This window comes from Varibaculum vaginae, assembly GCF_900604285.1.
Taxonomy (GTDB): Bacteria; Actinomycetota; Actinomycetes; order Actinomycetales; family Actinomycetaceae; genus Varibaculum; species Varibaculum vaginae.
Genome location: NZ_UWNY01000001.1, coordinates 921,575 through 1,036,917 on the forward strand (window position 1 = coordinate 921,575; position 115,343 = coordinate 1,036,917).

General features: G+C 51.9%; 100 protein-coding genes, 1 tRNA gene and 1 riboswitch (1 of these 102 cut by a window edge). Of the genes, 79 read left to right on the forward strand and 22 right to left on the reverse strand.

The features are described 5' to 3' along the window. Positions 1-2,319 carry the 3' portion of an acyl-CoA dehydratase activase-related protein gene (locus EFB02_RS03905; RefSeq protein ID WP_122820267.1) on the forward strand. 2,259 nt of this gene lie to the left of the window's left edge, so only the last 2,319 of its 4,578 coding nucleotides appear in the window; its start codon lies beyond the left edge, outside the window; its stop codon occupies positions 2,317-2,319. 432 nt (positions 2,320-2,751) lie between these two features. Here the strand turns inward: EFB02_RS03905 and EFB02_RS03910 are convergent, their stop codons facing one another. Next, positions 2,752-3,471: a hypothetical protein gene (locus EFB02_RS03910; protein WP_122820268.1), complete on the reverse strand. Its 720-nt coding sequence runs from the start codon at positions 3,469-3,471 to the stop codon at positions 2,752-2,754. Between the two features lie 156 nt (positions 3,472-3,627). On the opposite strand from EFB02_RS03910, the gene EFB02_RS03915 reads away from it, so the two are divergent. The 24 genes from EFB02_RS03915 to smpB all read left to right on the forward strand — a co-directional run bounded on the left by EFB02_RS03915 (position 3,628) and on the right by smpB (position 31,341). Beyond that, positions 3,628-5,586, forward strand: coding sequence for an acyltransferase family protein (locus tag EFB02_RS03915; protein ID WP_122820269.1), 1,959 nt, complete (start codon positions 3,628-3,630; stop codon positions 5,584-5,586). Positions 5,587-5,814: 228 nt separating this feature from the next. After that, entirely contained in the window at positions 5,815-6,084 is a 270-nt protein-coding gene (gene rpsO / locus EFB02_RS03920; RefSeq protein WP_027723647.1) for a 30S ribosomal protein S15, read from the forward strand. A gap of 206 nt (positions 6,085-6,290) precedes the next feature. Continuing rightward, the gene (locus tag EFB02_RS03925) at positions 6,291-8,645 is read left to right on the forward strand and encodes a polyribonucleotide nucleotidyltransferase (RefSeq protein ID WP_438947133.1); all 2,355 of its coding nucleotides are present in this window, start codon (positions 6,291-6,293) and stop codon (positions 8,643-8,645) included. Positions 8,646-8,717: 72 nt separating this feature from the next. Next, on the forward strand, positions 8,718-9,191 hold the full coding sequence (locus EFB02_RS03930; protein WP_122820271.1) for a hypothetical protein: 474 nt from the start codon (positions 8,718-8,720) through the stop codon (positions 9,189-9,191). 8 nt (positions 9,192-9,199) lie between these two features. Continuing rightward, the gene (locus EFB02_RS03935) at positions 9,200-10,519 is read left to right on the forward strand and encodes a M16 family metallopeptidase (protein ID WP_122820272.1); all 1,320 of its coding nucleotides are present in this window, start codon (positions 9,200-9,202) and stop codon (positions 10,517-10,519) included. A 9-nt stretch (positions 10,520-10,528) separates the two neighbouring features. Further along, positions 10,529-11,002: a hypothetical protein gene (locus tag EFB02_RS03940; protein ID WP_122820273.1), complete on the forward strand. Its 474-nt coding sequence runs from the start codon at positions 10,529-10,531 to the stop codon at positions 11,000-11,002. Beyond that, complete coding sequence (dapB, locus tag EFB02_RS03945; RefSeq protein WP_122820274.1) at positions 11,003-11,758, forward strand: 4-hydroxy-tetrahydrodipicolinate reductase; 756 nt, start codon at positions 11,003-11,005, stop codon at positions 11,756-11,758. It abuts the gene before it with no gap. 1 nt (position 11,759) lies between these two features. Continuing rightward, positions 11,760-12,332 carry a hypothetical protein gene (locus EFB02_RS03950; protein WP_122820275.1) on the forward strand — a complete coding sequence of 191 codons (573 nt, stop codon included), beginning with the start codon at positions 11,760-11,762 and terminating at the stop codon, positions 12,330-12,332. Between the two features lie 63 nt (positions 12,333-12,395). After that, positions 12,396-13,298, forward strand: coding sequence for a 4-hydroxy-tetrahydrodipicolinate synthase (gene dapA / locus EFB02_RS03955; RefSeq protein ID WP_122820276.1), 903 nt, complete (start codon positions 12,396-12,398; stop codon positions 13,296-13,298). A 159-nt stretch (positions 13,299-13,457) separates the two neighbouring features. Further along, a complete protein-coding gene (locus tag EFB02_RS03960; RefSeq protein ID WP_122820277.1) occupies positions 13,458-15,149 on the forward strand; it encodes a ribonuclease J in 1,692 nt (563 codons plus the stop codon). Further along, the gene (gene lysX, locus EFB02_RS03965; RefSeq protein ID WP_122820278.1) at positions 15,150-18,485 is read left to right on the forward strand and encodes a bifunctional lysylphosphatidylglycerol synthetase/lysine--tRNA ligase LysX; all 3,336 of its coding nucleotides are present in this window, start codon (positions 15,150-15,152) and stop codon (positions 18,483-18,485) included. It abuts the gene before it with no gap. A 22-nt stretch (positions 18,486-18,507) separates the two neighbouring features. Next, positions 18,508-19,446: a PfkB family carbohydrate kinase gene (locus tag EFB02_RS03970; protein ID WP_122820279.1), complete on the forward strand. Its 939-nt coding sequence runs from the start codon at positions 18,508-18,510 to the stop codon at positions 19,444-19,446. Between the two features lie 164 nt (positions 19,447-19,610). Continuing rightward, complete coding sequence (locus EFB02_RS03975) at positions 19,611-22,052, forward strand: FtsK/SpoIIIE family DNA translocase (RefSeq protein ID WP_234992723.1); 2,442 nt, start codon at positions 19,611-19,613, stop codon at positions 22,050-22,052. Between the two features lie 49 nt (positions 22,053-22,101). Next, positions 22,102-23,370, forward strand: a complete 1,269-nt coding sequence (gene pgsA, locus EFB02_RS03980; RefSeq protein WP_122820281.1) for a CDP-diacylglycerol--glycerol-3-phosphate 3-phosphatidyltransferase — start codon at positions 22,102-22,104, stop codon at positions 23,368-23,370. A 172-nt stretch (positions 23,371-23,542) separates the two neighbouring features. Then, on the forward strand, positions 23,543-23,863 hold the full coding sequence (locus tag EFB02_RS03985; protein WP_122820653.1) for a helix-turn-helix domain-containing protein: 321 nt from the start codon (positions 23,543-23,545) through the stop codon (positions 23,861-23,863). Between the two features lie 4 nt (positions 23,864-23,867). Next, the gene (locus EFB02_RS03990; RefSeq protein WP_122820282.1) at positions 23,868-24,140 is read left to right on the forward strand and encodes a DUF3046 domain-containing protein; all 273 of its coding nucleotides are present in this window, start codon (positions 23,868-23,870) and stop codon (positions 24,138-24,140) included. 292 nt (positions 24,141-24,432) lie between these two features. Continuing rightward, on the forward strand, positions 24,433-25,506 hold the full coding sequence (gene recA, locus EFB02_RS03995; protein ID WP_122820283.1) for a recombinase RecA: 1,074 nt from the start codon (positions 24,433-24,435) through the stop codon (positions 25,504-25,506). A gap of 16 nt (positions 25,507-25,522) precedes the next feature. Then, positions 25,523-26,107: a regulatory protein RecX gene (locus tag EFB02_RS04000; protein WP_122820284.1), complete on the forward strand. Its 585-nt coding sequence runs from the start codon at positions 25,523-25,525 to the stop codon at positions 26,105-26,107. 31 nt (positions 26,108-26,138) lie between these two features. Beyond that, positions 26,139-26,618, forward strand: a complete 480-nt coding sequence (locus EFB02_RS04005; RefSeq protein ID WP_122820285.1) for a CinA family protein — start codon at positions 26,139-26,141, stop codon at positions 26,616-26,618. Positions 26,619-26,660: 42 nt separating this feature from the next. Beyond that, the gene (prfB, locus tag EFB02_RS04010; RefSeq protein ID WP_122820286.1) at positions 26,661-27,782 is read left to right on the forward strand and encodes a peptide chain release factor 2; all 1,122 of its coding nucleotides are present in this window, start codon (positions 26,661-26,663) and stop codon (positions 27,780-27,782) included. 108 nt (positions 27,783-27,890) lie between these two features. Further along, a complete protein-coding gene (gene ftsE / locus EFB02_RS04015) occupies positions 27,891-28,583 on the forward strand; it encodes a cell division ATP-binding protein FtsE (protein ID WP_122820287.1) in 693 nt (230 codons plus the stop codon). Positions 28,584-28,591: 8 nt separating this feature from the next. After that, on the forward strand, positions 28,592-29,506 hold the full coding sequence (gene ftsX / locus EFB02_RS04020; RefSeq protein ID WP_122820288.1) for a permease-like cell division protein FtsX: 915 nt from the start codon (positions 28,592-28,594) through the stop codon (positions 29,504-29,506). Between the two features lie 2 nt (positions 29,507-29,508). Further along, positions 29,509-30,801 (forward strand): peptidoglycan DD-metalloendopeptidase family protein, encoded by a 1,293-nt coding sequence (locus EFB02_RS04025; protein WP_122820289.1) that lies wholly within the window; start codon positions 29,509-29,511, stop codon positions 30,799-30,801. Positions 30,802-30,825: 24 nt separating this feature from the next. Further along, entirely contained in the window at positions 30,826-31,341 is a 516-nt protein-coding gene (smpB, locus tag EFB02_RS04030; protein WP_122820290.1) for an SsrA-binding protein SmpB, read from the forward strand. Between the two features lie 135 nt (positions 31,342-31,476). Here the strand turns inward: smpB and EFB02_RS04035 are convergent, their stop codons facing one another. Together EFB02_RS04035 and EFB02_RS04040 are read right to left on the reverse strand one after the other, a co-directional pair. Next, complete coding sequence (locus EFB02_RS04035; protein WP_122820291.1) at positions 31,477-31,725, reverse strand: WhiB family transcriptional regulator; 249 nt, start codon at positions 31,723-31,725, stop codon at positions 31,477-31,479. Between the two features lie 185 nt (positions 31,726-31,910). Next, entirely contained in the window at positions 31,911-35,162 is a 3,252-nt protein-coding gene (locus EFB02_RS04040; protein ID WP_234992724.1) for a type VII secretion EssC family protein, read from the reverse strand. A gap of 116 nt (positions 35,163-35,278) precedes the next feature. Between EFB02_RS04040 and ligA the strand changes: the two genes are divergently transcribed. The 5 genes from ligA to gatB all read left to right on the forward strand — a co-directional run bounded on the left by ligA (position 35,279) and on the right by gatB (position 42,516). Continuing rightward, the gene (gene ligA, locus EFB02_RS04045) at positions 35,279-37,864 is read left to right on the forward strand and encodes an NAD-dependent DNA ligase LigA (RefSeq protein ID WP_122820292.1); all 2,586 of its coding nucleotides are present in this window, start codon (positions 35,279-35,281) and stop codon (positions 37,862-37,864) included. 99 nt (positions 37,865-37,963) lie between these two features. Beyond that, positions 37,964-39,151 (forward strand): phospholipase D-like domain-containing protein, encoded by a 1,188-nt coding sequence (locus EFB02_RS04050; protein WP_234992725.1) that lies wholly within the window; start codon positions 37,964-37,966, stop codon positions 39,149-39,151. A gap of 65 nt (positions 39,152-39,216) precedes the next feature. Continuing rightward, a complete protein-coding gene (gatC, locus tag EFB02_RS04055; RefSeq protein WP_122820294.1) occupies positions 39,217-39,513 on the forward strand; it encodes an Asp-tRNA(Asn)/Glu-tRNA(Gln) amidotransferase subunit GatC in 297 nt (98 codons plus the stop codon). 2 nt (positions 39,514-39,515) lie between these two features. Continuing rightward, positions 39,516-41,009, forward strand: a complete 1,494-nt coding sequence (gene gatA, locus EFB02_RS04060) for an Asp-tRNA(Asn)/Glu-tRNA(Gln) amidotransferase subunit GatA (RefSeq protein ID WP_122820295.1) — start codon at positions 39,516-39,518, stop codon at positions 41,007-41,009. 10 nt (positions 41,010-41,019) lie between these two features. Beyond that, positions 41,020-42,516, forward strand: coding sequence for an Asp-tRNA(Asn)/Glu-tRNA(Gln) amidotransferase subunit GatB (gatB, locus tag EFB02_RS04065; protein WP_122820296.1), 1,497 nt, complete (start codon positions 41,020-41,022; stop codon positions 42,514-42,516). A 213-nt stretch (positions 42,517-42,729) separates the two neighbouring features. Here gatB and EFB02_RS04070 read toward each other — a convergent pair whose 3' ends face one another. From EFB02_RS04070 to EFB02_RS04090, 5 genes are all read right to left on the reverse strand, one after another. Beyond that, complete coding sequence (locus EFB02_RS04070) at positions 42,730-43,161, reverse strand: hypothetical protein (RefSeq protein WP_122820297.1); 432 nt, start codon at positions 43,159-43,161, stop codon at positions 42,730-42,732. A gap of 2 nt (positions 43,162-43,163) precedes the next feature. Then, positions 43,164-43,691: an O-acetyl-ADP-ribose deacetylase gene (locus EFB02_RS04075; protein WP_122820298.1), complete on the reverse strand. Its 528-nt coding sequence runs from the start codon at positions 43,689-43,691 to the stop codon at positions 43,164-43,166. Between the two features lie 152 nt (positions 43,692-43,843). Further along, positions 43,844-44,680, reverse strand: coding sequence for an SGNH/GDSL hydrolase family protein (locus EFB02_RS04080; protein ID WP_122820299.1), 837 nt, complete (start codon positions 44,678-44,680; stop codon positions 43,844-43,846). Positions 44,681-44,854: 174 nt separating this feature from the next. After that, a complete protein-coding gene (gene rpsT / locus EFB02_RS04085) occupies positions 44,855-45,121 on the reverse strand; it encodes a 30S ribosomal protein S20 (protein ID WP_122820300.1) in 267 nt (88 codons plus the stop codon). 310 nt (positions 45,122-45,431) lie between these two features. After that, positions 45,432-45,860, reverse strand: a complete 429-nt coding sequence (locus tag EFB02_RS04090) for an RNA-binding S4 domain-containing protein (protein WP_122820301.1) — start codon at positions 45,858-45,860, stop codon at positions 45,432-45,434. Between the two features lie 167 nt (positions 45,861-46,027). Here EFB02_RS04090 and EFB02_RS04095 point away from each other — a divergent pair, with 167 nt between their 5' ends. The 4 genes from EFB02_RS04095 (at position 46,028) to hemW (ending at position 51,621) form a co-directional block, all read left to right on the forward strand. Continuing rightward, positions 46,028-47,548, forward strand: a complete 1,521-nt coding sequence (locus EFB02_RS04095) for an MsnO8 family LLM class oxidoreductase (RefSeq protein ID WP_234992726.1) — start codon at positions 46,028-46,030, stop codon at positions 47,546-47,548. 69 nt (positions 47,549-47,617) lie between these two features. After that, on the forward strand, positions 47,618-49,465 hold the full coding sequence (gene lepA / locus EFB02_RS04100) for a translation elongation factor 4 (protein ID WP_234992727.1): 1,848 nt from the start codon (positions 47,618-47,620) through the stop codon (positions 49,463-49,465). Positions 49,466-49,468: 3 nt separating this feature from the next. Further along, entirely contained in the window at positions 49,469-50,320 is an 852-nt protein-coding gene (trmB, locus tag EFB02_RS04105) for a tRNA (guanosine(46)-N7)-methyltransferase TrmB (RefSeq protein ID WP_122820303.1), read from the forward strand. Further along, positions 50,317-51,621 (forward strand): radical SAM family heme chaperone HemW, encoded by a 1,305-nt coding sequence (gene hemW / locus EFB02_RS04110; RefSeq protein WP_122820304.1) that lies wholly within the window; start codon positions 50,317-50,319, stop codon positions 51,619-51,621. Before trmB ends, hemW begins: the two co-directional genes overlap by 4 nt. Here hemW and EFB02_RS04115 read toward each other — a convergent pair whose 3' ends face one another. Together EFB02_RS04115 and EFB02_RS04120 are read right to left on the reverse strand one after the other, a co-directional pair. Beyond that, entirely contained in the window at positions 51,622-52,506 is an 885-nt protein-coding gene (locus EFB02_RS04115) for a DUF3097 family protein (RefSeq protein WP_122820305.1), read from the reverse strand. It abuts the gene before it with no gap. Between the two features lie 22 nt (positions 52,507-52,528). Then, positions 52,529-53,332 (reverse strand): glutathione S-transferase family protein, encoded by an 804-nt coding sequence (locus tag EFB02_RS04120; RefSeq protein WP_160115370.1) that lies wholly within the window; start codon positions 53,330-53,332, stop codon positions 52,529-52,531. A 93-nt stretch (positions 53,333-53,425) separates the two neighbouring features. Continuing rightward, positions 53,426-53,547, forward strand: a riboswitch (FMN riboswitch). A 73-nt stretch (positions 53,548-53,620) separates the two neighbouring features. Between EFB02_RS04120 and ribD the strand changes: the two genes are divergently transcribed. From ribD to EFB02_RS04195, 15 genes are all read left to right on the forward strand, one after another. After that, positions 53,621-54,685: a bifunctional diaminohydroxyphosphoribosylaminopyrimidine deaminase/5-amino-6-(5-phosphoribosylamino)uracil reductase RibD gene (gene ribD / locus EFB02_RS04125; RefSeq protein ID WP_147471028.1), complete on the forward strand. Its 1,065-nt coding sequence runs from the start codon at positions 53,621-53,623 to the stop codon at positions 54,683-54,685. Beyond that, on the forward strand, positions 54,670-55,266 hold the full coding sequence (locus EFB02_RS04130; protein ID WP_122820308.1) for a riboflavin synthase: 597 nt from the start codon (positions 54,670-54,672) through the stop codon (positions 55,264-55,266). The genes ribD and EFB02_RS04130 overlap by 16 nt, the downstream gene beginning before the upstream one ends. Next, positions 55,263-56,507: a GTP cyclohydrolase II gene (gene ribA / locus EFB02_RS04135; protein WP_122820309.1), complete on the forward strand. Its 1,245-nt coding sequence runs from the start codon at positions 55,263-55,265 to the stop codon at positions 56,505-56,507. The genes EFB02_RS04130 and ribA overlap by 4 nt, the downstream gene beginning before the upstream one ends. A 47-nt stretch (positions 56,508-56,554) precedes the next feature. Then, entirely contained in the window at positions 56,555-57,028 is a 474-nt protein-coding gene (gene ribH / locus EFB02_RS04140) for a 6,7-dimethyl-8-ribityllumazine synthase (protein ID WP_122820310.1), read from the forward strand. Positions 57,029-57,177: 149 nt separating this feature from the next. Then, the gene (gene hrcA, locus EFB02_RS04145) at positions 57,178-58,203 is read left to right on the forward strand and encodes a heat-inducible transcriptional repressor HrcA (protein WP_122820311.1); all 1,026 of its coding nucleotides are present in this window, start codon (positions 57,178-57,180) and stop codon (positions 58,201-58,203) included. A 24-nt stretch (positions 58,204-58,227) separates the two neighbouring features. Next, the gene (dnaJ, locus tag EFB02_RS04150) at positions 58,228-59,331 is read left to right on the forward strand and encodes a molecular chaperone DnaJ (RefSeq protein ID WP_122820312.1); all 1,104 of its coding nucleotides are present in this window, start codon (positions 58,228-58,230) and stop codon (positions 59,329-59,331) included. Next, the gene (locus EFB02_RS04155; protein ID WP_122820313.1) at positions 59,331-60,113 is read left to right on the forward strand and encodes a 16S rRNA (uracil(1498)-N(3))-methyltransferase; all 783 of its coding nucleotides are present in this window, start codon (positions 59,331-59,333) and stop codon (positions 60,111-60,113) included. Before dnaJ ends, EFB02_RS04155 begins: the two co-directional genes overlap by 1 nt. After that, positions 60,114-61,076 (forward strand): PhoH family protein, encoded by a 963-nt coding sequence (locus EFB02_RS04160; RefSeq protein WP_122820314.1) that lies wholly within the window; start codon positions 60,114-60,116, stop codon positions 61,074-61,076. Continuing rightward, positions 61,073-61,528 (forward strand): rRNA maturation RNase YbeY, encoded by a 456-nt coding sequence (ybeY, locus tag EFB02_RS04165; protein WP_122820315.1) that lies wholly within the window; start codon positions 61,073-61,075, stop codon positions 61,526-61,528. Before EFB02_RS04160 ends, ybeY begins: the two co-directional genes overlap by 4 nt. A gap of 2 nt (positions 61,529-61,530) precedes the next feature. Next, complete coding sequence (locus tag EFB02_RS04170; RefSeq protein WP_122820316.1) at positions 61,531-62,826, forward strand: hemolysin family protein; 1,296 nt, start codon at positions 61,531-61,533, stop codon at positions 62,824-62,826. Next, positions 62,823-63,881: a GTPase Era gene (era, locus tag EFB02_RS04175; protein ID WP_234992728.1), complete on the forward strand. Its 1,059-nt coding sequence runs from the start codon at positions 62,823-62,825 to the stop codon at positions 63,879-63,881. Before EFB02_RS04170 ends, era begins: the two co-directional genes overlap by 4 nt. A gap of 154 nt (positions 63,882-64,035) precedes the next feature. Further along, a complete protein-coding gene (locus EFB02_RS04180; RefSeq protein WP_122820317.1) occupies positions 64,036-65,094 on the forward strand; it encodes a LacI family DNA-binding transcriptional regulator in 1,059 nt (352 codons plus the stop codon). A gap of 130 nt (positions 65,095-65,224) precedes the next feature. Continuing rightward, a complete protein-coding gene (gene leuA, locus EFB02_RS04185; protein WP_122820318.1) occupies positions 65,225-66,976 on the forward strand; it encodes a 2-isopropylmalate synthase in 1,752 nt (583 codons plus the stop codon). 187 nt (positions 66,977-67,163) lie between these two features. Further along, the gene (recO, locus tag EFB02_RS04190; RefSeq protein WP_122820656.1) at positions 67,164-67,892 is read left to right on the forward strand and encodes a DNA repair protein RecO; all 729 of its coding nucleotides are present in this window, start codon (positions 67,164-67,166) and stop codon (positions 67,890-67,892) included. Positions 67,893-67,899: 7 nt separating this feature from the next. Beyond that, the gene (locus EFB02_RS04195) at positions 67,900-68,682 is read left to right on the forward strand and encodes an isoprenyl transferase (protein WP_122820319.1); all 783 of its coding nucleotides are present in this window, start codon (positions 67,900-67,902) and stop codon (positions 68,680-68,682) included. A gap of 89 nt (positions 68,683-68,771) precedes the next feature. On the opposite strand, the gene EFB02_RS04200 is transcribed toward EFB02_RS04195, so the two are convergent. Then, positions 68,772-69,992, reverse strand: coding sequence for a DUF1015 domain-containing protein (locus EFB02_RS04200; RefSeq protein ID WP_122820320.1), 1,221 nt, complete (start codon positions 69,990-69,992; stop codon positions 68,772-68,774). An 86-nt stretch (positions 69,993-70,078) separates the two neighbouring features. On the opposite strand from EFB02_RS04200, the gene miaB reads away from it, so the two are divergent. Together miaB and miaA are read left to right on the forward strand one after the other, a co-directional pair. Continuing rightward, complete coding sequence (gene miaB, locus EFB02_RS04205; protein ID WP_122820321.1) at positions 70,079-71,593, forward strand: tRNA (N6-isopentenyl adenosine(37)-C2)-methylthiotransferase MiaB; 1,515 nt, start codon at positions 70,079-70,081, stop codon at positions 71,591-71,593. Positions 71,594-71,601: 8 nt separating this feature from the next. Continuing rightward, on the forward strand, positions 71,602-72,546 hold the full coding sequence (gene miaA / locus EFB02_RS04210) for a tRNA (adenosine(37)-N6)-dimethylallyltransferase MiaA (RefSeq protein WP_234992729.1): 945 nt from the start codon (positions 71,602-71,604) through the stop codon (positions 72,544-72,546). 198 nt (positions 72,547-72,744) lie between these two features. Here miaA and hypD read toward each other — a convergent pair whose 3' ends face one another. Both hypD and EFB02_RS04220 read right to left on the reverse strand, forming a co-directional pair. Continuing rightward, entirely contained in the window at positions 72,745-73,893 is a 1,149-nt protein-coding gene (hypD, locus tag EFB02_RS04215) for a hydrogenase formation protein HypD (protein ID WP_122820322.1), read from the reverse strand. A gap of 47 nt (positions 73,894-73,940) precedes the next feature. Then, positions 73,941-74,207: a HypC/HybG/HupF family hydrogenase formation chaperone gene (locus EFB02_RS04220; protein ID WP_122820323.1), complete on the reverse strand. Its 267-nt coding sequence runs from the start codon at positions 74,205-74,207 to the stop codon at positions 73,941-73,943. 59 nt (positions 74,208-74,266) lie between these two features. Here EFB02_RS04220 and hypE point away from each other — a divergent pair, with 59 nt between their 5' ends. Then, positions 74,267-75,424: a hydrogenase expression/formation protein HypE gene (hypE, locus tag EFB02_RS04225; RefSeq protein WP_122820324.1), complete on the forward strand. Its 1,158-nt coding sequence runs from the start codon at positions 74,267-74,269 to the stop codon at positions 75,422-75,424. A gap of 54 nt (positions 75,425-75,478) precedes the next feature. Here the strand turns inward: hypE and hypF are convergent, their stop codons facing one another. Then, positions 75,479-77,773 (reverse strand): carbamoyltransferase HypF, encoded by a 2,295-nt coding sequence (gene hypF / locus EFB02_RS04230; protein WP_122820325.1) that lies wholly within the window; start codon positions 77,771-77,773, stop codon positions 75,479-75,481. Between the two features lie 123 nt (positions 77,774-77,896). On the opposite strand from hypF, the gene EFB02_RS04235 reads away from it, so the two are divergent. The 6 genes from EFB02_RS04235 (at position 77,897) to EFB02_RS04260 (ending at position 84,154) form a co-directional block, all read left to right on the forward strand. After that, the gene (locus tag EFB02_RS04235) at positions 77,897-78,247 is read left to right on the forward strand and encodes a hydrogenase maturation nickel metallochaperone HypA (protein ID WP_122820326.1); all 351 of its coding nucleotides are present in this window, start codon (positions 77,897-77,899) and stop codon (positions 78,245-78,247) included. 1 nt (position 78,248) lies between these two features. Further along, complete coding sequence (gene hypB / locus EFB02_RS04240; protein WP_122820327.1) at positions 78,249-79,037, forward strand: hydrogenase nickel incorporation protein HypB; 789 nt, start codon at positions 78,249-78,251, stop codon at positions 79,035-79,037. 128 nt (positions 79,038-79,165) lie between these two features. Beyond that, complete coding sequence (locus EFB02_RS04245) at positions 79,166-80,404, forward strand: hydrogenase small subunit (protein WP_122820328.1); 1,239 nt, start codon at positions 79,166-79,168, stop codon at positions 80,402-80,404. Further along, entirely contained in the window at positions 80,404-82,146 is a 1,743-nt protein-coding gene (locus EFB02_RS04250) for a nickel-dependent hydrogenase large subunit (RefSeq protein WP_122820329.1), read from the forward strand. The genes EFB02_RS04245 and EFB02_RS04250 overlap by 1 nt, the downstream gene beginning before the upstream one ends. Next, positions 82,143-83,492, forward strand: a complete 1,350-nt coding sequence (gene cybH / locus EFB02_RS04255) for a Ni/Fe-hydrogenase, b-type cytochrome subunit (protein WP_234992730.1) — start codon at positions 82,143-82,145, stop codon at positions 83,490-83,492. Before EFB02_RS04250 ends, cybH begins: the two co-directional genes overlap by 4 nt. A gap of 14 nt (positions 83,493-83,506) precedes the next feature. After that, the gene (locus EFB02_RS04260) at positions 83,507-84,154 is read left to right on the forward strand and encodes a hydrogenase maturation protease (protein ID WP_122820330.1); all 648 of its coding nucleotides are present in this window, start codon (positions 83,507-83,509) and stop codon (positions 84,152-84,154) included. Positions 84,155-84,218: 64 nt separating this feature from the next. On the opposite strand, the gene EFB02_RS04265 is transcribed toward EFB02_RS04260, so the two are convergent. After that, positions 84,219-84,575, reverse strand: a complete 357-nt coding sequence (locus EFB02_RS04265) for a hydrogenase maturation nickel metallochaperone HypA/HybF (protein WP_122820331.1) — start codon at positions 84,573-84,575, stop codon at positions 84,219-84,221. Positions 84,576-84,598: 23 nt separating this feature from the next. Here EFB02_RS04265 and EFB02_RS04270 point away from each other — a divergent pair, with 23 nt between their 5' ends. The 4 genes from EFB02_RS04270 to EFB02_RS04285 all read left to right on the forward strand — a co-directional run bounded on the left by EFB02_RS04270 (position 84,599) and on the right by EFB02_RS04285 (position 86,998). Further along, complete coding sequence (locus EFB02_RS04270; protein ID WP_122820332.1) at positions 84,599-85,852, forward strand: reducing hydrogenase subunit alpha; 1,254 nt, start codon at positions 84,599-84,601, stop codon at positions 85,850-85,852. 66 nt (positions 85,853-85,918) lie between these two features. Continuing rightward, positions 85,919-86,146, forward strand: coding sequence for a HypC/HybG/HupF family hydrogenase formation chaperone (locus EFB02_RS04275; protein ID WP_122820333.1), 228 nt, complete (start codon positions 85,919-85,921; stop codon positions 86,144-86,146). 95 nt (positions 86,147-86,241) lie between these two features. Further along, entirely contained in the window at positions 86,242-86,631 is a 390-nt protein-coding gene (locus EFB02_RS04280; RefSeq protein ID WP_122820334.1) for a hypothetical protein, read from the forward strand. Between the two features lie 10 nt (positions 86,632-86,641). Beyond that, positions 86,642-86,998, forward strand: coding sequence for a hypothetical protein (locus EFB02_RS04285; RefSeq protein ID WP_122820335.1), 357 nt, complete (start codon positions 86,642-86,644; stop codon positions 86,996-86,998). Positions 86,999-87,272: 274 nt separating this feature from the next. On the opposite strand, the gene EFB02_RS04290 is transcribed toward EFB02_RS04285, so the two are convergent. Continuing rightward, complete coding sequence (locus EFB02_RS04290) at positions 87,273-87,923, reverse strand: class I SAM-dependent methyltransferase (RefSeq protein WP_234992731.1); 651 nt, start codon at positions 87,921-87,923, stop codon at positions 87,273-87,275. Positions 87,924-88,005: 82 nt separating this feature from the next. Here EFB02_RS04290 and EFB02_RS04295 point away from each other — a divergent pair, with 82 nt between their 5' ends. The 10 genes from EFB02_RS04295 (at position 88,006) to EFB02_RS04340 (ending at position 101,295) form a co-directional block, all read left to right on the forward strand. Continuing rightward, entirely contained in the window at positions 88,006-89,688 is a 1,683-nt protein-coding gene (locus EFB02_RS04295) for a DUF885 family protein (RefSeq protein ID WP_122820336.1), read from the forward strand. Positions 89,689-89,919: 231 nt separating this feature from the next. Further along, the gene (locus EFB02_RS04300; RefSeq protein ID WP_160115371.1) at positions 89,920-91,521 is read left to right on the forward strand and encodes a peptide ABC transporter substrate-binding protein; all 1,602 of its coding nucleotides are present in this window, start codon (positions 89,920-89,922) and stop codon (positions 91,519-91,521) included. A 17-nt stretch (positions 91,522-91,538) separates the two neighbouring features. Then, positions 91,539-93,053, forward strand: a complete 1,515-nt coding sequence (locus EFB02_RS04305) for an amino acid permease (RefSeq protein ID WP_438947134.1) — start codon at positions 91,539-91,541, stop codon at positions 93,051-93,053. Positions 93,054-93,285: 232 nt separating this feature from the next. After that, positions 93,286-94,944 (forward strand): peptide ABC transporter substrate-binding protein, encoded by a 1,659-nt coding sequence (locus EFB02_RS04310; RefSeq protein WP_122820338.1) that lies wholly within the window; start codon positions 93,286-93,288, stop codon positions 94,942-94,944. Positions 94,945-95,089: 145 nt separating this feature from the next. Continuing rightward, on the forward strand, positions 95,090-96,016 hold the full coding sequence (locus tag EFB02_RS04315; protein ID WP_122820339.1) for an ABC transporter permease: 927 nt from the start codon (positions 95,090-95,092) through the stop codon (positions 96,014-96,016). Then, positions 96,009-96,956, forward strand: coding sequence for an ABC transporter permease (locus EFB02_RS04320; RefSeq protein ID WP_122820340.1), 948 nt, complete (start codon positions 96,009-96,011; stop codon positions 96,954-96,956). Before EFB02_RS04315 ends, EFB02_RS04320 begins: the two co-directional genes overlap by 8 nt. A gap of 92 nt (positions 96,957-97,048) precedes the next feature. Continuing rightward, positions 97,049-98,821, forward strand: coding sequence for a dipeptide ABC transporter ATP-binding protein (locus EFB02_RS04325; RefSeq protein WP_122820661.1), 1,773 nt, complete (start codon positions 97,049-97,051; stop codon positions 98,819-98,821). 192 nt (positions 98,822-99,013) lie between these two features. Beyond that, a complete protein-coding gene (locus EFB02_RS04330) occupies positions 99,014-99,820 on the forward strand; it encodes an amino acid ABC transporter substrate-binding protein (RefSeq protein ID WP_122820341.1) in 807 nt (268 codons plus the stop codon). Positions 99,821-99,865: 45 nt separating this feature from the next. Continuing rightward, positions 99,866-100,519, forward strand: coding sequence for an amino acid ABC transporter permease (locus tag EFB02_RS04335; RefSeq protein WP_122820342.1), 654 nt, complete (start codon positions 99,866-99,868; stop codon positions 100,517-100,519). Positions 100,520-100,524: 5 nt separating this feature from the next. Beyond that, the gene (locus EFB02_RS04340) at positions 100,525-101,295 is read left to right on the forward strand and encodes an amino acid ABC transporter ATP-binding protein (RefSeq protein ID WP_122820343.1); all 771 of its coding nucleotides are present in this window, start codon (positions 100,525-100,527) and stop codon (positions 101,293-101,295) included. On the opposite strand, the gene EFB02_RS04345 is transcribed toward EFB02_RS04340, so the two are convergent. Beyond that, positions 101,292-102,881, reverse strand: a complete 1,590-nt coding sequence (locus EFB02_RS04345; protein ID WP_122820344.1) for an aminopeptidase P family protein — start codon at positions 102,879-102,881, stop codon at positions 101,292-101,294. The genes EFB02_RS04340 and EFB02_RS04345 overlap by 4 nt on opposite strands. Positions 102,882-102,916: 35 nt before the next feature. Here EFB02_RS04345 and EFB02_RS04350 point away from each other — a divergent pair, with 35 nt between their 5' ends. Next, positions 102,917-103,768: a PHP domain-containing protein gene (locus tag EFB02_RS04350; RefSeq protein WP_122820345.1), complete on the forward strand. Its 852-nt coding sequence runs from the start codon at positions 102,917-102,919 to the stop codon at positions 103,766-103,768. Positions 103,769-103,834: 66 nt separating this feature from the next. Next, positions 103,835-105,415: a UDP-N-acetylmuramoyl-L-alanyl-D-glutamate--2,6-diaminopimelate ligase gene (locus tag EFB02_RS04355; protein WP_122820346.1), complete on the forward strand. Its 1,581-nt coding sequence runs from the start codon at positions 103,835-103,837 to the stop codon at positions 105,413-105,415. 64 nt (positions 105,416-105,479) lie between these two features. On the opposite strand, the gene EFB02_RS04360 is transcribed toward EFB02_RS04355, so the two are convergent. The 3 genes from EFB02_RS04360 to lexA all read right to left on the reverse strand — a co-directional run bounded on the left by EFB02_RS04360 (position 105,480) and on the right by lexA (position 106,917). Then, positions 105,480-105,884, reverse strand: a complete 405-nt coding sequence (locus EFB02_RS04360) for an OsmC family protein (protein WP_147471029.1) — start codon at positions 105,882-105,884, stop codon at positions 105,480-105,482. Positions 105,885-105,967: 83 nt separating this feature from the next. Next, positions 105,968-106,041, reverse strand: a tRNA-Met gene (locus EFB02_RS04365). Positions 106,042-106,227: 186 nt separating this feature from the next. Further along, on the reverse strand, positions 106,228-106,917 hold the full coding sequence (gene lexA, locus EFB02_RS04370; RefSeq protein ID WP_122820348.1) for a transcriptional repressor LexA: 690 nt from the start codon (positions 106,915-106,917) through the stop codon (positions 106,228-106,230). A gap of 154 nt (positions 106,918-107,071) precedes the next feature. Here lexA and EFB02_RS04375 point away from each other — a divergent pair, with 154 nt between their 5' ends. Further along, on the forward strand, positions 107,072-107,659 hold the full coding sequence (locus tag EFB02_RS04375; RefSeq protein ID WP_122820349.1) for a hypothetical protein: 588 nt from the start codon (positions 107,072-107,074) through the stop codon (positions 107,657-107,659). A gap of 153 nt (positions 107,660-107,812) precedes the next feature. Then, positions 107,813-108,310, forward strand: a complete 498-nt coding sequence (nrdR, locus tag EFB02_RS04380; RefSeq protein WP_438947135.1) for a transcriptional regulator NrdR — start codon at positions 107,813-107,815, stop codon at positions 108,308-108,310. Here the strand turns inward: nrdR and serA are convergent. Both serA and EFB02_RS04390 read right to left on the reverse strand, forming a co-directional pair. After that, the gene (gene serA / locus EFB02_RS04385; protein ID WP_122820350.1) at positions 108,279-109,487 is read right to left on the reverse strand and encodes a phosphoglycerate dehydrogenase; all 1,209 of its coding nucleotides are present in this window, start codon (positions 109,485-109,487) and stop codon (positions 108,279-108,281) included. The genes nrdR and serA overlap by 32 nt on opposite strands. A 77-nt stretch (positions 109,488-109,564) precedes the next feature. After that, entirely contained in the window at positions 109,565-111,847 is a 2,283-nt protein-coding gene (locus tag EFB02_RS04390; protein WP_122820351.1) for a HelD family protein, read from the reverse strand. 131 nt (positions 111,848-111,978) lie between these two features. Between EFB02_RS04390 and EFB02_RS04395 the strand changes: the two genes are divergently transcribed. From EFB02_RS04395 to EFB02_RS04405, 3 genes are read left to right on the forward strand one after another with little or no spacing between them, the layout of a single operon-like run. Next, positions 111,979-113,319: a PAC2 family protein gene (locus EFB02_RS04395; protein ID WP_122820352.1), complete on the forward strand. Its 1,341-nt coding sequence runs from the start codon at positions 111,979-111,981 to the stop codon at positions 113,317-113,319. 3 nt (positions 113,320-113,322) lie between these two features. Further along, positions 113,323-114,570, forward strand: a complete 1,248-nt coding sequence (gene dinB, locus EFB02_RS04400) for a DNA polymerase IV (protein WP_122820353.1) — start codon at positions 113,323-113,325, stop codon at positions 114,568-114,570. Positions 114,571-114,623: 53 nt separating this feature from the next. Then, the gene (locus EFB02_RS04405; RefSeq protein WP_122820354.1) at positions 114,624-115,046 is read left to right on the forward strand and encodes a DUF3040 domain-containing protein; all 423 of its coding nucleotides are present in this window, start codon (positions 114,624-114,626) and stop codon (positions 115,044-115,046) included. Positions 115,047-115,343: the final 297 nt, after the last annotated feature.

Genomic DNA, 115,343 nt, shown 5'->3' on the forward strand with positions numbered 1-115,343 from the left:
CTGAAGAAAGGGATAAAAACTATTTTTTATCCCTCGGTGATTTATGAACAACAACTGGTGGAAGGCACCGATAACTGCTTTAACTGTCCGGTGGTGGGTACCTATCCCGAGGTTATCCGCAACAATATGGAGTCGCTGCAAGACAGCGAAGTCCGCCTGATCAGTCCCTTCTTAAATCTGGGGAATCGAGAGTTCCTGCCCAAACGAATCGCGGAAGTATTCGCTGATTGGAACGTGACCCAGGCAGAAGCCAAAGCCGCCCTCGATGAGGCTTGGGAAGAGGACGCCGCCGTCAAAGCAGAGATCCGGGAGAAAGGCCGCGAATCTTTAGAATGGATTCGCGAAAACGGAGTGCGCGGGATTGTGCTCGCCGGGCGTCCCTATCACCTAGATCCAGAGGTTAACCACGGGATCCCGGAGTTAATTATCGGCTTGGGAATGGCGGTGTTTACAGAGGATTCGGTGGTAGATGGTCGTCTAGAGCGCCCCTTGCGGGTGCGTGACCAGTGGGCTTACCATTCTCGTCTCTACGAGGCCGCCGCCCGGGTGGGCGATGAACCCGATCTGGAATTGGTGCAACTGAACTCATTTGGCTGCGGCGTGGACGCAATCACTGCTGACCAGGTGCAAGAGATTTTAGAAGGGCGCGGAGACGTTCACACCGTCCTCAAGATTGATGAGGTTTCCAACCTGGGAGCGGCCCGGATTCGCTTGCGTTCCCTGGATGCCGCCACGCGGGAGCGGCAAAGCTCCACAGTCCTTACCTATCCCAGTGTGGATCGGATCGGCGACCCCGATGCCATGCCAAGAGAACCAGAGGAAGCAGAAGTTCCTACCCGCATAGATCCGGCAGCCGAAGCCGCCGCAGAAGAAGCCCTCCTGGCGAAAGCCGGCCATGTGCAGGTGCATTCTAAATTCACCGAACAGATGCGCAAAGACGGTTGGGAAATTCTGGTTCCCCAAATGGCGCCTATCCAGTTCCGTCTGGCGCAGCCGGTGTTGCGCCGCGCCGGATTGAACGTGCGTTTGCTGGAACATACTTCCCGCGAATCGATGGAAACTGGCCTCAAGTTCGTGAATAACGATTCTTGTTACCCCGCGATCGTGGTGATTGGGCAGCTGATCGAGGAGTTTACTTCCGGGCGCTCCAACCCGGATAAAACCGCGGTTGCGATTTCGCAGACCGGAGGAATGTGCCGGGCAACCAACTATGCGTCCCTGCTGCGTAAAGGGTTGCGGGATGCCGGGTATCCGCAGGTGCCGGTGATTGCTGCCTCGGTGCAAGGCATTGAAGAAAATCCGGGATTCCAGCTTTCTTGGTCGGAAATCCACCGGATTTTGCAAGCTATATGCTTGGGCGATATGTTGCAAACCATGCTTTTGCGGGTACGCCCTTATGAGCTGGTGAAAGGTTACGCGATGGAGCTTTATCGGCGTTGGGATCAGATTATCCAGGAATGGTTTGCGGCTGGAAAATACTCGGCCACTTGGGGCGGTCGCCTCAGCTATTCCCGCCTGATTAAGGAATGTGTCAAAGAGTTTGATGCCTTTGAGCTGAACGATGAGCCGCGCCGCCCCCGGGTTGGTTTGGTGGGAGAAATCCTGGTGAAGTTCCACCCGGATGCTAATAACCACGCGGTTCGGGTGATTGAGGAAGAAGGCTGCGAAGCCGAACTGCCCACCCTAATCCAGTTCTTCCATTACTCCCTGGCCAGCGGAAACTTTGAACGTGACGAAATGGGCAATTCCCGCAAAGTTAAGTTAGGGATGGATGCGGGGCTGTGGGCGCTGGAGCGCTATGAGGATGCGATTCGCCGGGCTTTCGCCAAAACGAACGGCAAGTTCGAGATGCACCGGCGAATCAAAGATATGGCGGCTCGTTCTGTCGATATTGCAGGCATGGGTAATCAGGCTGGTGAAGGCTGGTATTTGACCGCAGAAATGGTAGACATGATCGAGCATGGCTGCCCCAACATTATTTGCGCCCAGCCTTTTGGGTGCCTGCCGAACCATGTGATTGGTAAGGGAATGTTCCGCGCGCTGCGCAACCGTTACCCGGAGGCCAATGTGGTGGCAGTCGATTATGATCCGGGTGCCTCGGAAGTTAATCAGCTAAACCGGATCAAGTTGATGATTGCGACTGCCCTGCGCGGCGAGGAAGTAGCTGATGATTTCGAGGATATGCCCGAGGAAGCGAACGGGGCAGGCTGCGGATGCGCGTCCTTTTGCGGTAGCGGAGTGCAATGGAATTCTGAGATGCAAGTCAGCCCCGCAGGCAGGCGTTCCTTGCCGATTACCCCGGTGAGCGCCGCGCGCTAAGACTGGTGAATTAGTAGCCGAGGACACCCCATTGTGACCCCGGTAATACCGATATTAACCCCTCGCGTCTCTTTTCGTTCTGAAAAGGAATGGATTTCTTAAAACATGCTAGGAAGTTTCTTATTGAAACTTCCTAGGCGTATATGCCTAACACCTCAGAATCTTTCTTCCTACAGCAAGAAATCATCAAAAAACAAAGATATTAAGGCTATGAGGTAATAAAGATGAGGCTCTAGGCGATGTATCGGCGGTCAAAAAAGATTTTTATGCTAGGGAGTCCAGAAAATCTGCCGCCTGGCTTGCGTCCGCAAAAACTGCCCCATCTTCGGGATCTTTACCTTCGATAACTCTTTGCGTGTGTGTCAGGGCGCGAGCTGCCAAAGCATTGGGGGGGCATAAGTGAGAGCGGGATCTGTAGGTACCGGTTACTTATCAGTAGTATAAGGCGTATACCAGTAAAAATATCCCTCCGGATACAATAATCCCCACTAGCGCTGAAAGAATAAGCAGTCTTGGTTTTGTGCGTCGCAGTGAAGCCAACAGGCCGATACAGGGAATAAAGCCCGTGATGGCTACGACTACCAGTATCTCTAAGCTGCGCAGGTCTACGCCTTGAAGTAATGCCACCACTACTGGACCTAGAATCAAACCTAGGGGGAAGCCGGTGGCGATAGATCGTTGAGTCACCGATCCATAATGGGCAAAAAATGCCATTGAACCAACGATTACTCCGCACCCTACCCCTAACAGTGTCCAGACCAGGGCAATCTTCGCAATGTCGCTGCCAGCCGCGCCTGGACGCAAGTTGTAGATCGGTATTGCACAGTAATAGATTGCTAACGCAAACAGAATCGAAACGGAAGCTACACTAGCAGCGATTTTCCAGGATTTAGAGAACCAGCCCACCACTACCGCAATCATTACGAACCCCAGTCCGGAACTGGCGAGCTTCGTCATAATCGTGATGAACACTCCCGAAAATGGGAACATATCATTTGCGACTGAACCGCAACCTATCATCACCGCGAGGCTCAGACCGAGGGTTATAGATACGCCAGCAGCGGGGCGTTTAGACTTTTGGGCTGAAAGTAAGTTGTCTCGCGCACTGTCTCTATTCAAAGATTTAGCATCAAAATCACTGGTCTCAAGCACTAGCTAATCTTATCCCAACTTCCGGATAGTTCCGGCGGTGACTTATAGTTTGCGGCAGGGGGGTGGGGGGTAACCGAAATAGGAATAACGGAATTCGCCGGGTCGGTTTTCTAAACCTTTTGTAAGGCAGGATTTGGCGCGCGCTAGACTTTTATCATGGCAGATGATGATTGTTCCCCGCTAACTTTGTCTGAAATGCTGCGTTCACCAGGAAAAAATGTTTCTGGGTGGTTTCTGAGCGCGCGGATTAAGTCATTGGACGGGCTACGAGCGTTAGCAATAGTAGCGGTTGTTCTCTATCACCTCCGCCCCAGCGCGTTACCTGGCGGATTTATTGGGGTCACCGTATTCTTTGTGCTCTCCGGGTTCTTGATTACTCGCAGCGTTGTCAGTGCCCTGGACAAGGGAACTTTTTCTTACCCGCGCTACCTGTTGCGGCGTTTTTGGCGGCTATTTTTCCCGATAGTTATCACCATTGCTCTCAGCGCCGCCCTGACCTATCTGTTCGCGCCTAGCCTGCTGCTGAAAGTACAAAGTGATTGCCTACCGGCAACCTTGTTCGTCAGTAACTGGTTTTATATTTTCCGCAACGTCCCCTATTTTGCGGCGGCAGGGCTGCCTTCCCCGCTCACCCACCTGTGGTTCCTGGGGGTACTCGCGCAGTTCTATGTGATCTGGCCGCTGATTGTCTACCTGTTGCTGAAAGTTCGGCGGGCAGCCCCGGCGATTACCGCAGTCTTGATTCTGGCGTCCGCGGCAGCCATGGCCTTCTTCTGGTTGCAGGGAAACGACGTAACCCGCGCGTACTACGGCCTGGATACTCGCGCCGGGGAACTGCTGGTGGGTGCGTTCTTAGCGTTTATCTTTCCCCGGGTTTCCTCGGACCTCAGTTCTACTGCTCAAGCAAAGACCGGGAAGGGCGCGCTGCTCCAGGTGCTGGCAGCCGGGAGCCTCGTGGGGTTAATAGTCTTCAGCATCTTGGGCAATGGAGAACTGTCAGCGATGTACCTTGGCGGTTTCCTGCTGGCGGTGATCCTCAGTGCGCTAATAATCAGGGCGGCGGCCTCTGCCGGTTCGGTAATTTCGATACTGCTGACTAACCCGGTGTTCAACTACCTAGGTTCGCGCTCTTTTGCCCTCTACCTGGTGCACTTCCCAATCCTGCTGATACTGAATCCAGCTACTCGCACAGTGCCGCCCTCCTGGTGGCAGCAACTCTTGCAGCTCCTGGTGGTGGCAGTTGTGGCTGAGATTTTTTATCACCTGGCAGAAGCGCCCGCGACTTTACTGAGTTCTCTTTGGAAAAAACCGGGAGAAAAGAAAGCCGCGAAACTAAAGAGCCAGAGCTGGTTGCACAAAGTACAGCTCACTGTGTTTGCGGTACTAGCTACGCTGTCACTGGTGGTGGCAGGGGCGCTGGCGTTTTACCCCGCGAACTGGCAGCAGATAGCAAAAGACCGAGCAGTGCAGGTACGCCCCGAACTTGCCTCCGCCTCGTCCTCGAAATCTAAAAAGCAAGAAAGTAAGGATAAGGAGCGCGGCGCGAAGGAAGGTAACGAGCCTAAAGGAATGAAACCGGTAGCGAAGAAGGTTCCCCGAAACCTGGATACCAGCGGGTGGCGGATCGGTTCCGAAACCGGCAGTTGCAACGCGGACGTGCTCATCATCGGCGATTCGGTAACCGAGGGTGCAAGCACTGCCATCAAGAAAGTACTGCCGCAGGCAGTAGTGGATGGGGCGGTTAGTCGCCAGATTCAAAGCGGCCCGGAGATACTTGCCAACTATCACAACCAGGGGATTCGTCCCCGTGTACTGGTGTATGCCCTGGGAACCAATGCGGTACTGCGCGGTGATTTACTGGCGCAAAACCTAATCGACAGTGCCGAGGGCGAGCCGCTGTACATACTGACCATTCGCAATCCCTATCCTTTACAAGACATCAATAATGAAGTGTTTAACCGGTTAGCTAAGGACAATCCGAATGTGGGAATTATTGACTGGTGGGCGGCCACCGAGGGGCATCCAGAATACCTGGTAGATGATGGAACCCATCCCACCGCTGCCGGCAACGAGGTGCTCGCAAACCTGTACAAGCAAGCGCTGTGTGGGCGGTAAGGGGGTCAGGTCAGCTAGCTGATTCTTTCGATACGTGCTCCCTTGTCCTCGTGCCCTTTCCACAGTAGTCCCGCTTGCGCGTGTCCTAGTTCACCAGCGCCAAAATAGGATTGCCAGCAGCGCTAATGTTAGGCTAGTAAAGCCGTTACAAGCCGGCCACGGATGCGTCATGCCCGGGTGAAACTGCCCCGGTGCTCCGTGCAACAAGGATAGGAAAAGGAGAACCCAGTGGCACTGAGTAAAGAAGAAAAAGCCAAGATTATGGAAGAATATGCGACCCATCCCGGTGATACGGGTTCGCCTGAGGTTCAGATTGCGCTGCTTTCTAAGCGGATCTCAGATCTGACTGAGCATTTCAAAACTCACCAGCATGATCACCACTCCCGTCGGGGACTAATGCTGTTGGTGGGACAGCGGCGCCGCCTGTTAGGTTATCTGAAAGATATCGACATTGAACGTTACCGTTCTTTGATCGCGCGCCTTGGCTTGCGCCACTAACATAGAAATATCGGCCCGGTTAACGCCGGGCCGCATTGCTATCACCCCGGTTTCGGTCTTCGGTGGTGGCCTCCGGATCAGGCACAGCAGTTTCTAGGCGCCATTCTCCGTGGGTCTCGATCGTTGACCGCCCATCGCAAGGTGATAGCTCTCAGCAGGGCACAGGCCCTAGAAGATGGAATACAAGGAGTAAATAAAAGAAAATGATGGACGATCCAGAAGTGATTGCCTCCGAGGCAATCATCGATAACGGTCGTTTCGGACAGCGCACAGTGCGTTTCGAAACTGGCCTACTCGCCCAACAGGCTGCCGGCAGTGCGCTGGCTTACCTGGATGATGAAACCACGGTTTTATCCGCCACTACGGTTGGGAAAAACCCGCGTGACCAGTTTGATTTCTTCCCGCTGACTGTTGATGTGGAAGAACGCCAATACGCTGCCGGACGCATCCCCGGAAACTTCTTCCGGCGGGAAGGACGTCCCGGTACCGAGGCGATTCTAGCTGCGCGTCAAATCGACCGCCCGCTGCGTCCCTCCTTCGTGAAAGGGCTGCGCAACGAAGTACAGGTGGTAGCCACCGTACTGACCGTGCACCCCGACGACGCCTACGATGTGCTGGCCATTAACGCGGCCAGCATGTCCACCCAGATTTCCGGTCTGCCCTTCTCGGGGCCGATCGGTGGTACCCGCATTTCTCTGATCGACGGACAGTGGGTAGCATTCCCGCGTTACAGCGAGATAGAACGCTCCACCTTCAATATGGTGGTTGCTGGTCGGGTTATCCAGACCGCTGACGGTGGCGAAGACGTCGCCATTATGATGGTCGAGGCCGGCGGTGGTGAAGGTACCTGGGATCTGATCCAGCAGGGACAGACCGCACCTACCGAAGATGTAGTAGCTGCCGGTCTCGAGGCCGCCAAGCCTTTCATCAAGGAACTATGCCGTGCCCAAGCACAGGTAGCTGCCAAGTGTCAGAAGGAAACCCTGGAATTCCCGCTGTTTAAAGACTTCGAGGATGAACACTGGGATGCCGTGGCCGAAAACTGCCGCGAACAGCTCGACCAGGCCGTACAGATCGCCGAAAAACTTGAGCGGCAAGACCGGGTTGATGAAATTAAAGACCAAATGCTCGCCGATCTGGAAGAGCATTTCCCCGAAGGCGAGAAAGAGCTCAAAGCGGCCTTCCGTGCCCTCGAAAAAGAGCTAATCCGTACCCGCACCCTGAACGAGGGCGTGCGGATGGATGGACGTAAACCGAACCAGATTCGCTCGCTATATGCGCGCGCCGGAGTGCTACCCCGCCTGCATGGATCGGCTATTTTCCGTCGCGGTGAAACTCAGGTGCTGGGGGTAACTACCCTGAATATGCTGCGTATGGAGCAACAGTTGGACAACCTGGGGCCGGATACTCGCAAGCGCTATATGCACCAGTACAACTTCCCGCCCTATTGCACCGGTGAAACCGGGCGTGTAGGCAGCCCCAAGCGACGGGAAATCGGACATGGCCACCTCGCGGAAATGGCACTAGAGCCGGTACTTCCTTCCCGGGAAGAGTTCCCCTACGCTATCCGCCAGGTATCGGAAGTTATGGGCTCGAACGGATCGTCTTCCATGGGATCAGCCTGCGCCTCTACGATTTCGCTGCTGAACGCGGGTGTGCCGTTAAAGGCACCGGTCGCCGGGATTGCTATGGGTCTAATGAGCGAGCCGAACGAGGACGGAACCACCAAGTACATGACCCTCACCGATATTTTGGGAGCCGAGGACGGCTTTGGAGATATGGACTTTAAGGTCACCGGTACTCGGGACTTCATCACCGCCTTGCAGCTGGACACTAAACTAGATGGTATTCCCTCTGATGTGCTGAAAGGTGCACTGGCGCAGGCGAAGGAAGCTCGCCTAGAGATCTTGAATCTGATCGAACAGGCAATTCCAGAACCGGATGAAATGAGCCCCTATGCTCCGCGTATCATCACCGTACAGGTGCCGGTAGACAAGATTGGCGAGGTCATCGGCCCCAAGGGCAAGATGATTAACCAGATTCAAGAGGACACCGGAGCCGAGGTTGTGATTGAGGACGACGGTACTGTCTATATTTCCTCCGCTGACGCCGAATCTGCCGAAGCCGCCCGGGCAGCAGTTAATGCGATCGCTAACCCGCAAATGCCTGAGGTAGGGGAGCGTTTCGTAGGAACCGTGGTGAAGACCACCTCCTTCGGGGCGTTTATTTCCCTGACCCCCGGTAAGGACGGGCTACTGCACATATCGCAGATCCGCCGTCTGGTAGGCGGTAAGCGCATCAACCAGGTTGAGGACGTACTAAACGTCGGCGATCAGGTGCAGGTAGAGATCGAAGAGATCGACGAGCGGGGTAAGCTGTCGCTGGGAGCGGTACTCAGCGAAGAGCAAGCAGCCGAGCTAGCTGAAAATGAGGCCAAGCAGGAATCTCGCCGTCCCGAGGAAGAAGAGCGCCCGCGTCGCTCCCGTAACCGTACTCGCCGTCACCGCAATAATCGCCGTGACAGTCGTCGCGATGAAGAAGTAACTGACGATGGCGAATAAACGCTAAGAAAAGTTGGCGAGGGCGAGATATTCTCGCCCTCGCCTGCTTTTGTTTTCAGAAAGTCAATAACAATGCGCAGATTCTTAGACTTGGTGGTAGCGGGGGTGGGGCTCTTTTCCTGTCTGTTCTTCGCCCTCGCCCTAGTGGCAGTTTCCGTGGGTAGTGAGGCGGGGCTATTACAGGTAATCACCATGTTTTTGGCGTGTATGTTTGCAGCGGTAGCATGCATGTTTCTGTTCCTGTTTGCCGGTCTGCGGCTGGCCCTTAAACTAGCTGCTCGCCGTTTTTGGGGGAGAGTTTTGCTAGCGGTACTGATAGTTACCATAGCCACCCTGATCTACGCGTTTGTTAGCGGAAGTGCCCAGGCTCAGCTAATAAGTCTGGCAATGGGGATTTTCAGTGCGCTCACTTTGGCGGAGTTTGGTTGTGCCTTCACGATAATCCCCGCTAGTGGCCGGGATTCATTGAAAAAACAGGTTAAGGACGAAAGCGGGGGCGATGTGAATCCCGCGAATTCGCAGCGAATTAACGCTAAACATAAATAGGGGATAAATTGCCGGATAAAAACTATTATGAATTGCCGCTTTCGGCTCAGGCACTGCGCTTAAGCATTAGGGAAGGAGAAACCCTGATCGAGCGTTCGGTACTTCCAGGTGGTATTCGCCTGATAACCCAACAGGTTCCTGCCTCGCCCTCGGTAGTGCTCGGATTCTGGATACCGGCAGGTTCGCGCGATGAAGGACCGGATCATTTGGGATCTACCCACTACCTCGAACACTTGCTATTTAAAGGATCGGCCACTCGTGATGCCCGGGAAATTTCGCGTGCATTCGATGCAGTGGGCGGGGAATTAAACGCTGCCACTGCCAAAGAATCAACTCACTATTACTGCCGGGTGCTTTCTCGTGATTTACCGATGGCGGTGGAAGTGCTCACCGAAATGTTGGTGCGCCCTACGCTCGCGCCTGCAGATTTCGAACTAGAACGCGCGGTTATCCTGGACGAGCTAGCCATGTCCCAAGATGATCCCCAGGATGTAGGTTACGAAAAGTTCTTAGGGGAACTGTTTCCCACCTCCCCTTTGGGGTTGCCGGTAGGAGGCACAGCGCAAACCGTGGCAGCTACCCCCTTAGAGGCTGTAAAAGCCCATCATCAACGCTGGTACCAGCCCCGCCACCTGGTGGTTGCAGCCGCCGGCGATATTAATCATGATTACCTGACACAGCTAATCCTTGACGCTGCGCAGAAAAATGGATGGGAACTGCCAGTACAAACTGATCCGGAAGTTCCCCAGCGTATCCAGCCAGATCCTGCCGTTCCCGCTAGCTGTACGGTAGAAAAACCGGTGGAACAGGGGCAAATTTTTATGGGAACCCGTTCCCTGCCTGCTAACCACCCTCAGCGTGATACGTTAAGTTTGCTGCTCACGGTACTTTCTGGGGGAATGTCCTCCCGGCTTTTCCAAGAAATCCGGGAAAAGCGGGGACTAGCCTACTCCACCTATGCCTTTGACTGCGCCTATAGCGATAGTGGAGCATTTGGCCTCTATGCCGGGTGTGCCCCCGGCAACTTGGAGCAAGTTGGGCAGTTACTGGCGGAAGAAATCGCTAAACTCTCCGAGCATCCCGTTGGGGAAATAGAGCTGTCTGAAGCCCTAGGGCAGCTCAGCGGGGGAGTGCTATTAGGAATGGACGATAACCGTGCCCGGATGGCCCGCTTGGGGCGATCAGAAGTAAATGGCGGTCGTCTGCGCACTATCGAGCAGATGAATGCGGCTTTGCAGGAAGTTACCGGGGATGATATTTCTGCTTTGGCCGGGCAATTACTCGGCTCACCACAGGTAAAAGTCGTAGTACGCCCGGACGTAGCTTAAGCTGAACGGGTGAAGCTAAAGAAACTTGTTCCGATTATTGCCGCCGCGGTACTGCTAAGCGGGTGCTCGCCATCCGCCCACCCTTCCTCTCATAAAAAAGGTACCAACCCCAAAGTGACCAGTTCGGTTTCTAAATCGGTCACTACGCCGACCGCGCGGGAAACCCCGACAGTGGCATTCACTCCTAAAGATAGCCTTAGTGAAGCGCAGAATTCGTTCGTGAAACAGGTTATGGAAAAGAACCACTATGATCAGCGCACTGCAGAACTGGTGCTGGGGCCGGCACAATCGTTGTGTGGCCTGCTAGATGAAAAACAGCCTGATTCTGCCGCTAATAAACAGACTTTATCTGATATTTATACCAAGGTTGATTCTGGACAGCTGCGGCAAGAATGGTATAACAATCTGCAAATAGCGGGGCAAACCCTTTGCACCGATAAGGCGGAGATAATTAACGCCAATAAACCTGAGGGAGTGAATTAGATGGCAACAAAAATTCCGGTTGCGGTAGTGGGTGCTACCGGGCGGATGGGGCAGACCACCTGTCGAGCCATCGAAGAATCCTCGGATCTGCAGTTAGTTGCCCGCTTGGGAAGTAAAGATGAAATCACTACTGAAACTTTAGGGGGAGCCCAAGTAGCAGTCGAGTTCACTATTCCCAGCGCCAGTCTTGCTAATACCACCGCGATTTTGCGTGCCGGAGCACATGCGGTGGTCGGCACTTCCGGGTGGGACGAGGAAGCACAGGCGAAAATTCGGGAAGTAGCTCGCGAAAGTGGACGTAACGTACTAATAGCTCCTAACTTTGCGCTTTCGGCGGTGCTGGTGATGGCATTTTCTCGGTTGGCTGCCCCCTTCTTTGCCTCTAATGAAATTGTGGAAACCCACCATCCGAAAAAACTGGATGCCCCTAGTGGAACTGCCTTGGCTACCGCGCAAGCCATGGCCGCGGCACGTCAAAATGCGGGGATTCCGGTGGCGCCCGATGCTACTATTACCGATCCCGAGGGTGCGCGGGGGATGAAAGTCGGTGATGTGGGGATACATTCCCTGCGGGTGCTGGGAGCGAATGCGCACCAGGAAGTGATTTTGGGTAACCTTGGGGAACAGTTACGGCTACGCACCGACTGTTTTGATCGTTCCTCCTTTATGCCGGGAGTGTTGTTGGCTGTCCGCAAAATTGGTTCGGCTCAGCCGCTCACAGTCGGGCTAGATAAAGTTATGGAGTTAGGGATTTAAAGTGACGCTGCCACCTGCCGCTCAGGATGCGGTGCGCTTAGCGAAAAGTGAAGATATGCCCGCATGGGGACAGATACAGGCACAAGCCATGCAAGCGGATCTACAGTCCCATTTGGGGCAAGTTGGTCCGCAAACTTTAGCTTTAATTGATCCCCTTGAAATCGCAGGTACCTGGGGTCAAGCGTTGAAGAATCCGCCCTCGGCAAAGCATCACCTACTTTCGGCTATATCTGGTTCTCAGGTAGTGGGGTTGGCGGCGATTGCGCCTGCTCCCAAAATGTTGTTCAAACCGAAACAATCCCCACTGTCAGAAAAGCATGCCGATGCGGAAATCGTGGCGTTAGAGGTCGCTGATTGGGAAAATAACCTGCCCGATGCCTCCCGCCTGGTAAACGCGGTTGCCGATATGCTGCGGTTGTCCGGTGCTAGCCGGGTACAAATTTGGTTAGCCGCCGGGGCATCCGAAAAAATTCGCTTTTTTTCCGAATGTGGGTTTGCGCCCGCAGGGCTGCGTCAAGGTCTACAAGTAGGACATGAATCCATGGTGCAGCACCTATGGTTCACTGATCTATAGATTCTTCCGCCCGCTTTCTGGACGCAAGAAAAATCGTCAGCTGCCGGCAGGTAGAGTAGAGGTATGAGTAACGCAGAGCACACTTTTCGGTTAGCGGGTTCGGTAGGGGTAGCGATGGTGACCCCTTTTTGCCCAGATGGTTCCGTCGATTATGATGCTGCCGGAAACCTGGCAAAGCACCTGGTAGAGCAGGGGATTAATAACTTAGTGCTGTCTGGTACCACCGGGGAATCCCCCACTACGCACCTAGATGAAAAAGAGCAACTGATTAAGGTTGTCCGTCAGGCAGTGGGGGGCGATATTTTCATTACTGCTGGTGCTGGATCCAATGACACTGAGCATTCTGTGCGGATGGCGCGCAGTGCCCAAGAGGCGGGGGCAGACGGGATTTTGCTCGTAAGCCCCTATTATTCGCGTCCCTCCCAAGAAGGGCTCTATCAGCATTTTGCGAAAGTTGCTTCCCAGGTCGACCTGCCGATAACTCTTTACGATATTCCTGGACGTACTGGGGTGGCGATCAGTGATGAGCTGCTTAAACGTCTGGCTGAAATCGAAAACGTGGTGGCGTTAAAAGATGCTACCGGCAAAGTAGCAGTTGGTGCTCGGCGCATTAATGAAACTGGTTTGGCTTTTTACTCCGGTGATGACGGCCTCAACTATTCCTGGCTAACCCATGGTGCTGTGGGGGTAATCAGCGTGGTAGGTCACGTCGCGGGGGATAGGTACCGCAAAATGGTGCAGCTGCTAGAAAACGGGGATTATCACGCTGCCTTACAGCTTTCCCTAGAGTTAGAACCGTTGGTGAAAGCACTAATGGGAGGGGGACAAGGGGCAGTAATGGCTAAGCATGCCCTCGCCCTGCAACAGGTCATTCCTTCCGCCACTGTGCGCCTGCCACTGGCTCCCGCCACCGAGGAAGAAATCACGCAGCTACGCGTTGCCCTGGAACGTTTCGGTCTGCTTTAAAGTTTTCCGGATGCCCGTCCGGCTTCCCTGCCAATCAGGAGGCTTTCCCGGTCGCAGTGTTGCTGATTCAATCCCAGTTACCCGTTAGCAGGAGGGGATTACGGTTCCACTGCGCGCGCAAGTTTGCCATAGGAGCCTAAAGCCGGGACAATTGGAAGTGTGAATCCGCTTTATCCTGAACTTTCTTTACCGCCAAAGCTAAAAGCCGGTACTGTCCGCGTAGTTCCCCTGGGAGGCTTGGGGGAAGTGGGACGGAATATGACCGTAATCGAGCTGAACGGCAAGATCCTGATTGTCGATTGCGGGGTGCTTTTTCCTGAAGAAATCCAACCCGGGGTCGACTTGATCCTGCCGGACTTTTCCTATCTGCACGGACGCATGGATGACGTGGTAGGGATGGTGCTCACTCATGGCCACGAAGACCATATCGGAGCGGTACCCTATCTGCTGCGTCTGCGCGAAGACGTCCCTATCTATGGCTCCAGACTGACCCTAGATTTCCTACGTCCCAAATTGGAAGAACATCGCCTATCCGCGGCGCATCTCTATCAGGTTCGGGAAGGCGAAAACATTCAACTTGAAAATTTCGCCTGCGAGTTTTTGGCGGTTACTCACTCTATTCCCGATGCCTTAGCAGTCATGATCCGTACCAACGCTGGAAATTTGCTGGTCACTGGGGATTACAAAATGGATCAGCTCCCCTTAGATAAAAGAATTACCGACCTGCGTGGTTTTGCCCGTATGGGAGAAGAAGGTGTAGATCTGTTCCTAGTGGACTCCACTAATGCGGAAGTTCCTGGTTTTATTGCGCCCGAACGCAAAATTGGTCCGGTAATCCGGCAAGTGCTGACTGAATCCAGCGGACAGGTAATCGTAGCCTCCTTCGCTTCCCACGTACACCGCGTGCAACAGGTACTGGATGCGGCTCGCGAGGTAGGACGCAAAGTGTGTCTATCTGGGCGATCCATGGAACGTAATATGAATATCGCTGCGCAAGCCGGCTACCTGGATCTTGATCCGGAAGTGGTGGTTCGTGCCGATGAACTAAAGAATCTTCCCCCCAAGAAACGGGTGTGGATGGTTACTGGTTCCCAAGGCGAGCCGATGGCGGCGCTTTCCCGAATCGCTCAGGGGGAACACCGCTTAGTATGTCTAGAACCTGAAGACACCGTGCTATTGGCATCTTCTCTCATTCCGGGGAACGAAAACTCGGTTTATCGGGTTATCAACGCCCTGATGCGTCAAGGGGCGAAGGTGATACATAAAGGTAACCGCGCCGTGCACGTTTCCGGACATGCGGCGGAAGGGGAGTTGCTCTATACCTACAACATCGTACAGCCCAAGAACGTGATGCCTATTCACGGAGAAATCCGGCATCTGATCGCGAACGGAAAAATCGCCCAGGCTACGGGGGTTCCAGAAGAAAATGTGGCTTTGGCCGAGGACGGGGTAGTGGTCGACCTTAAAGATGGAAAAGCGCGCGTAGTAGGGCAAGTTGATTGCGAATATGTATATGTTGATGGCGGATCCATCGGGGAAATCGATGAAGACCAGCTAAAAGACCGGATGACTTTGGGTGAAGAAGGTTTCGTATCGGTATTTGCGGCGGTGGATGTACCTACCAAGATTATTGCGGCCGGTCCCCATATTACTGCCCGGGGAATGGCAGAGGACGAGGGGGTGTTTAGGGAAGTGCTCCCGGATGTGACCGAGGCGCTGCAAAGAGCGTTAAATCAAGGTGATACCGATCCCTACCGTTTACAACAGGCGATGCGCCGCGCTTTGGGACGTTGGGTGGCTCGCCGGTTGCGGCGTCGCCCGATGATTGTGCCGGTAGTTGTGGAGATCTAAATGGGAGTTACCGAAAAAGACCGGGAAGTATATTCTTGGCGTCAACGCCTACCCGGCTGGGCAGGATGGGTTTACACCCTGGCTGCGGTTTTCTGTCTACTAATGATTCCACTGCGCTACACCGCGGGTCACGGTATCAGCCGCTTCACCTTCCTGGTTCTAACTACCTTGGGAGTACCTTCAACCGCCACCTTGGGGACGGCGGTGTTATTAGCATTCTTGGCATTGCTGTGTTTTTCGCGCAAACGTATCGGGGTAATACTCCTGATAGCGCTGCAACTTCTGCATGCTCTGCTAACCCTATTCGGGGTACTCTTCGACCTTGATAGTCCGTTGACCAGTTCTCTGACCCCGCTGTTTTTGTGTCTGCGTTTGGGGGTGGCAATTGTTATTGTCGCCTTTTTAGCAGCATCTGCTTCCAGTTTCTGGGGAAAAATCAATGCCCGTTCCGCTTCGAAAGCGATTTTGATTCTGATAAGCGGACAAATCCTAGTTTTTGGAATCGGTTTTGGTTTTGCACGTTTAATTGCCCCTAGAAACTGGGTAAACAGCCCCCTAGCCCTGTGGGTTTATGGACGGATGTCAGGTTTTCCGCTGCACCGCGGTCTGGCTATTCGCTTTGCCTTTGCCCACCAGGGAGGTTTCCGTGTTCTCGGCTTCTTCATTATGATGCTTTCTGGTCTGGTGATGCTGGTTGCGGCTAATCGTTTTATCTTGGGGCAACGAGTAAAAGCCCGCACTCGCAGTGAAGATTTAGCTCTCCGTGCCCTGCTACTTAAATGGGGTAAAGACGATTCTTTAAGCTACTATGCGACCAGGGATAACCGGGCGGTTATTTTCAGTGCGGATGGTAAAGCCGCGGTTTCCTATGGGGTGGCGCTGGGGGTGGCGTTGGCCGCAGGGGATCCTATCGGGGATCCTTCCGAATGGGATAATGCAGTTAAACGTTGGAAAGCCTACTGTTATAGCCAAGGGTGGGTGCCCGCGGTAATCTCTGTCAGTGCTCAAGGGGCACGAGTATATCGCCGGCAAGGACTAGTGGTTCGCAAAATGGGGGATGAAGCCATTATTAGTCCCGATCGTTTTGAACGAAACTCCAGTGCCGGCCGCGCCCTCGCCGCGGCGCAGCGAAGAGTATCTCGTGCGGGAGTCCAGATTGAGATGCGGCGGCAAAAAGAGCTTTCTCCTGCCGAATTACGGGAAGTTGCCATGAGTGCCGAGCTGTTCCGTCGGGGTAATGAGCGTGGTTTCTCTATGAGCCTAGATAGGATGTTTGCCCCGCAAGAAGGGGAGCAACTAATCGTTACTGCCCGGGGAGAAGATGGACATTTACAATGTCTGCTTACTTTTGTTCCCTGGGGACAACGTGCGGTATCGCTCAACTTGATGCGCCGGGCAGAAAATGCAGTTAATGGGGTAGTAGAGGCTATGGTTCTTGCCTTGCTGCAACAGGGGGCAGAAAAAGGCATCGAACGCTTTTCTTTGAACTTTGCGATGTTTAGAGAGGTTTTTGTGGAGGGGGAGGCGGTAGATGCCACCGTTAACGACCGCCTGAAACGGGCAATTTTCGTCAAGGCTTCACGGATATGGCAACTGGAATCACTATATGAATCCAATGCTCGCTACAACCCCAAATGGTTGCCACGCTACTTCTGTTTTCCTTCTGATCCTCTCGTGCCTTTAGCGCTAATAGCTGCGGGAATGTTAGAGGGATTTGTGCCGGCTCCCGCTGCGGCCTTGCATAGTGAACCTTTCGAATGGGAAGCGGATAGTAATTTTCTTTCCGAATTGGAAACTATGCGTAGCCGGTACACTGCCGCTAAGTTGCAGGTAAAGCTGAGCGATCAGCAGCGCTCTCGACGTGATAAGGCAAAAAGGCTTAGCGCGGCCGGGATAGAGCCGTTCCCGGCAGGTTTTGATTTAGGAATTCCCCTTGTACAGGCAAAAAACCAGGTAGAGAAGAATCGGGTTGGGGAAGGTACTAAACAGATACGTACTCTCGGCAGGGTTGTGGCGCGGAGAAATCACGGGGGAGTAGTTTTTTGGGATTTATACTTCCAAGGCAGCTACCTGCAAGTGGTGCTAGAAAGAAGTAACCTGAGCCCGGAGCAGTTCGCCCATTTACGTCTGCTGGACTTGGGAGATTTGCTGGTGGTTAACGGCACATGCGGGGTTTCTCGTAAGGGCACGCCCTCTTTGATAGCCACAGGCTGGAGATTGGCAGCTAAAGCGCTGCGCCCAATGCCACACCCTGCCGCCCGCCTGGATAGTGCTACCCGTACCCGTGAACGCACCATGACTTTACTGAATGATGCTACCGCGCTGTGGCGTCTGCAGGCACGTTCGCGGGCAATCAGTGCGGTACGGAAAGAACTTATTGACCGGGGATTCCTCGAGGTGGAAACTCCCATGTTACAGGCAGTACAAGGGGGCGCCAATGCTCGTCCCTTCATCACTCATTCCAATGCCTACCAGGTAAATATGTTCTTGCGAATAGCCCCGGAGTTGTATCTAAAACGACTGGCTGTAGCGGGTATGGGGGCGATTTTTGAGATGGGTCGCTCCTTCCGGAACGAGGGAGCGGATGGGACTCACAACCCCGAGTTCACCTCTTTGGAGGTTTACAAGGCCGGCTCTGATTATCGAGAAATGATGACTTTGACCCGAGAGCTGTACCAGGCGGCTGCCCGGGCGATTCATGGTAAAGAAATTGCGTTGCGTCCGGTAGATCCCGGGAAAACTAGTGAGGACAGTAGCGAAACAGATTTTGTGGAAGTGGACATCTCGGGCGATTGGCGGGTCCTCTCGGTTTTCGAGGCAGTGTCCCAGGCAGTCGGAACTACCGTCACTCCCGATACTAACGAAGAAACCTTGCGGGCTTTATGTACCGAGTATCACCTCACCCCACCTCCCGGTGCTACCAGGGGGACTTTAATCGGCAGTCTCTACGATGAGTTAGTAGAGGCTCGCACGGTGGAGCCAACTTTCTATTGCGATTTTCCGGTAGATTCTTCTCCGCTAACTCGTCGGCATCGCCAAGATTCCCGACTGGCTGAACGTTGGGATTTGGTAGCTTTTGGGATGGAGCTAGGTACCGCCTATTCCGAGCTCACTGATCCGCGTGATCAGCGAGAACGGTTTACTCAACAGTCGCTCGCCGCGGCAGCTGGTGATCCTGAGGCAATGAGTCTGGATGAAGATTTTTTGAACTGTTTGGAACTGGGAATGCCACCCCTGGGGGGATTGGGGCTAGGAATGGATCGTATGGTGATGATGCTGATGGGGTGCGATATTCGTCAGGTGTTAGCGTTCCCATTTGTGAAACCTCGGAACTGATAGATGATTTAGGCAGGAACAGATGGCGGTAGGAAATAATAAGTTGGTTTCGGTAGCAGCAGTGGTATTGACCCTGCCGCTTAAAATGTCGCAGCTACCCGAGCGGGGTACTACGGTTCTGGGCAGTTCACAGCCTCCGGGAGTAGGGGAGGCTGCCGAGGTGATGTTGGCGGCTGCCCGTCAGGGAGTTCCAGTTGTTAATATGTCCTGCTTAGGGACTGGTCCTAACTCTACCCAGGCACGCCAAACCCTAAAAAAAGCAAATATTAGAACCGGCACGGTGGAACTGGTTGGTGATATTGGGATGAAAATCCAGATGATTGAGGCCGGCGGATACTATGCATCGGTACTTACTACCGGGGTGGAAGTGGATATTTCCAGCCGGGAATTGGAAAAAGTTCCCCTGGAATCTGGGGACGTGGTTTATATCTCTGCGGGGGATTTGGCTCACAGCTCCTATCGCACGGCGCTGGCAACTTGGCTGCCCACTTTACCGGAGCAAGTAAAGGTGGTGATGGCGGCGACTCCCCAAATTTCGCAGATTGATTCGCAATACGTTTCTGAGGTTTTGCCCTATGTGGATGTACTAACTTGTAATGAGCATGAGGCTCGTTTCCTCCCAGGATCGGTTGGTCGTCTTAGCTGCGGATATGTGGCGGAAAAACTACCCGAATCCGCCTGGGTGGTAGAGCGAATCGGTTCTTATGGTGCCAAGCTTATAGATGCCCAGCGGGAAACCATGATCCCTTCTTTAAAAGTGAAAGTGGCTGATACTTTAGGCGTGGGAGCTGCCCATACCGGGGTGTTGTTGGCGGAACTGGTTAAAGGCAAAGAACGCTGCCAGGCACTTGTCAGAGCCAATGTTGCCGGGGCGTTGGCAGCCGGGAAAACCGGAAACGATACTTGCCCGGGTCGGGAAGAAATAGAACAACACATTAGCGAAATTGATATTCATTGCTAGTGGATTAATTAAACAGCTAAAATGCGTTGAGCAGCTATTTTGTGTGGGTGCGGCGTGGCAGTGGGCTGCTTTTAAGCCTGGAAAGGTAAAGTGCCAGTGTTATGGTAGCGAAAAAAAATAGCAAGAAACAGAACTTAGACACCTCGTTTTCTGATAGCTCACGTATGCGTGATGGGGTTGCATTCTTACTTATCGCCTTAGCCACCATGTCGGCTTTAACGGAATGGTTCTCCATGGATGCCCTCGCTACTCGGGCTTTGCATCACCTAGCTGCGGGGCTGCTGGGTCTTTACAGTATTCTTGCGCCTCTACTTTTGGTTTGGGCAGCAATCAGCCTTTTTCGTAACCGTAACCCGGAAAACTCCCAGTTACATATTTTGCTGGGGGCAATCGGGATAGGGGCTGCTTTAACCGGAGTCACCCACGTAGTCTGCTCTAGTCCGACCATCAGTGATTTTATGATGATTGAAAAATCAGGTGGCATCTTGGGGTGGTTATTTGGGCATCCGCTGCAGATGCTAGTTTCCCCGGTGGGAGCGGTTATTCTGCTGGTATTGTTAGGGCTATATTCTCTGCTAATTGCTACTAACACTTCTTTGGCTAGCGCATTCGAGGCGCTGCGCTCCCTGTGTAGGCGAGTTAATGAAAAGATTTCTGCAGGTGAAGATGATTCTTTCTCCTCGGAGGCAGACGAAACTGTAAGTAATGACAGTCCCGAGGAGGAGACTCCTCCCACCCGGCGGCTTAAACGTTGGGAGCGAATGGCGGCAGCAACGGAAAATCAAAATCAAGAAGAAACTGAGGCTGTTACCAGCGTTTTAACTCCGGAAGACGCTTCCTTGAAACCGGAGATAAAGAAGCCCGCCGGCCGGCTGAAACTGCCCGCTGATGTGGAAGAAACCGAGGTAATAAGGGAAGAGGAATCTTCAGGAAAAGATATAGATTCTAAAGACCAGCCAAGTGAGCAAACTGAACTCTTACTTCCGGGAGCCGGCGAAAGCGGGATAAAGCTAGCCGATGGGCAGACCTATGATCTGCCAGCGGAAGAACTGCTGGTAAAAGGGAAGCCCCATAAGGTTCGTTCGCAGGCTAATGATCGAGTGGTTTCGGCTTTAGAGGAAGTGTTCACCGAATTTGGGGTGGACGTGACTGTTACCGGTTTTTCCCGGGGACCGACGGTTACCCGCTATGAATTGGAACTGGGACCCGGGGTTAAAGTAGAAAAAATTACTAATCTTAAAAATAATATCGCCTATGCTGTGGCCAGTGCTGATGTGCGAATTCTTTCTCCGATTCCCGGTAAGAGTGCAATCGGAATTGAGATTCCCAATACTGATCGCGAGATTGTGGCGCTCGGAGATGTGCTGCGCTCGGCGGCGGCACATCGCTCTACCCATCCGTTAATGGTGGGGGTAGGTAAAGATGTCGAGGGCGGGTACGTAGTTACCAACCTGGCGAAAACTCCCCACTTGTTGGTGGCAGGTGCTACCGGTTCCGGAAAATCATCCTTTGTAAATGCCATGATTACCTCGCTGTTGATGCGGGCCACTCCGGAACAGGTGCGCCTGATTCTAGTTGACCCCAAGCGGGTGGAACTCAGTATTTATCAGGGGATTCCCCATTTGATTACCCCGATTATTACCGACCCTAAGAAAGCGGCAGAGGCCCTGGAATGGGCGGTTAAAGAAATGGATCACCGCTATAACGACATGGCTAACTTTGGTCATAAACATATCGATTCTTTCAACCAGGCAGTGCGGGAAGGATCAGTGGTGCCCCCGCCGGGATCCCAGCGGGAAATTGCTCCCTACCCTTATCTGTTAATCGTGGTGGATGAGTTAGCCGATATGATGATGGTCGCTCCCCGCGATGTAGAGGCCTCTATCCAGCGCATCACGCAATTGGGGCGGGCTGCCGGAATTCACTTGGTGGTGGCGACTCAACGTCCTTCGGTAGATGTAGTAACCGGCATTATTAAAGCTAATATTCCGTCCCGTCTTGCCTTTGCTACCTCTTCAATTACGGATTCGCGCACGATTTTGGATCAAGGAGGGGCAGAAGCTCTTATCGGTCAAGGTGATTCTCTCTATCTTCCGGCTGGAACCGCTAAACCGATGCGTATCCAAGGCGCCTGGGTTGGCGAGGACGAGATTCAACGGGTAGTTGACGCAGTGAAAGAGCAGGCAAGCCCCGAATATCGCGAGGATGTGATTGTTAAAGAAGAAGATAAACCGAAAGTTGCTGAAGATATTGGCGATGATCTAGATGACTTGCTAGAGGCAGCGCAACTGGTGATCAATACCCAGCTGGGCTCAACTTCCATGCTGCAACGTAAACTGCGAGTGGGATTTGCTCGTGCTGGCAGGTTAATGGATCTGTTGGAATCTCGGGAAATAGTTGGGCCTTCGCGAGGCTCAAAAGCCCGAGAAGTATTGGTGACCCCCGAACAGTTACCCGAAGTATTGGCTATGTTGCGGGGAGAAACCCCTGCGGCTCCCGCCGGAGATTCTGCTACCGAAGGGGCAGTAGTGGACATGCAAGAGCCCCCTTTAGAGGAAGTGGAAGCGGAAAGCGATGAGGATGCCTGGGAGCTCACGGGGCGCTAAGCACTCATAATGCGATTGAATAGCGCAAAATCTATTAGGGTAGTAGTTGATGGAAAGTAAAGATAAGACCGCAGCTCTTTCAGAAAAGTCGCGGCAAATAATCCCGAACATACTCACCGTCGTGCGAATTGTTCTGGTGCCGGTGTTTATTGTCCTAATGATCATTCAGTTTCTGCAGGGGACGGTAACCTTACTGATTATTGCCCTGATAGTATTCTGCGCGGCTGCCTATACAGATCATTTAGATGGCAGACTGGCACGGCGTTGGCAAGTAGTCAGTGATTTTGGAAAACTGGTTGATCCGATTGCCGATAAAGCGTTGATGATTTCGGCTTTCGTTTTACTTTCTCTGTTCCAGAACCTGTGGTGGTGGTTTACCGCAGTAGTGATATTGCGAGAGATTGCGGTTACCGTGTTGCGGATTACCCTGCTACGTTCCGGGGTGGTATTACCAGCCTCTAAAGGTGGGAAAATCAAAACCAGTCTCCAAATTCTACTGGTGTTTTTGTGGATGCTGGCCGGAATCTGCTACCCGTTTAACGCCCAGTTGGGGGTGGTGGTCATGTATTTGGCAATTGCTGCTTTGATCGCTGCGTTTGTTGCCACGGTACTTTCCGGAATGGTCTATTTTCTGGATGCCCATGATAATCGTAAGCAACAGGAAGAAACCACAGGTGAGAAAGATACTTCTACCAGGGTAGAGGAATTGGTAGGGGTAACAGACTCGGAAGAAAAGGGAAAACCTGCTGGAAAAGACGTTGCTGAGCAAAAAGATGTGCAGGATTCTGAAAAACGTTTAGATCGGCAGAAACCGATGAAAAATCCTGCCCCCCAGCACGCTAAAATTAGTGAAGTCCCAGCAACGCTGAAATCTGAAGATCAGAACGTGGCAGCAGCTAGTGAAACTGAAACAAGCGATGAGGTTACAGAAGAAGACTCAGAGCCAATCGGTGATTCTGCCGGTTTCAAGAAGACCTGGATTCCTAGAACGAAACCGGGCAAGCTCAAGCCTGAGGCTGATAAAGTGGCGGAATCCGCAGCGGTAAAGTCCGGTTCCGAAACGGAAAAGTCTGCAGATGAAACTGAACCTGCTCTCCGAATTGCTAAGAGCGCTCAGGGTGAAGAAGAGTCCTCACCCGCAGGGGAGGAGGAAGCCAAAAATAAATTCCCCTCGCGCCGGCAAAGGCATGCTAAACAAAACGAATCCTCGCGGGAGGAAAATGCTGCCGCAGTAAGCCCCGAGCTTAAAGAAAAGGCTGCTGCTCCCCGCTTTTCTCATAGTCGGGCTGAGATGCGGCGCCGGAAGAAAGATGAATAAACAGGTGGTCATGCAGGTCACTTGGGTGTGAACACTGGCACTTTTGCTGCTGAGGGGGAATGAAAAAATGGCTAGAGGTGTTGGAATAGGTGTGAGTGAAAGGCAGTATCAAATAGTGGGCAATACGGAAGATTCTGAACTTGCTGCTGCCCGGCAAAGAGGGGGATATGTTATGGAGATGACGGCGAAGGATGCGGGGGGCAAGACCCCCTTGCTACGTGAAGAAATTGGTAAAGTTTTACGGATGGTTCGCCGTTCCCAGGAGCGTACGTTGCGGGAAGTTTCTACCAATGCTCAGGTATCGTTGGGTTATCTCTCCGAGGTTGAGCGAGGACAAAAAGAGGCTTCTTCGGAACTGCTGGCTGCTATTTGTAAAGCCTTAGAGGTGCCGATGGCAATGGTGCTGCGGGAAGTGTCTCTGCGGGTGGCGGTGGCAGAAGGGCTGTCGGTACGCCGTCAGGTTCCAGAAGTACCGGTACATTCGGTAGTCTAGCCAGGTGAAACGCTCTGAATTTGATAACGCCCTGAAAGCTGTCTTTGGGCAGGCTTTCGGGGCGTCATTATTGTCTGATCTCTATTTACCAGATATCCAGGCTACCGCCGCTCAGGCCTTAGCGCAGGGGGAAGATCTCCAGCTGGTTTGGGATTTGCTGCTTGAACAGACTGGTAGCGACCCTGATTTACGGTTTATTCACCGAGCTGACCGCCGCACCCTAAATGAATTAACTCAAAGAGGGTTAATTAGAGGGGATGAGGGTGGTTTCATTTAGGAGACTAAGCTCGCGGTATCTCTGGACTATAGAGAATTGCAAGTGGTTTCCAGGCGGGTTTACCGCCGTGGTGTTTTTCTCAGCGTTTCGTTTTGTCGAACATCTGTTCGCTAGGTAGAGTTGTACCCAGACGCGCAGCGGGTGATATTTCCCCAAGGGATTATTGCCAAGCTGTAAAACGTATTTGGCCGTACGTAGCGTTAGCTTGGCTCCTCGGAGAGGGGAACCCCAAGCCGATAAAACCGGGTCAGCCTATTAACCGTTCGGAGAGAACCAGAGAGGATCGACTACCATGGCAAAAAAAACCGCAAAACGGCAGGTAAATGCTGGCGGAAATCGGGAACAGGCGCTAGACATGGCGCTGGCAGCGATTGATAAGCAGTTCGGAAAAGGCTCAGTGATGCGCCTCGGCGAAAACACACATCGTCAGGTAGAAGTCATCTCTACTGGTTCCGTGGCTTTAGATATCGCCCTGGGAGTAGGGGGCTTGCCGCGCGGGCGCATAGTAGAGATTTACGGCCCAGAATCCTCCGGTAAAACCACCGTGGCACTGCATGCGGTAGCGGCCGCGCAAAAAGCCGGCGGGAACGCTGCCTTTATTGATGCTGAGCATGCCCTCGATCCTGAATATGCCAAGAAACTCGGAGTGAATACTGACGAGCTGCTAGTTGCGCAGCCTGATACGGGCGAACAGGCGCTAGAAATCGCTGATATGCTGGTGCGTTCCGGGGGAATAGACATTTTGGTTATCGACTCGGTTGCAGCGTTAGTTCCCAAAGCAGAGATTGATGGGGAAATGGGGGATTCCCACGTGGGGTTGCAGGCGCGGTTGATGAGTCAGGCACTGCGGAAAATGACCGGGGCGCTTTCTGCCACCGGAACCACCGCGATTTTTATTAACCAGTTGCGGGAAAAGATTGGGGTTTTCTTCGGCTCCCCAGAAACCACCACCGGTGGTAAAGCGCTCAAATTCTATGCCTCGGTGCGCATCGATGTACGCCGTATCGAAACCTTAAAAGATTCTTCAGGGCCAATTGGTTCGCGTACCCGGGCGAAAGTAGTCAAGAACAAGATGGCTCCACCTTTCAAGACTGCCGAGTTTGACCTGATGTATGGGGAGGGGATTTCTCGCGAAGCCTCAATAATCGACTTGGCTACGGATTTGGGGATTGTGCGCAAGTCGGGAGCCTGGTACACCTATGAGGGTGACCAGCTGGGGCAAGGTAAAGAAAACGTGCGGCAATATCTTAAAGATAATGTGGAACTCGCGGATGAAATAGAGGAAAAGATTCTAAAAGCGGTGGGAATTATCCAAGAGGAAAATCCTGAGGACGTCGAGGAGTCGACCGACGATAGTGCGAAGTAGCCAGCGGTAAGGCAAGATGGTTAAATATCTCGATCCTGAAAGTGATTTTAGTGTCCCTCGCCGCCGAAAACGAAACCCTGATCTGGCGGCGAGGCGGCAAAAAAATACGCAGCTACCTAGAGAAGAAGCCTTGGAGGCGGCTCGCGAAGCCGCGCTGCGGGTACTAGATCGCGCCGCTGCCTCTAGCGGGCAGATTCGTGAAAAACTAACTAAAGCGGGTTTTCATTCGGAAGTGGCTGAAGAAATCGTCACCCGGTTTTGTGAAGTGGGACTGCTAGATGACCGGGAATATGCGGCGATGCTGGTGCGCACGCGTTTTCGGGAACGGGGATTAGTCGGGCGAGCCCTAGTTCAAGAGCTTAATCGTAAAGGGATTGCCCCGAATCTGCAGCAAGAAGCATTAGCGCAGATTACTCCGGAACAAGAGGCGGAAAGTGCCCAATTATTAGCGGAAAAGAAAGCGCGTTCACTGAAGAATGCTACTTATCCGCAGGCAATGCGGCGCATAGCTGCTTTCTTAGCGCGCAAAGGCTACTCGCCTGTTCAATGTCGTACCGCAACCACCGCGGCTTTGGCTGACAGGGGATCTGAAACTGCATAGGGAATAAGGCCACTCGTGTCATGATGGAAGTATGAATCAAGAACTAGATGCGCTGGCTCGCAGACTACAAGAAATTCTCCGTGAAAACAGTTATACGATTGCCTGCGCGGAATCCCTGACTGCTGGGCTAGTATGCGCTACTCTCTGCGATATTGCCGGAGCATCCGAGGTAGTAGCTGGGGGAGTGACCACCTATCAAACTTGCACTAAGAGTGAAGTCTTGGGAGTTTCACGTTCGCGTCTACAAGAAACCGGAGCGGTTGATCCGGTAGTAGCTGAACAAATGGCGCAAGGAGTAGCGGAAATGTTTTCTGCAGACGTTGCCCTTGCCACTACCGGAGTAGCTGGACCAGGCAGCCAAGATGGGCATACTGCCGGTACCGTGTTTATCTCGGTTACTACTCCTGCCGGGGGAGCAACTACGGAACTGTCACTATCTGGGGAGCGTAACCAGATTCGTTTGCAGACGGTTGCGGCTGTCTTAGAGCTGGCTATTGGAGCTTTAAGCTAGGCGCTGTCTTTATGCCCGGCTTTCCTCGGGTAACCTAGAAACGTGGCATACGATTACGAAGAGCAACTCGGCAAGGCACAAACTACCCTAGAGAAGATTCGGGCGGTTACGGATCCCGAAAAGTTAGGCTCCCAGATAAAAGAGCTCGAGGAAGCCAGTGTTGATCCTAACCTTTGGGACGACCCCGAGCATGCTCAACAAGTAACTTCCCAGCTCTCGCACTTAAAATCTCGACTGGATCAGGTTGAACGGCTTGATCAAAGTCTCGAGGATGCCCTGACGCTGCAAGCGATGGCCGGGGAAGAACTGGGCAGTGACCGGGAAGAAATCTTGGGGGAGCTGCGCACCCTACTGGAAAAATTAAATAAAGAACTTGCAGACCTGGAGGTGCAAACTCTGCTATCCGGGGAATATGATGAGCGTCGGGCAGTAGTTACTATTCGCTCTGGAGTGGGGGGAGTAGACGCCGCTGATTTTGCGGAAATGCTGCTGCGGATGTATTTGCGCTGGGCAGAACGCCACGGATACCCCACCCAGGTGATGGATACCTCCTATGCAGAAGAAGCGGGGATAAAATCAGCTACTTTCCAGGTGGATGCGCCTTACGCTTATGGTACTTTATCGGTTGAAGCGGGGACTCATCGTCTGGTACGACAAAGTCCTTTCGATAATCAATCCCGGCGACAAACTTCGTTTGCAGCGGTGGAAGTAATTCCCCTAATCGAGTCAGATGACCATATAGAAATTCCCGAATCCGATTTACGGATAGATGTGTTCCGATCTTCCGGTCCGGGGGGACAATCGGTAAATACCACCGATTCGGCAGTGCGTATGACCCATATCCCTACGGGAATCGTGGTCAGTATGCAAAACGAGAAATCGCAGATTCAAAACCGGGCGGCAGCGCTTAGAGTGTTGCAGTCCCGACTATTACAGCTGCGTCACGAGGAAGAACAGGCCAAGAAAAAAGAACTCGCCGGAGAGGTAAAAGCCTCTTGGGGGGATCAAATGCGCTCCTATGTGCTACATCCTTACAAAATGGTGAAAGATTTACGCACCTTAGAGGAATCCTCGCAGGTAGATGCGGTTCTCGATGGCAATATTGATGCTTTCTTGGACGCGGGCATACGTTGGCGAAAAGCTCAGGAAGAAAGTGAGAACTAGCACGTCAAGATGCTAAGCCCCTATTATTCGGCGTGTGAGCACAAATGGAAAGCTCTCAGGCGTTAAGTTGGGCATTGCTGGAAGCTTCCAACACATAGTAGGGGATACATGATTACTTTTGACGACGTGTCGATGGTTTATAAGCGGGGAGCTCGTCCTGCTCTAGACCATGTGAGCACTAATATTGAACGGGGAGAGTTTGTATTCCTAGTGGGTAAATCAGGTTCGGGGAAATCAACTTTCCTGACTATGATTTATCGTGAAAATCGTCCCACCCAGGGAACAGTTACGGTTCTGGGTAAGGACGTGGGGCGGCTTTCTCGTTGGAAGGTACCAAAACTGCGCCGTCAGATTGGGACAGTGTTTCAAGACTTCCGCCTGTTAGATAACAAATCAGTGCAGGCAAATGTAGCTTTGGCGATGCAGGTGATTGGACGTCCTCGCCATGCTATAAAAACCGAGGTACCACAGGTATTGTCCCTGGTGGGCTTAGAAGGTAAAGAAAAACGGATGCCCTATGAACTCTCCGGTGGGGAGCAGCAGCGAGTAGCGATTGCACGTGCAATGGTTAACCGCCCAGAGATTTTGCTGGCAGATGAGCCCACTGGAAACCTTGATCCCAAAACTTCTCTGGGAATTATGCGGCTGCTTGATCGGATTAACCGAGCCGGTACCACCGTGGTGATGGCAACTCACGATGATGAAATTGTTGATCAGTTACGCAAACGAGTAATCGAGCTGGTCGACGGGAAAGTTGTGCGCGACCAGGATCGCGGAGTTTACGGATCGAGTCGTAGCTAGGAGAAAATATGCGTTTGCGATTTATTCTTGGCCGAGTATTCTCCGGTCTGGGACATAATATGGCGATGACCATTTCGGTGGTGCTAGTAACTTTCATTTCCCTGCTGTTTGTAGGGGTGGGCGGTTTGGCACAAATGCAGATTGCCGCCATGCAAAAGGAATGGTATGCCAAGGTGGAAGTCAGCGTATATATGTGCGCGCAGGATGACCAAGTGGCTAATTGTAATGGCCAGGCAGCTACAAAGCGGCAGATTCAAGACGTCAAGGACGAACTGGATCGGGGTACCTTATCTCGCTACGTCGATCACTATGAGTTCCAAAATCATCACCAGGTATATGCAGATTTCCAGAAACAATACGGAAACACTACCTTGGGGGAGGCTACCAAACCGGAAATGTTGCCGCAGGCCTTCCGGATTAAAATGAAAGATCCTTCCCAGTACGAGATTGTTTCTGCCCAATTATCAGGTCAGCCGGGGGTCGAGCAGGTACAGGATCAATCACAATTGGTAAAACCTTTGATGAATCTATTCAGCCAGTCGATGCGGATCTCATGGGGGCTCGCAGGAGTAATGGCAATTGCAGCAATCTTGCTGATTGTCACCACCATTCGTCTTTCCGCCATGTCGCGGCAGAAGGAAACCGAAATTATGCGGATGGAGGGAGCCTCTGGGTTGTTTATCCAACTGCCCTTTATGATTGAGGGTGCCCTCTGCGCCCTTCTTGGCGCTCTATTGGCCTGTGCTGCCCTCTTTGCCGGGGTGAAATACCTGGTGCAGGGATGGTTGCAGAAAACCATCCCCTTCATCCAGTTTGTCAATCTACAGGAGGTGGCGATTCTTTCCGCGATGATTATTGCCGCCGCTTTGATTCTCTCCATTATTGCTTCTATCGCTTCTCTAGCTAAATACGCGAAGGTGTAACCATGATTTTTAGGAATCGCATTGGGAAAATAGCCGGCACCACCCTGCTAACGGGCGCACTGGTGCTCGCGGGCGCGACCGGCACCACCATGGCTTCTGATCGCAGTGACCAGGTTAGTAAAGAAAAAGCTGCCTCCGATAAAGCCGCCAAGTTACGTGCTTCCTTAGAGGATGTGAGTGCTGATTTAGCTAATTCGGTGATTGCCCTGGAAGAAACTAAGGATGCTCAAAAGAGTGCGCAGGGTGCCTATGACGAAGCCGTTCGGCTACAGGCGGATGCAGCGCGGGAACAAGCTCAGGCGCAAGATCAGCTAGAAGTGGCTAGCGCTCAATTAAAACAGGTTGAAAAGGCCTTAGCGGCCTCCCAGGAAAGAGAGAGCGAAAATCTCAACAATATTGGCAAGGTAGCTCGCGAAACCTATACCAATCCCACTTTGGGTGGTACTTTCGAGTTCTTTATTTCCGATAAAAATAGCGGTGATTTAAGCACTTACGCCCGTAATGCGCAACTGGCTGCACAGATGCAAGCTGATTCTTTAAAGTCAGTGCAAGACCAGATTGTGGGGCAAAAGAATTCTCAAGCAGAACAGCGGGAACTTACCGCTCAGGTCAGAAAATTAAAAGAACAGGCAGATGCGGCTTTGCAAGCTGCTGATGGTGCTAAGGCTGATAAGCAAAAAAAGCTTGATGAGTTGAACCAGACATTGGAGCAAAAGCAAAAGCAAGAAGCTGAACTAGAGTCTAAGAAAGGTGAGATTTCTAAACAGCTAGAGCAAGCTGAAAAGGATCAACAGGCGGCACGGGATCGGATTAGCCAGATTGATGCCAAGAATCGCAGCTCCCAAGGAGCCAGCAGTGGCAACTCTGGCGGCGGGACTGCTGGTTTTACTTCGGGAAGTATTTTCCAAGGTCCGATTAAGGGGCCGTTGATTTTGAATTCTCCTTTCGGCTATAGGGTGCATCCCATCACCGGCGGAACCCTGTTCCATCAGGGAGCTGATATTGCCGCATCATGTGGCCAACCCCAGTTTGCGGCAGCTGATGGCACCGTGGTGTCAACCCAGTGGGAGGGAACCGGAGGTAATACCGTCACCATCAATCATGGGATGCTAGGCGGAAGCTCTTGGATTAGTGTTTACCGCCATATGACCCAGTTCGCAACCAGTCCTGGAGCTAGGGTGTCAAAAGGGCAACTCATTGGTTACACCGGAACTACCGGGCAGTCAACCGGATGTCACGTGCATTTTGAGCTCTGGAAGAATGGGTCGGTAATAAATCCGATACCTTTGCCCTAGGTTTTGCGGTAGCGTAGGAACGCTATGAGTAAGAAAGATAAAAGTCGCGGTGCCCAAAGTAAGAGCAATACCGGGATACAGATGATAGCGCGTAATAAAAAGGCGCTACATGACTTCTTTATCGAAGACACTTATGAGGCAGGGGTGGTGCTTACTGGTACCGAAGTTAAATCTTTGCGCATGGGTAGGGCTTCTTTAAATGAGTCCTGGGTAGAAATTGATCGCGGGGAAGCCTGGCTACAACATGCCCATATACCCATGTATATTAACGGTACCTGGTCGAACCATGCTCCGCTTCGTAAACGCAAGCTTTTATTGCATCGACGAGAAATCGACAAACTAGCAGTTGAGGCTACGGCGAAAGGCTACACGATTGTGCCTTTGGAGCTTTATTTTTCTGCTGGGCGAGTAAAAGTAAAAATTGCGCTTGCCCGAGGTAAACAAGAGTGGGATAAGCGCCAGACCTTGCGTGAACAGCAAGATAAGCGGGAAGCACAAAGGGCGATGAAGAATTGGAATCGGCGCTCGGCTAACGGGTAGCGACTCGGCTACCTCGGAAAGCCAGACGGCCTCTGCAAGAAGCTTGGCCTCAAACCCGAAAATAATATAAAAATAAACTCTCTGTTATCCCGTTTATAGATGAGGATAGCAGAGAGTTATTTTATTGGATTTTATTCAGCAGGTGCGACGGGCGCGAGCTTTACGGCGACGCATGCTACGACGTTCATCTTCGTTTTTACCGCCCCATACTCCGGCGTCCTGGTTGTTATCTAGTGCCCAAGCCAGGCAAATTGACTCTACCTCGCAGCGGGCGCAGACCATTTTTGCGCGCTCAGCCTGGGCGATAGCTGGGCCGGTGTTTCCAATTGGGAAGAAGAGTTCGGGGTCTTCTTCTAGGCAGGCAGCGCGTGAACGCCAATCCATCTGCGTCTCCTTTTCCGACTGATAATAAGTAATGAATCTACGGGTAACTGCCCGCGCAGAACGCTGTTTTGGTGGGCAGCCCCTTTGCTACTTACTATTTTTTTAGTTAACGGCCTATAAATCAAGAGGTTTTTACTGTTCAGATTGATTTTTTCGCGTGCAACGTGTCACAAAAGGATTAAAATTTAGGAAAGTTTAGAAAAAATAGCCATTTGGATGGCTAAACCTTTGCCCTCTTTGACTAGAATTCCACGTCCGGGGAGTTGTCCCACTTGGTCGGGAAGTGCCTGATAATCGATGCCCTTCAAGAAGGGACGGCACTGTGCTGCGTTCCCCAGAATAAGCAAAATTGCCCGTTGCCTCAGCTCTGCTAGCGAACCAGAAAAAGCAGCTTGCAGCACCTGGGGGCTAACAGTGGCAATTACCGGTGTTTTTCCTGTATTAATCTTTCTTGTTGTCGAAGTACCGGCTAGATCCGCTTGCGGTAAACCAAAGGAATGCCCGGCATCCATATCTGTTTTACTCAGTCGACAATCATGATTATTTAACTCCTCAAGTACTGTATGCTCAGGCATGAAAGCACTGAGAATCTGAGCAGCGTTGCTTTTCCCACTACCGCTTTCCCCGATTATTAACCAATCGCGTTGTAAATCGCAGTCCTCTAGTTCCATTGGCTGCGATAACCCTCGGGCAAAAATTCTTGGTTTCGGATTGTTAGTGGTGGGCAGGGGACCTAGAAAACGAGTAGGTAGGGCACGTAGACGTAGCCGCGGGGGGTTTAAGAATCGTGCTGGCAGGGAAGCGGGCGCTTCAGCTGCTCGAAAAGGAGTAGCCACCTGGCTGGGAGAAAATATAAAAACTCCCGGTTCGCTAACCATCTCGGATATCTGCGGGTTGAAGCCGGCCTGTGCCGCCTGTAGATCATCGCGAATTTTGCCTAGTATCTGGGTTTTCAATCCTTGGAAAAGTCGGGAAGAAGCTCCAGAAGGGCTCGATACTAGCAGCAGAGAAAACCCTAAAGCTTCGCTTTGTCGACATATCCCTGCCAGGAGATCACTGCCAGAAAGCGGGCCGTAAGTACGTTCTAATGCATCGAGTACGTCCTCGCAATCATCGATAATCAGGGTTCCAGCTAGCTGGCCGGTACTGGCACGTTTCAGCAGCTCTAAACTTACTTGCGGGGTAGTGGCGATAGTTCCCGGCCAATTTTTCTCATGTTGGGGGTTAAAGGAAGATCCGAAAAATTGGCGGGCAGAATGGCAAATAATATGAACTTCCCTACCCATATTGGCCAGCTGTATGGCCAGCATCAAAGCTAAAGAAGTTCTCCCAGACCCTGCTGAACCCACCAGGTGTAAGGAAAATGGAAGAGGAAGTAACAGCGGAGCGGTTTTTTGGCGGTGAGGATAATCTCCTAGCCCTAAAACCACCGTTCCTTTCTTCGATGGTAACTGGGATAAGCCAATTCGGTTAGGCAGTGGGGGAGCCCAAGGTAGATGCGGTAGATAAGGAGGTTTCCACGCTGCTCGACACCACTTCGAAAGTTGTTCTGCCTGCCTTGCCTGTGGAATCCAGGCGAATTGCACTAGTTTTCCCCTGGCATCGGTCGCAGATTTTATCCAGGCACGCCCGGGAGTTGCCGGCAGCTGCGCGCAGCGGCTATCGCCTATTACATCGCAAGAATCTGCTGTCTCCAATACCCGCAAACAAATCCGTAACGCCATATTCGACTTGATCTGGCCATCAACGATGCCCGCGGGACGTTGGGTAGCTAAAACTAAATGAATCCCCAGTGATCGCCCTAAAGTCGCTAGCCGAATCAAAGAATCAAGTAAATCCGGATGATCGGTAGCCAGTACTCGGAACTCGTCTACCACCACCACAATCCGCGGATGAGACAGGTATTTATGTTGTTCCCGATACTTGATCTCGGCTTTCAAAGACAAAATTGCGCGTCTAGTTAGAGCCGGCTCGAGGTCGGTCAAAATCCCGAGCACGTGAGGAAGCGCTTTTAGCTTGCCAAATGCATCCCCTCCCTTGTAATCCACCAGCACATATTGCAATTTGCTCGGTGGATGGGATAGCGCCATAGAAAGTAGCCAGGTAGTTAGCGCCGCCGATTTTCCTGCTCCGGTAGTTCCGGCTAGCAGCGCGTGCGGCCCATCCTTAACTAGATCCAGAAAGCTAGTTCCCTGTGCATCTCGCGCTACTGGAGCCCGCAACGATAGGGAATGCTTCCAGTTCGTGGCAATCTTAAGGGGAGGGTTACTAGCGTCAAAGACCTCTGACCACAACTGCTCAAAAGTAACTTCCGCATCTATTTTGGCCTCTCGCATAGGTATACAGGTGTCTGCAAAGAGTCGACACCAGATCAGGCTGGGCAAATCCGCCTGCACAGTAGCTCGCCGATGATCTGGGACACGCACAATTCGATTCGCCCACACTGCTGCCGTACCTGGGTTTTTTGCCCAGGTAATACAAATGTCTTTTTCGCTTGCCCGCAGCTTTCCCAAGGGAGAAATCAAGATTACCCGTGGAGGGGTTTGGGTATTTCCCGGGGTGTCGTCATGAGGGTTCCCTAAATCAAAAGCATCTACGCTAAGGCTTTGATTATTAATAGTGTCACTAACGTCAACAAGATGGTCACTATCGGTTGCGAAATCGCTCAGATGTAGCTGTAGCTCCAAGCGGTAGCAGGTGCTTTCTTGCCAGGCGAGTTGTGCCGCCCACCATAGGGCACGCTCGCGGGCGTAGGTGCCGGTAAAGCAAATTTTATCCCCCGGGCGGGCGCGAACTACCTTATGGGGGCTAATCCAGGCGGCTACCTCCCGGGATACGGGTTCAATGGCTGCTAGGGAGGCGGCGGAACGTTTCGGCTGGCTGGCCACCATTAAAAGCTGTGCAGGAGTTACCGGGCGGGGACGGCGATACAGCCAGATACTCATAGCTCCGGCAGCTAAGACGGCTATGAGAATTAGTCCCCAAATCCGGGGAATATGCAGTGGTGAAGTGACCGAAATAGGTAAGAGAATTAGCATGGGTAAGAACAGCCACTGTCGCCAAGAGGATACTCCCGATCTTGGGCGCGGAGGAGGAACGGTTAGGCGGTGAGGCCGGGGTGAAACCTTTAGAACGGTGTTACCTGCTCTAATACGTGAGGAAGTGCCGATTTCTTGTTCAAATCGCAGCCGAGAAAAGACCGTGGCGTTTTTGCCGCGGAAACTGCCGTTGCGAGAGTCTAAATCCCGTACTCGTAGTTTACCGTTCTTAGACATAAAAAGAAGGTGGTCACGTGACACTTGCAGATCACCAAGCTCATGACGTCCTATGCGGCAATAGTTGCCTTGTAGGGGTAATACCAAGCCAGCAGCTGGGCCCCGCTCTACCTGCAAATGGCAGGGAGCTGCTAGGGCTTGCCGCACTGATTCTAGACTCACCTGGCCAACCTAGCCCTAAAGACAACACAATGGCGAAAGTTTCTGGCTACTTGTGGAAAACTTCTTGAGGCGCGAATACCTTTTCTTTTCTGGGTGAAAAAGGGGAAAATGAAGCCATGGCTAGCGAATATGAGCAAGCGTTGGTACAGGCGCAAAATCAGTGGGAAAAACTGGTATCCCAGATTAACCAGGCGCGAGTTCTCTACTATGACCGCGACCGTCCCACGCTTTCCGATGCGGAATATGACCAGTTGTTTCGTCAGCTAGAACAACTGGAGGGGCGCTTTCCGCAGCTAGTGAACCCCGACTCGCCTACTCAAACCGTAGGGGGGAGTGCGCAAAAAACTTTTTCTTCTGTCACCCACCTGGAACGGATGGCTTCCCTCGATGACGTGTTCGATACCGAAGAGGTATCGGCCTGGTATCAGCGAATGGCACAGGCCACCGGGGAAGAGAACCCCCAGGTAAGCGCGGAAGTAAAAATTGATGGTTTAGCGGTTAACCTCACCTATCGGGGCGGAAATCTGGTATTAGGGGCTACTCGTGGAGACGGCAGCGTAGGCGAGGATGTAACCGCTAATATTCTCACCATCGCGAATATCCCCCACAAACTTAGAGGAAAGATAGTACCTGAGCTTTGTGAAATCCGAGGGGAAATCTATTTCCCGCTCGCCGATTTCAACCGGTTAAACGAACAACGAAGCGCCCAATGGGAGGAATACAGTGAAGCTAAGAAAATGGGAGAACTTTCTGTTTGGCGCATGCGGCGGCAGGGAGCCGGACTTCCCAGCAAGGTGGAACCGCCTTTTGTTAATCCCCGCAATGCTGCTGCCGGTTCCCTACGGCAAAAAGATGCCCGGGTAACCGCAGCTCGTCCTCTAGCTTTGATCGCTCATGGCATCGGGAAAGTACAGTGGGAAGAAACCGACTTAGCGGCTGGTTTTACACCGCCAACCACCCAAACGCAGTGGTACCAGCAACTTCAGCAGTGGGGGCTGCCTGTCAGTGAATATACCCGCCCGCTGCGGGGATTGGGAAAAATCCAAGAATTTATTACCCATATCGGTAAAATCCGGCCTGAGATTAGCCATGAAATCGATGGGGTGGTACTAAAGATTGATGACCTGAAAACTCAGGAGGAACTGGGTTTTACTGCCCGCGCACCCCGCTGGGCGGTCGCCTATAAATTCTCGCCCCAAGAAGTTCACACCAAACTACTGGATATCCGGGTAGGGGTGGGGCGTACCGGCAGAATTACCCCTTACGGGGTAATGGAAAAAGTGCTGGTAGACGGGTCAAATGTGGAGCGGGCGACTCTCCATAATCCCTTCGAGGTGCGTCGAAAGGGCGTGAAAATCGGGGACACGGTGGTACTACGCAAAGCGGGGGATGTAATCCCAGAAATCGTCTGTCCGGTAGTAGATTTGCGGGACGGCAGCGAACAGGATTGGGAAATGCCTAAGCACTGTCCTTCCTGTGGAAGCGAGATTCGTCCCGAAAAGGAAGGGGATAAGGATCTGCGCTGCCCTAACCAGCGTCATTGTCCCGCACAAATTAAAGAACGGCTTATTTTCTTAGCATCACGCGGCGCCCTAGATATAGAAGGGCTAGGGGAGCAGTCTGCAGCGGCACTTACAATGCCCGAGGTTGAGCGTGACCGGGTTGCCCTCGCCCTCACTCGAGGCGCGGCAGCTCTGGTAGCGGGAAGGTTTATTTATTGTTCCCAGGCTGACCCGACAGCTAGTACTCCGTCGAAGGAAGCCAAGTCCCTGCTACCGTCACCTGCAGCTCCGGCACTGCCACTAGAGGATCGGGTATTTGATTTAAATGTTGAACAACTCTTAAATGTAAAGACCTGGAATCTTAAACAGGTAACCAAAGCTGATTGGGAGATGCTGAAAATTCAGCTAGCATCCTCCGGAAAGCACGAAAAAGAGTCTGTAGCCCTGAGTCGCCAGTTGCTAGGGAGCGGTGAGATTTGGGCTTATACGGCTTATTTTGGAACCGGAGACCCAAGAGTAGCCACTCTGGGGGCACGGGGGCAACTGCTGCTAGAGGAACTCGAAAAAGCAAAAACCCAGCCGTTGTGGCGGATTCTGGTAGCGCTTTCGATTAGGCATCTCGGTCCGCAGGCATCTCGAGCATTAGCAGCGCGGTTTGGATCCTTACAGGCCATCGCAGCCGCTAGTGAAGATGAACTAACCAGCGTAGCTGATATCGGAGGGGAGATTGCCTCCTCTATAAAAAGCTGGTTCGCCATCGACTGGCACCAAGAAATCGTGGCTGCCTGGGAGAAAGCAGGGGTAGTAATGCGCGAGGAAGGAGCAGATAGCGTCGCGCAAACCTTATCCGGGCTAAACGTAGTGGTTTCAGGAAAGGTAGCAGGCTATACCCGGGAGGAAGCTAAAGAAGCGGTTATGCGGGCAGGGGGAAAATCTGCGTCCTCGGTATCAAAAAAGACCGACCTTTTGGTTTACGGCGAAAAAGCTGGTTCGAAACTGAAGAAAGCTCGGGAACTCGGGGTTTCCTGTTTGCCCGGGCAGTATTTTGCGCAGCTGATTGCACAAGGGCTAGAGAAAACTCTCGTCCAGGCTGAAAAAGCAAGCGGGCAAGAGCAAGCTGCCTCGAGCTTCTCCTCAGCGGAAAACACTGCCCCTCCCGGGAAGAAAGAACTTAAAGACAGCGTCGAAAGTCTTTTCTAGCGTGTATTCGGCGAAGTGTATCGTCTAGGCGCTAGAGTAATTACCATGTTGAGGATCCCCAAGAAAACGATCCCGCCGCTCCTGAGAGGTTTGAAAATCATGGGAGGGGTGTTTGTGGCTTTGCAAGCCATCACGATTTCGGCCATCGTAGCGATTGATCAGTTACGTAAACTGCGGCAAACGGGTAAACCGGGGGGCTATCCCCAGGTAGATAATGCCCCCCTCCGCGTGGATCGTTCCCGCTTAAAAACCTATTTGGATGGGGAAACTCTCTACCGCGATATGCTGGCCGCGATTGAGAGCGCCCAAAAGCGGGTATACTTTGAAACTTTTATTTGGAAATCCGATGAAATCGGACAACAATTCAAAGATGCCCTGATTCGGGCAGCCGAGCGTGGTGCCGAGGTCTATATCATTTGGGATCACTTCGGAAACCTGGTGGTGAGTCCGCGCTTCTTTCGCTTTCCACGCCTAAAAAATCTGCATGTTCTGCGGTATTCACTGAAACACACCGCTCGGGATCACCGAAAAATTCTGGTGGTTGACTCCAAAGTCGGGTTCGTAGGCGGATACAATATTGGCTCCTATTACTTGGAAAACCAGTGGCGAGACACTCACTTGCGGATTAGTGGCCCCAATGTTTGGGAAATAGAGAGTGCATTCCTTGATTTTTGGAACTACGCTCAAAAGTGGCATCTGCGGTTAAAGAAAGTGCGGGATCCGCGAGCTAAATCTTGGAATTCAAAAATCCAAGCCTGCGTTAACGACCCCAAACGATTACTTTTCCCAGTGCGTGGAATGTATGTAAATGCCTTGGATAAGGCGCAAGAGTCTGCCTATATTACTTCCGCGTATTTTGTCCCCGATCGGGTAATTCAGCGTTCCCTGATTGACGCTGCCCGTCGGGGAGTAGATGTCAAAGTACTGGTACCGGCAAAATCAAACCATATTATTGCAGATTGGATTTCCCGATCCTACCTAACCGATCTGTTAGATAACCAAGTGGAACTGTGGCTTTATGACAATGTGATGATTCATGCCAAGACAGCAGTTGTTGATGGGTATTGGTCAACCATCGGAACAGCTAATATTGACAGACTTTCGATGACCGGAAACCACGAAATAAATATGTCAATCACTTCTCGGCCGCTAGCGGCTACTATGGAGAACATTTTCTTTACTGACCTCTTAAATGCTCGCCAAATTAGCCGTCACGAATGGAATCAACGTCCCTTTATTGCGCGAGTGGCGGAGCGACTTTTGCGCCCTTTGGCTTTCTTTGTTTAGCCACTAGGTGCCGCAGGTTTCCCCCCTAATATGACCGGAAGTGCGTGGGGCATTAGACTGGGAATATGTCGACAATTGATAGGGATGAAGTAGCGCGCGTTGCCTCTTTGGCACGTATCGCACTCACTGATGAAGAAATAGACCAGTTCGCGGGAGAGCTGGGACAGATTGCGGCGGCGGTTGCCACTGTGTCCGAGGCTGTAGGGCCTGATACCAAAGCTACCTCCCACCCGATAGAGATGAGCAACGTGCTCCGCCCGGACGAGGTAGGTCAATGTCTTGACCGCGAGGAGCTATTGGCCGGGGCACCTTTGGCTGAGGACGGCCAGTTCCGGGTACCGCAAATCATTGGGGAGGAATAACCGTGGAAGACTTTTTGAAACTTTCGGCTCTGCAACTAGCAGAAAAGCTAAGGGGTGGGGAACTAACCTCTGAGCAGCTAACCCAGGCCTGCCTAGATCGGATCGAACAGCTAAACCCACAGCTAAACGTGTTTGTACATTTAGATGCGGAAGGAGCAATGGAAACTGCCTGCCGCGTGGATAAAGCTCGCCAAAGTGGGGAGGAACTGCATCCCCTGGCGGGGGTGCCAATTGCCTTGAAAGACAATATGGTTACTCATGGCCAAGAAACCACTTGTGCTTCTAAGATTTTGGCTGGTTGGAAGCCTCCCTATGATGCCACGGTAGTTACCAAGATCAAGCAGGCAGGGCTGCCGATTATCGGTAAAACCAATATGGACGAGTTCGCGATGGGCTCTTCTACTGAACATTCTGCTTTCGGTCCTACCCGTAACCCCTGGGATCCCACCCGGATTCCTGGTGGCTCCGGGGGAGGGTCGGCCTCGGCAGTAGCCTCCTTCATGGTTCCCCTAGCTTTAGGATCCGACACTGGCGGCTCAATCCGTCAGCCCGGTGCGGTTACCGGCACTGTGGGAGCCAAGCCCACCTATGGTGCGGTTTCTCGTTACGGTCTGGTAGCTATGGCCTCCTCTCTAGATCAGATTGGTCCGGTGACTCGCACGGTTGCAGACGCCGCAGCGCTACAAGAGCTAATCGGCGGGCATGATCCTTTTGACTCCACCTCTTTAAACGAGCCAGTTCCGCCGCTACTGGAGGCGGTGCAGGAATACCAGGGTAAAACCGATCTTTCTGGACTGCGCCTGGGGGTAGTTAAACAAGCTACTGGCGATGGCTATGAACAGGACGTAACCCGGGTATTTAACGACACGGTTGCGGCTTTGCAAGCGCGGGGAGCTACGGTTATTGAAATCGATATGCCCTCTTTCAAATATGCTCTTGCCGCCTACTATCTGATTATGCCGGCGGAAGTTTCTTCTAACTTGGCGCGTTTTGACGGTATTCGTTTCGGAATCCGGGTGGAGCCGACCTCTGGGCCGGTAACTGCGGAAACCGTAATGGCAGCTACGCGGGAAGCCGGTTTCGGGGCGGAGGTGAAACGTCGGATTATTCTGGGTACTCATGTTTTATCTGCCGGATACTTTGATGCTTACTACGGCAGCGCCCAAAAAGTACGTACTTTGGTACAAGAAGACTATGCGCAAGCATTCTCGCAGGTAGATGCGTTAGTTTTGCCGACTTCGCCCACCGTAGCTTTCAAACTGGGGGAAAAGATTGGTGACCCGCTAACCATGTACAACTGCGATATTGCCACCATCCCTGCAAACTTGGCGGGAGTTCCGGCGATTAGCGTACCGATCGGGCTGGATCATCAAGGTTTACCGATTGGATTCCAGGTAATGGCGCCCCAGCGAGCCGATGCCCGCATGTATCAGGTAGCCCAGGCCGCGGTTGATGCTTGCGGCACCGATGTTCCGGCTGCTTGCCCGGTGAAGTAGAGGAGATGCAATGAGCGACTTAATGAAATATGAAGATGCAGTAGCCAAATTTGATCCGGTATTGGGGCTGGAAGTCCACGTAGAGCTGGGTACTAAAACCAAAATGTTTGATAGCGCCCCAAACTCTTCGCTGGGAGAACCCAACACCCGGGTCACTCCGGTTTCAGTAGGGCTGCCCGGATCCCTGCCAGTAGCTAACGAGCGGGCAGTGGAATACGCTATCAAGATTGGGCTGGCGCTAAACTGCGAGATTGCGCCCTTCTGCCGGTTCGCGCGTAAAAACTATTTCTATCCTGACCTGGCGAAGGCCTACCAGATTTCCCAATTCGATGAGCCTATTGCCCATGACGGGTACGTAGATGTGGAACTTGACGACGGAGAAATCTTCCGGGTCAATATCGAACGCGCCCATATGGAAGAGGACGCCGGCAAGAACACCCATATCGGGGGAGATGACGGTCGTATCCAAGGTGCCGCCTATTCCCTGGTGGACTATAACCGTGCTGGGGTTCCGCTAGTAGAAATCGTTTCTCGCCCTATCGAAGGTGCCGGTGCGAAGACTCCGCAGGTAGCTGCGGCCTATGTGCGTACTCTACGCGATATTTTCCGAGCCCTTGAGGTTTCTGAGGCGCGGATGGAACGTGGAAACGTGCGCGCTGACGTGAACGTGTCTTTGCGGCCCAGTCCCGATGCTCCTTTGGGAACCCGCACTGAAACTAAGAACGTGAACTCGTTTAAGGCCATCGAAAAAACGGTTACCTTTGAGATTCGCCGCCAGGCAAAGATTCTTGCTGAAGGCGGAAAAGTTATCCAGGAAACCCGTCACTGGCACGAAGATACCTCCTCTACCTCTGCCGGGCGGGAAAAATCGGATGCGGAAGATTACCGTTACTTCCCGGAACCGGATCTAGTGCCGGTAGCCCCCGCGAAAGAATGGGTAGAGGAGTTGCGTGCCAATCTGCCGGAGCTGCCGGTAGCCCGGCGCCGCCGCCTACGGGAAGAATACGGTTTTTCCGATATGGAAATGCGGGATGTAGTAAACGCGGATGCATTGGATATCATCGAGGCCACAGTCGCGGCGGGTGCTGCGCCCCAGGCTGCGCGCAAATGGTGGATGGGGGAGATCTCCCGGATTGCCAAAGAAAAGAACCTGGAACTCGAACAGGTGGCGGCTAAGCCTGCCGATGTAGCACAGCTACAAGACCTGGTTGACCAGGGTAAACTCAATGACAAGCTGGCGCGTAAGGTGATTGCCGGGGTGCTGGAAGGTGAAGGCACCCCCGCGGAAGTTATGGAGGCGCGCGGACTGGAAATCGTGCGCGACACGGCTGCCCTGGAGGCAGCAGTCGCCCAGGTGATTGCGGATAACCCGAAAGTAGTGGAGCAAATCAAAGGTGGGAAAGTCAAGGCGATTGGTGCCCTCATGGGGGGAGTTATGCGTGCTACCAAAGGGCAGGCCGATGCCGGCGAAACTCGCGAAATGATCCTCAAGCAAATCAACGGCTAGTTCCCGTACTTCGCTAGATCAGTCGCGGGTGGATTTCGCCTCCCACCCGAAGGGCATAGAGGTACGCGCGCGGGAGAGAGTTTTCCGCCTGCCCAAGAATTCAGAAAGCGTAGCGACGTTTTTTGAATTCTTGGGCTCACCGCGCCTACTCGGATAGATTTTCTCCCTGCGCATCAATCCGCCCCCGCGTATTTAGCTAGATACTTTAGCGCGCTAGTTTTTCTTTGGGGGAGTGGGGTTAGGAACCGAACCTTTTTGGGAACGGGGACGCACTACCGCCTGCAATCCTTCTCCTGAAATTGCCAACCAGTAGAGGTCAAACTGTCCGAAAGTTGCACTACGCAGTTGGGTAGGGTCAGCTACTGGGGTAAGCAGACGCGCAATCACCATATCGGATGCCCCCAGTTTTCTTAACAGGCCGGAAAAAGTTTTAAAACTCGCGGTTTTACCGATGCCAGCAACCGCTATAGAGGAAAAATCAGGTTCACACTCGTAAAAGGGACACTGATCCTGGGGGATGCACTCGTTAAATGCTTCCCTAAGGGTTTTTTGCGCAGCCTCACTATTATGGCTGCGTAGATAGCGCAAGATTGTCCAACCGGCGATAATCCCAATGATGATTCCCAATAAAACCCAAAGTGCCATAGCTATCCCTTGAATGTCTGTAAAGCCTGTTGGTATATCTGCTGATCTTTGGGGCTAAAACAGCAGATAGTTACCGAGTTTATACTAGAGGGGGAGGAGGCAAAGTCTTTTATTTCTCCCAGCGCAATCTGAGCAGCTACTTTGATAGGAAAGCGGTATACCCCGGTTGAGATCGAGGGGAAAGCAATCGATTGACAGTTATTTTCTGCGGCCAAATGTAAACAATTGCGCCAGCATTTTGCGAGGAGATAGGCCTCCTGACTGTCTCCTCCATGCCAAACCGGGCCAGGAGTATGAATCACGTACTTGGCAGGTAAGTTATAAGCACCGGTAATTTTAGCTTCCCCAGTGCGTGCTCCCCCCAGGGTGCGGCATTCTTGAAGTAGACCCGGACCTGCTGCACGGTGAATTGCCCCATCCACCCCTCCTCCTCCCAGTAGGGAAGTGTTAGCCGCATTTACAATCACGTCTACATCCAGGGTAGTGATATCAGCTAAAATTACTTTCAACTGCAGTTTTCCTAGTTGCATTTCGTTGCTTCTCTATCTTTTATTTTTGGTCGAGTGCTATCTCGGGGGTTTCTGCGATTCGTAAAGAGCCATGCGAAACAGCTAGTTTTGCTGGTAATCCTCTTTCTAGTATAGAAGACGCCGGTATACCTTAAAGGGTTAGAAAGTAATGGTTATTCCAAGAAGTCTGACTTAACTGCAATTAGTTGTGGATATTTGGGGGAGCGGCCATCACCGGAGGAGTGTCCCCGAGAGTGCCGTTTGACCCATGGCCAGAGATGATCTTTTACCCAGGTAATATTTTCGGAGGCCGCAAAACGGTCTTTGGCAGTTGCAGCTGGGATTTGGTATTCGGGATCAGTAACCGGTTGCCCTAAAGCCTCTAGAGCCGCATTCATCATAAGCTGATGACCTTCACTGGTTAAATGCAAGCGATCCGGTGCCCAAAGTGCAGTATCACGAAGGGAACGAAGCCCCCATTGATCCATCACATAACAGCCGTGACGCCGGGCAATCGACCAAAGGTTAGCGTTGAAGATAGCTACGGTAGGTCTCGTAAGCCCTAATATTGGGGAATGACGTGGATCGTATTGGGCACACAGTAAGACCTCGATACCGTGGGCGCTAGCCTTCGCTACCATTCGTTCTAGCCGAACAGCCACTTTATCGGCGGAGGAACCGGGGCGAATCATGTCGTTACCGCCGGCAATAATAGATAATAGAGCCGGTTTCATGGCGATGGCGGTATCTAATTGTTCCCGCTCAACCTGTCCAATAAGTTTTCCCCGTACCGCTAAATTAGCGTATTTTAAAGGTTCCTGACCAGCGGCAATTCGGCGTTTAGAAAGTTCCATAGCTAGCCGATCAGCCCACCCGACGTAGAGAGGATTGGCGCTATCTTCCTCCAGAGTGTCGGTCATTCCTTCGGTGAAAGAATCTCCAATCGCCACAAAGCTATCCCAAGGGGGAACTAGCGGGTATGTTGCTTTATCTTTCCTATTAGTTGTCATCACGCCTCCACCCTAAGCGTCAGAAAAAGTATCTGCAACGGTTGAGCCGAGAACTAAAACCTACAGAGTTTGGGAAATAAAAATATCTCACTACCGGGGGGGGGCAGTGAGATATTTTTCAGGTAACGTATCCGAAGCTACCGTTACCAGGAAGTTAAACGCTAGAAAAAGCGGTTACTTCTCCATGGAATTAACCAGCTTTGCCAGCTTCGACTTACGGTTAGCCGCCTGGTTGCGGTGAATAATCTTCTTTTGCGCAGCACGATCCATTTTCTGGCTGGTCAAACGCAATTCAGATTCTGCCAACTGAACATCGCCAGCTGCCACCGCTTCACGGGTACGGCGTACCAACGTCTTGAGCTCGGATTTTACCGAGCGGTTACGCAAACGGCGCTTTTCGTTTGTACGAATACGTTTTTTCTGAGACTTAATATTTGCCAATTTTTCACTCTCTATGAGTACTAATATTCGGTCCAGAGGGCTGAGCCGGATTCGGACTGGCGTGTGGGGCACGCTGGCAAGAAACCGGCAAGACTAAAGCCGACCGGGGCTAAAGCCTGCAAATCAGTCTAACAGGCGCGGCGTGTCTAGCGTTAAAAAAATCGGCCGTGGTAATCAAGTTCACTTCCGGGCTTATCTTCGGGATGCAGCCTTCATCTTGAGCAGCCTTGCGAGCACTCTTTACTCATCCTCTCTAAAGTTCGAGCGTCAGTTAGAAGAGCTGGAGGAAACCGTCCCCTAAAAGTTTGCGCTAGCGGCGTCCCTGGTTGGGACTGCGCCCTCGTAACCGGTCTAATTGGCGACGTTCTTTTTTCGTTGGTCTCCCAGATCCGGCTTCCCGAACTGGTAAGGAGGGAAGGGATAGTTTCGGAAGTCGTTCAGGAGTTAAATCTTCATAGGCCAAACGCGCTAACGGATAGCTAACCCGGCGCTCTAGCAATTGCTTTACCTGTAAAATATGGTCAAATCCCCCAATGCGCACCACTACTTGATCACCTAGCCGCACCGGAGAAGAGGCTTTGCCGCTTTTCCCGTTAATCTTTACGTGGCCAGCTTTACAAGCTTTAGCCGCTGCTGACCGGGTTTTATACTTGCGCACCGCCCACACCCAAATGTCAGCGCGTACAGAGCGGGTGCCCGCGGCGGTAACTTCGCCCTTATCCCGTATTTCCTGTCCCATGTGGTTACTGCCGCTCCTAAAGACTAAGCCCTAAACTTTTCGGTTTCCCCGCGAGTTTCTAGTTTCATTTTAGAGGTTAGCGCTTACAGTCCGCGCTGCGGGCGCAATTAGCGTAATCTAAAGGAAGAGGATTATTGCCCCGTAGGGGTGTTGAGGAAAGGAATAAATTGGTACTGAATCCAATTCCCGCTGCCAAGTTGCCCAATGGGCGGGTTCCTTTGAACATTTTGGAGCTTGCTCCGCTGTCTACCGGGATGACCCGCAAAGAAGCTCTGGATGCTTCGCTGAATCTGGCGAAGAGCGCTGACCGTTTGGGGTACACCCGAATGTGGGTGGCAGAGCATCATGGCTCACAAGTCTTTATGTGTTCGGCTTCCGCGGTTCTTATTACCCGTGCTCTAGAAAACACTACTCGTTTACGGGTAGGGGCTGGCGGAGTGATGCTGCCGAACTGGTCGCCATTGACGGTGGCGGAAACCTACGGAACTCTTTACACGATCTACGATGGTCGGGTTGACCTGGGGTTAGGGCGTGCTCCGGGCACGGATCCGGCTACGGCTAGGGCGTTGCACCGGGGATCCAGTGAGCCTGCCTATTTCGAGGAAGATCTAGAGGAACTTGCCTCCTATCTTTCGGATCAGAAATCGGTGGTTCATTCTGGGGTGGTTTCCGGGGCGGAGGCTTCGATCCTCGGGATTGAAGTTATTGGTGTGGATCGTCCCTATACCCGGGTGCGAGCGATCCCTGGCGAAGGCACTGCGATTCCTATGTGGATGCTTTCTTCCTCCTCAGCTGGGGCAAAAGTAGCGGCTAACCTGGGTATGCCCTATGTGTTCGGCGGGCATTTCGCCCCTTACAATGTCGATGAGGCAATAGAGATTTATCGGCGTGAGTTCAATGCACAAGCCCCAACAGCTATGGTGGATCATCCCGTGGTGATGATGGGGATGAACGTGATGTGCAACGAGGACGAAGCGGAAGCCAAGTACCAGTTCACTACCACTCAACAGGTGCAAGGAAACATCCTATCGGGGCGTCCAGGTACTCTTACCCCTCCCACTGATGATCTCGATGCAACCTTGGGGGAAAAATTAGCGAATCGGGTGCGGGCGTTGCCCTCTATCCACGCAGTTGGTACCCCGGAACAAGTAGTTGAAAAGATGGATTGGGTATCCCGCAAGTACATGGTGGACGAGATTATCACCGTTACGCATGCCTACGATCCCCAGGTGCGCATTCACTCTCTAGAGCTGGTGGCGAAAGAATGGGGACTGCCGATCTTGCCGGAAAAAAGTAAGGAAGAGCCGGTGGAGCCAGTTTCTCAAGTCTCAGAACCAGAAGTGCTAGAAATCTCCGAGGCAGAACCAGAAGACAAACCGGCGCCGCGAACGACTAGTCGGAATCGTGCTGCCGTGTACGGGCCGGTGCATCGCAGCGGACGCAAAAAGCCTGTGCTGAAGGGAAAGACCAGCTCTAAAGATAAAACTGCAGCTAGCGGTGGGGAAGTAGCAAAAGCTCCGGTCAAGAAAAATAATGTTAAGAAAACTACTGTCCGGAAGAGAAGTGCTACCGGGAAACCGGCGGCTAAAAATGTTGCTAAAGTCGGGGAAGATATCGACCAGACGGCTGCCGTGGCTAAGAGCACCGCTCGTACTCGTACGCGTCGGAAACCGAGTGCCCGCAGCTAGCGTTTGGGTTTTTTGAGCAAGTAGGATGGCGCCGATAAGACGCCCAGATTTGATAGAAAGAAAATAGTATTGGCTAATAGCGATCGGGATTTAGGAATCGCCCCCGCTAACACGGATCCCCAGCGGATTCGTAACTTTTGCATCATTGCCCATATCGACCACGGGAAATCTACTCTTGCTGATCGGATGCTGGGGGACACTGGGGTAGTTTCTGAACGGGAAATGCGTGAACAATACCTGGATCGCATGGATATTGAGCGCGAACGGGGTATAACCATTAAATCCCAGGCGGTACGAATGCCCTGGCAGGTAGGGGATACCCATTACGTTCTCAATATGATTGATACCCCCGGTCACGTGGATTTTTCTTATGAAGTTTCCCGCTCTCTAGCCGCCTGCGAGGGTGCGATTTTACTGATTGATTCTTCTCAGGGGATCGAGGCGCAAACCCTCGCCAATCTTTACATGGCAATGGAACATGACCTGGTAATTATTCCGGTGCTTAACAAGATTGATCTTCCAGCGGCGCAGCCTGATCGCTGTGCGGAGGAAATTGCTGGCCTGCTCGGGGGGGCTCCTGAAGATTGTCTGCGGGTTTCGGCAAAGACGGGAGAAGGGGTGCCAGAGCTACTTGATCGGATTGTGGCCGAGGTTCCCGCCCCGAAATCCGATAGTAGTCAGGCGCGCGCCCTGATTTTTGATTCCATCTACGACACTTATCGCGGGGTAGTTACCTATGTGCGGATGATGGATGGCAATCTTAAAAAGGGACAGCGAATCAAAATGATGGCCACTGGCTCCGAACATGAACTTTTAGAGATTGGGGTGATTTCCCCGGAGCCTACCCCGGCTGAGGGACTAGGGCCAGGAGAGGTTGGTTACCTGATTACCGGCGCTAAAGATGTACGTTTGTCTAAAGTGGGTGATACGGTAACCAGCGCCCAAGACCCGGCAAGTGAGATTCTTCCCGGATATCAAGATCCTAAACCCATGGTTTATTCCGGGATTTATCCGGTAGATGGGGATGATTTCCCGGATTTACGTGAGGCTCTGGATCGTTTGCAGCTAAACGATGCCGCGATTACTTTCGAACCCGAAACCTCTGTGGCCTTGGGGTTCGGTTTCCGTTGCGGATTTTTGGGTTTGTTACACCTAGAAATTGTGAAAGAACGCCTCGAACGAGAAGCGGGACTATCGATTATCGCCACTGCGCCCTCAGTAATCTATCAGGTGACTAGGGAGGACGGTACAGAATTAGAGGTCACCAACCCCTCGGAATACCCGGATGGAAAAGTTTTCGATGTGCAAGAACCGGTGGTAGAAGCAACGGTTCTGACCCCAAATGATTACGTAGGGCGAGTAATGGAGCTTTGCCAGGGCAGGCGGGGCATCTTAGGAAAGATGGAATACCTGTCTTCTGACCGGGTAGAGATGCATTACCGATTGCCTTTAGCGGAAATCGTATTCGACTTCTTTGATCAGCTGAAATCGAAAACCCGCGGCTTTGCCTCTTTGGATTATCATGAGGCCGGCACCCAATCCGCTGACCTGGTGAAAGTAGATGTTCTTTTGAATGGTGACGTGGTAGATGCCTTTAGCGCGATAGTACATCGTGACGCCGCCTATGCCTACGGGGATAAGATGACGCGGCGGCTAAAAGAGCTGATTCCGCGCCAGCAGTTCGAGATTCCGGTGCAGGCAGCTGTAGGGTCACGGATTATTGCCCGCCAAACCATCCGCGCGCTACGCAAAGATATGTTGGCGAAGTGTTACGGCGGGGATATCTCCCGTAAACGCAAACTTTTGGAAAAACAAAAGGCCGGAAAGAAAAGGATGAAAGCAGTAGGTGCGGTGGAAATCCCGAACTCAGCTTTCATCGAGGCTATAACCCAAGATACTCCCACGGGAAAGGGATAAATCATGAGTGAAGAAATATCTGATCGCGAAGATGCGACCGCAGACCTGGCGTCGGTGGAGGAGATAGCAAACAGCGACACTGAGTTTGATCTTTCATCCCCCGAAGGCCGTTATCTGGCCAGATCTAAGTCATTTGTTTCGCGGGCGCGGCAACTCAGCGATTCTCTGCAACATACTTGGGACGCACACGCCGGTGAATATGTACTGGAGGTACCAGCCGGAGCGGGATATACGGCGGTGGCTGAGGATGCCAAGCCTTTATCGTTTAAGCGGATTTTTGACCGCAACTCGGTAGTGCGTCTAGAAATCGGGACGGGCAATGGCGATCAGATTGTGTCGGCAGCGGTGTCCCATCCTGATCGCGACTATATCGGGTTTGAAGTTTACCGTCCCGGGGTAGCCCAAACCGTATCTAAGGCAGTTAAAGCGGGGGTTGCTAACCTGCGAATTATTGAGGCTGACGCGGCGCAAGCCTTGCCGATTCTTTTCCCGGAAGGGTCCCTCGATGAGGTATGGACTTTCTTCCCGGATCCCTGGCGGAAAACTAAACACCATAAACGGCGCTTAGTACAGGCAGGTTTTGCTCAAACCGTGGCGCGGGTATTGCGTCCCGGTGGGGTGTGGAGACTGGCTACTGATTGGTCGGACTATGCATTCCAGATGCGAGATGTGATTGAGAGTTCCCCCTATTTCGAGAATCCTTACGCTGGGGTTAATCCCCATGAAGAAGACCCGGATCCGGGGCGGGGCGGTTTTGCACCCCGTTGGGATGGGCGCGTGATGACCAAGTTTGAGCGGCGCGCAATAGATGCGGGACGAGAGGTCTTCGACCTGGTGGCACAGCGGCTTTCGTGAGCGGTACCGCCAAGTTACAGGAACTTTTCTCCACTGCCGGTGTAAGCGGGCGTCCAGAACTGTATAAGGTTACAGGCGAGGACGCGGTTCGTTCGGCTTTGGATCAGCAGGCAACCGGCTTCACGGTCTATATTCATGTGCCCTTCTGCAGGGTGCGTTGCGGGTATTGTGACTTCAACACCTATGTGAATGGTTTTGGAGCCGGTGCGGATCGGGAAAGCTATCATGATTCCGCCTGCAAAGAACTGGCGCTGGCTGCCAAGTTTTTAGGGGAAAATAAGTTAGTTCCGCCCCCGGCATCCTCAGTTTATTTCGGGGGCGGCACTCCTACAATGTTGAGTGTCAAGGCGCTGGGGGTAATCCTGGAGGAGGTAGCGCGCACCTGGGGGATAAAACCGGGCGCAGAAATATCCACCGAGGCTAACCCGGATACGATAACTGACCAGGTGGCTCAAGACTTAGCGGCCAGCGGATTTACCCGGGTGTCCTTGGGAATGCAATCGGCGGTTCCTCAGGTGTTGGCAACTTTGGAGCGCACCCACTGTCCCGAAAATCTACCCCAGGCGGTAGCGGCTCTGCGCCGCGCTGGCATCGCAGTTTCTTTAGATCTGATTTATGGTACTCCGGGGGAGTCCCTAACAGATTGGGAAGCTTCTTTGCGGGCAGCATTGGACTTGGAAGTGGATCATATCAGTGCCTATTCTTTGGTGGTTGAGCCGGGCACTAAAATGCACGCCCTGGTGGAGAGGGGGAAACTACCTCCGGTAGATCCTGATAGTCAGGCAGAAAAATACCAGCTGGCAGACACGTTGTTGAGTGCGGCTGGGTTTGAATGGTACGAGATATCCAATTGGGCTAGGCGGCTAGACGCCGAAAAGCTTCCTAGCCGGAACATCCCGGATGCAACTTTTCTGGCTAATGCATCGCGGCATAACCTCGCCTATTGGCGAGACTGGAATTGGTGGGGGATCGGCCCGGGCGCGCATTCCCATTTTGGCCAGGTGCGCTGGTGGAACCGCAAACATCCCCGCGGCTACGCTGGGAGCGTAGCCGCAGGTGACCTCCCAGTGCAAGACGGGGAAGTGGTAACTGCTGCCAGCCGGGAACTGGAGCGGATTATGTTGGGGCTGCGCACCGCCTCGGGGGTAAAGCATTTGACACCAGAGGAAGGCACCCGGCTATCCCGCCTGGTGGAAATGGGATATTTACAGCCGGAAGCGGCGGATCAAGGGCAGGCGCTACTTACTTTGCGTGGACGTTTAATGGCTGACTATGTTACTGGTGAATTGCTGGGCTGGTAGCTAGCGGGTGCCGGCGGCGGTAACGAAATCGATTAGGGACTCCACCGGCCCTAAAAGACCGGGTTCCAGGTCGCGCCAGTCGCGTACTTGCCGCAAAATATGTTTCCAACCCTGAGCAATATCGGCCTGGGTTGCAGCTGGCAACCCCAGTGCCTGGAGGCAGCCCACTTTAATATCGGTACCGCGCGGCACTTGCGGCCAAGACGCTAGCCCCAATCGCTGCGGTTTTACTGCCTGCCACACATCCACGAACGGATGACCCGCAATCGCGACCGCGTCCTCGCCAAAAGTTTCGATACAACGCCGGGCAATGCGAGATTCTTTAGAGCCGGTTACCAGGTGATCCACCAGGGCGCCGATTCTTTCGCGCGGGGTGGGACCGAACTCTGCTAGCCGCTCCTCGAGATGATCCACCCCATCGAGGATTTCTACCACCACTCCCAGCTCTCGCAGGTCATCGCCCCAAACGTGCTCCACTAGCTCCGCGTCGTGGCGCCCTTCTACCCAAATCCGGGAAGCCCGCGCGACTCGTGCCCGCCGTTTATCGTCCTGTGGAGCGCGGCGAGAACCGGAATTTGTAGCGGCGTGACCGCTCGCCAACTTCGGAGATTTATTGTTTTTGCTTGTAGGCGGAACCCGCAGCTCTACCGGCTGCCCATCAATCCAAAAACCGGTCCCCAGGGGGAAAGCTCGGACTTTGCCGTGGCGATCCTCCAGCTCCACCAGATACATGCCGCCGGCTTTATAACAGCGCAACACGGCGCCTACAAAACCGGTCATCACGTCTTCAACAACCAGACCGCGGGTAGCGGGAACCGGGCGAGAAGCAGGAAGCTTGCGCCAATCATCATTAGCGAGGACGTCTTTTCCATAACGATCAAACACGCCCTAACTATAGGGGAAAAGCCTAGGCGCTACAGGCTACCGCCCCGGCAGAGTCTTCAGATTCACCGCTCCCGGCATAATTAGGGTCAAGAGCCGCGGCCTCTTCCGGATTAACCCAGGCAGGCAACTTGCTCAGGCGCGAAAGGTACTCGCTAATCGCCTCGAAATCGCCCAAAATCTGGGGATCCGCAGAAAATATCACCTGGAAAACCACAAAAGCACGAATATCGCTTTCGCGGGGCTGCTGACCAGTAAGGAACGGATTTTTCCGGAGCATCTCGTCCAGACGCCGCAGGGTCCGCGAAAATTCTTCACGCGTCTGTCCATCCGCTTTGCCATGAGAAACCGCCCAGCAAGGTGCGACCAGCTGCTTATTAAGCCAGGTATCAAGCTCATCTAGTTTTTCCCGTTCCGCTGGCGGGTACAGGTCAGGGGCTTCAAAATGGCAGAAAGGTTTCCAGGCGGTGCAAAAATCTAGCAGCATATCGGCAGACTCGGTAGCCACAATCTGGTTATCCCGCTGGGAATCCAAAATCACCGGAACAGTTTGGGGATCATCTGGCTCAAAAGTGGGCTGGTGGCGATAAAGCTCCCGCGCGGAACGCACCATCAGCACCGGGTCATAGGAGTAACCGTCCCGAATAAACTCAAAACCATCCGGGCCAGAGCCGGTAGCGTAACGCACCCCAATCGCGGCCTCTAAACCTAAAATCCGTCGGGCAATCGTTACCCGCCGGCAATAGGGGCAGAGGGGAGAGACTACTAGCAGGTACCGGCCGACTTGTACCGGTAACTCTTCGCTACCAAAACGATAATTCGGGATCATAACCACTCCTGTTCTCAGCTCATTTCCCATTATTGCAAATGCGTGGCACCCTCGCTTGCTAAGCGAATCAAGTCAAAATGTGGCATAATGAACGGGTGCTCCGGGGTCGGTGAAAATCCGAGCCGGCGGTAAAGTCCGCGACCCGCCCGCTTTGGGCGGCTGAACCGGTGAAATTCCGGTACCGACGGTTACAGTCCGGATGGGAGGCAGCACGGGCGGTTACGTTCGCGTGGCGTATTCGCGCGCCCAAGTCTCCTCGGAACACGCTGTTCGCGAGGAGGTTTTTTGTTGGCTCAATCGATGCCCCCCAGGTCAGCGCTTACTCATGCGCTGGCGGCCGCCACTAAAGCTGCTCTGCAAGGCCCGCGAATCGGGGGGAATCCCCAAGTAGGCTGCGCTATTCTTTCCCCTGCCGGTCGGATTCTGGCGATGGGGTACCACCGGGGAGCAGGCAGCCCACATGCCGAAGTAGATGCCCTCGCCAACTTAAAAGAGGATACCGGATCTGCGCCGCTCACGGCAGTAGTCACTCTGGAGCCCTGTAACCATAGCGGGAAAACCCCTCCCTGCAGTCATGCCCTAGTAAAGTCCGGGATTAAAAATGTTATTTGGGCAGTCCAAGACCCGAACCCTAAAGCCGCTGGGGGCGGGGAATATCTAAAGCGGCAGGGGATTAATGCCCTCACTGCCGCGGAAGTAGGGATTGAGGAAAACGTAATATCCAGCGCTCGAGCAGTTAGTATTAAGTGGGTTCAAGCGATTAAGCGTGGGAGACCTTGGACGATTGCAAAAGTAGCGCAAACCTTAGATGGGTACTGTGCCGCTAAGGACGGATCTAGCAAGTGGATTACTAACCGACTCTCGCGCGCCTACGCGCATCGTATTCGTTCCAGTGTCGATGTGATTATTGCCGGTACCGGCACTGTACTAGCCGATAACCCGCAGCTGTCCGCGCGTCTAGCCGATGGACGTGACCTCCCGTATCAGCCGCGCCCCCTGGTCATTGGTAACCGCGATATTCCCGCGGATTTTTACCTGGCCGGTAAAGCGAATCAGGCTCGCACCCACGACCTAAAGGCGGTACTCGAAAGCTGCTACCAGCAAGGAGAGATTTTTGCGCTGTTGGAGGGCGGGCCCACTTTAATAACCGCGGCGCTAAAAGCAGATCTCGTTGATGAGCTACATCTTTATCTAGCTCCGCGCTTATTGGGGGCGGGGCGCCAAGGGCTAGGTGACCTGGGAATTGACTCTTTGGCTAGCTCAATGGAATTTAGTTTGCAACAAGTTAAAGAGCTAGGGGGAGATGTTTTTTTGGCATTAGAAAAGAAAGAGACGCCATGTTTACCGGGTTAGTAGAACAGGTAGGGAGTATCAGCTCCCTAACCAGACAAGAAAAAGATCTTGAAATCGGGGTAACGTGCAGTTTCGCTCCCCAGCTTTCCCTGGGGGAATCGGTGGCTACCTCCGGGATTTGCCTCACTGTGACCCGGGTAGAAGGGAACACTTTTTATGCCTATGCGATGCCGGAAACCGTCAGGCTCACGACTTTGGGGCAAAAGCAAGTAGGTGACTCGCTTAACCTGGAGCGTGCCCTCCTCCCGACAGATCGCCTGGGGGGACACCTGGTTGCCGGGCATATTGATGGTACCGGCACAGTTACTTCCCTCGAGGAAGGAGAACGCTGGCGGGAGTTGCAAATCTCCGCTCCGCCCTCGCTAATGCCTCAGATTGCCCGTAAAGGTTCGATTGCGATTGACGGAGTGTCTTTGACGGTAACCGCGGTGGGTGCTGACTATTTCCGGGTGGCAATAATCCCTGTCACCCGCGATAACACAACTTTAGGAACCCTTACGGTCGGCTCGTTAGTCAACTTAGAGACTGACCAGATAGCGAAATATGTGGAACGTTTACTGGAGGGGAGTAAAAACCAATGAGTGATTTGGCGCAGTTATTTGAGCGGGTAGGTGCAGCGCTGCGAGCCGGAAAGCCCGTCCTAGTCGCCGATTCTAAAGACCGGGAAAACGAGGTTGACGCGATCGTTAGCGCCCAAACAGTAACCCCGGAGTGGATGGGATGGATGGTGCGCTACACCTCTGGCTACATTTGCGCCCCCATGCCGGCTGAACGTGCGGAGTTACTGGGACTACCAATCCAATGGCCAGCTAATCAAGACCAACTGCGTACCTGCTACACCGTTTCCTGCGATGCTGCGCAGGGAGTGACCACTGGAATCTCGGCTGCGGATCGGCGTACCACTTTGCGGGTTCTAGCTGATCCTCTCGCACGTAGTGAAGATTTGGTACGTCCAGGACATATTTTGCCTCTGCGAGCACGAAGTGGCGGGGTGTTCGTGCGGGCGGGACATACTGAAGCTGCCGTAGATCTAATGAATCTGGCAGACCTGGAGCCAGTAGCGGCGATCGGGGAAATGGTGCATGATGACGGCTCTATGGTTCGCTATCACGATTGTCTTGCGATTGCAGAAAAATTCAATCTGGAACTGATTACGGTTGCCGAGCTGAAAGAATTTTTATCCCAGCTGGAAGCGCCGGCAAATGCGGTTGAGATTCCTCGGGTTAAGCAGATTGCGGGTGCGAAATTACCGACCAAGTTTGGGGACTTCACGGTGCGCGCCTATCGGGACGCGGAAATGGGGGCAGTGCACATCGCCCTAGTATCGGAAAAAACTCCTGAGGCTTCGGCGCTGGTAAGGGTGCATTCTGAATGCCTGACTGGGGAATCTTTTGCTTCCTTACGCTGTGATTGCGGTCCTCAGCTACAGCAAGCGATGAAGAAAATATCCGCTGAGGGAGGAGCGATTATTTACCTGCGCGGGCATGAAGGAAGGGGGATTGGGCTTAGTGAAAAAATCAAAGCCTACGCTCTTCAGGATCAAGGACGGGACACTGCTCAGGCTAATCTTGATTTGGGGTGGCCGGTTGACCTGCGTGAATACGGGGCGGCTGCGGCGATTTTGCGGGATCTAAAAATGACTAATATTCGTTTGCTGACCAATAACCCGCAAAAGGCGCTGTTGAGTCAAGATGGAATCCAGGTAGAGGAAATTGTGCCGTGGGAAGTGGGGGTTGATCCCCATAATATTGAGTATTTACGTACCAAAAAACGGCTGGGACATACTTTCCATGATCTCGATAAATTCCTAGATAGGAAATAGCCGTACCTTCTTATTCGCAATAATCTATATATCTTAAGGAGAAAGAAATGTCTGGAGCTGGAGTTCCCGACCTGCATACTTTAGCTGCTGGGAAGAAAGTAGTAATTATTGCTACCCATTGGCACGAACGGGTAATGGATGGTCTGATAGCAGGGGCAAAACGCGCCTGCCAGGACGCGAAAGCTGACTTTCAGGTCGTACGGGTTCCCGGCTCTTTCGAACTTCCCTTAGCGGCTAAAGCCTATGCCGAGGGAGGTAAGGCGGATGCTCTGGTGTGTTTGGGAGTGGTTATTCGCGGGGGTACCCCTCATTTTGATTATGTATGCGATGCCGCCACCTACGGCCTGACTAAAGTATCGGTAGAGTCCCAGATCCCCTTGGGGTTTGGGTTGCTTACCTGCGATAACCTTGAGCAAGCTCTGGATCGGGTAGGGCTAGAATCTTCCCGCGAAGATAAGGGGTACGAGGCTGTGCAGGCAGCGCTAGCTATGGTGCAGGTGCTAGCAGAAGCTAAAAACTAAGCGCAGTTGCCTTTTGCTTTGCGCGAATCTGCGATTTGAGGTTAATAACTAGCTGACAATCAGGGTAGAGTTAGCAGTCGAAGCGGTAGAGTGCTTAAAATTTCAAGATGGTAATTCGCACTGCCGCAGCCCGAGAATAGTGAGGAGAAATGAGCCAGGCAAGTATCCGCCGCGACGACGTTTTGCGAGCTATCGTCACCGACTATGTGGAAACCGGTGAACCTGTAGGCTCTAAAGCGCTGGTTGACCGGCATGATTTGCGGGTTTCTCCGGCTACTGTCCGCAATGATATGTCGGTGTTGGAAGAAATGGGCTATCTTTATCAACCGCACACTTCCGCCGGGCGAGTGCCTACAGAGAAGGGTTATCGCGCCTTCGTAGATCGGATTTCCGAGTTACGCCCGATCACCAGTTCTCAGCGTCGCGCGATCGAAGCTTTTGTACTGGGGTCAGCCGATTTTGATGAGGTAGTTGAACGAACTGTACGGGTGTTAGCTCAGCTTACGCAGCAATTGGCGATTGTGCAGTATCCGCATTTTGAACGCAGCGGTTTGCGCCATATTGAGCTCATTCCGGTGGCTGAATACAAACTGTTGGTAATCGTGATTACTAACAGTGCGCGGGTGCAGCAAACCACGATTGACACCCGCTACGAGGTGGATTCTGCGAGTGCCCGTTCCTTGGCGATGCTATTAAACTCCGCTCTAGAGGGAATGGAAGAAGCTCAAATATCCCAGCTAGAACCGGTGTTAACCGCCGGGGCGCGCCCGGAACAACTGGAACTAATATCCCAAATTATGCCGATTATTCGCGAAACCTTAACCGGGGAAAAAACGGAGAGGATTGTGATGGTGGGGGCAGGGAATCTAGTGCGCTCTAGTCCCGAGTTTTCTCGTTCCATTGGGTCCATTTTGGATGCCTTGGAAGAACAGGTGACATTGCTGCGCCTATTTTCCGAGATTGATCAACAGGATTCTCCAGTTACAGTAACGATTGGTTCGGAATCGGGGGAGCACTCCCTGTCGGAGACTTCCATCGTTACTGGTGCCTATGGAGATAAAGAAAGCGGAGTTGCCCATGTGGGGATAGTGGGTCCGCAGAGGATGGATTATCCGCGTGCAATGAGTATAGTGCGCGCGGTTTCGCGGTATTTATCGCGGATGATGACCAGGTAGATTGAGGAAAGAGGGAAAGTATCCGTGGCTGACTATTACGAGATTCTAGGGGTTTCCCGGGATGCCACCGAGGCAGAAATTCGTCGCGCATACCGGAGGAAAGCCCGCAAGTTACATCCCGATGTGGCTGGACCGGAATCAGAAGAGGCTTTTAAAGAAGTCTCTATGGCGCACGAAGTTCTCTCTGACCCTGACAAGCGTCGCCGCTACGATATGGGAGGTGAATCCGGGTTTGGCAGCTCCGGTATGGGGGACTTCTCAATGTTCTCCGATATTTTTGAATCCTTCTTCGGAGCCGAAAGTGGCGGTCCTACTCCTCGAGGTCGAAGGGGTGAGGATCTGCGACAGCGTCTAGATATCTCTTTGGAAGATGCTGTTTTTGGGGTAAAGAAACAGGTACAGGTACGCACCGCCGTGCTCTGCACTACCTGCGAGGGTAGTTGTTGCGCTCCCGGAACTTCTCCCCGTACCTGTCAGGTTTGTAACGGGCGCGGTTCGGTAACCCGCTCCACCCGTACTTTCCTGGGACAAATGCAGTCTACGGTTCCCTGCAGTGCCTGCGCCGGTCATGGCACCACCATCCCGGATCCTTGCCCCGAGTGTTCTGGGGAAGGACGGGTGCGCACCACCGCTACTATGCAGGTTGAGATTCCGGCAGGGGTACAAACCGGGCATAAAGTGCAGCTGCGCGGTAAAGGGGCAGTTGGGCCGGGAGGTGGTCCTAGCGGAGATTTGTATTTAGAGATTAAAGTGAGTGCTCATCGGGTGTTTTCTCGACATGGCGATAACCTGGAGACCACTTTGCGAGTGCCGATGACTGCCGCGATTTTGGGAACCCAAGTTGATCTGGAAACTTTTGATGGAACTCAAGAGATAACTATTGCAGCTGGTACCGAGCCGGGTCAACAGATTCGCCTGCCCGGTTTGGGGGTGGGGCGTCTGCAGCGGGAAGGCCGCGGTGACCTTATCGTAAACATTATGGTGCAGGTACCTACCAACTTGGATACTGCCCAGCGCGAGCTGATTGAACAGTTAGCTCAGCTACGAAAAGAGGATCGGGTGGAACCCGAGCCCCTAGCGGATGGCGGGGTATTCTCTCGTTTGCGGGAACGATTTGCAGGTCGCTAATGTTTCTTCCAGTATTTTTAGGTGACGACTCCTGTCCTCCGCTTTCTGCCCTTCAGGCCAAAGGGCGTGGTTCCCTTAAAGGGGCAGAAGCTGCTCACGCGGTGGGTTCTCTGCGTCTAGGAGTGGGCGATCCTCTCGACCTTGTAGATGGGAGGGGGCTGCGTCTGCGCTGCCAGATATTGGCAACTGACAAAAGTTATTTAGAGTTCGAAGTACTAGAGGTAATGCGCCTGCCCTTACCGCATACCCAGTTCGGCCTAATCCAGGCGCTTTCTAAAGGAGGGCGTGATGAACAGGCGGTAGAGTCGGCAGTCGAGTTAGGGGTGAGTCGGGTACGCCCCTGGGCGGCGCAGCGGTCCATCGTGCAATGGAAGGGACAAAAACTGCAGCGAGGAAGTAGGAAATGGCTGTCACTACTGCAAGCGGCGGCAAAACAGTCTCGCCGTGCGAACTGGCCACGTTTAGATTCGTTGGCTGATTCCCGACAGCTGCGAGAAATAATTTCCTCCGGGAGTGGTGAAGAAAAGTTTTTGTTGCTTGACCCGGATGCCTCCTTATCTCTTTCCGAAGCTTGGGAACAGGTATGTCAAGCTAAAATGATACAGGTGATAGTGGGACCTGAGGGTGGGGTGAGTCCGCAGGAAACCGCAGATTTTAGAGCCGCGGGTGCCATAGCGGCTAGGCTTGGACCAACGGTTTTACGTTCCTCGAGCGCCGGTCCGGCCGCCTTGGCAGCGCTAGGGCTTTGTAGTGGCCTGTGGAGCCGGAAGGAATCTCTTTAAATGAGCTATGAACAAACTCAGGTGCTATTGCCGGAAGACCTAGACCCGGTACTGGTGTTCGGTCCTGGTGACCAGGTGTTACGGGCAATACAAGACAATCTTCCGGGGGTGCGGATTAACTCTCGTGGTGGAATAGTCACTTTTCAAGGTAATCCCGGCGAGGCACGGATGGGGGCGGATTTGCTAAGCGAATTGATTGCGGCTGCCCGCCACGGAAATCCGTTATCGGCGGCGGCTGTCCAGCAGGCCTTAACTTTAATGTCTACCCAAGAAGTTCGGCCGGTGTTGCGTACCAAACGCCGGCAAATTCGGGCAAAAACACCTGGTCAGCAAAGTTATTTAGAGGCGATTACCAATAACCGTATCGTGTTTGGGGTGGGGCCGGCCGGTACTGGAAAAACCTATCTGGCAATGGCAAAAGCAGTGGAAGCCCTGGAATCAGGGGCGGTTTCCCGGATCGTACTAACCCGTCCTGCCGTAGAAGCTGGAGAATCCCTAGGCTTCTTACCCGGTTCCCTCACCGAAAAAATCGATCCCTACCTGCGCCCTCTTTATGATGCCCTGCGAGAAATGCTGGAACCAGCAGAACTTGCCCAGTTGCTAGAATCGGGAACTATCGAGGTGGCGCCGCTCGCCTATATGCGGGGACGCACCATTTCTCATGCCTTTATCGTGTTGGATGAAGCCCAAAATACCACTACTCAGCAGATGAAAATGTTCCTGACCCGCTTGGGGGAGGGGTCAACTATGGTGGTGACCGGTGATATTACCCAAATTGATTTACCTCGGGGCAAACTGTCGGGATTAAAGGACGCCCGTGACGTCCTCGCCGGAGTTAAAGATATAGATTTTTGTTATTTAACCAGTGAGGATGTGGTGCGCGATAAACTGGTGGGAATGATTATTGATGCTTATGAGCAATCCGCGAAAACTCGAGAACGCCAGGGGGAGGAGCGCCGATGAGTGTAGAGGTGCTAAACGAAACTGAATACCAGATCGACGGGGTGGAATTCCAAGAACTTGCCGACTATGTGTTGGAAGCGATGCACGTATCTCCTGCCGTGGAAATGTCGCTGATCTTTGTGGAATCAGATGTAATTGCGGCTCTACATAAGCGTTGGTTAGATCTGGAAGGTCCCACTGACGTGATGAGTTTTCCTATGGATGAGCTCCGCCCTGGAAATGCGGATTCCCCGACTGAAGCGGGAATCTTAGGGGATATAGTGATTTGCCCCCAGGTAGCTCAGGAGCAGGCTGCCCGAGCGGGACATTCCTCTACCGAAGAAATGTTGCTGCTCACGGTGCATGGAATCCTGCATCTACTGGGGTATGATCATGCGGAAAAAGAGGAAGAAAAAGAGATGTTTGCTCTGCAACGTAAATTATTGCTGACTTTCCTGGCGGAGCGAGGTTAATCTTGTTCTCCCAGATACCCGCTGGGGGTCTACTAACTTTAGCGATTGTGCTAGTGGGGGTAGATGCTGCCTGGACGGCGGCGTTGGGAGCATTCCAAACCTTATCTCACGCGCGTGCTCAAGACCTGGTAGAGGAGGAATACCGCCGTGCCCGTTTAGTGCGTTCACTGGTTGTAGATCGGGCGCGTACCGTAGCCATTTGCCAGTCATGGCGCCTGTTTGCCCAGGTATTAGCGGCTACCTGTATGACCCTAGCCATGTTGGGCTTCGGGCTGGTCTGGTGGTTGGCGCTCTTAGTTTCCCTACTGGTACTGGGAGCTTTGCTACTAACTTTTGCCACTTTTGCCGGAGCGCGGATAGGGCGTTATCGCCCCGAAGCTACTGCCTTGTGGCTCAGTAAAATGGTGAATTTTGGGTTAAAAATCTCGGTGCTTTACCGCCCCGTTGAGTGGGTTGCACACAAAATTGCGCCGCTAACTCCCGCAGATGAGGCTGCCTCCCGCGCCGAAATCGCCGAAGATTTCCGGGAAATGGTAGAGGAAATGGCTGAGGAAGAAAACCTGGATTTCAGAGACGAAGATCGTCAAATAGTGCGCTCTGCTCTGGAACTAGGCACTACTTTAGTACGCGAAATTATTGTTCCCCGCACCGATATGGTTTCGGTGGAAACTACCACCCGTGCCCGGGAAGCCTTCGAAATATTTATTCAGTCTGGTTTTTCTCGGATTCCAGTATTGGGCGAGGACGCAGATGATGTGCGAGGGATGCTCTATCTAAAAGACGTAGTTTCTAGATGTTTTGCGCGTCCTGAGCTAATGAATCACCCGGTTCCCGAGATGATGCGGGAGGCGTTCTTTGTCCCGGAAGTTATGCTCGCCGATGACCTAATGCGTCAGATGCAAGCAGATGCTCCCCATATTGCGGTGGTAGTGGATGAATGGGGTGGCACAGTGGGGCTGGTAACTATCGAAGATATTCTGGAAGAGTTGGTGGGCGAGGTAACCGATGAGCATGATCGTGCCGAACAGGAACCGGAGCAAATTGGGCCGGACTCATGGGTGATACCTGCGCGCCTAGGTCTGTATGACTTGGCTGCACTGGTGAATTTGGAAATAGACGACGATGAAGTGGACACTGCCGGCGGGCTGCTAGCAAAAGCCTTGGGGAAAGTGCCGCTGCTAGGGTCTCATGCCCTTGTCAAAGGATTGGAACTAACGGTGAAAACGGTTGCCGGGCGACGCCGACAAATGGATACCTTATTGGTAAAACGCCTGGAGAAAGAAACGGACGCAGAATGAGTGAAGAAGAGAAAAAATCCCCTAATGAGCATCGTGCGGGATTTGTTTCTATCGTGGGACGCCCCAATGTGGGTAAATCTACCCTAACTAATGCACTGGTAGGGCAAAAGGTGGCAATTACTTCTTCCCGCCCGGAAACTACCCGCCATAATGTGCGAGGTGTAGTTCAGGGGCAGGACTACCAGATTGTGTTGGTGGATACTCCTGGTCTACATCGCCCTCGTACATTGCTGGGTAAGCGCCTTAACGATATGGTGCGTGAAGCTTTGGTAGATGTAGATGCGGTGGTGTTTTGTGTGCCTGCGGATCAAAAGATTGGTCCGGGAGACCGCTATATTGCCGCGGAACTGAAAGACCTGAATATCCCGGTAATCATGGCGGTTACCAAAGCGGATTTGGTTTCTAAAGAACGGATGATTAACGCGTTGGTAGCTGCGGGGGAGCTAGGAGATTGGCAGGAGATAGTACCCCTAAGTGCCTTAGAGGGGGAAGTGTCGGTACTGGCCGATCAGATTGCAAAATACTTGCCTCCTTCCCCGCCCCTATATCCCCGCGACCAGGTTAGTGATGAGTCGGTAGAGAAAATGATTGCGGAGTTTGTGCGTGAGGCCGCCTTGGAGGGGGTACGGGAAGAACTACCGCACTCCATTGCGGTTCAGGTAGAAGAGATTCTTTATCAGGGGGAAGATAGAGGTCCGCGCCTGGGATACGGAACGCATCGGCTCTCTAAAGAAGAAGAAAGTACTAAACAGGCCGAGAGTGACTTCGCCTCCGACATTGCGGACTCATCCTTAAACCGTGTTGATGAGGGATATTCGGCGCCGTCTAAAGAGGAAATCAAGCCTCTAGATGTACACGTTAATGTCTACGTGGAACGCGATTCCCAAAAAGGAATTTTGATTGGTAAAGGAGGGCAGCGTATTCGCCGGGTACGGCTGAAATCTAAGCGGCAGATTCAAAAGCTTTTGGGATGTCCAGTGCAGTTGCACTTGCATGTACGAGTGGCGAAGAACTGGCAATCTGACACGAAAATGTTAGGACGTTTGGGGTTCTAGTGCGTTATTAGGGGCTAGTCTTAAGCTGCACTTCGCTATAAAACCAAGGCTTTATCTTTAGGCTTACCCACCGCAATTTTGTAAACGTTTCCCCAAGGCAGGTCTTTCTTGCTAGGATTTTAACGTTAAAACACTTACAAGCGGAGGGGGTTTCGTGGCAACCATTCGTGACGTGGCTAAAGCCGCCGGAGTCTCGATTGCCACAGTTTCGCGCGCCCTTAATGGGAATACCCATTTAGCTCCTGAAACTCTCCGTAAGGTATTGACGGCCGCCGAGGATTTAGGTTACCAAAAAGATCGTTTAGCAGCGGCAATGCGTACCGGGCGTACCGGAGCTATCGGCTTGGTAGTAGGTGACGTGATGAACCCCTTTTATGCGATGCTGGCGCATTGCGTAGAGCGGGCAGTGCGTTCCCATCAAACTTCTCTTGTACTCTCGAATGCTCATGAAGATGGAAAAAGTTATGAAAACGGGATTCGAGCACTGGCAAAACAGGGGGTAGACGGACTATTGGTGGTACCGCCCTCGCGGATAAAGCCTGGGTGGAAGCATCCAGATCCTCCCGAGGGAATGGCTATGGTGGCTTTAGACCGGGAACCTCCAGGGGCGATGATCCCTTCAGTGCTGATTGATTCTACCCGAGCGATGCGGGATATGGCAGAGCATTTAAGGGATGCCGGTTATCGTCGTCCTGCCTACTTAGCTGGTCCAGAATTTTCTTTATCGGAACAAAGGCGTAGTAAACAACTGCAAGTGGCCTTAACTGAATGCGGTTTTGAGAAGCTGGAAGTGGAATATTGTCACCATGAGGCAGTTTCCGCGGCTAGCGCCACTCGGGCTTTGCTGGCACTTTATCGTCCAGATATTATTATCTGCGCTTCTAACCAGATTGCTTTGGGGGTGCTGATGATTGCTAAAAGTATGGGAATGCAGCTAGGTTCCGATCTGGGACTAGCGGCAATCGATGATATTTCCTGGTTCTCTGTGATGTCCCCGGCAATTAGTGTGATTGACCAACCTGTAGACAAGCTGGCTAATCTGGGGGTGACTGTGCTGATGAAACAGATTTTCGGTGCTGCCTTTGTGCCGAAAGCTGAGGATCGTATAGTGGCCGGTGAAGGTGCCTTTATCCCGCGAGAATCTACACAAGGGCCGCGCCTTTCTGCTCAATATGCGGGACGTTGGTTACCAGAAAGCGGGAAATCCGTTTAAAGTGGTACTATGCGTTTGATTGCTCTGCTGCTAGGCTGCCGCGACGAAGTCCAGTAAATCTGGTCGAGACTCGTCGCGGGATTCCTTGCTTTCCTCGGCCAGCCGTTTAAAAGCAGAAAGAAATCATAAAATGCGAACTACTGGTAAAGCTCCTCGGCAACAACCTTCTGGAATGCCCTTTCAAAAGTATGCTCATTTTTGGGATACTTCGCTGAAATTATCGGATCGTACCTGGCCAGATAGAAATGTAACCCAGGCTCCTCGCTGGCTGTCTACAGATTTGCGGGATGGTAACCAGGCCTTGATCGACCCGATGGATCCGCGGCGTAAACGCAAATTGTTTGACCTTTTGGTTCAGATTGGGTTTAAGGAGATCGAAATCGGCTTCCCGGCAGCTTCACAGGTAGATTACGACTTCGTGCGCTCGCTGGTGGAAGAGGATGCAATCCCCGAGGACGTGTGTGTTTCGGTGCTTACCCAGGCGCGCGAAGATTTAATCGGACGCACGGTGGAGTCGCTAGTAGGGGTGCCGCGAGCCAATGTCCATATTTATAACGCCACCTCACCCACTTTTCGAGAAATCGTATTCCACAACGATAAGGCGGCCACCGTGGAGCTGGCGGTTAGCGGAGTACGAGAAATAATCGCGCAAGCAGAAAAACAGTTGGATGATTCTACGGTATTTGGTTTGCAGTATTCCCCTGAAATTTTCGTGGACACCGAGCCCGAATTTGCTTTAGAAATCTGTGAAGCGGTAATGGATATTTGGCAACCCGATGATAGCCGCGAAATTATCTTGAACCTGCCGGCAACAGTGGAACGTTACACCCCGGACTCCTATGCCGATCAGGTTGAATGGATGAGTCGTCACCTTAGTCGCCGTGAGCACGTATGTTTGTCAGTACATAACCATAATGATCGGGGGACGGGGATTGCTGCGGCAGAACTGTCTATGAAAGCAGGCGCGGATCGGGTAGAAGGCTGTCTGCTGGGGCAGGGGGAAAGAACTGGTAACGTCGATTTGATTACTTTGGCGATGAATCTTTATTCCCAAGGAATCGACCCTATGCTGGATCTTTCTAACCTGGATCAGCTGCGCAAAACCGTGGAGCACTGTACTCGCATGGAAACCAATCCCCGCCAGCCCTACACTGGTGATTTGGTTTACACTTCTTTTTCGGGTTCCCATCAGGACGCCATTAAGAAAGGGTTTGATAAGCGTGCCCGAGAAGTGGCAGCTGCCGATGGTGACCAGAACCAGGTGATCTGGACGGTACCTTACCTTCCGATTGATCCCGGTGATATCGGACGTGACTACCAGGCAGTGGTAAGGGTTAACTCTCAGTCTGGCAAGGGGGGAATCGCGTTCATGATGAAACGCGACTACTCCTTGGATTTGCCACGGCGCCTGCAGGTGGAATTCTATCGCCATGTACAGGAGTACACGGAAAAGTTCGGGGGCGAGGTAGACTCACAGCATTTGTGGAAGATCTTTGCCGATGAATATCTGCCCGGCGAAGAACACAGTCTTTCTCCCTGGGGACGTTTCAAACTGCGTGATTCCCTTGCAGATAACAACCATGAAACGGGGGAAGTCTCCTTGCGGGCTCGGGTTATTGACAACGGTAATTTGCGTACTTTGGAGGCGGTGGCGCCCGGCCCCATCGAAGCGTTCATTACCGCCTTCCAAGGGCTGGGTCTGGATATCAAAGTGCTCGACTATGTTGAGCATGCGATGGAAACCGGCGAGAGTTCGCGGGCAGCGGCTTATGTTGAGGCTGAAATCTCCGGTCAGGTGCTATGGGGAGTAGGTATTGATTCTTCGATTACTCGCGCTACTTATAAAGCGGTAATAAGTGCCCTCAACCGCGCAGAACGTTAGGGCTTGGTGGCTGCCAAATAGCATTTTGAACTTGAAATCAAAAGTTGTTTCCTAGCAATCGACTTGCAGGATTCGCTTTGGTACGGCCTCTATATTTGCAGAGGGAGCAGCTAATAGTTGACCACAAGTGTTATTTGAACCGGGTTAACGCTGAACTGTCACCTGGATGTGAGATAATATCCAGGTGCTGCGAACCTATACCGACCAGGCGATTGTTCTGCGAACCACCAAACTAGGGGAAGCAGACATGATCTTGACTCTGCTGACCTTAGAGCATGGTCAAGTACGGGCGGTAGCTAAAGGACTGCGCCGCACTTCCTCGAAATTCGGGGCGCGTCTTAGTCCCTTTAACCGCGTAAAACTGCAGCTACATTCCGGGAGAAACCTGGACACTGTCACTCAGGCTGAGTCACTCAGTCTCGATGCTCCCCAAATTGCCTCCGACTACGAACGTTATCTCTCGGGGCAGGTCATGCTAGAAACCGCCGAGAAACTTTCCGAGGGAGAGGGCTCACGCAGTCAATACCGGCTACTCGCTGGGGCGATAGCGGCCTTAGCGAACCGAGCCCACCGTCCCGGCATGGTATTGTCCTCTTACCTATTGCGCACTCTAGCGATAGCTGGATGGGCGCCTGCCTTAAGCGAGTGTGCACTGTGCGGAGCTGGCGGTCCTTTTAAAGTGTTTTCTGCACCTGCCGGCGGAGTGGTGTGCGAAGATTGTCAGCTTAGTGGGGGAGTGCGCATTTCAGCGGCGGTAACCAACCTGTTTACTTCGCTGCTCTCGGGGCAGTGGCCACAGGGATATCAAGCAGATGCGCTAACCCAGGGAACAGCAGAAGAAGTGGTCACTGCCTATACCGAATGGGTGTTAGAACGAAAGCTAAAATCTCTGTCGGTGCGGGACCGCAAGGCATAATAAGAACATGAGCGATAAAGACTTGGTAGCAACCGTTCCCCCCGGGCAGGGCGCCTCAATGCCACTGCTATCGCCAGTTCCCTCCCATGTGGCGCTAATTATGGATGGCAATGGTCGCTGGGCTAACCAGCAGGGCTTACCGCGCACGGCAGGGCATCAAGCTGGAGAACTATCGCTGATGGACACCCTGGCCGGGGCAGTAGAAGCCGGGGTGAAAATGGTGAGTGTCTATGCTTTTTCTACCGAGAACTGGAGACGCTCCCCGGCAGAAGTTCGTTTCCTTATGGGGTATTCGCGGGATGTGATCCGCCGTCGCTCCCACGAACTTAACGATTGGAACGTGCGCATTGTGTGGTCGGGGAGACGAGGACGGCTGTGGAAATCAGTTATCAAGGAACTAGAAGCTGCCGCCGAGCTAACTAAGAAAAACACCGGGATGGTGTTTAATATGTGCATCAATTATGGAGGGCGGGCAGAACTAGTTGATGCTGCGCGTGCGGTTGCACGCCGGGTTGCGGCCGGGGAAATTAGCGAAAAGCATATCCGTGAGGACACCCTGGCGCGGGAAATGTACCTGGGAGGTATGCCAGATGTGGACTTACTGATTCGCACCTCTGGGGAACAGCGCCTGTCAAACTTCTTGCTCTGGCAATGTGCGTATGCGGAACTCAGTTTTGTCCCCGAGATGTGGCCTGATTTTAAACGGGAACAACTCTGGCGGGAACTTGCAGCATTTGGGGGACGTAATCGGCGTTTTGGAGGGGCGAAAGATCAGCCTGCACACTTCTAAAGTCATTTCGAGACTCTTGAAAATTCGTGTAGCGCGCTTTCGCATTCCCCGGGAAGGCGCCCTCGAAAAGACGCAAAATCCGGGTAATGCTAATCCCAAAGGGGGTGGGCGAAGAGACCGCTGCCCAATTTAGGTTCGAACCAAGTGGATTTAGGGGGCATGATTTTACCGGCATCTGCCACTTCCATCACTTGGTCAATCTGGGTGGGGTACATGTAAAATGCACAGGCTGCGCCCTTATCTACCGCAGCTTTAAGCTCTCCATCTCCGCGAATCCCGCCTACGAACTCGATACGTTCGCTGGTGCGCGGATCTTCAATCCCCAGTAGGGGAGCAAGTACCTTTTCTTGCAGTAATGACACATCCAAAGAATCGGGCAGTTCTTTACCGGCGATAACGTCGGGGTGGAAGCTGCATGTGTACCATTTGCCATCCAAATACATACTGAAGGAGCCGACTGCTGGTGGTTCCGCAAATACACTGAGCTCGCTTATCGTCGCTACTTGCGCTAAGTCAGTTAAGAACTGTTCGGGGTTAGTGTCTCCCCAATCAAGCACTAGCCGGTTGTAGGGTAGGCATCGCAGATCATGATCGGGAACTGCGACTACCAGGAACTCATTCCAAGGAGCATCTGCGCGCTGGGGGCGAGAAAGCCCTACTTTTGCTGCAGAAGCCGAGCGGTGATGACCATCGGCAATATAAAAGTAGTCCAAAGATTCTAGGGCGCGGGTTGCCAAGGTGGTATCTTCATCCGATAAAGGCCAAAGTTCATGGTAGGTTCCATCGAGAGTTTTTCCGGTAAGCAGTGGCTTTTCTCTAGTTACCCTCGCGGAAAGTTCATCGATTTCTTGATTGGCACGATAGGTCAAAAACACCGGCTCGGTATGGGCGTTAACCCGGTCAAAATGCTTAATCCGGTCGGCCTCTTTAATCGCCAAAGTTTTCTCATGTCGCTTAATAGTGCCGTCCTGATAATCGGTTACCTGGGCGCATCCTACAATCCCCACCTGGGAGGCGCCTCGCCAATTCTCCCTGTACAGATAAAGGCAAGGCCGCTCTTCGCGGATAAGTATGCCGCGGTTAATAAAATCCGTTAAGTTTGCGGCAGCCTGCTCATGTACTTGGTTTGCGTGTTGATCTACGCTTAAAGGTAAATCAATTTCTGCGCGGGTGACATGTAGATAGGAGTCGGGGTCTTTTCCCTGCGCTGCGGCCTCCTGTCGGTTCATGACGTCATAGGGCAGTGCCACTACCCGCGGGGCAGCCTCACTAGTAGGACGCAGGGCGCGAAAAGGACGCAACTTTGGCATCAAAATCTCCTTAGGGTCGTACTGTTATTACTCTACCGGCATATCCGGTTTTCCAAGCAAGCACACCGCCTATTAGACTGGGCGCGATGACAAGCAACGATAAAACGCCCCGTACCTACCATGTGCGCACTCTCGGGTGCCAGATGAACGAGCATGACTCCGAACGTATGGCGGGTCTGCTAGAAGCCGATGGATTAGTACCGGTAGAACTGGTGCCGGCTGCAGCTGCGCGCGCCACTCTTGCCGGTGACGGGGGAGCAGATGTAGTAGTAATCAACACTTGTTCCGTGCGGGAAGCCGCCGCTACTCGCCTTTTCGGGAACTTGGGGCAACTAGCCAGCGTGAAGCGGCAGCGGCCTGGAATGCAGATTGCGGTTGGGGGTTGCCTGGCGCAACAGATGCGCGAAAAAATTATCGAAAAAGCCCCCTATGTGGATGCGGTGTTCGGCACCCACAATATCGATGTCCTTCCTGCCCTACTGCGCAGATCTGCCCATAACCAACAAGCGGCAGTAGAAATTGCGGAATCTTTAAAAGTATTTCCCTCCACTTTGCCTACCCGTCGCGAATCGGCTTATTCTGCCTGGGTATCTATCTCGGTGGGCTGTAATAATACTTGTACCTTCTGTATCGTTCCCTCATTGCGAGGACGTGAGCGGGATCGGCGTCCCGGGGAAGTACTTGCGGAAGTAGAGGCCGTGGTAACGCAGGGAGCATTAGAAGTTACCTTGCTGGGGCAAAACGTGAATTCCTATGGCGCTGGATTTGGTGATCGCGGAGCATTTGCCAAACTGCTGCGTGCCTGTGGAAATATTCAGGATTTAGAGCGGGTGCGCTTCACTTCCCCCCATCCGGCCGCCTTTAGCGATGACGTGATCTGGGCGATGGCAGAAACTGAAAACGTGATGCCCACTCTGCATATGCCGCTCCAATCCGGATCGGATCAGATTCTACGGGCTATGCGTCGGTCTTACCGGCAAAAACGCTTCCTGGGGATATTAAATAAAGTGCGGGAGGCGATGCCCGAGGCCGCGATTTCCACCGATATCATCGTGGGTTTCCCCGGAGAGACCGAGGAAGACTTCCAACAAACCCTAGAAGTAGTGGAACAGGCTCGTTTTGCCTCTGCTTTCACCTTCCTGTATTCGCCGCGCCCAGGCACCCCGGCGGCGGATCGTGAAGATCAGGTACCTCACCAGGTAAAGCTAGAACGCTACAATCGGTTGATTGCGCTGCAAGAACAGATTTGCCTGGCAGAAAACCAGAAGTTGGAAGGTACCACGGTGGAAGTTTTAGTTGCCGAGGGAGAAGGACGGAAGGATGAAGAAACTAAGCGGATTTCGGGGCGGGCTCGCGATGGGCGCCTAGTCCACGTGGCTTTGCCGGCCGAGCAGAAACCGCCTCGACCGGGAGATATCATCACCGCAACCGTCACTTACGGTGCTCCCCATAACCTGATTGCTGATTCTGCCTTGCATGGGGGATTATTCTCGGTGCGTGCTACCAGAGCTGGGGATGCCTGGGAGGCGCGCCAAAGTAAGGAAGAAGCCTATTCCCAGCAAGTTTCGCTAGGTATTCCTGCTATTCGTCCTCGCGGGTAGGTAGCTCCGTGGATTCCTCTCAAATTCCTCTGGTAGCGGTAGTAGGGCTCACTGCCAGCGGAAAATCTGGTTTTTCCCTGCAGCTAGCTCGAGCATTAGGGGAGCGGGGCATCCCCGGTGAAATTATTTCTGCCGATGCTTTCCAGCTTTACCGGGGTATGGATATCGGAACCGCGAAAGTTTCCGTGCAGGAACGTGAAGGAATCCCACATCATCTGCTGGATGTGTTGGAACTACAGGAAAAAGCCTCAGTAGCCGCCTATCAGCATAGTTGCCGACAAGTGATTAACGATATCCGCAGGCGCAAAGCTCTCCCGATTTTGGTGGGAGGCAGCGGACTATATGTGCGTGCTGCCTTGGATGAAATCGAGTTTCCCGGAACCGATAGCGGTATTAGAACGCGGCTAGCAGCCCAGGCAGCGCAGCTGGGGATAGATAAAATGCATCAGCGCCTCGCCGAAGTTGATCCGCAGTCCGCAGCGAAAATCTTGCCTAGTAACGAACGTCGAGTTATCCGCGCGCTGGAAGTCTACGAGCTAACCGGAAAGAAATTCTCTGCTACCATGCCCCGCCGGGAATACTTCCAACCCACCTTACAATTGGGAATCAAGTGGCCATTAGACGTGTTAGATGAGCGCATTTGCCAGCGCACCACGCAAATGTTGGTACACGGATTTATCCAGGAAGTCGCTGGGCTGGAAAAGCAGGGGCTGGCAGATACTCCTACGGCTTGTCGAGCCACCGGCTACCAGGCAGTTATGGATTTGTTAGCCGGAAAAATCACTCGCGAAGAGGCGACAGAGCAAATAGCGCTACAAACCCGGCAGCTTGCCCGTAAACAGCGCAAATGGTTCCGTAAAGACCCTAGAATCCATTGGTTAGATGGCGAGGCGGGTGCCGCCGCCAACCTGGACCAAGCCCTAACCCTCCTGGGAATCAACGAAAAGAAATAAACTGTCTGGAAGACCGGTTCAGCTTAATTCTTGTCGGAAAGAGCGCGGAAAACTTTTTTCCTCCTGCCCAAAATGTTACGAGGGGCGGGAGGAAAAAACTATCCCCCGCATGTTTAACCCTTTTTACGCATAATCGACTAGCTATAAAGCTTTCACCGGGGAGGAAAAATCTTGCCCCGCGTGCCCAGCCAGCCCCTACTAGTCCTCGATTACGATGGCATGGGCGGTTTCTCGGTCGATGCGGCCGAAGTTATAGAAGGCCGCACATGCGCCCTCGGGAGAAACCATACAGGTACCGATAGGTTTCTCGGGGGAACAGGCAGTGCCGAACACTTTACATTCCCAAGGTTTGATCCGTCCGGTTAGAACTGATCCACATTCACAGGCTGGGGGATCGGGAACTCGCATTCCCGGTACCTTAAATAACCTTTCCGCATCCCAGGGGGCAAATTCCTCGGAAATTCCCATCCCCGAATAGGGCATCCACCCTAGGCCTCGCCACTCGAAAGTGTCACGGGTGGAAAATACCCGGTCAAGGAGCTTGAGTGCAGCAAGGTTACCTTCGCGGCGCACTACCCGCGAATATTGGTTTTCTACCCGTGCTTCACCCCGTTTAACCGTTCCCGACAGATATTGGTCGATTAGCATGGCTACTGCCTGCAATATATCTAGCGGCTCAAATCCTGTAACTACTACCGGTTTATTGTATTCTTTCGGTAGGAACTCAAAGGCATCGGAACCGATTACCGTCGCCACATGACCTGGTCCGATAAAGCCATCAATCCGGGTTTCATCAGCACCAACAATTGCACGCAGTGGCGGCTCAATCTTGACGTGATTGGAAAACACAGAAAAGTTTTTTACCTGCTGTTTCTTCGCGGCTACCAAAGTAACCGCAGTGGAGGGAGCGGTAGTTTCAAATCCGATCGCGAAAAAAATAACCTTCTTATCCGGATTTTCCTTTGCAATTTTTAAAGCATCTAAGGGGGAATAAACGAAACGGACGTCTCGCCCGCGCGCCCTCGCCTGCAGAAGGGATTCTTTGGATCCCGGTACCCGCATCATGTCGCCGAAAGTAGTCAAGATGACATCAGGCTGATTTGCCAGCCAGAGCGCGTCATCTACCCGCCCCATGGGGATTACACACACCGGGCAACCCGGGCCGTGAATGAACTGTACGTTTTCTGGTAAGAGATGTTCTAGTCCATGCCGGTAAATCGTGTGGGTGTGTCCTCCGCAAATCTCCATAAACGCTAGCGGATGTTCGAAATGCTCAGCCTCCGCGTTAATGCGTTCTACCAGTTTGCGTGCAAACTCGGGGTCACGGAATTCGTCAACGTACTTCATTCGTTAAGTCTCTTTTCGCGGTTAAAGATACTGGTAGGGTGAGCTGGTTAAACCGAGGTGGTTTTAAATTGTTCCAGCTCGCTTTCGAACTGTCCCAGTTTCCTGATCTGATCTAAAGTAGTGGCGGCCTCTTGGGCGTCAATCTGTGACATTGCAAATCCCACATGCACGAGCACCCAATCGCCAACTTTCAGACCCTCATCTGCCAGCAAATCTGTAGAAATCATGCGTTCGACTCCCGACAGTGAAACTTTGGCGCGGCCACTTTCCGTCTCGTCGAATGCCACGATTTCGGCCGGAACTCCCAAGCACATATAACCCTCCTTGAGTTAACTACTTTCCAGGTTACTTGCATTTGTTAGCGCTATCAAAGATGAAAACCATAAGCGATTTGTGCGATTATCAAAGAGTGGATCCGAAAAACCGCCTAAATAAAGATGAACTCAAAGTAAACTCCAATATCGCACGAGTACGCAGTCGCGGAATGAAACTCAAAGACGACTACGTGACTTTGTCGCATGGCGCGGGTGGGAAAGCTTCCGCTGCGCTAGTCGATCAGGTTTTTGTTTCCGGTTACGGTAACGAAGTCCTAGCGGAACTTACCGATGCTGGGGTGATGCCCCTAGCGGAAATCTTAGGCGAGGTCACTGGGAGCGAAGGTGGCAAGCTGGCGATGTCTACTGATTCCTATGTGGTTAACCCTACGGTGTTCCCGGGGGGTTCCATCGGGGAGCTTGCGGTAAATGGTACCGTAAACGACCTGGCAGTTTCGGGTGCGATCCCCAAGGTAATTAGTGCCGGTTTTATTTTGGAAGAGGGCTTGCCAATTGCGGATTTACGTCGGGAAGTGCAGGCGATGCGTCAGGCTGCCGAGACCGCGGGGGTAAGGATCATTACCGGCGATACCAAAGTTGTTCCCAAAGGCAGTGGAGACAAACTATTTATTAACACTGCTGGAATCGGAATAGTACCTGGTGAAAGGCAATTGGGAGCCAATCAGGTGCAGCGTGGAGACCGAATTATTGTTTCTGGAGCAATTGCCGATCATGGGATGTCAGTCATGATGGCGCGCGGTGACCTGGAGATTGAGGCTCCGATTAAATCTGATACCCGCGCAGTTAATCACTTGGTTGAAGCGTTAATATCGGCGGTTCCAGACACCCGTTGGATGCGTGATGCTACTCGCGGCGGACTGGGAACGGTGCTGAATGAACTAGCGGTGGCTACTAAATGGGGGATAGCTATCGAGGATGAGTCTATTCCAGTACACGATATGACCCGTGGTGCCTGCGATATGTTGGGGATTGATCCCATCTATGTGGCAAACGAAGGTATGTTCTGCGCAGTTGTGCCTGCCGGACAGGTAGATACGGCGCTAGAGGTGCTGCGGGCGCTACCCGGCGGGGAAGAGGCCGCCAATATTGGGCGGGTAGTTTCTAAACCAGAGTCGTCGGTAGTAATGGTGACAGCTTTCGGGGGTACCCGGATGATTGACATGTTGGTGGGGGATCCGCTACCGCGAATCTGTTAATCGGCTCAAAATTACAGTAGGTAGATTACGGGTAGTAGCTAAATATAACTACTCTTAGCAGGCGTCTAAAACTGCTGCCCAGGCCTGCCCTAGGCACAGGCCGCCATCATTTGGAGGCACGGTTTGGTGAGTCAAGACTTGATAGCCGTCTTCACGCATGATCCGGATAAAATGGCTGCTAAATAGGCGATTAAGGGCAACTCCGCCGGTCAACCCCACGGTTTTAATCCCCGCTTTTTGGGTGGTTTCTGCGGCCTGGGTAGCCAATAGCTGCGCCAGTCCCAGATGAAAGTGCCAGGCGCGTTCGCCCACTTCCTGGCCATCCTCGGCGAGCATTTCAAAAAGTTCCCGGTAACTACCAAAGTGGTGAGCCTTCGCCCCTAGATGCCTATTTGCCCATGTGGAGGCGGCATGCTCTAATTCCATTGCCGCTTGTGCCTCGTAGGTGACTGATGTGCAGATCCCTAATACAGCGGCCGCGGCATCGAATAATCTGCCGCAACTGGTGGTCGGAACTACTCCAAAACCGCTATTTAACTGACTTTTCACCAGTTCTAATTCGGTGCTCTTTCTTTGCCTATCACCGATTTCGGTACTGATTTTCCGGGTAATGCCCTCCAGGTTCCAATCGTGGGCAATCCCCAAGGCGACTCGCCAGGGGTACTTTACGGCGCGATCTCCTCCCACCAGACTAAAAGTGGGTAGATGGGCGCGCCGGTGCCAAGCAGCACCCGCAATTTCCAGGATTTCTCCGCCCCAGATAGTGCCGTCGGTACCATAACCAGTTCCATCAACTGCCACGATTACCGCCGGATCCAGGTGGGAACGTTCTGCCAACAGGCTATAGGCATGGGCTACATGGTGCTGCACCTGCAATAACTCGATGTCGCGCTGCTCGGCACAACGGTAAGCCCAACTGACGGTGGAATAGGCCGGGTGTAGGTCGCAAACTATTTTTTCGGGACGGAGATGCTGGAAATTTAGCATTTGGGTTACCGCCCGATCTAAGGTCTCTTGGCTGGCAAGGGTACCCATATCGCCAATATGTCCCGAGATGTGTGCCCAATCGCCATTGGCCAGGCAGAAACTGTTTTTAAGTTCCCCGCCAACCGCCAAGATTGGTGCCGCTGCTGCCTGCGGCAGAGACACCGGCAGCGGTGCGTAGCCCCGGGAACGGCGGGAAGGAATAGTTACCTGCGGGTTCGCTAAGAAAACGGAGTCTTCCATTGGCAGGTGAATATCGCGGTCATGGAACACGAAACCATCCGCGATTCGTGACAGCCGATTGAGCGCGTCCTCGTTAGTAAAACATAGTGGCTCTCCCGCTAGATTTCCCGAGGTTGCTACCAGCGCCATCTCGGAGCATTCGGCGCTTAAAAGTTCTAAGTGCAAAGGGGTATAGGGTAATAAAATTCCCACGTCCCCCAAGCCGGGAGCCACCGCGGGAGCTAAATCGTATTCGGGAGCAAAAGGAGCGATCATAATCGGCCGCGCCGGGGAGGCGAGCTCCTTTAGCTGCGAATCATCGAGTTGTGCGAGCCTCCTAGCAGCCTTAATACTGGGGGTCATCACTGCAAACGGTTTATCCCCGCGATTCTTGCGTTCACGTAGCCGCGCGACCGCCTCTTCATTGCGGGCATCACACATTAGATGAAAACCGCCAATACCTTTCACCGCCAGGATTTCTCCGCTCCGTAAACGCGCACGAGCCTCAGATAGAGCGGCGGCGATCAAAGGACGGCGATCTCCTGCTGGAGGGCGCAGATTTGGGTTGACAGTATCGCTGACCCACAATACGGGGCCACAATCAAAGCAACTAACCGGCTGCGCATGGTAGCGGCGGTTTTCCGGATCGGTATATTCGACCCTACAGGCGGGACACATCGGGAACTTAACCATAGTGGTAGTGTCCCGATCGTAGGGCAAATCCACCATAATAGTTGCTCGTGGACCACAGTTAGTACAGGTAATAAAGGGGTAGTGGTAGCGCCGATTATTCGGGTCAGTCATTTCCTGGCGGCAATCCGGGCAGGTAGCAGTATCAGGGGGAATCAAAGTGCGTACTCCGAGACGCCGCCGCGAAGGGGCAATCTTAAATCCGCTTTCACCTTCTAGTTCCGGTATTTCTCGGGAAATGCTCTGGAGGACGCTCGCTAGGGGCGGTAAGGTCGCCAGCATTTTCGCTATAAAGTTTTCAATATCGTCGGGGCTGCCTTGCGCTTCAATAAACACTGATTCGTCATCATTTCCCACGAAACCACTGATGGGGAAGTTGGTGGCGACTTTAGCTACGTGCGGGCGAAACCCTACCCCTTGCACTACGCCGCGTAGCCGATAGGCTCGCCGCATCCCGTCCTCCTCATGTAGTGAAACCTCAACATTCTAAGCCTAACGGTAACTTGCAAGTTGGGAACAGGGTAAGGTTAGTAGCATCCTCGCGGCGGTGCTTGCCAGATGAACGAAGGAGAAGCAATGCATGAAGTTGCGCTTTCGCGCCAACTGGCTCGTATTGTTTCTCGGCATGCGGCGGGACGCGAAGTCCTAGAGGTGGAGCTAGAGGTCGGACATTTACGGCAAGTGGTGCCAGAAGCTTTACAATTTGCTTGGAGCGCGGTTCGTAAAAACACTTTGTCAGGTCCTGCCCAGCTGAATATTACCCAGATACCAGCCGTGATTGCCTGCCGCAACTGTGGAGCTAGAACCCAGATGGGGGAAGTTTTAGATTTTTGTTGCGCAAAATGTTCCTCACGTGAGGTAACTACTGTTAGCGGCGAGGAGTTTAGAGTAGTGTCCATAGAGGTTACGTCAGAGAGGAAACAATAAAATGGGACGTTTTCATCGCCATGATGATGGCAGTGTGCATTCGCATGATCACGGGGACCACGCCCATCACCACGATCACGGTGAATATGTGGCTGACCCGGAAGTAATCGGGGATCACTCGGGATACGATACCGAGAAAGAACGCATTGAAATCCTAGAGGATATCTATGCTGAAAATGATCACTTGGCAGCGCATAATCGCCAAGCATTCGCAGAAAATAACGTCAAAGTTGTCAACCTAATGAGTTCCCCCGGGTCGGGGAAAACTACTTTGCTCGAGCATACTTTAGCAAGACTACAGGGGCAGTTACGGGTAGGTATTATCGAAGGTGATATCGAGACTCCTTTAGATGCTGAGCGCCTTAACGGTTACGGTGCCCAGATATCTCTGCTTAACACGGGACATGGTTTCGGGGGTGAGTGCCACCTGGATGCGCCGATGGTGCACCACACTTTGGATGGTTTGGATCTCAGTCAACTTGACCTGGTGATTATCGAGAATGTGGGTAACCTAGTGTGTCCAGCAGAATTCGACGTGGGAGAAAACGCTAAGGCAATGGTGTTTTCGATTACCGAGGGTGAGGATAAACCCCTCAAATATCCGGTCATGTTCCGTTCGGTTGAAATCGTATTAGTAAACAAGATGGATCTAGCCCCCTATCTGCAGTTTGATATGGACAAGTTCCGCGGCTATCTCGAGCAGGTTAATCCGGGAGTAAAGGTGATTGAAATTTCTGCGTTAAATGGGGAAGGACTTGACCCCTGGATTGAGTGGCTAGAGCTACTTTAAATACGCTAATTTTTTTTGCGAAATAAAATAGCTGTTTTAGCAGGTTGAAGGGATGTAAAAGAGATAACTGAATATAATAATTCCGAGAGACGTTGTGATCTAACTTCGATATTAGTGAGGAACCGGAAATGAGCTATGAGATAAAACCGTGGCGGGAAGGAACCCTCGCCGATAACCTCGCTAGTGCCGGGGTGAGCCGACGGGATTTCGTGAAATATTGTGCTGGTCTAGCAGCTGTTTTCGCTGTAGGTACCCCGGAGCTAGCGCACGCTGCTCCGGCGCAAAAGGCTGCTGAAGAACTGGCTGACAAGCTGGGGGCTATCACCAAACCGAATGTAGTCTGGCTGCAGCTACAAGAATGCACTGGCTGTATGGAATCCACTTTGCGTAGTGGGGGAACCACAGTAGAAGAAGTAGTGCTCAACCTACTATCGGTGAATTACAACGAGCTGTTGATGGCGGCCGCGGGTGAGGCAGCAGAAAAGGCGTTAGCTGATCTCAATGCCAAAGAGCATATCTTGGTAGTTAATGGCTCTGTCCCTACCAAGGATGGCGGAATTTACTGCACTATCGGTGGTAAGACTGCCGAGCATATTCTGCGCGAATCTGCCGAGAATGCGACTATGATTCTCGCAGTTGGAGCATGCGCGGTTTACGGTTCGGTACAAGCCGCTAAACCTAACCCCACCGGTGCAGTGGGGGTGGATGAAATTATCAAAGATAAACCAGTTATCAACGTATCGGGATGTCCCCCAATCGGAGAGGTAATCACCGCCTCTTTAAGCTACATTTTAACTCATGGGAAAGCTCCGGAATGTGATTCCGAGGGGCGCCCGCTATTTGCCTATGGACAGCGGATTCACGACTCGTGCCCGCGCCGTCCTCACTTTGACGCGGGTCAATTTGTGCGTACTTTTGACGATGCTGGCGCTCGGGAAGGCTGGTGTCTTTACGATGTAGGCTGCAAAGGACCATCTACTTTTAGCCCCTGTCCCATAATCCAGTGGAACCTAAAAGCAGGTTGGCCGATTGGTGCTGGTCACCCTTGTATTGGTTGTACTGAGCGTGACTTTTTTGATCGTTTTACTCCTTTCTATGAAGTGCTGCCGAACATCCCAGGATTTGGGGTGGAAGCTACCGCTGAGAAGATAGGTCTTGGTCTTACCGGCGCAATTGCCGCTGGAGTTGCCGTGCATGCCGGGGTTACTGCCGCGAGAGCCGCCGCTGACCGGAGAGCAACCCGAAATTCTCCGATGGCTGCTTTTGGTGACGCTACCGATATTGATACCGAACCGCCGAATCCGGAAGAGATGACCAACACGGAAACATCCGAAGCCACCACCGAAAAGAACAGTGAGGATAAGTAATGACGGAAAAAGTTGTTATCGACCCGTTTACCCGGATTGAGGGTCACCTGCGTATAGAGATGGAGACTTCTGGTAACCAGATTAAGAAAGCCTGGAGCGTTAGCACTCAGTTTCGCGGGATTGAAACCATTGTTCAGAACCGTGATCCACGGGATGTATGGGCTTTCGTCCAGCGAATTTGCGGGGTTTGTACTTCGGTACATGCCATGGCCTCTATTACTGCGGTCGAGAATGCGATTGGATCAAATCCTCCCGAAAATGCGCGTTTGATTCGTTCTTTGGTATTGGGTTCTCAAGAAATCCAAGACCACGTGATTCACTTTTATCATTTGCACGCTTTGGACTTTGTTAATGTGCCTAATGCGGCGAAAGCGGATCCCGCTAAAGCGGTGGAATTTGCTCAGTCTATTGGTTCCAAGTGGCGGGGAAATAACCTGAAGCGCTTTACCGAGGTGCGCGACACTATTCAAAAGGTTTTAGATTCCGGTCAACTTTCTGTGTTCACCGGCGGGTATTGGGACCACCCCGATTACCGTCTTCCTCCGGAAGCAGATTTAATGTGTGTGGCACACTACCTGGATGCTTTAGAGTTCCAGCGTTCCATGATTCGTATCAATACGGTATTTGGAGGTAAGAACCCTCATCCCAATTTCCTGGTTGGTGGGATGGCCTGTTCGATTGATCCTAAGTCTTCAGAATCAATTAACCAGGTGCAACTAGATCAGGTTAAAACCTGGATTGATGAAATCATCGAGTTTGTTAATGATTGTTATTACCCGGATGTGATTGCTCTGGCGGGTGTCTATAAAGACTACTTTGATATCGGGGCAACTCATGCCAATTATTTGGCGGTTGGTCTAGCCGGATCAATGTTTGCCGGGGATCCCAATAAATCGCGTTTGAAATCTCCACATACTGCGATTAAACCGGGGGTAATTTTTAATGGTGATTTAACTAAAGTTCATCCCTTTGATCCCCACAAGATTGAAGAGTTTATCAGCTCCGCCTGGTATGAATATTCAGTAGGAGACGATAAAGGCTTAACCCCTGACAAGGGGGAGACCACAGTAAAGTACACCGGCCCGCAGCCTCCCTTTGAATGGCTTGGTGATAGTGACAAATATACCTGGTCTAAAGCTCCTCGATATGATGGTAAACCAATGCAGGTAGGGCCGGTAGCTCGAATGGTATTGGCCTATGCCCAGGGATACGAACCGGTCAAGAAGCTGCTCGATGAGGCTATGCAAACTTTGGGTATTACACCCAATCAGATTAACTCCACTATGGGGCGGACTTTTGCCCGCGCTGCAGAGGCTACGGTATCTGCCGCTTTGTTGCGTGAGGACTACAATGCTCTGGTTGAAAACATTAAACAAGGCGATATTGATGTTTTTGACGCCAGTAAGTGGGAACCAAGTCGTTGGCCTACCGAGGCGCAAGGATATGCGTTTATCGAGGTTGCTCGCGGAAATTTATCTCACTGGGTGGCTATTAAGAACAAGAAAGTGGAACGTTATCAAGCGGTAGTGCCTACTACCTGGTTGGCAGGAGGGCGTGATGCAAAAGGGGTTACTGGTCCTTACGAGGAATCATTGATGGGGACTGGAACTCACCCGTTGGTAGATCCCCAGGCGCCTCTGGAACCAATGCGTACTATCCACTCCTATGACCCTTGCATGTCTTGCGGGGTTCACGTGCTAGATCCGGAGGGAAATCTCCTAGGTAAGGCGGTGACATCGTGAGCGGTGAAGATACTTCGGTTCAGAGCGCGGGACTAAGCGATAAGAGGGGAGCTACGACAGTAGAAAAGCCAAAGAAATTATCGAAGAAAGATTTACTGAAAGCTCATAAAGATCGCGAGATTGAGTTCTTCCCTAAAGATGCTTCGAAGACTAAGGGGATTGAGGTCGGGGGTGGCTTCAGCTGCTCTGATATCTCCTTGCGGCGCTTATTAGTAATGGCGGCAGTTTCGCCGGAAGGCAGCACTGATCCGGTAGATGTAGCTCTGAAAGAGTCTTTGCGTTACCGCTTCCGTCATGGCATCCCCAATGTAGAGATTCCTAAATATAACTTTGATCCGGCGGTGGATCGCCGCTATTCGCTGGCACGTATCAATGGTATGCAGCGAACCAAGTCTGGACAGGGGCATAACATCATCATCGCTCGCGGAGATCTCGAGTCAGTGATGAATGTTGCTAAACCAGAGCGAGCGCTGCGAACAGTTTTGAGGAAGAATGCTCAGATGGCGGGCTCGCGCGGCTACCGTTGTTTGGGGGTAGCCACTGCTACCATAAATGAAAACGGTGAGATTAGCCCCTTCGCTATGGAAGGGTTTGTCAATGTGCGCCCGGTGGGAACTGGTCTGCAAGGAGAGGATCTTACTCCTACCAGTGAAGACTGGGTGAGACTCAGTGTTTGGTCAGCCGGTTTGCGCTTTCTGCATTGGCTGAATGTGTTCTTGATCGTTACTCTTTCGGTAACGGGTTATTACATTATGGATCCGTTCTTTGGGGATACTTTTTTCCAGGGGATTGACCCCGGATACCTGATGGGGATTATGCGGTTTATCCATTTTACAGCGGGATTTGCCTGGCTCGCGGTGGGGGCTGCTCGCGTATTTATCGCCTTTATCTCTAAAGATCGCTATATGCGTTGGGAAACTTTCTGGCCGTTTAAAAAGAAACAGGACTGGATAAATTTCAAAGAAACTGTGGGATTCTATCTTTTCTTAAGGAAAGAAAGCCCGCTTTACGTCGCACATAACCCTCTACAACAAATGGCGTATACCTCAATTTATGCTTTAGGGGCTTTCCAAATGTTAGTGGGAGTAGCCTTGTATGCTCTGCCATATAGAAACACCAGCCTTTTTTGGCAGATTATGGCAGCTCCCAATGACTGGTTTGGTATCCCCATGATGCGTCTTATTCATGCCATGATTATGTTTGCCTTCTGGGGCTTTGTTATCGGACATATCTATCTTGCCTTCCGAGCGGATTCCTTGGAACGGCATGGAGGGATTTCTTCGATTATCTCTGGAGGGGTGTGGATGCGTCGTACCTCCAAGCCCTATGATGCCCCTGAACTTTAATTTGAAAGGATTCTATGACCCCAGGTGAAAGAACATCGCTATCTCCTGCATTCAGTGTTACTCCTGATAGCATCGCGACTTTTGCGGAGAGGGGGATCGATTTAGATGTTTCTAAGGCGCTACCTGATTTTTCTGCTGTAGATGGCAGTGGTTGGGAAGGCAGTCGTTTTACGGTTTTGGCAGTTGGTAACCCGATTATGGGCGATGATGGTATTGGTTTAGAGATTCTGGCCAACCTGCAAGGTCTATTACCCGACCGCCCCGCTTGGCAAGCAGCGATAGCCAGGGGAGAACTTGCCCTGATAGAAGGCGGAACCAATGGTATGGAATTGGTTCCTGTGGTTCAAGAGGCTGAGCAGCTTTTGATTCTTGATTCGATAGCGCCCGGAAATGACCGGCTACCGGGGCAAGCATTACATATGAGTGGGGATCATGTACCGCGGCTGCTTTCCATGAAGATGTCGCCACATCAGGTAGGGTTACTTGATGTTTTAAGCTCCGCTCGCTTGACCGGTAAAGAGCCGTCGATTCTGGAAGTAGTGGGGGTAGTTAGCGAAAAAGTAGATTTAAATTTGGGGCTGACACCTACGGCAGCATCGGGAATAAAACAGGCTACTGACTTTGCAGTCGAAATTCTAGATTCTTGGCTTTTAAATAGCTAAAGAGACTTTCTAGCTGACTGTTGGCGATTTTCCTCCGCCGTATAAACCAGAGACTCTACCCTGGCTAATCCCTATCCCATTCCACCCAGGAAATTTCAAACTCACGCCCGTGACTGAGATTGCCGGTGGGCATCCCGCATTTAGGACACAGCAGTGCGAAGAATTCATCAATTTGTACGTCCTGGCTGCAATTAATGCAATATACACTGGCGGGAATGGTTTTTACCTCTAGCTCGGAAGAGCTACAAATAGTTCCTTCCCGGGCAATTGGCCAAGAACCGTAGAGAGCCTCCGGGATGGCGCCAGACATCGTTCCCACATTTAGCGCCACTTTTTCAACTCGGGTAACCTGGTAGTTAGCGTCAGCGGCTGCTTTTTCTACTGCTGCCACTACCGAAGTTAATAACCCAAGTTCATGCATATACTCATTGTCCCAGGAGAGTCATGAAAATCAATCTAGATGAAATCATCGATCCCATGGAAGGACGGGTAGTAGTAACCCATGACTCCGCTGGACGGCAGCAAGCTTATTTTGATCTGCAAGGACTTCCCCGAGTTGACGGGATGTTGCTTGGGAAATCTGCTCATGAAGCCTTAAAACTAACGGAACATTTATGTGGCATTTGCCCGGTAGCTCACCACCTGGCCGGAACCCGTGCCTTAGACGTCCTCAGTAGTAGCTCTCCGATATCCCCGGTAGCTGAGCTTACCCGCCGGCTTTTGCACTATGGGTCGCTGGTGGAGACTCATTCGCTGCGGTTCTTGCTGCAAGAGCGGGATAGTGGGGTGGCGTTAAAGAAAATCTCTAAGAAAATACTGGTGGCGGCCGGATCTCCCGGACATTTTCCAGTGACTGCTATTCCGGGAGGGGTGGCTAACTGGCCGAAAATAGAAAACCTAAAAGTTGTGAAGGAAGAGCTTCCTGTTGCATTGCAAGTGGCAAAGAAACTCTGTGAACAGGGATTTAAGAAGTATTCGCAGTCTAATAGCCTTGGAGAGTTTACCGGGGCGGAGCTAGCTCTAATTGATGAGGACGGGAATCCAGATGTTTTTGGTACTAGAGTGCGAGTGGCGCGACAGGGAAAAACTGTAAAGGATTTTGACTTCTCGCATTGGAATGAGCAGATTGCGGAAGAAAAACCGGGCGCTGCTGCTCCCCGTCCTTACCTACGTGGAGGCGATCCTAGTGGTGGCCGTTACCGGGTAGGCCCGGTAGCGCAGCTTTCAGTGGGAACTTTACCCAGCGAACTGGCCTCTTCCCTACAAATGCGCTGGTTAGCCTCTAATCGTGATGCCGCTAGTGCGCGCGCAATCATTACCTTGCATGTATTGGAAAGAACTGGTGAAGTGGTAGCACAATTATTGCAAATACTAGAATCCGATAACCTCGAGCCTTGTCCACAAATGGGGCAGATACGTTTCCTTTCTGGAGCTGCTACCGGATTGGTAGATGGCCCGCGGGGGATTCTGGCTCACACCTATGCTACTGATTCTCAGGGACTAATCAGCGCGGCCACGATTCTTACCCCCACTGCCCAGAATGAGCCCTGGCTGGCAGAACTACTCACCCAGGCAATTAACTTTCAGGACGTAGACCGGGCAAAGGCTATGGAGCAATCGATTCGGGAGGCCGATCCTTGTCTACCAATCAGTTCCGCTCCGGCGGGTCAAATGGGGCTAAAAGTTGATAATCTCTAAAGGTGTAGCAGAGGATATCCTGGGGTTAGCTTACGAGACTGTTCTTTGCGGGAAAGGAAGTAGACCATGTGTGTGGGAGTGCCTTGCAAGATCTTGTCGATTCAGTCGGGGGTAATGCCCATGGGGCGTATTGACGTTGCCGGGCAGATACAAGACGCCTGTATGGCTTATCTTCCAGAGGCGCGGGTGGGTGACTATGTGTTGATTCAAAATGGTTTCGCCATGAATCTTTTAACCGCCGAAGAGGCTAAAGAGTCTTTGGAAACTTGGCGGGATTTAGGGATGATTTCCTAGCCGCAGGTTGAGCAAAGAATTGAGATTAGTGGCAGCAAATTCGAAATCACATTAGAGTGGATGTTTGGATACGCGGAGTAGTCAAAGGAGTTATTATGGCGTGTTTTATTGTTCCTACTGTGGAAGCGATAGCCGTAACGGCTGCCAAGAAGCAGATTGAAAGAAAGGCAAAGAGCGGATCCTCTCCCGAGAGCACTCAGCGCTCCATGAACCTGGTTCGCAAGTTGACCTGGCTAACCAACCTGTTGTGGGGTGGCGCCTTGTTACTAGCTTTTGAACATCTTTGGCACGGCGAAGTGGTACCTTATTTCCCGTTCCTAACAGCTTTGACTGAGCGTTCCACCACCCAGGAGATGCTATTTGAGATGGGTACTGTAGGTGTGGGGATGGCGGTGTTGGTGACTGTAGTTTGGGGGGTAGGAATAGTCCTGATTAGCGCAAACGAACGTCGTAACCACCCTTCCGCTGAAAAGATCGAGGCCTAAAGGATTAGCAATGACTCTAGTAATTACGCTTTTTGCAGCAATCTGTTCCACCGCTTGGTGGTATGCCCATGCCCCGCAGTCCCGGATGCGTGTAGACCTTCTTTGCTGGATGTATTGGGGTGCCTCTTTGATGTGGACAGTTGACTTGATGGCTGAATATATCGAAGAGGGCGCGGATGTTTTCGTCCCCCCGGTTAAAGATATGCTCAACGACACCTATCTTGGTCTATTTGTGGTGGCACTAGCCGGCATCGTCTGGATTGCCTACCTAATCGTTAAGGATCCGCGCGGAGTCCGCAACGCACCGCTTACCCAGCGTGGCAGTGAGGCTAGCGTCGATGCTAAAGAGTTAGTAACTTCTCGCTAACTATAGGCTGCTGCTCTTTTACGAGAAACTTGCTGAATAAATAAACTCAATAATTGCGCGGGTAGATACTGGTAAAAGTATCTACCCGCGCTTTGTTGTATCTGTGGTAGCTAGTGAATGCGGGGGATAACTTTTATCCGAGTGGGCGCGGTGGGCATAAGAATTCGGGAAACGTCGCAACGTTTTCCGAATTCTTGGGCGGGAGGAAAAAGTTATCCCTCGCGCCCTAAATGGAGTGTTCTCATTGGCTCCGCGATCGCTTGCAGTCGCCTAACTAGGCAGGGGAAACAGATAAAAGACGAAAACCTTTCTTTGAGGCGAGGCGGCGAGTGGGGTAGCCTTGCGCGCACAGCCACTTTTGCATCGAATCTGCACCCAGATTCTTTCCCATTACCAAAATCGCTTCTCCGCCGGATTTTAATAGCGGCAGCCAGGTAAGCAGTAACTCTTGTAGAGCTTTCTTCCCGATTCTTACTGGAGGGTTAGACCAGATTAGATCAACTCCTCCGGCGGCTTTCGTAGTGGCAAGAATTTCTTCTGGGGTTCCTACCTGTATCGATACTCCAGCGCGTTGGGCGTTAGTACGAGTTAGGTCGCGGGCTCGTTCGCTCACATCTACCGCCAAGACCTGTGCGGAAGGGCTTAGAAGTCCTAAACTGATTGCTAGCGGCCCCCAGCCACAGCCTAAATCCAAAAAAGTCCCAGCCGCCGGGGGAGTCGGGGCACTCGCCAATAAAACTGCCGTTGCCTTGTCTAGATGTCGAGCAGAAAAAACTCCTTCTGCGCCCTCTAAAATTAGCTCTTTCCCTGCCAGTGATAGCGTAATTCTGGTGCGTTCTTCAGCACTCGCCACTGGTTGATTCGTAAAATATTGTTCCATCATCTCTAGACTATTGTTTTTGCCCTCGTAATGCGCGGCGGTCATAATATAGGGCTAGCAGAGATTACCGGGAAGCTAACTAGCCCGGCAGATGCTAGTAGGTGCAAATTGAAAGGAAGGCGGCGGGGTGGAAACTGAAACCGCTCAAATCGACAGTGTGCTAAATCAGTATGTTACCGCCTACGCTCGCATAAATCCCTTTAAGGCAACCGAATGGGGAATATCTGGGTACGATGCTTTATTGCCAGATTATTCACCGCCCGGAATCTCACAACGTTACAACCTGCGTAAAGATACTTTAGAACGAGTGGCAAAAACCCCTAAGGGCAGTGCTCGCGAACTGAGAGAAGCTGAAGGGTTCACCCTGCTTACTCGTGCTGAACAAGAGAAATTTGAATCTGGTTTCTTAGCCTCTGAAATTAGTGGCACTAACTCTCCCATTCAAGTATTCGCGGAAACCTTTAAACTGATGGATGTTTCCTCCGAGGCGGGGGTGGGGAACTTAACTCGCAGGTTATTGGCACTTCCGCAGGTCTTTGCGGGACTGCGTACCACTATGCGGGAATCTCGAGATCGCGGTTATATTTTCCCGCAAGAAGTTTTGGAAATGGTGCTGGGACAAGCGCAGATACTTTCAAATCCGGAACATGATATTTACCGGGGTAAACATGCCGAAATGAGCAATACTCGTCTTTCGCAAATGGGGGAGCGTGCTTTTGAAAGGGGAGTAGCCACCGCTCAAGCTGCTTTTTCTGAAATGGCGAATTTTTTGCAGCAGGAGATGCTTCCTGCCTGTTCGCCGATTGGGCTGATAGATCCCCACTCCTATTTTATCTCCCTGCTATGCGTGGGTCTTAGAGAACCGAATCCGAGTGAGCTTTATAAAGAGGCCAACGCAGATTTAATACGTTTGGGAGCACAGCGCGATCGAATGCTCAGGGAACTTGGGGGAAAGCATGCTTTCCGGCTCTCGGATTTAGAGGTTGCAGACGGATTCAATGTGCTGGCTTGGGCAATAGAAGATGCCTGGGATGCTTTTCGTACCAGCGTAGATCCGGAGCTGGCTCAGCTAGTTAGCCCCCAGGATGCTCCGCTAAAGTGGGAAAACGATCCTCACGGTTGTCTCGTCCATCCATATTACCCAGCGGGAGTTAGCCTATCGAACAGTTCACGGGTTCTTCCGCGCAAATGTGCTGCCAGCAGGGCTCCGCATGCCTATGAAAATAGTGAAATTCCAGCGGCTATTAGCGGGAGTGCTTTTGACTCTTTCCTAGAAATTGAGGATACCTATTATGCGCTGGCTGCTCTGGAGAAGGGGATCCCAGGGAGTCATCTGTATTCACGGGCGCGAGAGGTCTACGGAATGAATCTGTTTACCCGGATTGCTGCCCATCTGCCCGCTTCTAACTTGGGATGGGATCTGTTCGCCCTGGAAATGACCCCAGAACTTTGGGATATTCCCGCAGAAATTTCTTTGCTTATCCAGGAGCGGATTATGCGCTATGTGGCGTTAGCCTTAGCTGATCTGCAATTATATGGTGGCCAGGGGGAAGGCGGATCTGTTTGGGGATTGCCTGAGGCTATCGCCTACCTGAATGATACGGTTTCCGACCCTTGGAATCAGGTGCTCTTGCGGCAACGTTACCTGGGAATTCCCGCCTTAAGTCTGGCTCCATGGTATGGTTGGCGTCGTTGGCGAGAAATCTATCGTGATTTCCAAGCCGCTGGTGGTGGCGGATTTGCTGATTTTGTGCGGAAAGTATCTCCGGTGGGGGCAGTACATTTTGAGGTTATAGGGAAGGTTCTCTGAGCTAGAAAACTTAATGTAAAAGGGCTTTTCAGTAACTTGAGATGGGGAAGCTAGTAGTGCGGCCTCGTGTTTGCAAAGGTGTCTGGAAAAATACCTCCGAGAGAGAAAAAAGAGATTATTTCTGCTTATTTTGGAAAAATAATAGCTAAATGCGCAGAATATCAACCCATAGTAATAAATCGGTATTATTAAAGCTAACAATTTTGGTTTTTAGAAAGGCTGAGGATGACTATGCGCAGTCGTTGGCTTCCCCTAGCAGTCCTGGCAGCATCTTTGCTTGCAGGCGGGACTTTGACCGCTTGTAGCAGTAACAACTCACAGGAAAACGCAGTAGATCGGGTAGCAATCAATGGCGCGGAACCAGCTAGGGGACTCATTCCCGCAGCCGCTGATGATGATGCTGGAATCAAGATTATTGACCTACTCTTTGCTGGTCTGGTTACCTATGACCAACAGGGGAAAGTGGTAAATGACGTCGCACAGGAAATTACTGATTCTCACGACCATAAAACCTGGACTATCCAGATGAATACCGACCGAAAGTTTTCCGATGGTACTCCCGTATTGGCCAAGAATTATGTGCGCGCCTGGAAGGCGTCAGCTGTGCAAAGCCTGGGGGCTACTACTGCTTATGAAGCAATTGAGGGCGCGAGTGAAGATGGTACCGGGAACCTAAAGGGAGTAATGGCTAATGGGGATTACAAAATAACTATCAAATTGAAACGACCGGTGGCTGACTTTTCTAATCGTCTGGGAATCAATGGGTTTTATCCACTACCCGATAGTGCTTTCGATAAACAGGGGAAAATTAAAAAAGAATTTGGGTTAAAACCAGTGGGGAACGGTCCCTATACCTTGGTTAGCTGGGAGCCTTCCAGTCGAATCCTGCTAGATAAATCCACCACCTACCGGGGGCCTCGCCTAGCTGCAAATGCGGGTATTGACGTGAAAATTTATGCGGATCTTTCTGCTGCCTACCAGGATTTATTGGCTGGAAACCTGGATGTGCTAGATCAAATTCCAGACGGGGAACTTCCCAATGCGCCGAAAGATTTGGGCAATAATCGGGTAAGTGCAGTGCAAGCCAGTATGCAAACCTTGGATATTGACTATCAGACCAAACATTTTTCTGGGGAAGAAGGAAGACTGCGTCGCCAAGCTATCTCTCAGGCGATAAATCGTGAAGAAATAATCAAAAGTATCTTTTACGGTACCCGCAAAGCGGCTACAGATTTCTTACCGCCCCAAATCTTAGGACATATGGGAGCGGGGGTAAGCAATAAAATTTTGAAATTTGATCCGGAGGCAGCCAAACAAGCCTGGAAGGCTGCCGATGAGATTACCCCCTGGCAGGGGGAGTTAAAAATTACCTATAACACGAATGAATCTAATCAACCCTGGGTTGATGCGATTTGCAACCAGTTGTCAAACATCCTGGGGGTAAAAGCAGTTGGTGATCCAAAACCAGATTTTAAAACTCTGATGGAAATGATGGATGAGCATTCGTTTACCGGGCCATTTCGGATGGGGTGGTCGATGGGTTATCCTTCCCCAAATAATCTGCTGGCAGGACGGTATCTTAAGGGCGGTAATGGTAATAAAACTAGTTACGAAAACGCAGACTATGCTGAGCTTTTGAGCAGGGCACAAGCCACCGATACTCCGGAAACCGCTGATACCCTCTATAAACAGGCGCAAAAATTACTGCTAGCAGATCTACCTTCGATTCCCCTATGGTCTCCTAGCTCCAATATTGGCTATAGCCAGCATGTGGGCAAGGTTAGCACCGATTGGAAAGGTGAGGTAGCTTTTCATAAAGTTACGAAGAAATAATTAGCTCGGAGGTTACTGTGGCCAACAATCAGGTTTCTTCAAATAACAATCAACAATCGGAAGAAGCCCCCCATCTTCACCGCAAGCTAAAGGCGCGTCACCTCAACATGATCGCCATCGGGGGAGCCATTGGTACCGGGCTCTTCGTAGCCTCGGGTGGCACCATTACCGGAGCAGGCCCGGGAGGCGCCTTGGTTGCCTACGGAGCGATTGGTGTCATGGTGTTCTTCTTGATGCAATCGCTGGGGGAGATGGCGACCTATTGCCCTACCTCTGGGGCTTTTGAAGTCTTCGCTACCCGTTATGTTTCCAAATCCTTCGGTTTTGCGCAGGGCTGGAACTACTGGTACAACTGGGCGATTACGGTAGCAGCGGAGCTCGTAGCCGCGACAATCGTGATGCAATACTGGTTCCCAGAATCAATGGTACCGGCCTGGATCTGGTCACTGTTGTTTCTGATAATCCTGTTTGTTCTTAACGCCTTCACTGTCCGGGGTTTTGGAGAATCAGAGTTTTGGTTTGCCTCTATCAAAGTAGTAACCGTAATCGTATTTCTGGTGCTGGGATTGTTAATGGTGATAGGAATCCTGGGAGGGAAGTCCCCTGGATTTACCAACTTCACTCGCGGAGATGCTCCCTTTGTCAATGGTTTTTGGGGCATTATGGGGGTCTTCATGATTGCGGGTTTCTCCTTCCAAGGCACTGAAATGATTGGGATTGCCGCTGGAGAAACTCAAGATCCAGAGACCAATGTTCCTCGCGCCACTCGGGCAGTGTTTGTGCGTATCTTGCTGTTCTACATTGGCGCAATCGCGGTTATTTCTTTCCTGATTCCCTATACCGATCCTGCTCTTCTCCAGGGAGCCAGCGCCGACTCGGATACTGCTCAAGGTTTTACCGAGGCAGTAACCAAGTCTCCTTTCACCTTGCTCTTTGAGCGCGCTGGGATTGCGGTTGCGGCGGGAGTTATGAATGCTGTCATTTTAACTTCCATCCTCTCTGCCGGTAATTCGGGTATGTACGTAGCTACTCGGATGCTTTATTCCTTGGCCAAAGAAAAGAAAGCTCCTGCGGTTTTTGCGCGTCTAACTAGTCATGGAGTCCCGATTGTGGCACTGATTGTTACCTCGCTAGTGGGGGCGCTTTGCTTCGCAACTTCCCGGGTAGGCACGGGGCAGGTCTATGTGTGGCTAGTAAATGCTTCTGGACTTGCTGGATTTATTACCTGGATGGGAATCGCTTGGTCGCATTATTGTTTCCGTCGTGCTTACAAGGCGCAGGGTAAAGCAGTAGAAGAACTTCCTTACAAGGCGCTGTTCTATCCTGCCGGGCCGATTATTGCCTTGGTAATGTGTGCCATCGTGGTGGTGGGGCAATCTCTGGACGTGATTAATGGAGACTTCTCTATTTTAAGTTTCTTAGGGATTTATATTGGTTTGATCTTCTTCTTGGCGTTGTGGATTGGGCATAAGCTGATTACCCGTTGCTCCGCAGTTAAACCTGAAGAAGCCGACTTGTCTCGCCATGTGTAGGCGTTAAGAAGAAAAAGCTGGACTGTTGTAGCTGAGAAAATCCCGAAAAATAGTTTTTTAAAACCTGAAGAAAAGCTATCCTAGCAGTTATTGGTTGCTCAAGCGCAAGTCGAGAAAATCTTGGGATTTTGTAAAAAATCCAAGATCAAATGCTATATATTGGCTGTAATCGTGTAAGCGATTTTGCTGATAAATCAGCTTTCAAATGTAAGCAACAAGCTTGGAGGCAATAGTGAAACGACGGGGCGCATTGACCCTGGCATCTGCACTTGCTCTTTCTCTGGGATTAGCTGGCTGCTCTGGTGGTGCTAGTGAATCTTCCTCGGATAAGGCAGACGCCAAAGGGATTATTACTGTAAATACCGTAGAACCACAAAATCCCCTGATTCCGACTTCTACGAATGAAACCGGTGGCGGGCGTGTTCTAGACGCACTTTTTTCCGGTCTGGTCTACTACGAACCTAAGACAGGAGAGGCCAAGAACGAATTGGCCGAATCGGTTGAATCTAAAGACCAGGTGGTTTGGACTATTAAGCTAAAGAAGGACGCGAAGTTCTCCGATGGCTCGCCGATTAAGGCTGATAACTACATCAAAGCCTGGAACTATGGTGCAAACCCGAAGAACGCTCAAATGTCTTCCTCGTTCTTTGAAGTAATTAAAGGCTTTACTGCTGGTCCGGAAGAAGAAGGAGCCGAGGCTCCCGATGTTCCCGAGTTGTCTGGGTTAAAGAAGATAGATGACTATACCTTCCAGGTAACTTTGAACCAGCCTACTTCTGACTTTGAACTGCGTCTAGGCTATTCCGCATATGCGCCGTTGCCAGATGTGGCCTTCAAAGATATTAAAGCCTACGGCCAAAACCCCACGGTTACCCCCGGTCCCTATACCTTAAAGGACAAGGGTTGGCATCATAACGAATCCATCGAGTTGGTAAAGAACGAAAAGTACGCTGGACCGCGTGAAGCTAAGAACGGTGGATTGACTTTCAAGATTTATGCCAAGTCTGATGCTGCTTATCATGATGTCCAGTCGGGTCAACTAGATGTACTTGATGATTTATCAGCAACATCTATGAACACCTTCCAATCGGACTTCCCGGATTCACATGCCAATCAGCCGGTAGCTATTTTCCAGTCCTTCACTATTCCGGATCGGATAAAGCATTTCGGGATGGATGAGGAAGGTCGCCTGCGGCGTCAAGCGATTTCCTATGCTATTGACCGGGAAAGTATCTGTGACAAGATTTTCCAGAAGACGCGGGTGCCGGCGAAAGATTTCACTTCCCCTGCCATGCCTAACTACGAGAAAGTTCTAAAGCAGGTTAAAGGCAACGAGGTATTGAAATTCAATAAAGCCAAGGCTAAGGAACTGTGGGCAAAAGCTGACGCTATCTCCAAGTTTGAGGGCAAGTTCACTATTGGTTATAACTCTGACTCTTCCCACCAAGACTGGGTAGACGCGGTCAGCAACCAGCTCAAGACCAATTTGGGTATTGATGCAGCCGGTGAAGCCTACCCGGACTTCAAGGGACTGCGTGATGCTATTACCCAGGAAACCATTAAGGGAGCTTTCCGTTCTGGCTGGCAGGCTGACTACCCGGGCATGAGTAACTTCTTGGAGCCCCTATACTCCAAGAACGGTAATTCTAATGATGGTAAGTACAATAACGAGCGGTTCAACCAACTTATGCTGGAAATCTCGAACTCGCCGGTAGGCGCAGATCAGGATAAGAAATTTGCGGAAGCGCAATCGATTCTATTTACCGATATGCCCGCTATTCCGCTGTGGTACTCCAATGTTGTGGGTGTTTGGAATAAAGACAATGTCTCCAACGTTGCCTTCAACTGGAAGAGTGAACCGGTTTACTACCAGATCACCAAGAATGCCTAGAGATAACGAAACATAAAAATACTGTAATAATGCAGTTTCGGAGGCGGGTTTGAAGGTAAATAAACACCTTTTACCCGCCTCCGGTTTTTTCCAAAACGCTTGAACGCGATAAGGTTTAACACAGCTTATAGTCAAGGAGAGACCTATGCTCAGATACATAGGGCATCGTCTGTTACAGATGATCCCGGTATTCTTTGGGGCAACGTTGCTGATTTTCGCTATGGTTTATGCCATGCCGGGCGATCCGGTGCAGGCATTGGGCGGAGATAAGGGACTTCCCCCTTCAGTAGCGGCCCAAATCCGTGCGGAATACAACCTCGATAAACCGCTGTGGATGCAATATCTGCTTTATTTAAAGGGGATTATCACCCTAGATTTCGGGAAGACCTTCTCTGGAAGGGAAGTCACGGAAGTAATGCTCAATGCGTTCCCCGTAACTATCAAACTTGCTTTTATGGCGATTATTTTCGAGGCAGTAATCGGGATTTTCTTTGGCTTTTTCAGCGGACTCAAAAAAGGTAAAATTTTTGACTCTACTGTACTAGTAATTTCCCTGGTAGTGATTGCAGTACCCACCTTCGTGATTGGCTTCTTGTTGCAGTTCCTATTTGGGGTAAAACTGGGGTGGCTTCCAACAACTGTAGGGGCAAATGTTAGTTTTCAATCTTTGCTGATGCCGGCGTTAGTTTTGGGAGCAGTTTCTTGTGCTTATGTTATTAGGCTAACTCGTCAAGAAGTTTCGGAGAATCTTACCGCAGATTTCGTACGAACTGCCCGGGCAAAGGGGATCCCTGAATCTCGGGTAATGACCCATCACGTGCTGCGGAACTCGCTAATCCCGGTGGCTACTTTCCTAGGGGGAGACCTGGGAGCCTTAATGACCGGAGCGATTGTTACTGAAGGTATTTTTGCGATTAACGGAGTGGGCGGTACCCTTTATCAGGCTATTTTACGTGGTGAAGCCGCTACCGTGGTATCCATTACCACCGTACTGGTAATGGTTTATATCGTCGCTAACCTGCTAGTAGACCTGTTATATGCCGTACTCGACCCGAGGATTCGCTATGAGTAACCAACTACTTCCCGGACAAACACATTTCGTTAACAAGGTCGATGAAACCGGCTTGGGGGCAGTCGATGCGGTAGCCGATGAATCGGCGCCCTCCTCAGTATGGGGGGAAGCTTGGAGACAGTTACGACGTCGTCCTCTCTTCTGGGTAGCCCTGGTGATTATTGTGCTGACGGTGCTTATGGCCATGGTGCCCCAGCTGTTCACTTCGCAAGATCCCACTTACTGTACTCTGGAGAATTCCATTGAGGGACCATCTAAAGGCCATATTTTTGGATTTGATAAGCAAGGGTGCGATTTGTATTCCCGCATCGTATACGGGGCACGTGCCTCCATTGCGGTAGGGATTTTCTCTACCCTCACTGCCGCTATTATCGGGGTAATATTTGGCTCCCTGGCAGGATACTTCGGGGGAATCCTGGACTCGATTCTTTCCCGGATCGTGGATATCTTCTTCGCCATTCCCATGGTGCTAGCAGCCATCGTGATTATGCAAATGTTCAAGGAGCATAGATCAATTTGGATGGTGGTAATCGTCCTGGGGGTCTTTGGTTGGACTCAGATAGCCCGAATTACTCGCGGCGCGGTGCTTGCTATTAAGAACGAAGAATACGTAACTGCGGCTCGCGCTTTGGGGGTATCCAATATCCGGATTCTGCTGCGTCATATTTTGCCGAATGCGGTGGCGCCGGTGATTGTATATGCCACTGTGGCATTAGGAACCTTTATCGTGGCAGAAGCTACCTTGTCCTTCATGGGAATCGGGTTGCCTTCTTCCATTGTTTCTTGGGGCGGAGATATCTCTACTGCCCAGCAGCAGTTACGGACTGCTCCCATGATTTTATTCTTGCCGTCTATTGCTCTGGCGCTAACGGTATTGAGCTTCATCATGATGGGAGACGTAATCCGTGACGCACTCGACCCGAACCAGAGGAAACATTAATCGTGAATCAAAATAACCAAGAAGATCAGATTATGACAGCTGAATCGGATCAGACTAGCGACTTTGGCATCGAAAACGCCGAAAATAGCGCTATGCCCTCGCCCTTATTGGAAGTCAAAGACCTAGAGGTCAATTTCCAATCCACCACCGGTGTGGTTCCCGCGGTACGGAAGGCTAATCTCACCCTTTATCGGGGACAGACCGTGGCGATTGTGGGGGAGTCCGGTTCCGGTAAATCCACGTTGGCGATGGCCATCATAGGACTGTTGCCTGGTACTGGAAAAATCGCAGGAGGCTCTATTAAGTTTGATGGTCGCGAACTGACTAACCTGACTGAAAAAGAGATGCAGCAGGTGCGAGGAGCCCAGATTGGGATGGTGCCGCAAGATCCGATGTCGAACCTGAATCCGGTTTGGAAAATCGGTTTTCAAGTGGCAGAAGCTTTGAAATATAACGAAGCTACCAAGGGCGGTAATATCCACGAGCAAGCCATGAAAGCGTTGGCAAACGCGGGTTTACCGGATGCCGAGGCACGCTCTAGGCAATATCCGCACGAGTTTTCAGGGGGGATGCGCCAGCGCGCTTTGATCGCCATTGGTTTGGCAGCTAGCCCGAAACTTTTAATTGCGGATGAGCCCACCAGCGCCCTGGATGTTACCGTGCAGCGGCGAATATTGGATCATTTGGAGAAAGAAACCAAAGAACTAGGCACTTCCACTTTGTTTATTACCCACGACTTGGGGTTGGCTGCAGAGAGAGCCTCGCATCTGGTGGTAATGCATCGCGGGCGGGTTGTCGAATCTGGACCGGCACGGGAAATCTTAAATGATCCTCGTCATCCTTATACCAGACGTTTGGTTAATGCGGCTCCTTCTTTAGCTTCTCAGCGGATTGAAATTAATTATTCTCCGCAAGAAACAGAGGATGCGCCGGACACCATTGATTCGCGTACCTCCGCAGATGTGAATCTGGCGGTCGCTGCGTCCAAAGATTCCAGGCAAAAGGTGATGGGCACCAATGTTTTAGGAGAGCCCTTAGAGAAACATCTGGGTGACGAGGTAATCCGGGTGGAGCATCTGGTTAAAGAGTTCGACATTCGCGGGCAAAAGGGCAAGAAAAAGACCTTCCGTGCAGTCGATGATGTTTCTTTCGCGGTTCGTCGAGGCTCGACTTTGGCACTGGTAGGGGAGTCGGGATCTGGCAAATCTACGGTTGCGAATATGATTTTGAATCTTCTGGATCCCACTTCCGGGAAGGTCTACTACGAGGGAATCGACCTATCGACTTTGCGTCGTAGACAGTTGTTTGCACTTTGCCGCAAAATGCAGGTGGTTTTCCAGAATCCCTACGGATCCCTAGATCCCATGTTCTCGGTGTATCGCTGTATCGAAGAACCGCTTCGTACCCATCACGTGGGTGATCGTGCAAAGCGAGAAAAACGCGTGGCGGATCTGTTGGATATGGTGGCGCTGCCGCGTAGTGCTATGCGACGCTTCCCGAATGAACTTTCCGGGGGGCAACGGCAAAGGGTAGCGATTGCCCGTGCCCTGGCGTTACGCCCGGAACTGGTAGTGCTGGACGAAGCAGTTTCGGCGTTGGATGTACTGGTTCAAGATCAGATCTTACATTTGCTTAACGAACTACAAGGACGGCTGGGATTAACCTATTTGTTCATCACCCATGATTTAGCAGTGGTGCGTGAAAACGCTGACGATATCGCGGTGATGGAACAGGGGAAACTGGTCGAATACGGCAAAGCTGACGACATCTTCGCCAATCCGCAAAAAGAGTACACTCGTGAACTAATTGAAGCCGTTCCCGGTGGAGATTTACTCAAAGCACGTACCGGATATCAGGTGGAATGATCTGCTTTGCCCGCCCCGCTTCTGCGGAGAAAACCGGGAAGTTCCAAAATACGTAGGCTCAGTTATATCCAAAAGCCAGCAAAGCAAAAACTATTTTGCACTTTGAGATGAGAATGGACGTTTAAAAGGTTCTCCTAGGCTCTCTGTTAAACTCAAGGTGTCTTGCAGGTTTATCCAAGAGAAAGATTCCAAATGAAGCTGAAGAAAACGCTATTAATGCTAACCGGTATGGTGATGGCCCTGTCCCTTTCTGGATGCGCAGGAGGCTCGGGTAGTAATGATGCTGGCAAGGCAAAGGGCGATGACTTCACAGTGGGCTTCGACGCCAACTTCCCGCCCTATGGATATAAAGATAAAAGCGGAGAGTATGTAGGGTTCGATTTGGATCTGGCCGCCGAAGTTGCTAAGCGAAACGGTTGGAAACTGCAAAAGCGGGCTATTGATTGGGACTCCAAAGATATGGAACTCAAGTCGGGTACCATCGACTGCATCTGGAATGGATTCACCATGAACGGGCGGGAAAAACAATACACTTTCTCTAAGCCCTACATCGATAACTCGATTGTGTTTGTAACTAAAGCCGGATCAGGGATTAAAACCACTGCGGATTTGAAAGGCAAAACCGTGTTGGTACAGGTAGATTCTTCCGGTCTCGCCGCCCTGCAAGATAAAGGAAACGCGGATTTGGTCTCCAGCTTCAAGGAAATGACTCAGGTGCCGGACTATAACAACGCGTTTATGACCCTAGAGGCAGGCGCAGCCGACGCGGTCGCAGTGGATATTGGGGTAGCTGATTACCAGCTGGCTCAACGCGGGAAAGATAAATTCGAGATTATGGATCCGCCATTCCACACGGAGCAGTACGGCATTGGTTTTAAAAAGGGTAACCAAGCAGTGCGCGACCAGGTACAAAAGACCTTGGATGAGATGAAGAAAGACGGTACTTTCCTCAAGATTGCGAAGAAATACAAATTAGAAAAATCGATTGTTACTAAGTAGTGTGCTGCGCGAAAAATAAAAGGCTAACGCAGGGAGCTATTGGTAATGGATTTATCGTTTTTGCCGGAACTAGCCGGTGGTATGCTACAAACCTTCATAATCTTCGCGCTAACCCTGGTTTTATCTCTCCCTCTGGGACTGGTGGTCTACGGGGGGCGGGTGAGTCGCTTTAAGCCGCTAGCCTGGTTTATCCAGTTTTATATCTCGGTTATGCGGGGCACCCCCTTAATGCTGCAATTGCTGGTGGTATATTTCGGCCCCTTCTTCCTTTTCGGAATGCAAATAGGGGCAGCCTATCGGTTTAGTGCGGTGATTATGGCTTTCGCGATTAACTATGCCGCCTATTTTGCGGAAATATACCGCGGAGGTTTTCAGGCGATCCCAGTGGGACAAACCGAGGCGGCATTTGTACTTGGCTATTCCCCGGCACGCACTTTCTTAACTATCAAGTTGCCACAAATGTTCCGTACGGTTTTACCTTCAATTACAAACGAGGTAATTACACTGGTAAAAGATACTTCTCTGGCTTTTGCTATTGCGTACGCAGAGATGTTTACAATCGCAAAGCAACAGGCATCTGCCAGTGCTTCGATGCTTCCCTTCGTGGCCGCTGGAATCTTCTACTGGGTGTTTAACCTAGTAGTAGCAGTAGTGATGGAACGGATTGAAAAACGCATGGGAAGTTACAAGATTAGGTGAGGGATATGGAAGCGCTACGTATTACCGGGATGGAAAAAAGTTTTGGCACTAACCAAGTGTTGAAAGGAGTATCCCTTACTGTCAATACCGGTGAAGTACTGGCAATTCTTGGCCCTTCAGGTTCTGGAAAATCCACCCTTTTGCGCTGCTGTACATTCCTAGAACAGATGGACAGCGGAGAAATCTGCTATTTTGGCCGGCAGGCTTTAAAGAAAGAGGGGGGAATTAAGCTGTCCTCTTGCGACGAGCGTGAGTTTCGGCGCGACTTTGGCTTGGTTTTCCAAGACTTTAACTTGTTTCCCCATTGGACAGTGCTGCGAAATCTCACTGATGCTCCGATTAAGGTACAGGGAAAAAGCCCGGAAGAAGCTCAGGAAACAGCACTGCAGCTGCTGAAAAGGATGAACCTAGGTGATAAAGGGCAGGCCTACCCGGCAGAGTTATCAGGTGGACAACAACAAAGGGTAGCAATCGCTCGGGCGCTGGCGCTTAAGCCCAAAATGCTGTATTTCGATGAGCCTACCTCGGCTTTAGATCCCGAGCTAACCGGAGAAATCCTGCAAATTATTCGCTCCTTGGCAGCCGAAGAGATGACCATGGTAATTGTGACTCACGAAATGGATTTCGCTGCCGAGGTAGCTGATCGCGCCCTCTTTATTGATAACGGAGTCGTACTGGAATCCGGGGATGCCAAGCAGTTAATCTGCAACCCTTCTCAGGAGCGTACCCGCCAGTTCCTTAATAAACTACGCGGGCAAACTTCCTCTGCAGATTAATAATCTTTATCCTCTGCGGTGGGATTATTTCTGAGGCTTGCCATCCAGGTTTCTACCTCTTCAATTTTGCGGGGGATATCTTCTGACAAGCGGCGTACGCTGCCGTCGGCTTCCACTAGTACATCGTCCTCGATTCTAACCCCAATACCTCGGAGTTCTTCGGGTAATAGCTGATCATCTTGGTGGAAATAAAGACCTGGCTCAATGGTGAAACACATGCCTGGCTCCAGCGGGGCGTCCATATACATATCGCGAGCGGCTAAGGCGCAATCGTGGACGTCTAAACCTAAGTGGTGGGATACCCCGTGAGGCATCCAGCGGCGGTATTCGCCGCCATCTGCCGACAGGGTTTGTTCGGCGCTAACTGGTAGCACCCCCCAGGCATCTAGATGTTTAACTAGGGCTGCAACTGCCGCGTCATGCACATCTTTGAACCTACATCCCGGTTGGTTTGCCTGCTTCAATCCGGCTTCACAGGCATCGAGTACCGCGTTATAAACTTTGGCCTGTACCGGGTTGAACTTGCCGTTTACCGGCAAGGTACGGGTGATATCTGCGGTATAGAGAGAATCAGCCTCCACTCCAGCATCGATTAAAATCAGGTCGCCGTCGCGCACCGGGCCATCATTGTCAATCCAATGCAAAGTATTAGCGTGATTGCCGGAAGCAGCTATGGTGTCGTATCCTAGGCCGTTACCTTCTTCACGGGCTCTAGCCTGAAATGCTCCCTCAATCACCCGTTCGCCGCGGCGGTGCTGGGTTGCGCGCGGCAGTGCCCGAATCATTGCTTCAAAGCCTGATTTAGTAACCGCAATCGCGTGTTCTAGTTCCTTAACCTCGGCTGCATCCTTTTGTAAGCGTAATACGGAGGCAGCTTCTTCGAGTTTTTCATCCAGACTTCGCGCTTTCTCTCCAGTGGGTAATCCAGCTTCCCGACACACTGTTTCTACCGCTGCCTGTAGGGAAGTGTCGACTTCACGAATTACTCGCAACTGTACTAGACCTGCATCTTTAGCCAGTTGATCGGGGAGGGTGTCGAGCGGGCGCGCCTCCAGGCCAGTCACTGCCTCCATTTGAGAAAGCGTCATCCGCGGCCCTACCCAAAACTCGCCATAGGTGGAGTCGGCATAAAATTCTTCGCTGCTGCGCGGAGCCTGGGGACGGAAAAATACGATCCCACGGTGAGTGGCTGCACCCTTATTTTCGGGGAGGTTTTCTAAGGGGATGCCCTCTTTATCGGTAAGCGGTTCCAGGACTAGGACAGCGTCGGGTTCTAGCTCTCCACCTAGCCCGGTTAAATGGGCGAATGCGGAGTGAGCTCGGAAACGATAGTCACAGTCATTGGAGCGCACCTTGTAGTTTCCAGCCGGAATCACCAAACGTTCCCCTCGGAACTGAGCTCCTAATTTTTGATAGCGAGCAGCCAAGAAGTCCCGCGAAGGGCTGGGAATAGGTGCGGGATCCTTGCGTTCCCCCCAGCCGCTGCCAATGAACTCGCGAAACGCGGGACTGCCAATGCGGCGAGAACGGTTATTTACCCGGTCTTTTAAGGGTTGTTCTTCTGCTGCTGCCAAGTTTTCTTCCATGTATCCATCATGCCACGATGGCCTAAAATAGTCCTATGGAGGCGGCGCGAATCGATTTACATACTCATTCTTCCTGTTCAGACGGTACTGATTCCCCTGCAGAGTTGATGCTTGAAGCTGCGCGAACTGGCCTGGATGTGATTGCTCTTACGGATCATGACACCTTCGCGGGGATAGCTACTGCCAGTAAAATGGTTCCGGAATGTGGGGTTACTTTGGTACCCGGGGTAGAGATTTCTACTTCTCATCAGGGAATCACCGCTCATCTGCTGGCGTATTTACCGGATTCTAAAAGCCCAGTACTGCCGGAATTATTTGAAAAAACGGTGCAAGCGCGGCAGCAGCGGATGCGGCAAATGGTGGAGCGGTTATCCGCAGATTTCGATATTTCTTATCAGGCAGTTTCCGAGCAGGCGGGTTCGAGCCCCATAGGGCGGCCGCACGTTGCTGACCTTTTGGTTAAGGCGGGGTATTTCTCGAATCGCTCCGCCGCTTTTGAGCAGGTACTAGCTACTTCCAGTAAATACTATGTGCACTATCAGGCTCCTGATACTATCTACGCGGTCGAACAGGTAGTAAAAGCGGGGGGAGTCCCGATTCTGGCTCATCCCCGAGCCGGTGGTCGGCAGCACCGGTTCTTATCGGTAGACACTATTACCCAGCTAAAAGAGGCGGGACTATTTGCCCTGGAGGCTTTCCACCCGGAACAAAATCCGATTGAACGGGCAGAGGTTAAGGAAATAGCGAAACTTCTGGGATTGGCTCTTACCGGATCTTCGGATTATCACGGCAGCGGCAAGCCTAATCAACTGGGGCAATGCCTCACGGATCCGGAAGTATTTGCGGAAATCTGCAGAAGGGGAGCGGGCGAGCTGGTCTGTCCTTAGGCTGGGGAGGAGGGAGGGGTTGCTCTCTTTAGTGCCAGACAGTGAGTAGCTACTAGAGTAGAGGACATGACCGTAACTTTTCGAGATTTTCGTCCGCAAAATATTGCTCCGGTTTCACTGGCGCGTCTAGTCGAAGGCTTTGCCGCTGAAATTGATCCCGGCTGGGAAGGGGTTCAGGTGCGCGGGGTCTCGATGGCTTCCAATGAGATATTAGCCGGGGAGGCCTTTATCGCTGTGGCTGGGGCGAATGTGCATGCCGCCAAGTTTGCCAGGGAGGTGGAATCCCTGGGGGCTGCAGCGGTGATTACTGACGAAAAGGGTGCGGAGCTTGCTCTCTCCCAAGGGGTGAAAATCCCGGTAGTAACGGTGCCGGATCCACGAGAAGCGGCATCGCCCCTCGCGATTAGAGCCTTCGATAATCCGGCTGGGAAAATGAAAACCGTAGCGGTAACCGGGACTAACGGCAAGACCACTACATGTTTCGCTGCCAAATTCGCTTTTGAGGCTGCAGGGCTTTCCACCATGATTCTTTCCACTGCGGAAACTCAGGTGGGGGAGTTGCGGATTCAATCTTCGCGGACCACGTTTGAAGGTCCGATGTTGCAGCGAATCTTGGCTTACGGGGTGGAGCAGGGGATGCAAGCCGCGGTAGTGGAAGTGTCCGCACATGCTTTGGTTTTAGGGCGAGTCGCAGGAATGAAGTTTGATGCTACTGCTTTTACTAACCTACAGCACGATCACTTGGACTATTTCCATACTATGGAGAACTATTTGGCAGCTAAGGCGCGACTATGTTCCAAAGAGTATACGGATTACTCCGTGATCTGTATTGATGATAAGTGGGGGCTGCGGTTAGCAGCCAGCTGCGACACTGAAAGCGTGACGGTATCTGCCTATGATCCGAATGCCCAAGCCGATTGGGTGGTGAGCCGAAAAGTTAACAACATTGCCCGTGCGGCCTGTGATTTTACTTTAACTGGGAAGACGGAACCGAATGCGGGACACGCGGAAAAAATTACCGTTGCCCTGCCCGGGGAGGTCAATGTTCAGGACGCTGTGATTGCCTATTTAATGGTTACCGGTATTGGAATTCCTGCCGAGGCCGCGAAAGCAGGTTTGGCGAGTCTAGCGGTTCCCGGGCGCTTGGAAATAGTCAGTCGGCGTAATGAAGGAACTCCCCTGGTTATCAATGATTATGCCCACACGCCCGAGGCATTAGCTTCGATTTTGCGCACCATGCAAGAGTTTACGCCAGGAAAACTGCACTTGGTTTTTGGTACTGATGGGGATCGAGATGCCAGCAAACGGGTACCGCTGGCTAAAGTGGCGGCTAAAGAAGCGGACATTTTATGGGTGACTGATGAAAATCCGCGCACGGAAAATGCAGAAAGTATTCGTGCCCAGTTACTGTCTGGGATTAAAGAACAGCGCCCCGGGATGGAAAACGTTTGTGAGGTATCCACCTGCCGGCGGGATGCAATTCGTAAAGCAGTTTTAGCAGCTCACCCGGATGACACGGTAATAATCACCGGCAAAGGTGCGGAGCCCTATCAAGAAATTGAGGGAGTTTTCCACGCTTTTAATGACACCCTGGTAGCTCGTGATTGCCTGGCTGCCTATAAGGCTCGTGCTCACGTTAAAGGCTAGTGCTCGCGAAAGCGCACTAACAGGATAGGCTGCGCCTTGGCTTAGCTATCTCATGTATAGCTGGCTATTCTGAGAGCAGTTTAAAGTCGTAACTGGCACCATCATCTAGGGTGTGGCCAACAGTACAGTATTTATCGATTGCTTCCTGGGATTTTTCACGTAGCAGTGATATTTGCTCCTTCCGGAGGCTAGAAAGATCAGCGACCATTTCAACTGTCAAGTGTGAGTAGGAATCACGCCTAAGGTCTTTATTGGCAGCAACCCCCACGGCGGCTGCAAAATCCTGCCCTAAGGCGGCGGAAAATACGTGATCGGCCGAAAAGGTATGACAGGTGGCTAGTGCTAGCTGCAATAGCTCGCCGGGAGTGAATTGGTTTTCACCCATACCAATTTCAACTTTAGCGCCGCGTTCATTTTGTCCTACGTAATGTTTCTTTCCTTGGCGGTGTGCCCACAAAATTTTGCTCATGCCTTTATTGTGGCAGGAAACGATAGTAAGTAAAGCTAGGGATAAAAAATCCTGCAACCAGAAGGCTGCAGGATTTTTACTAGTAGCGGGGGCTGGATTTGAACCAACGACCTCCGGGTTATGAGCCCGGCGAGCTACCGAACTGCTCCACCCCGCGTCGACCTGTCTATGTTAAGCAGGCGAGGCGGTGAAAGGCAAAAAAATTCACTGTAGAAGAAGTCACGTTAAGAATCTATAGGCTGAAATCGCGTTTAAAAAAGAAGCAAGATCAAATAAGAAACAAATGAAGGGAAACTTAGGTGGCGGGGTAGATTTAGGGGGGAAGTACAAGGTGGTAGCTATTTTATAGCGCTCGCAAGACGGTAACTACTTTTCCTAAAATGGTGGCATTATCACCGGGAATGGGGGCAAATGCGGGGTTATGAGGGAGTAACCAGATGTGTCCTTCGCGGCGCGCCAAGGTTTTGACAGTGGCCTCTCCGTCTATCATAGCGGCCACGATTTCACCCAGCTCTGCAACATTTTGGCGGCGCACTATCACCCAGTCTCCATCGCAGATGGCAGCCTCAATCATCGATTCTCCGTGCACCTTGAGCATGAAAAGTTCGCCCTCTCCGGTAAAGCGGGTCGGGATGGTAAAAACGTCCTCTACGTCTTGTTGTGCATCTATGGGGGTACCGGCAGCGATCTGTCCAACCAGCGGAACTACCTGGTGATTTAAGGGCGTTGCTTCCGTAATTGGGGAAGGGGAGGCGGTGGGGCTGGGGTCGCTTGTCGAAAGCCCCACAAATTGTGGATTGACCTCGAGGGCGCGGCTGCGTCCGGCGGCGCGTACCAAGAAACCTTGAGTGACCAGATTGTCTAGATGGTGTTTGACCGTAGAAGACGAGGAAAGCCCTACTGCTGTAGCAATTTCCCGTACGGAAGGTGGGTATCCCTGAGTGCGGATCCCAGCGCAAATCGCCTCAAAAATAGAACGTGCGCGCGGACGTAAATCTTCTAGATTTAAGGTGTGGTCTTGCTGGTCGCTCATGTTCCCTCCCGCTCTTAACTTGATGATAGAAAATTGTGACCCGTTATGCAAACATTTGTTCGAAAAAATTGATTTTTTACTTGATTTTCCAAAATCTGCTTATTAGTATACCAAACAGATGTTCGACGAACGGTTGTTCGAGAAAGGTGGGGTCATGTCCATACAGCTTTCCTTTGATTTGGAAGAACTTGCTCAAAAGCGAGTGGTGGGATTGGGTGACTATCAGCTGCTAAAGCAGACTGCGGTTAAAACCCAGCGCCCGCGGTTGCAATTGGTTGACGCCACCTATATTGAACGTGTACGGGCAAAGACCCGTCATCCTGCGGGCTCGAAATTGCCATGCCCGCCCGCCGTCGGTAGGGAGAACCGCACGGATGTGGCGGAAGCGGCATTTGACTCGCTTCCCTCGTGGGTGCGCCGGACGTCGCGCATTAATCGTGATTGTTCCGTATCTCTGGCAGCGGTTCCTCCTGCTGCCCAGGATAGGGAAATGTCTGCAGTGCGGCGTTCGGCTTCTCCAAAAAAGAAGTTACGTGGTTCCATATTTCCCGCGATTAGTCGCCGTCTAGCCAAAGTTTCTATGCTCCTAGTTTTGGGGGCAGGGGCACTTATGGTCGGAGCTGCTCTCAATAGTTTTTGGGATTTCACTACTGTTGGTCACAACGAAACCTTCCAGGTATCGGAAGGTGGCGTAGTTGCGGGTAACAGTTCCTCTTCAGCTGATTTGCTCTTAGGGCAGTAGCTCAACTGCGGGTACTGAACCTGCTGAATGGATGTTTTCTCGGGATGTATAGAGCTGTTTAGAGTGGTGATTTAGGACTGTGTAATCATCGCTCTGAGAGCGATGATGCAAGAGTGTCTTGTGGTGCGATAAGCTAGACTTCCAGGTTGTTCATTGATTGGGGAAATCTTGCACTGTCCGTTCTGTCATAACGATGATTCACGGGTTATTGATTCGCGTACCGCTGAAGATGGGAATGCCATTCGGCGGAGACGTGAGTGTACTGCCTGCAATAAACGGTTTACGACCATAGAGTCTGCGGCTCTTTCCGTGCGTAAACGTTCTGGTATTTTGGAGCCTTTTTCTCGCGAGAAAGTAGTTAGCGGAGTAAAGAAAGCCTGTCAGGGGCGTCCAGTTAGTAGCGACGACCTGGCAAAGTTAGCGCAACTGGTGGAAGAAGACCTGCGTGCAACCGGGAAATCGCAAATCGATAGCCATTCGATTGGACGCGCTATCCTGGGGCCACTGAGAGAATTAGATGTGGTTGCCTATTTACGTTTCGCCTCAGTGTATTCCTCATTCGATGATCTGAATGACTTTCAGGCGGCCATCGATGAAATCCGGGCAGAGCAGGATCAAGCTATTGCAGCGATAGAACCCGCAGACCAATAGCCTCCGGCATTGAACGAATCTGGGCTACTGCCGAAACTGGCAGTTCAGAAGCGATATCGGTGAGTGCGTAGCCCACTTCTCCTTCTGTTCCCAGGATCTGTCCGTTAATGTTTACATTTTGATCTGCGAAAACCTGGTTTACCCTACCCAAAACACCGGGAATGTTGCGGTGTAAAAACGCTAGGCGATATAGGGAATTGTGGTGGGCGGACAGATTTAAATTCGGCATATTAACGCTCATCTCGGTGCTACCTAGGCGCCAGTAATCGGCGATTTTATGTGCGACGAACTGACCGATATCGAACTGGGCTTCCAAAGTTGAACCCCCAATGTGTGGGGTCAAAATAGTATTCGGCAGCCCTAAAAGTGGGGAGTGGAATTCGTTTCCATTCTTCTTTGGTTCTTCGGGGTAGACGTCCACTGCAGCTCCCGAGATCTTCCCAGAACGAATATTCTCTGCGAGGGCATTAACGTCTACTACTAAACCACGCGACAGATTAATAAAGAGAGCACCCTCTTTCATCATTTCAAACTGACGTTGGCTGATTAACCCCTCATTGGATTTACGTCCATCTACGTGAATTGAAATAAAGTCGGCAGTTTTTAGTACCTCATCCATAGTGGGTAAAGCCCGGGCATTGCCCATTGCCAGCCTCTGGGCGCAGTCATAAAATACCACGTTCATTCCCATGGCTTCCGCTAGCACCGAAAGCTGAGTGCCGATATTGCCGTAGCCAATGATTCCCAAGGTTTTGCCGCGAACTTCGTGAGAACCGGAAGCACTCTTATTCCAGATTCCGCGTTGTAAATCTTGGTTGCGGGTTTCAATATGTCGTGCCAGGTTAATGATGTGTCCAATCGCTAGTTCCACTACCGAACGGGTGTTGGAGTAGGGCGCATTAAAAATAGTGACCCCTCTCTTGGTGGCGGCATCTAAGTCAACCTGGTTAGTACCAATACAAAAACAGCCGACTACTTGCAAGCGTGGGCAAGAAGAAATAACTCGCGAAGTTATGTGGGTCTTCGAACGGATTCCAACAATATCGGCATCCTGGAGGCGCTCTATCAGAGCCTCTTCATCTAAAGAACCCTTAACGCGTTCTACTTCAATGTTGGAACTGGAAAAAACTTCATCCGCGACCTGGTGCGGATCTTCAAGTAACACTGCCTTCGTCATGTTTCTATCTTTTCAGCGTCGCCATTAGTTAGCAAAACCGTCCCAAAAGCGGTATGTATCGTCCGGGAAACCAGCTGCTATTTCCAGCCAGGAGGGAGTTCTTGGGAGTGTAAAGTGACTAGGCGGCGGGTGGGGCGGGTCATGGCCACGAATAGATTCCCAACGCTTTCGGCACAAATATGGGATGGCTCCAGCAAGATTACGCTGTCAAACTCTAACCCTTTAGCGGTAACCGCATCTAGAATGCATACTCGATCGTTAATCGGGTCAGTACCAATCTTGAACGGAAGCTGTGAAGATAGATGCTGGAAAGTAACCAAGTCATGCTGGCTGCAGACGAGAGCGATCCTGCCTCTGTCTTTCCCTAAACAGGTATCAAGGTAATCCAATTCTTCTTTAAGCACTTGTTCGACGCTAGCAGCGTCAATTGTGACAACCTTTTCGGTTAGTAGCGAGTTCGGGTCTTGCCTGACCGCTTGTACTGGATAAGGGGAGGGGCGGCCTGCGGCTGTAGTGACCTGCTCAGCCAAATCCATTATTTCCTTCGGAGTGCGGTAACACACCGTTAAATAGGCTTCTTCCTCCAGAGCATCAGCGGCCGGTCCCAGTAGCTGGTGCCACGAAGAACCTCCCGAGGAGATACGCTGCGCTAAGTCACCGACCACGGTAAAAGAGCGCGAGGGGCAGCGCCGCAGTAGGCTCCGCCAATCCATCGGGGAAAGTTCTTGCGCCTCATCGACCACTACGTGCCCGTAGGTCCAGGTTCGATCCTGATAGGCCATTTCCGCCAAAGAAGATTGTTCAGCGCTGGCGCCGGCCCGGCTGGCCAAAATTTCCGCGGACACGATTCCTCCCCCCAGGCCTTGTCCCTCGATAGCCGCTTGCGCACGAGACTGTTCCTGTTTACGGGCAAAAGCACTAGCCTGCTGGGAGCTGGGGGAGGAAGAATTAGGGAGATCTCCCAGCAGTTCCGCCAATTCATCCAGTAAAGGCACATCGGCAGGGGTGAATTCCGCTTGTTTGGGACGATAAAGAATTTCTTGCTCGGTATCGTTAAACTCACTGGCAAAGCGAGCGAGAAATGCGGGATAGGCGTACAAGCGTCGCAAAAGATTCTGCGCTGAGTAAGGCAGCCAACACAGATTGACTGCGCGGCGCACATTCAAGTTAGAACGCAAATCTTCACGCACCAGGGCGCGTTCGGAAAGAGAATCCCGATCGATTTCAATTTCTCCCAGGCCGGCAGTACTAGCAGCCGCAGCTAACTCGGCTTCTTCGCGGCGATTTTCAGTGTCTAAATATTGGTCTGTTAAGGAATCAAGAACATAGTTAACAAAAATCTCGCGTGCTTGGTTGTGGGGTTTACCACTTAAACGCGCCCGGCGAATTGCTTCTTTAACTGTTTTGGGACGCAGAGCCAGTTTGCTGGAGCCCACCAAGAGAATTTGGTTGTCATCGGGAACTCTCTGTAGGGAACGAACTGCCCGCTTAATTAATTTTACCCAACGTAAATCTCCTTTGAGGGTAGCGATCTTGGGGTGTTCTTTCCCCTCGGCGTGAATTCCCGGCAACAAAGTTGCCATAGTGCTAGAAACCACCCCGGTTTCCCCTAGAGCCGGAAGTACTTGCTCAATGTAACGCAAAAAGGCAGAGGAAGGACCTACTACCAAAACTCCGGATTTAGCTAGACGCTCTGCCTGTTCATAGAGTAAAAAAGCAGCTCGGTGGAGAGCCACGGCAGTTTTGCCGGTGCCAGGTCCGCCTTGAATTACCAGAATCTGAGAGGTATCTGCGCGAATTATCCGGTCTTGCTCGCCTTGGATGGTGGCGACAATATCGCCCATATGTCCAGAGCGTCCCGCTTGTAATGCTGCCAGCAGCGCGCCCTCTCCCTGTAGCTCAATCTGTTTGTCTCTAGCATGAGACAAGTCGAAGGCTTCGTCTTCCAAAGAAATTACCTGCCGACGATGCAATCCGATGTGCCGCCGGCTAGCCATTCCTAAAGGGTGCCGTGCGGTTGCTTGGTAAAAGGGAGTTGCTGCCCGGGCACGCCAATCCATTAAGACCTGCGAATGATTTTCATCTTGTAGTCCCACTCTGCCGATATAAAAGTTTTCGCCCTGGAGGGGAGTTAGCTGGCCAAACACTAGGTGCTCTTCTACTTGCTCCAGGCGAGCAGCTTGATCTCCCAGATGGGCGGCCATCACGTCCCGCTCAGAGCGGTTTTGGGGAGAGCCGGTGGCTCCATGAGCCTGAATCTGGCGTTGGCGCTGACGGTAGCGGATACGGGCGTCATCAAGAACCTGGTATATACCGTCAACTGCCGCTTGCTCGCGGGCCAGTTCTGCTGGATCGTTCAAGAATCGCCCCTTTCATATGAAAAAAGTAGGCATCTATTCTAGCGGTTTAAGATGAAAGCCCATAGTTGGGGCGAGCGGCAGGTGCGTACCTAACAGTATCCAGGTAGGCTGGAATACAGAATGGAGGGTAGATGACAAAGCGAAGCCGTTTTATAATTCCCGGTCCCGCTTATGAAGATACGCAGGCCGAAGTGTTGCTCTATGCCTTTTCTGGGGCAATAGATTCTGGCGATATTGGGGGAATGATTATTGAACAGCTCTTGCATGCCCTCCCGCATGAAGAAGTTGCTCGTTTTGCCCTAGAAACCGTGCTGGACTATCGGGCGCGTCGCCCCCGAATCACTATCGAAAACTGGACGATGACCGATATGCGTTATCCCAGCTGCACCCTTGAGCGGATTACAGATTATTCTGGGCGTAATATCTTGCTGTTGCGCGGTCTGGAACCAGACATTAACTGGGAAGATTTTTCTTTGGCGATCTTTGAAGTTTGTCAGAAAATGGGGGTTAAGCAGGCAGTGGATCTGATGGGGATTGCCGCTAATATTCCTCACACCCGGATACCATTTATTAACCAAACTTCCCCGAATCCTGATCTGTTACCTCCTCAGACCGAGATGCCGGGTACATTCATCATCACTGCTTCTTTTGGCCAATATTTGCAAATGCTGTTCAAGATGATTTCGGTACAGGCGCGAGGAATCGTGGTGGGCGTTCCCTATTACCTGGCGGATGGACAGTTCCCGCCGGGAGCAGTCAGTGCTATCCAGTACCTGTCCGAAACTTTGAATCTGGATTTGCCGATGGGGGATTTGGAAGCAGCCAGCGCTCAAATGACCCAGGAAATAAACCAACAGTTAGACGAAAATCCCGAGGCTCGAGAACTCGTGGAAAAAATGGAGCAGCATTACGATGAAGCGCTAACTCAACCCTGGGGGGAGTTGCACCCCAAATCTTTGGCTGAGTCGGTAGATTCTCGTTCCGGAGATGCCATTGCCGAACGTATCGAAAGGTTCTTAGCTCAGGTAAAGCCGCAAGACTCTCAGGAAGAGGCCGCTGACAGACTATTAGGGGGGCGTGACGATCTGTTGGCCCATCTAGCCCAAAAGGTGGCTTCGCGTCAGCTGCTCGATAGTGATCCGAAAATCTCCGGAAAGCTGGGACGGTCGCCCAAAGAGCGGAAACAAAATATTCCCGAGGATGAAAATCTTTGCTTAGAATCCGGGCAAACAGGCCTATCTAACCAGAAAAGTGCGGTTGCGTCTGGGGAAAAAGCTTTTGAAAATCCCTCTAAAGGCAGACGTTTTCCTCCCCGTCGCTCGCATCTAAAATCCCGGAAAACCAATAACTGTTCTCGGGCTTCCCAGGTAGATCTGCCGACTCCACCTCCACCGCCTGAAAGTAAAAACCTGGATTCTAATGGATATGAACCGGGCGCAGCTAGTGATCCTGGGGAAAGTGGAAAGAACTGACCCGTGAGTAAAGCGCCCCAGGCTGCTGCCGCTAAACGTGATTGGGGCAGCGATGATACTGGTACGAATATCCTCCACGTAGATATGGATGCGTTCTTTGTAGAGGCTGAGATTCTACGCAATCCCGAGTTGCGGGGAAAACCAGTAATTGTGGGGGGCAAAAGCAATCGGGGAGTAGTATCTTCGGCCTCATATGAGGCGAGGGCGCAAGGTGTGCACGCCGCCATGCCGGTCTCCCAAGCTAAACGGCTGTGTCCACAAGCGATAGTGCTTGCTTCGGGGCACAGTTACTATTCGGCGCTTTCCAAAAAAGTAATGGCGATTCTAGGGGAAATTACTCCGGTTATGGAGCAGATTTCGATTGATGAGGCTTTCTTAGATGTCTCGGGTTCACGTCGACGGTTGGGCACTCCGGTGAAAATCGCTCAGCTGTTGCGTTCTCGGGTGCGAGATGAGCTTTCCTTGCCGGCCTCTGTCGGCATAGGGCGCAACAAGTTGGTGGCAAAAATAGCTTCTGCGCACGCTAAACCCGATGGGATTTTACTGGTGCCTGCAGACAGAACTATAGATTTTTTGCGAATCCTTCCCGTGGGAGCCATCCCCGGGATTGGAAGTAGTGCGGGAGAGAAGCTACAGCGGAAGGGGATATCGACAGTTGGACAGCTAGCTGCTATAGATATTTCCCAAATGAATTCCCTATTTGGAAAAGCTATGGGGGTACGCCTGTATCAAATGGCGCGGGGGCATGATTCTCGAAAAGTCGGTACTAGCAGCAAAGAAAAATCTATTGGAACCGAGATCACATTTCTTCAGGATGTGCACTCGCGGGAAACGATTTCCGTAACTTTACTGGATCAATCCCACCAATGTGCCGCGCGGCTGCGGGCTAATAATCTTTTGGCCGGAAACGTCACTTTAAAATTGCGAGCCGCAGATTTTCGTACTTGGACTCGTTCTCGTACCCTGCGGCAGCCCACTGACGTGGCTAGGGATATCGCCCAGGCAGCTTTGGGGTTATTTGCTAAAGAAAATTTCCCTAAAGGAGGGATTCGCCTAGTGGGGGTAACTACTAAGGAACTGACTTCCGCAGTTTCGGGAGTGCAAATGTCTTGGGGGAGGGACTCTCGTGGGCGGGCAACCGAAGTGGCAATGGGTAGAATCCGTGAAAAATTTGGTGATGTTTCCTTACGTCCCGCTACTCTAGTTACGCCCGGCAAGAAGGTATCCGGTTATGGAATTGAATCTCACTGACGTAGAGTTTTGTTTTATGCTGGGAGTGTCGATGCGGAAAGGAGTGAGCCACTATGGGGCTATCTGAGAAAGAAAAACAAATTTTGGCAGAGATGGAACGTCAATTCTCCGATGTCCGCGTGGCAGAATCTCCGGCTGAAGATCGTTCAGCCCAGGAAAAAACGCAAAAGCTTAATCTTTCTCCGCGTTTGCTCGCCACTATGACCTTACTGATTTTGATAGGAATTGCCCTGTTGGTGGTGGGGATTTCTGTTTGGACGATTTCTAAGTTTTTGGCAGTTGCTGTGGCTGTAGTCGGTTTTATAGTGGTGCTTTTTTCCGTGACTATGCCGATGAATTCCCGTTTAGCTGACTTTGGGGTAAACCCCAATAAATCCGCAGGAAACCCTAGTTCTTCTGTTAAAAAATCCCGTTCAGGTCGTAGTTTTAAACAGCGGCAAGCAGATAAATGGGATCGTCGCAACGGTCGCCGCTAGCTGGTAACCAGATTTCTTCCTCTCAGTTTTCATAGCTGTTCTCCTGCCAGAATCCCCTTTCGTCATCTGGTAGTCTTTGCGTTCTCTTTCAGGCTCTCTTTACTCTTGTAAATTCAATTTTTTCCCATTGCTCTTGTGCTTTCGCTTGCTGGGGAGTTTGTATTTTGATCCTCTTTTCCAGGCTAAATCATTACAGTAATCGCTAGTTTTTACTCCACGTCCTAAAAATCTAGTAAACGCAGGTTAAGTGGGTAATTTTTCTCAATTTTTTCGTAAATCTCTGCAATTTGCTACTAA

Coding starts and splice junctions, on each gene's coding strand:
- EFB02_RS04275 (WP_122820333.1), top strand. CDS start 85,919: ATGTGTGTGGGAGTGCCTTGCAAGATCTTGTCGATTCAGTCGGGGGTA.
- EFB02_RS03970 (WP_122820279.1), top strand. CDS start 18,508: ATGGCGGTAGGAAATAATAAGTTGGTTTCGGTAGCAGCAGTGGTATTG.
- EFB02_RS04280 (WP_122820334.1), top strand. CDS start 86,242: ATGGCGTGTTTTATTGTTCCTACTGTGGAAGCGATAGCCGTAACGGCT.
- trmB (WP_122820303.1), top strand. CDS start 49,469: ATGAGTGAAGAAATATCTGATCGCGAAGATGCGACCGCAGACCTGGCG.
- EFB02_RS03930 (WP_122820271.1), top strand. CDS start 8,718: ATGCGCAGATTCTTAGACTTGGTGGTAGCGGGGGTGGGGCTCTTTTCC.
- EFB02_RS04075 (WP_122820298.1), bottom strand. CDS start 43,691: ATGCAACTAGGAAAACTGCAGTTGAAAGTAATTTTAGCTGATATCACT.
- gatC (WP_122820294.1), top strand. CDS start 39,217: ATGTCGACAATTGATAGGGATGAAGTAGCGCGCGTTGCCTCTTTGGCA.
- EFB02_RS04155 (WP_122820313.1), top strand. CDS start 59,331: ATGTTTCTTCCAGTATTTTTAGGTGACGACTCCTGTCCTCCGCTTTCT.
- ribH (WP_122820310.1), top strand. CDS start 56,555: ATGTCTGGAGCTGGAGTTCCCGACCTGCATACTTTAGCTGCTGGGAAG.
- EFB02_RS04080 (WP_122820299.1), bottom strand. CDS start 44,680: ATGACAACTAATAGGAAAGATAAAGCAACATACCCGCTAGTTCCCCCT.
- EFB02_RS04235 (WP_122820326.1), top strand. CDS start 77,897: ATGCATGAAGTTGCGCTTTCGCGCCAACTGGCTCGTATTGTTTCTCGG.
- ftsX (WP_122820288.1), top strand. CDS start 28,592: ATGCGTTTGCGATTTATTCTTGGCCGAGTATTCTCCGGTCTGGGACAT.
- EFB02_RS04260 (WP_122820330.1), top strand. CDS start 83,507: ATGACCCCAGGTGAAAGAACATCGCTATCTCCTGCATTCAGTGTTACT.
- EFB02_RS03975 (WP_234992723.1), top strand. CDS start 19,611: ATGCGTGATGGGGTTGCATTCTTACTTATCGCCTTAGCCACCATGTCG.
- ligA (WP_122820292.1), top strand. CDS start 35,279: ATGGCTAGCGAATATGAGCAAGCGTTGGTACAGGCGCAAAATCAGTGG.
- EFB02_RS04005 (WP_122820285.1), top strand. CDS start 26,139: ATGAATCAAGAACTAGATGCGCTGGCTCGCAGACTACAAGAAATTCTC.
- EFB02_RS04405 (WP_122820354.1), top strand. CDS start 114,624: ATGGGGCTATCTGAGAAAGAAAAACAAATTTTGGCAGAGATGGAACGT.
- hypD (WP_122820322.1), bottom strand. CDS start 73,893: ATGAAGTACGTTGACGAATTCCGTGACCCCGAGTTTGCACGCAAACTG.
- EFB02_RS04160 (WP_122820314.1), top strand. CDS start 60,114: ATGAGCTATGAACAAACTCAGGTGCTATTGCCGGAAGACCTAGACCCG.
- hrcA (WP_122820311.1), top strand. CDS start 57,178: ATGAGCCAGGCAAGTATCCGCCGCGACGACGTTTTGCGAGCTATCGTC.
- lexA (WP_122820348.1), bottom strand. CDS start 106,917: ATGAGCGACCAGCAAGACCACACCTTAAATCTAGAAGATTTACGTCCG.
- EFB02_RS04350 (WP_122820345.1), top strand. CDS start 102,917: ATGGAGGCGGCGCGAATCGATTTACATACTCATTCTTCCTGTTCAGAC.
- EFB02_RS03925 (WP_438947133.1), top strand. CDS start 6,291: ATGGACGATCCAGAAGTGATTGCCTCCGAGGCAATCATCGATAACGGT.
- EFB02_RS04250 (WP_122820329.1), top strand. CDS start 80,404: ATGACGGAAAAAGTTGTTATCGACCCGTTTACCCGGATTGAGGGTCAC.
- EFB02_RS04335 (WP_122820342.1), top strand. CDS start 99,866: ATGGATTTATCGTTTTTGCCGGAACTAGCCGGTGGTATGCTACAAACC.
- hypE (WP_122820324.1), top strand. CDS start 74,267: ATGAAAACCATAAGCGATTTGTGCGATTATCAAAGAGTGGATCCGAAA.
- EFB02_RS04360 (WP_147471029.1), bottom strand. CDS start 105,884: ATGAGCAAAATTTTGTGGGCACACCGCCAAGGAAAGAAACATTACGTA.
- EFB02_RS04025 (WP_122820289.1), top strand. CDS start 29,509: ATGATTTTTAGGAATCGCATTGGGAAAATAGCCGGCACCACCCTGCTA.
- ribA (WP_122820309.1), top strand. CDS start 55,263: ATGAGTGATTTGGCGCAGTTATTTGAGCGGGTAGGTGCAGCGCTGCGA.
- dapB (WP_122820274.1), top strand. CDS start 11,003: ATGGCAACAAAAATTCCGGTTGCGGTAGTGGGTGCTACCGGGCGGATG.
- EFB02_RS04245 (WP_122820328.1), top strand. CDS start 79,166: ATGAGCTATGAGATAAAACCGTGGCGGGAAGGAACCCTCGCCGATAAC.
- EFB02_RS04195 (WP_122820319.1), top strand. CDS start 67,900: ATGAGCGATAAAGACTTGGTAGCAACCGTTCCCCCCGGGCAGGGCGCC.
- EFB02_RS04315 (WP_122820339.1), top strand. CDS start 95,090: ATGCTCAGATACATAGGGCATCGTCTGTTACAGATGATCCCGGTATTC.
- EFB02_RS04090 (WP_122820301.1), bottom strand. CDS start 45,860: ATGGGACAGGAAATACGGGATAAGGGCGAAGTTACCGCCGCGGGCACC.
- ybeY (WP_122820315.1), top strand. CDS start 61,073: ATGAGTGTAGAGGTGCTAAACGAAACTGAATACCAGATCGACGGGGTG.
- EFB02_RS04120 (WP_160115370.1), bottom strand. CDS start 53,332: ATGATCCCGAATTATCGTTTTGGTAGCGAAGAGTTACCGGTACAAGTC.
- EFB02_RS04035 (WP_122820291.1), bottom strand. CDS start 31,725: ATGGATTGGCGTTCACGCGCTGCCTGCCTAGAAGAAGACCCCGAACTC.
- EFB02_RS04270 (WP_122820332.1), top strand. CDS start 84,599: ATGAAAATCAATCTAGATGAAATCATCGATCCCATGGAAGGACGGGTA.
- EFB02_RS04340 (WP_122820343.1), top strand. CDS start 100,525: ATGGAAGCGCTACGTATTACCGGGATGGAAAAAAGTTTTGGCACTAAC.
- EFB02_RS04325 (WP_122820661.1), top strand. CDS start 97,049: ATGCCCTCGCCCTTATTGGAAGTCAAAGACCTAGAGGTCAATTTCCAA.
- EFB02_RS04290 (WP_234992731.1), bottom strand. CDS start 87,923: ATGACCGCCGCGCATTACGAGGGCAAAAACAATAGTCTAGAGATGATG.
- gatB (WP_122820296.1), top strand. CDS start 41,020: ATGAGCGACTTAATGAAATATGAAGATGCAGTAGCCAAATTTGATCCG.
- EFB02_RS04000 (WP_122820284.1), top strand. CDS start 25,523: ATGGTTAAATATCTCGATCCTGAAAGTGATTTTAGTGTCCCTCGCCGC.
- EFB02_RS04050 (WP_234992725.1), top strand. CDS start 37,964: ATGGGAGGGGTGTTTGTGGCTTTGCAAGCCATCACGATTTCGGCCATC.
- EFB02_RS03985 (WP_122820653.1), top strand. CDS start 23,543: ATGGAGATGACGGCGAAGGATGCGGGGGGCAAGACCCCCTTGCTACGT.
- EFB02_RS04200 (WP_122820320.1), bottom strand. CDS start 69,992: ATGCCAAAGTTGCGTCCTTTTCGCGCCCTGCGTCCTACTAGTGAGGCT.
- EFB02_RS04130 (WP_122820308.1), top strand. CDS start 54,670: ATGTTTACCGGGTTAGTAGAACAGGTAGGGAGTATCAGCTCCCTAACC.
- EFB02_RS04330 (WP_122820341.1), top strand. CDS start 99,014: ATGAAGCTGAAGAAAACGCTATTAATGCTAACCGGTATGGTGATGGCC.
- miaB (WP_122820321.1), top strand. CDS start 70,079: ATGACAAGCAACGATAAAACGCCCCGTACCTACCATGTGCGCACTCTC.
- era (WP_234992728.1), top strand. CDS start 62,823: ATGAGTGAAGAAGAGAAAAAATCCCCTAATGAGCATCGTGCGGGATTT.
- EFB02_RS04345 (WP_122820344.1), bottom strand. CDS start 102,881: ATGGAAGAAAACTTGGCAGCAGCAGAAGAACAACCCTTAAAAGACCGG.
- hypF (WP_122820325.1), bottom strand. CDS start 77,773: ATGCGGCGAGCCTATCGGCTACGCGGCGTAGTGCAAGGGGTAGGGTTT.
- ftsE (WP_122820287.1), top strand. CDS start 27,891: ATGATTACTTTTGACGACGTGTCGATGGTTTATAAGCGGGGAGCTCGT.
- EFB02_RS04265 (WP_122820331.1), bottom strand. CDS start 84,575: ATGCATGAACTTGGGTTATTAACTTCGGTAGTGGCAGCAGTAGAAAAA.
- EFB02_RS03915 (WP_122820269.1), top strand. CDS start 3,628: ATGGCAGATGATGATTGTTCCCCGCTAACTTTGTCTGAAATGCTGCGT.
- lysX (WP_122820278.1), top strand. CDS start 15,150: ATGGGAGTTACCGAAAAAGACCGGGAAGTATATTCTTGGCGTCAACGC.
- EFB02_RS04285 (WP_122820335.1), top strand. CDS start 86,642: ATGACTCTAGTAATTACGCTTTTTGCAGCAATCTGTTCCACCGCTTGG.
- EFB02_RS04220 (WP_122820323.1), bottom strand. CDS start 74,207: ATGTGCTTGGGAGTTCCGGCCGAAATCGTGGCATTCGACGAGACGGAA.
- recA (WP_122820283.1), top strand. CDS start 24,433: ATGGCAAAAAAAACCGCAAAACGGCAGGTAAATGCTGGCGGAAATCGG.
- pgsA (WP_122820281.1), top strand. CDS start 22,102: ATGGAAAGTAAAGATAAGACCGCAGCTCTTTCAGAAAAGTCGCGGCAA.
- EFB02_RS04300 (WP_160115371.1), top strand. CDS start 89,920: ATGCGCAGTCGTTGGCTTCCCCTAGCAGTCCTGGCAGCATCTTTGCTT.
- smpB (WP_122820290.1), top strand. CDS start 30,826: ATGAGTAAGAAAGATAAAAGTCGCGGTGCCCAAAGTAAGAGCAATACC.
- EFB02_RS04355 (WP_122820346.1), top strand. CDS start 103,835: ATGACCGTAACTTTTCGAGATTTTCGTCCGCAAAATATTGCTCCGGTT.
- EFB02_RS04395 (WP_122820352.1), top strand. CDS start 111,979: ATGACAAAGCGAAGCCGTTTTATAATTCCCGGTCCCGCTTATGAAGAT.
- serA (WP_122820350.1), bottom strand. CDS start 109,487: ATGACGAAGGCAGTGTTACTTGAAGATCCGCACCAGGTCGCGGATGAA.
- EFB02_RS04320 (WP_122820340.1), top strand. CDS start 96,009: ATGAGTAACCAACTACTTCCCGGACAAACACATTTCGTTAACAAGGTC.
- hypB (WP_122820327.1), top strand. CDS start 78,249: ATGGGACGTTTTCATCGCCATGATGATGGCAGTGTGCATTCGCATGAT.
- EFB02_RS04070 (WP_122820297.1), bottom strand. CDS start 43,161: ATGGCACTTTGGGTTTTATTGGGAATCATCATTGGGATTATCGCCGGT.
- leuA (WP_122820318.1), top strand. CDS start 65,225: ATGCGAACTACTGGTAAAGCTCCTCGGCAACAACCTTCTGGAATGCCC.
- dapA (WP_122820276.1), top strand. CDS start 12,396: ATGAGTAACGCAGAGCACACTTTTCGGTTAGCGGGTTCGGTAGGGGTA.
- EFB02_RS04375 (WP_122820349.1), top strand. CDS start 107,072: ATGTCCATACAGCTTTCCTTTGATTTGGAAGAACTTGCTCAAAAGCGA.